Annotated in this window: 79 protein-coding genes, 4 tRNA genes and 1 pseudogene (2 of these 84 running past the window's edge); 37 read left to right on the top strand and 47 right to left on the bottom strand. The window is 29.1% G+C overall.

All coding sequences use genetic code 4. The features are described 5' to 3' along the window. The 4 genes from KW512_RS02895 to KW512_RS02880 all read right to left on the bottom strand — a co-directional run. Positions 1 to 9, bottom strand: partial view of a hypothetical protein gene (locus KW512_RS02895; protein ID WP_258825113.1) — the start only. 114 nt of this gene lie to the left of the window's left edge; only the first 9 of its 123 coding nucleotides appear in the window; the start codon lies at positions 7 to 9; the stop codon falls past the left edge of the window. A gap of 17 nt (positions 10 to 26) precedes the next feature. Then, the gene (pfkA, locus tag KW512_RS02890) at positions 27 to 995 is read right to left on the bottom strand and encodes a 6-phosphofructokinase (protein WP_258841314.1); all 969 of its coding nucleotides are present in this window, start codon (positions 993 to 995) and stop codon (positions 27 to 29) included. A 52-nt stretch (positions 996 to 1047) separates the two neighbouring features. Next, positions 1048 to 1123: transfer RNA gene (locus KW512_RS02885), tRNA-Lys, on the bottom strand. A 3-nt stretch (positions 1124 to 1126) separates the two neighbouring features. Beyond that, positions 1127 to 1212, bottom strand: a tRNA-Leu gene (locus KW512_RS02880). Between the two features lie 381 nt (positions 1213 to 1593). Here KW512_RS02880 and KW512_RS02875 point away from each other — a divergent pair. The 5 genes from KW512_RS02875 (at position 1594) to KW512_RS02855 (ending at position 7098) form a co-directional block, all read left to right on the top strand. Continuing rightward, entirely contained in the window at positions 1594 to 2640 is a 1047-nt protein-coding gene (locus KW512_RS02875; protein WP_258841313.1) for a hypothetical protein, read from the top strand. Between the two features lie 72 nt (positions 2641 to 2712). Beyond that, positions 2713 to 4296 carry an APC family permease gene (locus tag KW512_RS02870; protein WP_258841312.1) on the top strand — a complete coding sequence of 528 codons (1584 nt, stop codon included), beginning with the start codon at positions 2713 to 2715 and terminating at the stop codon, positions 4294 to 4296. Between the two features lie 18 nt (positions 4297 to 4314). Further along, the gene (locus tag KW512_RS02865; protein ID WP_010321082.1) at positions 4315 to 4830 is read left to right on the top strand and encodes an adenine phosphoribosyltransferase; all 516 of its coding nucleotides are present in this window, start codon (positions 4315 to 4317) and stop codon (positions 4828 to 4830) included. Between the two features lie 139 nt (positions 4831 to 4969). Beyond that, positions 4970 to 6094 (top strand): pyruvate dehydrogenase (acetyl-transferring) E1 component subunit alpha, encoded by a 1125-nt coding sequence (gene pdhA, locus KW512_RS02860; RefSeq protein WP_258841311.1) that lies wholly within the window; start codon positions 4970 to 4972, stop codon positions 6092 to 6094. After that, the gene (locus tag KW512_RS02855; protein WP_258841310.1) at positions 6094 to 7098 is read left to right on the top strand and encodes an alpha-ketoacid dehydrogenase subunit beta; all 1005 of its coding nucleotides are present in this window, start codon (positions 6094 to 6096) and stop codon (positions 7096 to 7098) included. Before pdhA ends, KW512_RS02855 begins: the two co-directional genes overlap by 1 nt. Before the next feature lie 750 nt (positions 7099 to 7848). On the opposite strand, the gene KW512_RS02850 is transcribed toward KW512_RS02855, so the two are convergent. The 8 genes from KW512_RS02850 to KW512_RS02815 form a co-directional block, all read right to left on the bottom strand. Beyond that, positions 7849 to 7924 (bottom strand) — tRNA-His (locus KW512_RS02850). Between the two features lie 83 nt (positions 7925 to 8007). Then, positions 8008 to 9042, bottom strand: coding sequence for an aminopeptidase P family protein (locus tag KW512_RS02845; RefSeq protein ID WP_258841309.1), 1035 nt, complete (start codon positions 9040 to 9042; stop codon positions 8008 to 8010). A gap of 1 nt (position 9043) precedes the next feature. Then, a complete protein-coding gene (rpmG, locus tag KW512_RS02840) occupies positions 9044 to 9196 on the bottom strand; it encodes a 50S ribosomal protein L33 (protein WP_258841308.1) in 153 nt (50 codons plus the stop codon). A gap of 83 nt (positions 9197 to 9279) precedes the next feature. Next, complete coding sequence (locus tag KW512_RS02835; RefSeq protein WP_258841307.1) at positions 9280 to 12216, bottom strand: AAA family ATPase; 2937 nt, start codon at positions 12214 to 12216, stop codon at positions 9280 to 9282. A 1043-nt stretch (positions 12217 to 13259) separates the two neighbouring features. Next, on the bottom strand, positions 13260 to 15029 hold the full coding sequence (locus KW512_RS02830) for a cation-translocating P-type ATPase (protein WP_258841306.1): 1770 nt from the start codon (positions 15027 to 15029) through the stop codon (positions 13260 to 13262). Between the two features lie 250 nt (positions 15030 to 15279). Continuing rightward, the gene (locus KW512_RS02825) at positions 15280 to 15495 is read right to left on the bottom strand and encodes a hypothetical protein (protein ID WP_010321075.1); all 216 of its coding nucleotides are present in this window, start codon (positions 15493 to 15495) and stop codon (positions 15280 to 15282) included. A 76-nt stretch (positions 15496 to 15571) separates the two neighbouring features. After that, complete coding sequence (rsmG, locus tag KW512_RS02820) at positions 15572 to 16180, bottom strand: 16S rRNA (guanine(527)-N(7))-methyltransferase RsmG (protein WP_258841305.1); 609 nt, start codon at positions 16178 to 16180, stop codon at positions 15572 to 15574. Positions 16181 to 16198: 18 nt separating this feature from the next. Beyond that, positions 16199 to 17191 carry a ribose-phosphate pyrophosphokinase gene (locus KW512_RS02815; RefSeq protein ID WP_258841304.1) on the bottom strand — a complete coding sequence of 331 codons (993 nt, stop codon included), beginning with the start codon at positions 17189 to 17191 and terminating at the stop codon, positions 16199 to 16201. Positions 17192 to 17274: 83 nt separating this feature from the next. On the opposite strand from KW512_RS02815, the gene KW512_RS02810 reads away from it, so the two are divergent. From KW512_RS02810 to KW512_RS02790, 5 genes are all read left to right on the top strand, one after another. Further along, positions 17275 to 18522, top strand: a complete 1248-nt coding sequence (locus KW512_RS02810) for a TatD family hydrolase (protein WP_258841303.1) — start codon at positions 17275 to 17277, stop codon at positions 18520 to 18522. Then, a complete protein-coding gene (gene rsmA, locus KW512_RS02805; RefSeq protein WP_258841302.1) occupies positions 18503 to 19288 on the top strand; it encodes a 16S rRNA (adenine(1518)-N(6)/adenine(1519)-N(6))-dimethyltransferase RsmA in 786 nt (261 codons plus the stop codon). Before KW512_RS02810 ends, rsmA begins: the two co-directional genes overlap by 20 nt. Before the next feature lie 113 nt (positions 19289 to 19401). Continuing rightward, complete coding sequence (rplM, locus tag KW512_RS02800; protein WP_258841301.1) at positions 19402 to 19839, top strand: 50S ribosomal protein L13; 438 nt, start codon at positions 19402 to 19404, stop codon at positions 19837 to 19839. Position 19840: 1 nt separating this feature from the next. Further along, the gene (gene rpsI, locus KW512_RS02795; protein ID WP_010321069.1) at positions 19841 to 20236 is read left to right on the top strand and encodes a 30S ribosomal protein S9; all 396 of its coding nucleotides are present in this window, start codon (positions 19841 to 19843) and stop codon (positions 20234 to 20236) included. 60 nt (positions 20237 to 20296) lie between these two features. Further along, positions 20297 to 20373 (top strand) — tRNA-Ile (locus KW512_RS02790). 70 nt (positions 20374 to 20443) lie between these two features. On the opposite strand, the gene KW512_RS02785 is transcribed toward KW512_RS02790, so the two are convergent. Together KW512_RS02785 and uvrB are read right to left on the bottom strand one after the other, a co-directional pair. Then, entirely contained in the window at positions 20444 to 21304 is an 861-nt protein-coding gene (locus KW512_RS02785) for a Sua5/YciO/YrdC/YwlC family protein (protein ID WP_258841300.1), read from the bottom strand. A gap of 15 nt (positions 21305 to 21319) precedes the next feature. Beyond that, entirely contained in the window at positions 21320 to 23314 is a 1995-nt protein-coding gene (gene uvrB / locus KW512_RS02780) for an excinuclease ABC subunit UvrB (protein WP_258841299.1), read from the bottom strand. 214 nt (positions 23315 to 23528) lie between these two features. Here uvrB and KW512_RS02775 point away from each other — a divergent pair, with 214 nt between their 5' ends. Next, entirely contained in the window at positions 23529 to 24677 is a 1149-nt protein-coding gene (locus KW512_RS02775) for a hypothetical protein (RefSeq protein ID WP_258841298.1), read from the top strand. A gap of 22 nt (positions 24678 to 24699) precedes the next feature. Continuing rightward, complete coding sequence (locus KW512_RS02770) at positions 24700 to 26577, top strand: DUF2779 domain-containing protein (RefSeq protein WP_258841297.1); 1878 nt, start codon at positions 24700 to 24702, stop codon at positions 26575 to 26577. A gap of 753 nt (positions 26578 to 27330) precedes the next feature. On the opposite strand, the gene ruvB is transcribed toward KW512_RS02770, so the two are convergent. The 13 genes from ruvB to KW512_RS02705 all read right to left on the bottom strand — a co-directional run bounded on the left by ruvB (position 27331) and on the right by KW512_RS02705 (position 50623). Beyond that, positions 27331 to 28302, bottom strand: a complete 972-nt coding sequence (gene ruvB, locus KW512_RS02765) for a Holliday junction branch migration DNA helicase RuvB (protein WP_258841296.1) — start codon at positions 28300 to 28302, stop codon at positions 27331 to 27333. Then, a complete protein-coding gene (gene ruvA, locus KW512_RS02760; RefSeq protein ID WP_258841295.1) occupies positions 28280 to 28945 on the bottom strand; it encodes a Holliday junction branch migration protein RuvA in 666 nt (221 codons plus the stop codon). The genes ruvB and ruvA overlap by 23 nt, the downstream gene beginning before the upstream one ends. A 102-nt stretch (positions 28946 to 29047) precedes the next feature. Beyond that, positions 29048 to 30475, bottom strand: coding sequence for a hypothetical protein (locus KW512_RS02755; RefSeq protein ID WP_258841294.1), 1428 nt, complete (start codon positions 30473 to 30475; stop codon positions 29048 to 29050). Between the two features lie 2 nt (positions 30476 to 30477). After that, positions 30478 to 32736: an ATP-dependent helicase gene (locus KW512_RS02750; protein WP_258841293.1), complete on the bottom strand. Its 2259-nt coding sequence runs from the start codon at positions 32734 to 32736 to the stop codon at positions 30478 to 30480. 2 nt (positions 32737 to 32738) lie between these two features. After that, the gene (locus KW512_RS02745) at positions 32739 to 33380 is read right to left on the bottom strand and encodes an RDD family protein (RefSeq protein WP_258841292.1); all 642 of its coding nucleotides are present in this window, start codon (positions 33378 to 33380) and stop codon (positions 32739 to 32741) included. 10 nt (positions 33381 to 33390) lie between these two features. Beyond that, on the bottom strand, positions 33391 to 34740 hold the full coding sequence (gene asnS, locus KW512_RS02740) for an asparagine--tRNA ligase (protein WP_258841291.1): 1350 nt from the start codon (positions 34738 to 34740) through the stop codon (positions 33391 to 33393). An 889-nt stretch (positions 34741 to 35629) separates the two neighbouring features. Continuing rightward, a complete protein-coding gene (locus KW512_RS02735; RefSeq protein ID WP_258841290.1) occupies positions 35630 to 38308 on the bottom strand; it encodes a hypothetical protein in 2679 nt (892 codons plus the stop codon). An 8-nt stretch (positions 38309 to 38316) separates the two neighbouring features. After that, positions 38317 to 44412: a PDxFFG protein gene (locus KW512_RS02730; RefSeq protein WP_258841289.1), complete on the bottom strand. Its 6096-nt coding sequence runs from the start codon at positions 44410 to 44412 to the stop codon at positions 38317 to 38319. After that, positions 44399 to 45730, bottom strand: a complete 1332-nt coding sequence (locus KW512_RS02725; RefSeq protein ID WP_258841288.1) for an ABC transporter ATP-binding protein — start codon at positions 45728 to 45730, stop codon at positions 44399 to 44401. The genes KW512_RS02730 and KW512_RS02725 overlap by 14 nt, the downstream gene beginning before the upstream one ends. Beyond that, positions 45720 to 47129 (bottom strand): ABC transporter ATP-binding protein, encoded by a 1410-nt coding sequence (locus KW512_RS02720; RefSeq protein ID WP_069097729.1) that lies wholly within the window; start codon positions 47127 to 47129, stop codon positions 45720 to 45722. Before KW512_RS02720 ends, KW512_RS02725 begins: the two co-directional genes overlap by 11 nt. Continuing rightward, a complete protein-coding gene (locus KW512_RS02715) occupies positions 47130 to 48095 on the bottom strand; it encodes an ABC transporter permease (RefSeq protein WP_010321053.1) in 966 nt (321 codons plus the stop codon). Then, on the bottom strand, positions 48095 to 49195 hold the full coding sequence (locus KW512_RS02710; protein ID WP_258841287.1) for an ABC transporter permease: 1101 nt from the start codon (positions 49193 to 49195) through the stop codon (positions 48095 to 48097). Before KW512_RS02710 ends, KW512_RS02715 begins: the two co-directional genes overlap by 1 nt. A 417-nt stretch (positions 49196 to 49612) precedes the next feature. Continuing rightward, positions 49613 to 50623 carry a hypothetical protein gene (locus KW512_RS02705; protein WP_258841286.1) on the bottom strand — a complete coding sequence of 337 codons (1011 nt, stop codon included), beginning with the start codon at positions 50621 to 50623 and terminating at the stop codon, positions 49613 to 49615. A gap of 172 nt (positions 50624 to 50795) precedes the next feature. On the opposite strand from KW512_RS02705, the gene KW512_RS02700 reads away from it, so the two are divergent. Both KW512_RS02700 and mnmE read left to right on the top strand, forming a co-directional pair. Then, entirely contained in the window at positions 50796 to 52412 is a 1617-nt protein-coding gene (locus KW512_RS02700) for an ABC-F family ATP-binding cassette domain-containing protein (protein WP_258841285.1), read from the top strand. A gap of 52 nt (positions 52413 to 52464) precedes the next feature. Beyond that, entirely contained in the window at positions 52465 to 53793 is a 1329-nt protein-coding gene (gene mnmE, locus KW512_RS02695; protein WP_258841284.1) for a tRNA uridine-5-carboxymethylaminomethyl(34) synthesis GTPase MnmE, read from the top strand. A 384-nt stretch (positions 53794 to 54177) separates the two neighbouring features. Here the strand turns inward: mnmE and KW512_RS02690 are convergent, their stop codons facing one another. Further along, positions 54178 to 56103 (bottom strand): AAA family ATPase, encoded by a 1926-nt coding sequence (locus KW512_RS02690; RefSeq protein WP_258841283.1) that lies wholly within the window; start codon positions 56101 to 56103, stop codon positions 54178 to 54180. A 423-nt stretch (positions 56104 to 56526) separates the two neighbouring features. Here KW512_RS02690 and KW512_RS02685 point away from each other — a divergent pair, with 423 nt between their 5' ends. The 4 genes from KW512_RS02685 to KW512_RS02670 all read left to right on the top strand — a co-directional run bounded on the left by KW512_RS02685 (position 56527) and on the right by KW512_RS02670 (position 61019). Beyond that, positions 56527 to 57390: an ROK family protein gene (locus tag KW512_RS02685; protein WP_258841282.1), complete on the top strand. Its 864-nt coding sequence runs from the start codon at positions 56527 to 56529 to the stop codon at positions 57388 to 57390. A gap of 140 nt (positions 57391 to 57530) precedes the next feature. Further along, on the top strand, positions 57531 to 58412 hold the full coding sequence (locus KW512_RS02680) for an N-acetylneuraminate lyase (RefSeq protein WP_258841281.1): 882 nt from the start codon (positions 57531 to 57533) through the stop codon (positions 58410 to 58412). A gap of 51 nt (positions 58413 to 58463) precedes the next feature. Beyond that, positions 58464 to 60308 (top strand): sodium:solute symporter family transporter, encoded by a 1845-nt coding sequence (locus KW512_RS02675; protein ID WP_258841280.1) that lies wholly within the window; start codon positions 58464 to 58466, stop codon positions 60306 to 60308. A gap of 12 nt (positions 60309 to 60320) precedes the next feature. Beyond that, the gene (locus KW512_RS02670) at positions 60321 to 61019 is read left to right on the top strand and encodes an N-acetylmannosamine-6-phosphate 2-epimerase (RefSeq protein WP_258841279.1); all 699 of its coding nucleotides are present in this window, start codon (positions 60321 to 60323) and stop codon (positions 61017 to 61019) included. A gap of 75 nt (positions 61020 to 61094) precedes the next feature. On the opposite strand, the gene KW512_RS02665 is transcribed toward KW512_RS02670, so the two are convergent. The 8 genes and pseudogenes from KW512_RS02665 to alaS form a co-directional block, all read right to left on the bottom strand. Further along, positions 61095 to 61928, bottom strand: a complete 834-nt coding sequence (locus tag KW512_RS02665; RefSeq protein WP_258841278.1) for a Cof-type HAD-IIB family hydrolase — start codon at positions 61926 to 61928, stop codon at positions 61095 to 61097. 1 nt (position 61929) lies between these two features. Further along, on the bottom strand, positions 61930 to 63396 hold the full coding sequence (lysS, locus tag KW512_RS02660) for a lysine--tRNA ligase (RefSeq protein ID WP_258841277.1): 1467 nt from the start codon (positions 63394 to 63396) through the stop codon (positions 61930 to 61932). 80 nt (positions 63397 to 63476) lie between these two features. Then, the gene (gene ftsH / locus KW512_RS02655) at positions 63477 to 65720 is read right to left on the bottom strand and encodes an ATP-dependent zinc metalloprotease FtsH (RefSeq protein WP_258841276.1); all 2244 of its coding nucleotides are present in this window, start codon (positions 65718 to 65720) and stop codon (positions 63477 to 63479) included. 29 nt (positions 65721 to 65749) lie between these two features. Continuing rightward, positions 65750 to 66644, bottom strand: a pseudogene (gene tilS / locus KW512_RS02650) (tRNA lysidine(34) synthetase TilS). Beyond that, on the bottom strand, positions 66622 to 67176 hold the full coding sequence (pth, locus tag KW512_RS02645; protein WP_255030795.1) for an aminoacyl-tRNA hydrolase: 555 nt from the start codon (positions 67174 to 67176) through the stop codon (positions 66622 to 66624). Before pth ends, tilS begins: the two are co-directional and overlap by 23 nt. A gap of 1 nt (position 67177) precedes the next feature. Further along, positions 67178 to 67642: a hypothetical protein gene (locus KW512_RS02640; RefSeq protein WP_258841274.1), complete on the bottom strand. Its 465-nt coding sequence runs from the start codon at positions 67640 to 67642 to the stop codon at positions 67178 to 67180. Beyond that, positions 67632 to 68072 (bottom strand): Holliday junction resolvase RuvX, encoded by a 441-nt coding sequence (ruvX, locus tag KW512_RS02635; RefSeq protein WP_069097740.1) that lies wholly within the window; start codon positions 68070 to 68072, stop codon positions 67632 to 67634. Before ruvX ends, KW512_RS02640 begins: the two co-directional genes overlap by 11 nt. After that, positions 68048 to 70699: an alanine--tRNA ligase gene (alaS, locus tag KW512_RS02630; RefSeq protein ID WP_258841273.1), complete on the bottom strand. Its 2652-nt coding sequence runs from the start codon at positions 70697 to 70699 to the stop codon at positions 68048 to 68050. Before alaS ends, ruvX begins: the two co-directional genes overlap by 25 nt. A 72-nt stretch (positions 70700 to 70771) precedes the next feature. Here alaS and KW512_RS02625 point away from each other — a divergent pair, with 72 nt between their 5' ends. Then, a complete protein-coding gene (locus KW512_RS02625; protein WP_258841272.1) occupies positions 70772 to 71455 on the top strand; it encodes a 16S rRNA (uracil(1498)-N(3))-methyltransferase in 684 nt (227 codons plus the stop codon). 217 nt (positions 71456 to 71672) lie between these two features. Then, on the top strand, positions 71673 to 73049 hold the full coding sequence (locus KW512_RS02620) for an FAD-dependent oxidoreductase (RefSeq protein ID WP_258841271.1): 1377 nt from the start codon (positions 71673 to 71675) through the stop codon (positions 73047 to 73049). 95 nt (positions 73050 to 73144) lie between these two features. On the opposite strand, the gene KW512_RS02615 is transcribed toward KW512_RS02620, so the two are convergent. Then, a complete protein-coding gene (locus tag KW512_RS02615; protein WP_258841270.1) occupies positions 73145 to 75145 on the bottom strand; it encodes a pullulanase in 2001 nt (666 codons plus the stop codon). 300 nt (positions 75146 to 75445) lie between these two features. On the opposite strand from KW512_RS02615, the gene KW512_RS02610 reads away from it, so the two are divergent. The 14 genes from KW512_RS02610 (at position 75446) to KW512_RS02545 (ending at position 97784) form a co-directional block, all read left to right on the top strand. Further along, positions 75446 to 75673: a ribosome assembly cofactor RimP gene (locus KW512_RS02610; protein ID WP_258841269.1), complete on the top strand. Its 228-nt coding sequence runs from the start codon at positions 75446 to 75448 to the stop codon at positions 75671 to 75673. Then, entirely contained in the window at positions 75666 to 77480 is a 1815-nt protein-coding gene (nusA, locus tag KW512_RS02605) for a transcription termination/antitermination protein NusA (protein ID WP_258841268.1), read from the top strand. The genes KW512_RS02610 and nusA overlap by 8 nt, the downstream gene beginning before the upstream one ends. Positions 77481 to 77489: 9 nt before the next feature. Then, entirely contained in the window at positions 77490 to 77780 is a 291-nt protein-coding gene (locus KW512_RS02600) for a YlxR family protein (protein WP_010321493.1), read from the top strand. Beyond that, complete coding sequence (gene infB, locus KW512_RS02595; protein WP_010321492.1) at positions 77747 to 79546, top strand: translation initiation factor IF-2; 1800 nt, start codon at positions 77747 to 77749, stop codon at positions 79544 to 79546. The genes KW512_RS02600 and infB overlap by 34 nt, the downstream gene beginning before the upstream one ends. 11 nt (positions 79547 to 79557) lie before the next feature. Beyond that, positions 79558 to 79905, top strand: coding sequence for a ribosome-binding factor A (locus tag KW512_RS02590; protein WP_010321491.1), 348 nt, complete (start codon positions 79558 to 79560; stop codon positions 79903 to 79905). 646 nt (positions 79906 to 80551) lie between these two features. Continuing rightward, a complete protein-coding gene (dnaE, locus tag KW512_RS02585) occupies positions 80552 to 83482 on the top strand; it encodes a DNA polymerase III subunit alpha (RefSeq protein ID WP_258841267.1) in 2931 nt (976 codons plus the stop codon). Between the two features lie 23 nt (positions 83483 to 83505). Continuing rightward, positions 83506 to 84396 carry a 5'-3' exonuclease gene (locus KW512_RS02580; protein WP_258841266.1) on the top strand — a complete coding sequence of 297 codons (891 nt, stop codon included), beginning with the start codon at positions 83506 to 83508 and terminating at the stop codon, positions 84394 to 84396. A gap of 17 nt (positions 84397 to 84413) precedes the next feature. Next, the gene (locus tag KW512_RS02575) at positions 84414 to 86126 is read left to right on the top strand and encodes an endonuclease/exonuclease/phosphatase family protein (RefSeq protein WP_258841265.1); all 1713 of its coding nucleotides are present in this window, start codon (positions 84414 to 84416) and stop codon (positions 86124 to 86126) included. A 100-nt stretch (positions 86127 to 86226) separates the two neighbouring features. Beyond that, positions 86227 to 86538, top strand: coding sequence for a hypothetical protein (locus tag KW512_RS02570; RefSeq protein WP_258841264.1), 312 nt, complete (start codon positions 86227 to 86229; stop codon positions 86536 to 86538). Between the two features lie 18 nt (positions 86539 to 86556). Then, positions 86557 to 87741, top strand: a complete 1185-nt coding sequence (locus KW512_RS02565) for an endonuclease/exonuclease/phosphatase family protein (protein ID WP_258841263.1) — start codon at positions 86557 to 86559, stop codon at positions 87739 to 87741. 35 nt (positions 87742 to 87776) lie between these two features. Continuing rightward, positions 87777 to 88427 carry a phosphotransferase gene (locus KW512_RS02560; RefSeq protein WP_258841262.1) on the top strand — a complete coding sequence of 217 codons (651 nt, stop codon included), beginning with the start codon at positions 87777 to 87779 and terminating at the stop codon, positions 88425 to 88427. A 180-nt stretch (positions 88428 to 88607) separates the two neighbouring features. Beyond that, positions 88608 to 90527 carry a DNA gyrase subunit B gene (locus KW512_RS02555; RefSeq protein ID WP_258841261.1) on the top strand — a complete coding sequence of 640 codons (1920 nt, stop codon included), beginning with the start codon at positions 88608 to 88610 and terminating at the stop codon, positions 90525 to 90527. Between the two features lie 707 nt (positions 90528 to 91234). Beyond that, positions 91235 to 94309: a P97 family adhesin gene (locus KW512_RS02550; protein ID WP_258841260.1), complete on the top strand. Its 3075-nt coding sequence runs from the start codon at positions 91235 to 91237 to the stop codon at positions 94307 to 94309. A 25-nt stretch (positions 94310 to 94334) separates the two neighbouring features. After that, a complete protein-coding gene (locus KW512_RS02545) occupies positions 94335 to 97784 on the top strand; it encodes a P110/LppT family adhesin N-terminal domain (RefSeq protein ID WP_258841259.1) in 3450 nt (1149 codons plus the stop codon). 755 nt (positions 97785 to 98539) lie between these two features. Here the strand turns inward: KW512_RS02545 and KW512_RS02540 are convergent. Further along, complete coding sequence (locus KW512_RS02540; RefSeq protein WP_258841258.1) at positions 98540 to 99688, bottom strand: amidohydrolase family protein; 1149 nt, start codon at positions 99686 to 99688, stop codon at positions 98540 to 98542. Positions 99689 to 99932: 244 nt separating this feature from the next. On the opposite strand from KW512_RS02540, the gene KW512_RS02535 reads away from it, so the two are divergent. From KW512_RS02535 to KW512_RS02525, 3 genes are read left to right on the top strand one after another with little or no spacing between them, the layout of a single operon-like run. Continuing rightward, the gene (locus tag KW512_RS02535; protein ID WP_258841257.1) at positions 99933 to 100697 is read left to right on the top strand and encodes a glucosamine-6-phosphate deaminase; all 765 of its coding nucleotides are present in this window, start codon (positions 99933 to 99935) and stop codon (positions 100695 to 100697) included. 21 nt (positions 100698 to 100718) lie between these two features. Further along, entirely contained in the window at positions 100719 to 102500 is a 1782-nt protein-coding gene (locus KW512_RS02530; RefSeq protein WP_258841256.1) for a PTS transporter subunit EIIC, read from the top strand. A gap of 55 nt (positions 102501 to 102555) precedes the next feature. Continuing rightward, positions 102556 to 103386: a class II fructose-bisphosphate aldolase gene (locus KW512_RS02525; RefSeq protein WP_258841255.1), complete on the top strand. Its 831-nt coding sequence runs from the start codon at positions 102556 to 102558 to the stop codon at positions 103384 to 103386. Positions 103387 to 103741: 355 nt separating this feature from the next. Here the strand turns inward: KW512_RS02525 and KW512_RS02520 are convergent, their stop codons facing one another. From KW512_RS02520 to KW512_RS02480, 9 genes are all read right to left on the bottom strand, one after another. After that, positions 103742 to 106150, bottom strand: a complete 2409-nt coding sequence (locus KW512_RS02520; protein WP_420323732.1) for a DEAD/DEAH box helicase family protein — start codon at positions 106148 to 106150, stop codon at positions 103742 to 103744. 10 nt (positions 106151 to 106160) lie between these two features. Then, positions 106161 to 107570, bottom strand: a complete 1410-nt coding sequence (locus KW512_RS02515; protein ID WP_334319794.1) for a site-specific DNA-methyltransferase — start codon at positions 107568 to 107570, stop codon at positions 106161 to 106163. After that, a complete protein-coding gene (locus tag KW512_RS02510; protein ID WP_258841253.1) occupies positions 107548 to 107940 on the bottom strand; it encodes a type III restriction endonuclease subunit M in 393 nt (130 codons plus the stop codon). The genes KW512_RS02515 and KW512_RS02510 overlap by 23 nt, the downstream gene beginning before the upstream one ends. A gap of 316 nt (positions 107941 to 108256) precedes the next feature. Next, a complete protein-coding gene (locus tag KW512_RS02505; protein WP_258841826.1) occupies positions 108257 to 109507 on the bottom strand; it encodes a site-specific DNA-methyltransferase in 1251 nt (416 codons plus the stop codon). A 53-nt stretch (positions 109508 to 109560) separates the two neighbouring features. Further along, a complete protein-coding gene (locus KW512_RS02500; protein WP_258841252.1) occupies positions 109561 to 109938 on the bottom strand; it encodes a type III restriction endonuclease subunit M in 378 nt (125 codons plus the stop codon). Positions 109939 to 110216: 278 nt separating this feature from the next. Further along, entirely contained in the window at positions 110217 to 112169 is a 1953-nt protein-coding gene (locus tag KW512_RS02495) for an ATP-binding cassette domain-containing protein (protein WP_258841251.1), read from the bottom strand. Between the two features lie 89 nt (positions 112170 to 112258). Next, positions 112259 to 114580: an ATP-binding cassette domain-containing protein gene (locus KW512_RS02490; protein ID WP_258841250.1), complete on the bottom strand. Its 2322-nt coding sequence runs from the start codon at positions 114578 to 114580 to the stop codon at positions 112259 to 112261. A gap of 2 nt (positions 114581 to 114582) precedes the next feature. Continuing rightward, a complete protein-coding gene (locus KW512_RS02485; protein WP_258841249.1) occupies positions 114583 to 114831 on the bottom strand; it encodes a hypothetical protein in 249 nt (82 codons plus the stop codon). A gap of 288 nt (positions 114832 to 115119) precedes the next feature. Further along, positions 115120 to 115343 carry the 3' portion of a hypothetical protein gene (locus KW512_RS02480; protein ID WP_258841248.1) on the bottom strand. 64 nt of this gene lie beyond the right edge of the window, so 224 of the gene's 288 nt are visible here — the last part of the coding sequence; its start codon lies off the right edge, out of view; it ends in the stop codon at positions 115120 to 115122.

Raw genomic sequence — 115343 nt, 5'->3', positions numbered from 1 at the left:
TTTACGCATTTTATACCTTCTCTAAATTAATTTTGATTAATTTTGTTAATTTTTTGAGCTAATTCGGCTGTTCTTTCAACTGAGGCTGAGACTACTTCGGTTATATCGTGAGCTTGAATTTTTCCATCTAAATAACCAATTGCAAGTCCTGATTTTCTTTCATCAATTAACTCAATTGCTTTCATTGCCATCTTAGTTGCTAATATTCGGTCAAATGCCGAAGGTCTTCCGCCTCTTTGAATATGTCCAACTTCAAAAGCTCTTGTTGTTATATTAGTTATTTTTTCAATTTGAGCAGCAAATTCTTTTAAATTTGGTAAAACATACTCTAATACTGTAATAATAACGCTTGGCTTACCTTTTTTAAATTGCTCAAGAACAATTTCTGATGCTTCTTGTGCACTTAGAGGATTTGTATTAGTAATAACAATTTCACTTCCGGTTGCAATTGCTGAATACAAAGCTAAATCTGGACAATGACGCCCCATGACTTCAACAACAAAACAACGTCGATGGGAATTAGCAGTATCTCTTAATTTGTCAACACTTTCTACAATTGTATTTAAAGCTGAATCAAATCCAATTGTATAATCAGTAAATTGAATATCATTATCAATTGTTCCTGGTAGAGCAATTACTTTGATTCCTTGCAAATGAAGTTTATAACCACCTTTGTAAGTTCCATCTCCTCCAATAACAATTAAAGAAGAAATACCCATATCTGTTAAGATTTTTGCGGCTTTTTTTTGAATTTCTTCCTCTTTAAATTCCGGAAAACGGGTAGAACCAATTGCTGTGCCACCAAAACTAGAGATACCGTTATACGGAAATTCAGAGGCTAATATAATATTTTTATTCAAAATTCCAAGGTAGCCTTCTAAAATTAAATATGGTTCAAATCCTGAATTAAGTGCGGCCTTAACAAGAGCACTTATAGCAGAATTCATTCCTGGTGAGTCGCCACCAGAAGTTAAAATTGCTATTTTTTTTGACATTTTAAGCCTTTTTAATGAAAAATTATAAAAAAATGGACAAATAAATTTGAAATGGTACGCCCTAGAGGATTTGAACCTCTGACCCAATGATTAAAAGTCATTTGCTCTACCTGCTGAGCTAAGGGCGCTTTTGGTGCTCGAAACTGGACTCGAACCAGCACGGGATTACTCCCAAGGGATTTTAAGTCCCTTGTGTCTACCATTCCACCACTCGAGCACTAATGGTTTGTTCAGTTAAAAGCATATAACATTATATCATAAAAAAAGAAAAAAAGTTTTTTTTTAATATTTTTTTTAATTTGCTTAACGAACTACCTAATTAAAATTAGTTATATTTGGATTTTTTCCTAAAAAAAGTAAAAAAATCGCTTTTTTCACTGTTTTAAAAAAATATAGATAAAAACAGTAAATTTATATTATAATGCATAAACTCAAAAAAAATATTAAAATTTTGCTTTTTTTCAAATTAACTTGGATTTTGCCTGTTTTTTTATTTGTAAGTTGCTTTAAAATTAATATAAACTCGATCCATTCACAAAACAATGGGAAACTAAAAAGTAGCACAGATAAATTAAAACCCTTTGTTTTTGAGACAATTATGAAAGGGTTGCCAAAAAATCAAGCAAAACCAACGACAAAATTTAGCGGGATTTTAGATCAAAGCAAAATTGAAGAGCTAAAAATTGGGCAAATTGATGAAAAAGCGTATTTTGGTCTTGAAGAAATTCTAGTTCAATTTTTTAATACATTTAATAGTGACATGGATTTTAGCCAAAAAAAGGTTCTTTTTCTTAGTTTAAAAGAAAAAATTAAAAATATTGACCTAACTTTAGATCTTGGCGCAAATGATGATGGCCAATATTTTGACGAAAATTTAGGCCTTATTAATATAACAGACTTAAATATTAATAATTTAGATGATCAAAAATTTTACGAAGAACAAATAAGCATATATAAATCAAAAAGTTTAGATGAATTTTTAAAAAATAAGGAAAAACATCTTTTTATCGAAGAAAAACTAATAGCTGAAAAAAGACAATGAAACCCGGCAGTCAAATTAATTTTTCACATAAATATTGCTAGATTTTACTTATATTTTATTAAATTAAGCCAAGAGCTTACGAGAAATATTATTATTTTAATCATTGATTTTGCTATAAAATTAGATGACTCAAAAAAAGAAGAAAGTAAAATAAGTCAGCAAATTAATGAGCTTTTTGAACAAAAAGAAAACTTAAAAATCAAATCCGAAAAGGAGCAGGAAAAAAATAAACCCGCAAAAAGTGATTCTTCCACATTAGTCCAAAAAATTGACCAAGAAATTAAAGCACTTAAAGAAAAACTAAAAACTGTTAAAGAAAATAATTTTTTAACTTTGAAATCATTGGTCAAAGAAATGAATCAATTTTTAAAAGAGTTTTTTGACCCTAAAATTCACTATTCGATGAATTCTGAATATGTTTTTCAAAATGAACCCCAACTTTATATAAATAACCAGTTAGCTTATGGTAAATTTTTCCAATTCTTTACAGAAAATTTAAAAGATAAATATGATGAATTTAGGATAGATTCGCCTTTTTCAATTATGGGAGAAGACAAGACAAATTTAGTGAAAAAATATATTTTGCCATTGATTAAAGATTAAAAAAAGCTTTAAATTTATAGAACTTTTTGAAAAATATGATATAATATCATCCAACTTCAAGAAGGGGAAAATATGGCAACAAGAACGCTTGAAAAGAACAAGTCTCAGAAAATCACCTTTTTTGGTGCTCTTTTAATCGTTCTTGGTGCAAGTATAGGTGCAGGAATTTTTTTCAAATCCAAGGCCGTTATTGAAAACTCAGGTTATAATCTTGGGCTTGCAATTGGAAGTTGAATTTTTGCTTGTTTTGCAATTGTTGCCATGGCAATTGCATTAATTGAAATTTCATCTGCGACAAAAAAATCAAATTTATCTGTTATTATTTGAAATAAACTATTTAATTCTGAGAGTTTTTTTCAAATTTCAAAAAATTTCATAATTTATTTATATTTACCCTTTACTTATTTTGTTCTTCCTGTTTATTTTATGCAAATTTTGCAAGATGCAATTGCAGCTTTTGGTCTTAAATCATCTAGCGATTGAAATATAAAATTTGACTGAGTAATTGTTTTGGTTGCTTCAATTGTTATTATTATTTACTTTTTTATAATTAGTCTAAACACAAAAATCGCTGAATTTCATAATAAAATTATTTTAATTGCAAAATTTATCCCTATTTTTGTGACAGTTATTGTCGGATTTATTTTATATTTTCAAGGTGGTTCAAACAAACTTCTTCCTCAACCTGAATTTGAAAGTATTGAAAAAATAAAAACTCAAGGAGTTTCAATTTCCTCAAGTTTACCTGGTGTTGGTGTTTTAATTTCAATGGCTGGAATATTTTTTGCATATGAAGGATTTTTTACTGCCGCTGGTTTGCAATCAGAAATGAAAGAACCTAAAAAAACACCAATTGCTATTCTTTTAGGAATTGGAATCACGACAATAATATATCTTTTTATTGCAATTGCAACTTCAATTGTTGGCGATGGTTCAATTTCCTCATTTATTAATATTGCAAAAGATGAATTAAATTGGTCGCCACTTACAATTAAATTAATTTTAGGGACAACTTTTTTACTAATTGGAATTAGTCTTCTTGGAATTATCAATGTTTTTACATTGTGAGGACCGCGCGCACTTGAAGAATTAATTTCCAAAAATGAGTTTTTTTTGCTCAAAAGGTGAAAAAAACATCTAAATTTAAATAAACCTGTTGTTTCAACTTATTTTTTAACTATTTTTTCAGTCTTGTGTCTAATTATTTTTACACTTATTGGTGTTTTTGGCTTTGATGATCAAGAATACGGGACTTATGGTCAAAAATTAAATAATTTATATTCATTTGCTGATATTACTGGAAATTGATCGGCCTTAATTAGTTTTTTACTAATTGCTGCTGCTATTTATGGTTGTATTAAAAATCGAAAAACAAAAAAAATTACTGTCGAAAAACAAAAATACTTCCTGTTTTTTGGTTATATTTCCGTAATTTGCATTTCTTTAATCTTATTGTTCGCAGTTGTCGTACCGATTATCGATCTTTTTACAATTTTGATTTATCAACCTGAGATTGAAAATTTTAATTTAATTCTAAAAACTAGAATTACAAAAATTATTGTTCTTATTTTATTTATAATTGTGCCTGTTTTTCCGGTATTTTGAACCTATTTAACAAAAAAAATAAAAAAAACTGTTAAAAAAAGTAAATTATAAATATAATATAAGAAAGTTATGAAAATTAACTTAGAAAATTTTATTCGCACAGTTGAAAACTTCCCAAAAAAAGGGATTAGTTTTAAAGACATTTCGCCATTACTTGCCAATGGTAAAGCTTTAAATTATGCAATTGTTGAAATGGCATCGCTTGCTAAGGATGTTGATATAATTGTTGGGCCAGATGCTCGAGGTTTTTTATTCGGAACACCAACAGCCGCTTTTCTTTCAAAACCATTCATAATGGTTAGAAAAGCCGGAAAATTGCCAGGTGATGTCGAAGAATTTGCCTATGATTTAGAATATGGATCTGCAATTTTAGAAGTTCAAACCGGAATGATCAAACCAGGCCAAAAAGTGGCTATTATTGATGATGTGCTCGCAACTGGAGGAACCGTGAATGCCATCACAAAAATGATCGAAAATGCCGGAGCTATTGTTTCAAAAATTATTTTTTTAATTGAGCTCGAACAATTAGAAGGTCGAAAAAAATTAGAAAATTATGAGGTGACTTCACTCATTAAAATAAAGTAATTTTTAGACTTAAAAAATTAAGTAACAAAATTTTCAAATTTTGTTATAATGTTTATTGTAAGCTCAAATTAAAAAATTTTTTTTGTTTTTTTTGAGTTTATAATTTAAAATGTTAAAAAATTATAAAAAAAGGAGATTCATGGAAAAATTTCGTTATGTCAAACCTGATCTAATTATGGACAAAGACCATGAAATGGTTAGGTTTCTCGATATTGATGGAAATCTCTTAACTTCGACTGTTTTTGGCCAAATTGATGAGAAAAAAGATATTAGATTATCTGCTGATCAAATCAAAAAAGCCTATGAGTTTATGGTTTTATCACGTCAACAAGACGTTTATATGACCCAACTTCAACGTCAAGGTCGAATGTTAACTTTTGCCCCTAACTTTGGTGAAGAAGCTCTTCAAGTTGCTTCAGGAATGGCGCTTACAAAGGATGACTGATTCGTTCCTGCTTTCCGTTCAAATGCGACAATGTTATATCTTGGTGTACCAATGATAAATCAAATGCAATACTGAAACGGAAGTGAAAAAGGAAACGTGATTCCTAAAGGTGTTAATGTTTTACCAATTAACATTCCAATTGGAACTCAATTTTCACATGCTGCCGGAATCGCTTATGCTGCAAAATTAACCGGTAAAAAAATTGTTTCAATGAGTTTTATTGGTAATGGTGGAACTGCTGAGGGTGAATTTTACGAAGCTCTAAATATTGCAAGTATTTGAAAATGACCTGTTGTATTTTGCGTAAATAATAACCAATGAGCAATTTCAACACCTAATAAATACGAAAATGCTGCTTCAACAATTGCTGCAAAAGCAAAAGCCGCAGGAATGCCAGGACTTCGTGTTGACGGAAATGACCTTTTAGCTTCTTACGAAGTAATTCAAGAAGCAGTGGACTATGCTCGTGCCGGAAATGGTCCTGTTCTTGTTGAATTTGTTACTTGACGCCAAGGTGTTCACACTTCTTCTGATAATCCAAGAATTTATCGAACTGAAGAAGAAGAAAAAGAACATGAAAAATGAGAGCCAATGCACCGTATTGAAAAATACATGTTTGATCGTGGCATTTTAACTGAAGAAGAAAAACAAAAAATTTGAGATGATTCTTTAGCTGTTGTTAAAGAAACTTACGAAAAATCTCTAATTGGTTTAGATTCAACAATCGAAGAAATTTTCGATTACACATACGAGACCTTACCTCCAGAACTTGAAGAACAAAAACAAGAAGCAATCGAATTTTTTAAAGGAGCTAAATAATGGCAAATTCAGATAAAATCGCTCTAAATAATATCGGTGCAGTTACAAATGCTATTGATTTAATGATGGAGCAAGACCCTCGCGTTGTTCTTTGAGGAGAAGATGCTGGATTTGAAGGTGGAGTTTTCCGTGCAACTGAAGGATTACAAAAAAAATACGGAATTGAACGTGTTTGAGACGCCCCAATAGCCGAAGCATCTATTTGTGGTGTTGCAGTTGGAGCAGCCATTGCCGGGTTACGTCCAATTGCGGAAATGCAATTCCAAGGTTTTTCATTCCCTGCCTTTCAACAGCTTTTTGCTCACGCAGTTCGTTATCGTAACCGTTCTCGTGGTCGGTTTACTGTGCCAATGGTTTTAAGAATGCCAATGGCAGGTGGAGTTCGTGCTCTAGAGCACCACTCAGAAGCAATTGAAGCACTTTTTGCCCACATTCCTGGAGTAAAAGTTGTTATGCCTTCAACTCCATATGACACTAAAGGTCTTTTAATTGCCGCAATTAAAGACCCAGATCCAGTTGTATTTCTTGAGCCAAAAAAAATATACCGTGCATTTAAACAAGAAGTTCCTGCTGGAATTTACGAAGTTCCAATCGGAAAAGCTAATGTAATTAAAGAAGGAAATGACTTAACACTCGTAACTTACGGTGCTCAAGTTCATGAATCAATCGCCGCTATTCAAGCTCTTAGTTCAACTCCTGGACTTGAAGATGTTGATGTTGAGCTAATTGACTTAAGAACAATTAAGCCAGTTGACACCGAAACTATTATCGAATCAGTTAAGAAAACTGGACGTATTTTAGTTGTTCACGAAGCTGTTAAATCTTTTTCAGTTTCAGCCGAAATTATAACTCGTGTTAACGAAAAAGCATTTGAATATTTAGAAGCAGCTCCTGCTCGTCTTACTGGATATGATATTACTGTTCCGTTAGCAAAAGGTGAAAATTTCCACACAATTACAAAAGAAAAAATAATCGATAAAATTCGTCAAATTATGAACTCTTAATAATTTGCATCTTTAAAAACTTTCCTAATCATTAAAATAAACCCTTAAAATCATAAAGTCCTTTGATTTTAAGGGTTTTTTATTATAACAGAAAAAAATCCCGAGTTTCCAGGTTTGATAAGATAATCTTAAAAAAGTCCGGTTTTGTTGGGCGGTTTTTTAACTTTTTTGACAAAAGTTAATTACCTATTTTAAAACACTGGCAAAAATCAATTTATGGATAAAACAATAAAAATCATAAAAAAATATAACTACTATTTAAACTCAATACAAATAGAAAACTCATTTTTATTTAAATTGAGCCTAAAAAAATATATGAAGTTTTGAAAGAACAATAACTAAAAGCAATAAATTTGCAGATTTCTAAACGGTCAAATTTAAGGCATTCCATCATATTTAAAAATACAATGGATAATTCGCATTTTCTGATTTTTTTATGACAAAAACATAACTAATTCCCCCTTAATTCAATATCGACAATTTATTAATTTATTCTTAGTGAAAGTTATTATAACAGAATTTTTTCTTAGACCAAGCATTTTTTTTTTTTTTTTTTTACAAAAGCTTATTTTTAAAATAATAAAAATTAAGATTTGAGCGCAAAAATAACTGGGATTTACGGTTATTTTTGCATATTTATATTCCTAAAAAGTGAATTTTTGCCATCAAACCCGAAACTCAGGAAAAAATTCTAAATATAAAAAACTAGACCGCTTAAAGTCTAGTTTTGTTTTTGGTCTATTAAAGAAATGGGGCGGATGACGGGGATCGAACCCGCGTATGTCGGAACCACAACCCGATGCGTTAGCCACTTCGCCACATCCACCAAATTAATTAAATATTATAACATATTTTTAATTAATTTTTTTATTTTTTTTACTAATTTTAATTGCAAAAAAAATAAGCTTTTTATGATTCTTCTTCGCGAGAAAGTGTTTTAAATCCATTTTGAGTCACAAGAACAACATCCTCGATTCGAGCACCACCCAGTCCAGGGATATATATTCCAGGTTCAACAGTTATAACCATTCCTGGCTCTAAAATTGTATCACTATTAGCACTAACAACAGGCAATTCGTGAATATCAATTCCAACTCCGTGACCGGTTGAATGAACAAAATATTGACCATAACCTTTTTGGCTAATATAATCACGGCAAGCTTTGTCAATTTCTGATGCCTTAACACCAGGAGCAACTTTTTTACGCCCTAATTCTGCAGCTTTTTTGACTATTTCAAGAATTTCCTGTTTTTTTGAATCAAGTTTTCCAAGATATGAAGTTCTAGTAATATCAGCGCAATAACCATTATAAAGAGCGCCAAAATCAATTTTTAGAAGATCGTTGTCAAGAATTTTTGCAGAACTAGCTCTTCAATGAGGCATTGCTGAATTTGGACCGGTTGCAATTATTGAATCAAAAGATTCTTTTTCAGCCCCAAGTAATTTCATTTGATAATTTAGTTCAATATCAATTGATTTTTCAGTTAATCCTGGTTGAATTTTTGGCAAAATTTTGCTATAAGCTTCAAGCGAAATATTAACTGCTTTTTGGATGTTTTGAATTTCTTCGTCAGTTTTAATAATTCGAAAAAGTTGGGCTGATAAATTGATAATCTCAGAAGTAGGGAATCACTGTTTGATTTTATTGAGTTGTTCAACTGTTAAATATTCAGCTTCGACTCCAATTCGGAGATATTTTTTCTGGGTTAAAAAGTTTTCAAGATTTTGCTTTGTAAGTAGTAAAACTTGACAATTTTTAGCATTTTTTTGGGCTACTTCAATATAACGGCCATCAACAAACAAATAAGAATCGCTCTTTTGGATAAATAAAAGACCATCAGTAGCTGAAACTTTTGTCAATCAAAGGCGAGTTTGGTAAGAAAATGAAATTATAACATCTAAATTATTTTCTTCAAAAGCTTTATTTAAATACTTAGGATTCATATTATTTTTTCTCACGGTGTAAAGTGTGTTTGTTGCATTTATGGCAATGTTTTTTTACTTCAATTTTTTCAGGCTTTGTTTTTTTATTTTTTTTAGTGATATAATTTTCCATTTTGCAATCAATGCATCTTAATGTTAGTCCTTCTCTTGCCATTTTGGCTCCTTTTAAAAATATAAAATCTTAGCAAATATATAATTATAACATAATTTTGCTTTTGTTAGCAACAAATTGCAAAATTATTGAAGTTCGTCTTTTAAAATTTCTTTTGCTTTGGAAAGTTCAACAGAAAAAATTGAACTAACCCCACGTTTTTGCATTGTAATTCCTAAAAGTTGATCAACGCGCGACATTGTTCCATGACGGTGAGTGATAATTAAAAATTGTGTTTTTTGTTTTAATTGCTTTAAAAATTCAACATAACGAATTACGTTAGCCTCATCAAGGGCAGCCTCAACTTCGTCAAGAATACAAAGTGGAATTGGTCGGGCTTTTATAATTGAAAATAATAGTGAAATTGCGATTATTGCTTTTTCACCACCTGAAAAAAGACGGATATTTTTGATAGTTTTGCCTGGTGGTTGAGCACTTATTTCAATTCCAGAATTCAAAATATCATTTTTGTCACTAAAGTAAATTTTAGCACTTCCACCACCAAACATATTTTGAAAAACTAAGTTAAATTCAGAATTTACAAGGTCAACAATTTCTTGAGTTTTTGCGATTATAATTTTGTCAAGGTCAGAAATTACTTCTAAAATTTTTGACCTAGCCACTTCAAGTTCGTGTTGGCTTGTTTTTAATTTTTCAAGCCGATTTGATGTGGTTTGAAAATCTTCAATTGCATCAAGATTTATATTACCTAGCGCTTTTATTTCCGAATTTAAACTATTAACAAGATCATGGGCATCTTGAGTTTCAATTTCTAATCGGTGTGTTTCAAGCGCTGATTCAAAAGTGAGATTATATTTTTGTGATAAAGTGGTTTTTAGATTAGTTAAAAGAAACTCATATTTTTCTTTACTTGTTTGATTTTTGTTCAATTCGGCATTAACATTTCGCTGACTTTGATTGAGTTGCTGAACTAAAACTGTTAATTTAGAAATTTGCGAGTCATATTCTTGTTTTTCGCGGTTTAAAATTTTGAGTTCAGATTCAAGGGTTGCAATTGAATTTTCAAGTTCAATTTTTTGTTTTAAAGTTTCGTTAATTTTTGAATCAATTTCATCACTTTGAGATACAGCTTCAATTCCTTCATTTTCAATTCTAATTTTGTCAAGCTCATTTTTTGCAGCATTATATTTATTTTCTAATTCATCAAGAGAAATTTCAGTTTGCTGCAAAAAGTAAGATTCTTTGTTAATATTTTGTTCAAGATTATTAGATTCTACCTTAAATTCTTGAATTTTTTTGTCAAAAAAATTCACTTTATTTTTAAGGTCATTAATTCTTAATTCCAAAGAATGAACTGAATCATTTTTTTGTTTAAAACCACCGGAAATTATACCACTTGTGCGGACAATATCTCCATCTAAAGTGACAACAACAAATTTATGATCAACAAATTTAGAAATTTTATTAACATTGTCGATTTTATCATTAACAATAACACCACCAAGCAAAAAATCAGCTAAAATTTGGTATTTTTTCTCATAATTTACCAAATTAGAACCAATTCCAATAAAACTCTCTTGAGTCTGAAGGTGAGTTAAATACAAATCAGGAATAAATCGTGGTTTTAATGTTGAAAGTGGGATAAATGTTGCACTTCCGGCGTGATTTTTTTTCAAAAAATTAATCGCATCAACGGCATTTTCTGGTTTTTCAACAACAATTTGTTTCAAACTTGAGCCAAGAGCTGTTTCAATTGCATCTGTATATTTTTGTGGAATTTTAATTAAATCAGAAACAAGACCACAGTAACCTGAAAAAAGATGACTATTTTCAACGATTACCTTTGTACCTTTGGGCAAAAAAGACCTAGATTCAAGTGTTTTTTGCAGTTCAAAAATTTGTGTTTGACTTATAATTTTTTCTGAATTTAAACTACTTAATTTTGAGTCAATTTCAGATTTTTTGGCACTTAGACCAGCAATTTTTTCAACAACTTCTGATTTTGTTTGTTTGTTTTGACTAATTAGGTTGAAAAAATTATCTTTTTCAACTAGAATTTGTTCATACCTTTGCTTTAAAGCAGTCATTTTTTGTTCAAAATTAACATTAATTTGCTGGGATAATATCATCTCCTGAAGTTGTGTCATTTTAGCATAGGTTAAACTTATATTGCTAATTTCGCTTTTAAGATCGCTTATTTGATTGATTTTTTCAGTAATTTTTAAATCAGCTTGTGTTCTTTTTTGGACATTGTCATTTATTATTCTTTCATTAGATTCAATTTCACTTGCAAATTTAGGCTCTTCAAATTTAAGGCGTGATAATTGCTCGTCAATTTTTTCTAACTCAGTTTGAAACTTTTTGATATCACTAACAATTAATCCAACTTCAACTGATTCTAATTGTTTTGATTTTTCTAAATATATTTTGGCATTTTTTGCTTGTTTTTCAAGTTGTTTTGCTTGACTTTCAAGCTCTTTTACACGAATTTCAATTTTTTCAATACCCATAAGGGTCTGATCAAGTTTTACAATAGCTTCTTGTTTGTCATTTTTGTACTTGGAAGTTCCGGCAACTTCTTCAATTACAAGTTTTCTTTGGTCAGGAGTTGACTCGGCAATTTCAGAAATTGTACCTTGAGAGATAATTGCAAGTGATGACTTTGAAATTCCAGCCTCGATTGCTAAATTACGGATATCTTTATATCGAACTGGTTGGTCATTATAAAAATATTCATTAGAACCCTGGCCTCTTTTAATAAGTCGTGAAATTGTAAAAATTTGGGCAGAATCTTCACGACTTTCATCACTAAATGTTAATTTTACCATCGCTTTTTCAACAGGAGCAACTGTTTTTGAACCAGCAAAAATAACATCGTCCATATTGTATCCACGTAGTTGTTTTGCTGATTTTTCACCTAAAACCCATTTAATTGCATCATTTATGTTTGATTTTCCTGAACCATTTGGTCCAATTATTCCAACAATAGAACCGTCAAATTTGATGCTAACGGGTTCTGCGAAGGATTTAAAACCTTCAATTTCAATTTTGATTAACTTCATAATTTGGTATTTCTTGATAAATCTTGATAAATTAAATTTTTAAAATAAGTAAATTATATTAAACTTATCCTAAAAAACTCTAAAAAAAGCATTTTTTTTGCATTAGTGGTCATAAAATGATTCATTGTTTTCCTAATTTTTTAAATTTTTGTTTGTTAAAAAATAATTAGAACTTAGAAACTTTGAAAATAAAACAGTATAAATACTAATTCAAGAATAAAACTCTAATTTTTTTGCGAGTTTCGTAGTTTGATAGGATATCTTAAAAAGCGTCCGGTTTTTTAACTTTTTTGGCAAACTAAGGAAAGATAACTATCAAAGCAAAACAATGAATTTTAATCTAATACTCATTAATGCAAAATCTACTTATTAATCAAATAAAGCAAACTAAAAAAGCTATAATTTTAGCTTAAAAAGCAAAATTATGGAATATTTAAACTACTTTTTTAGTTCAAAACACTAACAAAAATCATAAAAATAAAACTAATATTTAAACTCAATGCAAATAGAAAACTCGTTTTTATTTGCATTGAGCCTAAAAAAATATATGAAGTTTTGAAAGAACAATAATTAAAAGCCCTAAATTTATAGATTTCTAAACGGTTAAATTTAAGGCATTCCATCATATTTAAAAATATAATGGATAATTCGCATTTTCTGATTTTATCATGCAAAAAACATAACTAATTCCCCCTTAATTCTAATATCCAATTTATTAATTATTCTTAAGTGAGATTAATTATAACATAATTTTTTCTTAGACCAAGCATTTTTTTTTTTTTTTGCAAAAGGTTAATTTTAAACTAGTAAAAATTAGGATTTTAGGCTCAAAAAACAAGGATTTACCGATATTTTTGCTATTTAGATTCGCTAAAAAGCGAATTTTATCCATCAAACTGGGAAACTCAGGAGTTTTTATATTATTTTCGAAAAGCTAAAGAATAATTTTTAATCTAGAAAGCATAAAAAAACCTATGAATTCATAGGTTAATTTAAGATAATTTTGGAAACAAGTAAGTTTGACAAATACAAAAATAAAAATTTTAAATAGCTTTTTCGAGGAACTTCTGATGTCTTTTTTTGAAAATAATTGTGTTAACAATAAGGAAAATTGATGAAAACAACATTAATGACATTGAAAAAACTGGATTTATAAAACCTAAAAATGCTAAAGGTATGAAAAGCGAATTAAATAAAATTGCTCACAAAAAATTTAATTTAACTAATTTATTAGTTTTTTTGATAATTTCAAGTGATTTATAAACCATAACAAGATCTGTTTCAAATAAGGAAATATCAGCAATCGAATTACTAAGGTTAGAACCACTTTCAAAAGCGATTGAAAGATCAGCGGATTTTAATGCCAAAATATCGTTTAGCCCATCACCTACAAAAATAATTGGGGTATCTTTTTTTAATTTTTCTACTAATTCAAACTTATCATTAGGTTTTAAATTTGCATAAAATTGCTTTATACCCAATATTTTTGCCACATTTTCAACATTTTTTGGATTATCTCCTGAAGCAATAATGCAATTTATCCCTTGAGATTGAAATTTTTTAACAACTTTTTTTGCACTTTCTTTAACTTGATCAATTATTAAAAAAGCGGCAATAACTCTATCATTTTTAGCAAAAACTGTGTAATTTCCTAGTTTATCAAAGTTGAAACTATCATCAATCAAAAAATTATTATTTTTTGCAAACTCATGAGAAATAAGGCTATATTTATTTGAATCTGAATCAATATGTTCCAAACCTTGACCAGGAATTTCGCTAACCTTAAAATTGTCAAATTTTTCTTGATGTTCTGGTAAAAAATTATGAATTGAAAGTGCAATTGGGTGTTTAGAATTTTGCGCCATTTCCTTAATTAAAGGACAAAAACTTGAATCACCTTGAAATTCAACAACTTTTGGTCTTCCTTCAGTTAGAGTTCCTGTTTTGTCAAAAATTATTGTTTTTGTGGTAATAATTTTTTCATAAATCTCTGAATTTGCAAATAAAATTCGGTTTTTTGAGGCCAAAATCGAAGAAGAATAAATGGCCATCGGCGCGGCTATTCCAAAAGCACAAGGACAAGAAATTACCAAAACAGCAACTCCGATATGAGCGCCAACATAAAATGGATGAGAATTTCGCGGAGGCGTAAAACCAGTATAAAGTTTTTCAAAATCTCCAAGTGAATAACCGATTATGACTCAGATTGCAAAAGCTAAAAATGACAAAATTAAAACAGTTGGGGTAAAAAGTGAAACTATTTTAGTTGAAACTCTTTCAATTTTGGAAGGAGTTTCAAAAATTGACTCTAATCTGTTAATTGTTTGCATTAAAAATGAATCTTGCGCTTTTTTTGTAGAAGTTAGGTAAATCGGTTCGCCAATATTGATGCTTCCAGACAAGATTTCTTGATTCTTAACAAATTCAATCGGCAAAGATTCACCGTTAATTGACGAGTAGTCGATAGTTGCAAAATCAGAATTTAGGGTTGAATCAGTTGGAATAACTTCACCTTTTGGGACAAAAACAATACTACCAGGAGTAATTTTATTAGTTAAAATTTGTTCTTTTTTGCCATCAACTATTATATATGAATAGCGATTTTTTAATTTTAGTATTCCTTGAAAATCTGAACTTGATTTTTTTTGTAGTTTTTCCTCAAGATATTTTCCAGCATTAAAAAATAAGAACAGAATAATTGAAACTTCAAAAAATTCCATACTAATTTTGTCACCAGTACTTATTTTATACAAAAATGAAATTGCAGAATAAATAAATGAAACATGGCTTGCAATCGCTATTAGCAATTCCATTGTAAAAATTTTTCTTAAAAGGTTTTTGTATGCTAAAAAATATTTTTTTTCTAGAAAGATAACTAAAAATGCAAAGAAAAACAAAATTGACGCTAAAATTAGATGAATTTTGTGATCGTGACTAAAATTTAAAACTTTATAATTATTTAAAGTATCAAAAATAAAAGAAAAAAAGGCAAAAATAAAAATTAATAACTCAATAAATATTTTTATTTTTGCCTTTTGTTTAGAGTCAACGAAAAATTTTCTATTATTCGTCGATTTTTTCACTTGCATAACCAACAGAAGTTAATTTTTCACTAATAAATTCGTCAGGATATTTTTCTTCATCAGCAATAATTTTCAAAACTTTTGCACTGATATTTGCACTCCATTGAAAATCTTCCAAATTTTCAAATAGTTTTTCAAAAACCACCTTGCAGCTTGCGCATTTAATATCAATGCTAAAATATCTTGTAGTTTTCATTTTAATTCCTTTACTTAAAATTATCAATTAAGACATAATTTTACAATAAAAAATAATTATAAGTATATTAAATTTTTTATATTTTTTTAAATGCTATAAAAATTTTTTTATCAAGATTATTAGCGAATTCTACTACCTGATAATCGCAATTTTTGCAATTTTTGAGTTCTTCAAAAATTTTAGGTCCTTTAATAAATGCAAATATTGTATTTTTAGCCTTGATTTTATTAATAATTTTATCGAGTTTTTCTAGATTTGCAACTGCTCGGGCTGTCACAAGATCAAAATTGTTGTTTTGAATTTCTTGGACTGATTTACAAACTAAATTAAATTTAATTCCCAGAGTTTCGGATACTTTTTTTAAAAATTGGCATCTTTTTTGCATAGACTCGCAGATAGTCAAGTCTATTTTTGGATCAAAAATTAAATACGGAATTGAAGGAAAACCTACACCAGCTCCAATATCTAAAATTCTTGGCTTTTCTGAAATGTTTTCTTTTTTCAAAAAATTTCTTATAAAATTCATTGTAACAATGGACTCAAGGATGCCTTCTTTTCAAAGAACATCCCCTGAAAAACCAGTTAAATTAAATTTTTGATTATAAAATTCGATTAATTTTACGTATTGCTCAAGTTTTTCAAATACATCTAAATCAACAAGTGACTTTACTTTTTCTTTATACATAAAAACATTGAAAATATTTTAATTTTTGTTTGCTGAAATTAATTTTTCCTTAATTTCCTCATAAATACTTGTAATTGATTTTGAATGGATGCATGCTAGTATACTTTTTGACAAAAATTCAGCTAAAGATGTAACTAGTAATTTATCAAATTTTTCTACAAGTTGTCTATTATCGATTGAATCAGTAATTATTACCTTGTCAATATTTTCATTTTCTTGAAATTTGTCAAATCCGTGGCTAAAAACACCGTGTGTTGCTGCTAAAATTACTGATTTTGCACCTTTTTGTTTAACAACATTTGCGGCATTTATTATAGTTCCACCTGTATCGATAATGTCGTCAATTATAATGCAATCTTTATTTTCAACGTTTCCAATTAATCCTAGAACTTCAGTTTGATTTGTGCCGGTTCTTCGCTTGTCAATAACGGCAACATTTGTTTGTTTTCCTAAAATTTCTGCTAAAATTCTAGCTCTAACAGCGCCACCATGATCTGGGGTTACAACAACATAATCTTTGTTTTTGCCAACAAGTTCGTTTGCAAGAATATATTGGCCATGAAGTTCATCGACTGAAATATCAAAAAACCCTTGAATACTTGGGTTGTGAATATCAACTAAAATTAGTTTAGTTACACCTGCTTTTTCAAGTAAATTAGCTACTAATTTTGCAGTAATTGGTTGTCTTCCGGATGATTTTCGATCTTGTCTAGCATAACCATAATATGAAAGAACCACAACAATTTCTTGGGCATAAGCCCGCTTTAAAGAGTCAATGAAAATTAAAAGTTCCATTATATTTTCATTAACTGGTCTTGATGTATTTGCAATAACAAAAACTGTTGAATTTCTAACAGTTTCATTAGATTTTAGCAAAACTTCGCCATCAGCATAGACTGTGCGTTCAATCCCTGAGAGCGGAATTCCAGTTTGAATTGAAATTTTTCTTGCTAAATCTAGTGAATTTTCCATTCCAAAAAGAATTACGCTTTTCTTTATATCTATGTTCATTTTTCGCCTTGTTTATTTTTTTATTTAGAATATAATTATATAATAAAATATAATTAATTTTAATAATATTTCGAAAAGTTATAATGTATTTAAAAATCGAGCAATTTTCTCCGCGGCATTTGAATTTACTTCTAAATTCGATTAAAAAATTTAATTTAGAAGTAAATTTAAAAACTAAAAATGGTAAAACTAATGTTACCAATTTGGATTATTTCCAAAATTTTGAAAATAATCATGAATTTACCATTGTTGACTTTGACAAAAATTTAGACTTTAGTTTAGCACATTTTATTATTTCTAAAAAAGAACAGACTTTCTATTTAAGTTTGGTTTTTTTTAGTCAACTTTTGGATCCTAACTGAATTAATATTATTGGCGAATTTATACTTGATTTTATTAAAAAACACTATAAATTGGGAGATTTTTATCTTAAAATTGACCAAAAAAGTATAGTTTTCAAAAATTTTTTTGCACCTTGGTTTCAAGAAGAAAATTCTTCATTTTTGGCATTCCAAATTAAGGAAATTGAAAAATATAACTTTACCGATGTACACTGCCATCCTTTTTTAGAATATTTTCAAAACCCAAAGCAAGAAATTAGCAAATGATTTGATGATAATATTGGTCTTCTTTTTGTTGTTGGAACTTCTTGAGAGGATCTTGAAGAAATTAAACCAATTAGTTCATATTCTGATAATATATATAAAATTATCGGAATACATCCAAATTTAATAAAAACAACAGATAATTATAATAACCTTTCAAAATACATTGGCAAAAATGTGGTGGCAATTGGCGAAGTTGGTCTTGATTTTTATTATGAAAATAACCCTAGCCAACAAGAACAAATAAATGCACTTTTGGTCCAAATTGAAATCGCAAAAAGCAATGAAATCGCTGTAATGTTACATATTCGCGACAAACCTGGCGAATTTAAGGCGATTAATGAAATACTTTTAATAATTGACAAATTTCCTGAAATTAACTTTATTTTTCATAATTTTTCAACAAATTATGAAAAATTCACAGAAATAGTCAACAAAAAAAACTGTTATTTTTCCTTTTCAGGGGTAATAACCTTTAAAAAGAGTGTTGAACTAAGAAAAATAGTATCCCAAACTCCGATTTCAAGAATTTTATGTGAAACTGATACGCCATATTTGAGTCCTGAACCTAATCGTCAAGTTTGGCCCAATACATCTCCGCAAATTGAAAATACCTATCAAACAATAGCTAATTTGAAAAATTTAACAAAAAGGCAGCTTTCAAAAATAGTTTATGAAAATGCACTAAAAATTTTTAAGGTAAAAAATGCTAAAAATATCGCCTAAAAAACATCTAGGTCAAAATTTTTTAAAAGATGAAAAAATTGCCCAAAAAATTGTAGGTAGTATTGACCTAACAAATAAAAATCTTGTTGAAATAGGACCTGGAACCGGTTTTTTGACTAAATTTTTAGTCCAAAAAGCTAAATTTTTGACTTGTTATGAAATTGACAAAAATTTAATTCCACTGCTTGAAAATAAATTTAAAAACAAGAATATAAAAATAATTAATGCGGATTTTTTACTTTCGGATCTGAATTTTTCAGAAAAACAAACAGTTATTGGAAATCTTCCTTATTATATAACATCAAAAATTCTATTTAAAATATTTGATAATTTTGAAAAATTTGATGAAATCTTAATAATGGTCCAAAATGAGGTTGCTGATAGAATTATTGCAACGCCAGGCTCACCATCTTACTCAAAATTATCACTAGCCTGCCAATATGTTGCTGAAGTAAAAAAGTTTTTTGTTGTACCTCCAAGTTCTTTTTTTCCGGTTCCAAAGGTAAATTCTGCTATTGTTTATTTTTCAATAAGAAAAAATTTAAACTCTGAAAAAGTTGCACAATTTTTTAAATTTACAAAATTGTGCTTTCAGTTCAAGCGAAAAACATTATATAATAATCTCAAAAATTTTTTGTCACAAGATGAAATTGAAAAAATTTTTAATTTTTTCAATTTTGACCCAAAAATACGCCCACAAGAAATAAATTTTGAAACTTACGCTAGACTTTCAAATTTTTATTTCGATAATATTAAAAATAAATAATTTTTATTTTTTGTTTTGAATTTCAAAAAATAGTGTATAATTTTAAAAATCTCCCTCCCTTAGTCGTTACATTATTTTTATAAAATCTTTTTAAAAATTATAGAAAGGTAGTCATGAGACAAACTACGTTTATAAAACCAAATGAAGTTGAAAGAAAATGGTTTGTTATTGATGCAGATTCGCAAATTTTAGGGCGTTTAGCCGCGTTTGTCGCTAGCCGTTTACGCGGAAAACACTCTCCGCTTTTTACTCCTAACGTTGATATGGGAGATAAAATAATTATAATTAACGCTGAAAAAATTTTACTAACAGCAAAAAAAGAAGACCAAAAATTATATTATAGACACTCTGGTTATCCTGGCGGTTTAAAAGTTAGAACTGCTAGAGAACTTCGAGCAAAAAAACCAATTGCTTTAATTGAAAAAGCGGTTTATGGTATGCTACCTCACACAAAACTAGGGGACAAACAAAGAAAAAATCTTTATGTTTATGCCGGAACTGAACACCCACACCAAGGTCAAAACCCTGAAAAATTAGAGGTCAAATATTAGAATGAATCAAGAATTAACTTATTATGGAACAGGAAGAAGAAAATCTTCAGTTGCCCGTGTTATTTTAAAACGTGGAAATGGTCATTTTAAAATTAATAACCGAATAGCAAAAGAGTACCTAAAATCTGATATTTTAATTAAAGACGCTCTACAACCACTAGCTATTACAAATACAATTTCTGAATTTGATATTCGCGTTAATGCTCATGGTGGTGGAATTTCTGGGCAAGCCGGTGCGATTAGACTAGGAATTGCAAAAGCTTTATTAGAGATTTCAGCTGATTATCGCCCAAGTCTTAAAATGTCTGGAATGTTGACACGTGATGCTAGAGCAAAAGAACGTAAAAAATTTGGATTAAGAAAAGCAAGAAGAGCACGTCAATTTTCAAAACGGTAATTTTTTCTTCCTTTTTAAAAAAATATGATATAATTATATTGCTATAGTTATATCACCTTCGGGAGCGTAGCTCAGACGGTTAGAGCACACGACTGATAATCGTGAGGTCGATGGTTCGATCCCATTCGTTCCCACCATATCTAATTGACTTTAAAAAAACCTTTTTTCCAAAGGTTTTTTTTTTTTTTTATTTTTAAAAAGTAAATTTTAAGTTCGAACTCACGTTTTTAGATCAATATCATAAATTTTTGAGGGTTGACCTGAACCATGACCAAAATCGTAAAATTTTGTAATTTGTCAAAATAATTGGCGAGCTCCTTTAAAATTAAGCGGTTTTTGGCCAGAAATATTGGCGCTAGTAACAAAAGCAGGCCCATTTTTTATAAATAAGTCTTGGCACTTTTTCAGCCCAGGAATTCTAAATGATTTTTTTTCAATTATAAAAGTAACTGCACCAGGCCAATATTTTTTGCTTTTTTGTTTAAGAATTTTGTAATTACTTGGACTAATTAATGGCTTTATTTGTGATATTTTTCCTACCAAAGTCACGATTTTTTTGCTAACATCACGGTTTTTTATTTTGTAAATTGCCTCAAGATCCAAATCATGATAAAAAGAACCAAGTCCAACAACAGTGTCTGTAGAACAAATAAATAACTTAGAGTTTTTATAAATTTGTTCCTTGAAAACGGCATAGTTTTGCGCAAATAAATCGCTAAATACTTTATCATCTTCAATAAAAATGACAAGATTATTGATCTGGTATTTTCAAAACAAAATGTGGAAATTATTCAACAATTTTAGAATAAATATTTTGTTTTTAGACAAATTAAGTCCGTTAGATAAATTGTTTTTTAAAATTAAATTTTGGTTTGCAAGTCAAAATAAAAAATTATTAAAATAAGAAATTTTTAAATTAAAGCAAAAATTGAATCTGATAGTTTTAGACTTCAAATCTGAAAAAAATGCTGTAAAAACAGGTGTTTTTACTTTAATTAGCATTTTTTTTTGACTATCATAAAAACATAGCGATGAGAGTGATTTATTATAAAATAATTCCAATTTCATTTTAACACTTTATTTTTAAAATTGATCCGCTTTTTGTTTAATTTCGGCAATTAGGTCCCGAATTTGAATAGCTTCCTCAAAACGGTTAGCATTAGAGGCGTTTCTCATTTCTTTTTCTAAAATTTGTATCTGTTTTTCGATCTCTTTTTTATTCATTTTTTTCTCATGAAGAACTTTACTTAATTTTAGAGCATTTGGATTTATACTTTCAGGAATTGGTTTTTTTATTGTTTTTGGAATTATTTTATTTTCCTGATTGTGTTGTATTTGAATTTTTCGTTTAGCTAAATTGTCATTAATAACTTCTTGAATTATTTTTGTAATTCCATCAGTAAAAAGGACTACTTTTCCTGATTGATTTCGAGCAGCACGACCAATTATTTGAATTAATGATGTTTTTGACCTTAAAAAAGAAGCAAGACCTGCATCTAATACAAGAATCAATGAAACTTCCGGAATATCAACACCTTCACGAAGCAAATTTATCCCAACAATTGCATCAAAAATTCCTTTACGTAATTTAATAATAATTTCATCACGTTCAAAGGTTGTCATTTCTGAGTGTAAATAATAAACATTGTGTAATTTTTTTTCTTGCAAATATTTGCTAATTTCCTCAGCGTTGCGTTTTGTTGTTGTTAAAATTAAAGTTCGTTCCTTTTTTTCTTTTTGCAAATCTAAATATTTAGAAATTTTTGCCATTTGGTTATCAGTATTTTCAATTATAATTTCAGGATCAAGCAATCCAGTTGGCCTTATAATTTGACTAACAACTTCGCCATCAGTTTTTTCAAGTTCATATTGAGCTGGTGTGGCTGAAACAAAAATTTTAGGCTGTCTAAATTGTTCAAATTCATGTAATTTTAAAGGACGATTATCAAGTGCAGAAGGAAGACGGTAACCATAGTCAACTAGTGTTTGCTTGCGACTTCGGTCACCTTTGAACATTCCATCAATTTGTTTGATCATCTCGTGAGACTCGTCAATAAAAATTAGGGCATCTTGCGGCAAATAGTCAAGCAAAGAAAATGGTTGTTCATCTTGTTGACGGCCGTCAATATGACGGGCATAATTTTCAATTCCAGAACAAATTCCAAATTCACTTAAAGAATCAATATCATTATTAACTCGGTCTTTTAGCCTTTGTTTTTCCACAAGTTTATTATTTTGCTCAAAGAAAAGTAAACGTTCTTCAAGCTCAATTTTAATAGATTCAATTGCTTTATCAATTATAGTTTTTTTAACACTATATGCAGTGGCAGGATAAATTGTATAGACCGAATAGGTTTTTATTAGCTTTTTTGATACTGGCTGAATTGTGCTAATTTTTTCGATTGTATTACCAAAAAATTCAACTCTGATGTTAAAAGTTTCATCTCAAGCTGGCGAAATTTCAATTACATCACCTTTTAGTGAAAAAAGTCCCGGTTTTTGCTCAACTAAGTTATTAAGATACTTAATTCTAGTTAATTTTAGGGCTAATTCTTTTGGTTTTATTTCCTGACCCACACTTATAAGCAAAAAATTATCATGATATTCATTCGGGTTTAGAGTTCCATAAATTGCCGAAACTGAAGCAACAACAATAGTATCATTTCGCTCGATTAACGAATTAAGGGCAGACATTCTCATTGCTTCAAGATCAGCGTTTGTTTTACTTGTTTTTTCAATATAAACATCTTTTGAAGGAAGGTATGATTCAGGGCGATAAAAATCAAAGTATGATACATAAAATTCAACCCGGTTTTCAGGGAAAAATTCCTTAAATTCAGTATATAATTGAGCAGCGAGCGTTTTATTGTGCGACAAAACTAATACTGGTTTGTTAAAGTGCGCAATTACGTTTGCCATTGTAAAAGTTTTTCCAGAACCAGTTACACCCATCAAAATTTGCGATTCTTTACCAGTTTCAATGTTTTGAATTATGCTTTTTATTGCTTTGGGTTGGTCCCCACTAGGTTTATAATTTGCCTTAAGGTGGAATTTATTAAATTTTTTTTCACTTATCATTTGAAATCAGACCGTTTTTTTGCAGAATAAAAGAAATTTTAGCACAAATTTCGTTTATTCTATTATATTTATTTTTGTACGCTTTTTCTGTGATTAATTTTTTCTGTTTTAGACAAAAAATGAAAAAAATTAAATTTTAAATACTTATTAAAACAATAATTTTAGCAATTTGTGGTATAATTTTGTTATTTAGGAATGAGAGAAAAAGGAAATTATGAAAAATTTTAAAAGAAAAATAAAATTTTTGACACTTCAGACAGGTTTATTTTCTTCAGTACCTGTTATTTTTGTTGCATGCTCAAATGCCGAAATTCCAGAAATTTCAATTCAGAATATACAATCAAAATCTGTCGAACTTTTGTTAAATAATATTTCACTAGCTCCACAGGAAAATGTATCTAAAACATTCAAAGTTGAATTAAGAAAAGAAAACACTGACAATTATGAGCAGGTTAAATTTTCAGCTTTTCGCGCACTTCACGAAAATAAGCCCAAAGTTTTACTAAAAATTAACAATTTAGACTCAAAAACGAAATATGTTGTTAGAATTACTCGCATTAACGGCCAAGAAGAGGAGCGGTTATTTGTTCGCGGAAATGTTTTTCAAACTAATCCAAATCCAACAATAATTCCTGGCTCATTCCAAAAACTAGAGGCAACTGACCCTTCAAGCCAATATAGTTTTAAGGTTTCACTTTCTGATACAACTTTATCATCACAGCAAATTGATGTTCAATATAGAAAGGCAAGCGCACTTCGTTCTAATCCTGAAACACAAAGTTTTACACATAACTTAAGATCTGATCAGTCTTTATATGTAAACCTCAAAAATCTTGAACGAGACACAACTTACATAATTTCAGGCCTTTATGATCAAAAGGGCAACATGCTAAGTTTTGACGAGAATTTATTTCCATTAACTTTTAGAACCGATGGTGATATCGTTGGCGTCAAAGTTTCTAATAGTAAATTCGCAGGACAAATTCATAGCGACCTTCAAAATATTGATGTTGATTTTAAAGTTAAATTTAGCCCTGGAGTAGTTAAAATTAACACTGTAAATAATTATACTCTTGTTTTTAAACGCGAAAATACAGGGGTTCAAACCGGATTTGATCAAATTAACAATAAAGATATTGAATATTTAGCAAATTATGTCAGACCTGTGGAAAATGAAGATAATACTTTTATTTTTAGAGTAAAATTGCCTTGAAGATCACAAAATAATTTTTATAAAATTGTTGGCGGTTATAATAAGCTTTTTACTGATAGTCATATTTTTGATCAAAATCTTATTGATTCGCCAAATATTTTGAAAGTTAACCCGGCAATTTTAGAGCAAAAATTTCAAATAGACACTTAATTATTAAGGGTTTTGTATTTAAATGGAAAAAATTAATTTTTCTCATTACCTAAAATTGCATACTCAACAAAAATATTTTATTTGAAACAATCCAGATGCACAAAATTCAGATGAAATTGACTTAGATGATGATGATTTTGATCAAAAACTTTGAGATTTTGACTCTTTTCATGAAAATCAAATGAAATTTCCCGAATTGCATGAAAATATTTTTAAAAGTTTTAACAAAACATTTTACTTTTATATAAAGGAAAGGTTTGCTGACAAAAAAATTTGTCTTGTTTCTAAAATTTTAATTGATGAAAAAATTGAGCAAACCGTTGATTTTTATAAAAATCAAAAATGTGATATAATCTTTAACCCTGCATTTGAATATAAAAACGCATCGGCTAAGCCGTCAGTTTTTTTTGTTTTTAACAAAAAGTTAAGTATTTTAAAGCTTTCTACCTCAACTAAAGTCAAAGACTATTTAAGAGCAAATTGGGATTTTTGAATATCTAATTATATGCTTCGAGAAATCAGCGGTGATTTAAATCCGATTGATGAAGTATCTTGTTTTTTAATTAACACAGTTGAACATCCAAAAAAAAATAAAATTGAATTTCATGAAACATTCTGAATTTCAAGGTATAAATCAGCAAAAACTATATCCAAAGCTGATTCTGAAAGTGGAAATATTTTTCTTGCAAAAAAAATTGCAAAGCAAAATGGTCTTAGTTTAGATGAGTTTTGAGATAATACATTTTTAGAGAACAATAAAATAATAAAAAACTTATTCAGAAATCAAATTGAAAAAATTTCTAAGGTTAAAGATAAAAAACCTGTTCACATGATCCCTGTCAATATTGCTATTGATGAGATTATTGATGCTAAAAATGTAACAAAATTTAGTAAACCTAGTGAAATTGATAACAGTGCCTTTGAAAAAAGCCCTAACTTTGCTTTCCTGGTTGAACAGTTTTATCCTCAACTAACCGGTATTAGCGGAACGCTTTTAAATTCTAGAAGAATTTTATCACTTGTTAATGATGAAACTAGACTCATTTCTTTTGAAAAAAATTCATATTGATATAATTTTTTCAAAAAAAGTAATTCAATAATTATTAATGAAATTGAAAATTTAGAAACCTTCATTAATAAAATGAATGGAAAAAAAATTGTTTGGTATGATTTTGAAGCACTTTCTTTGCCTTTCCCAGCTATGGATTATGCCCAACCTTTTCAACAAATTGTTACCCAAGTTTCAATTGTTGTTACTGATAATGGAGAAATTTTGCCTCAAGATTTTGACGAAACTAATGTCGTTTTTGACCCTAAAACTTATAGTTGGGATAATTTTTGCAAAATAATTGATAAAATTTATCTCGAAAGCGCTGATTTTTACGTTGTTTTCAACAAATCATACGAACTTACAAGACTTAAAGAAATGGTTAACATAATTTTTATGCATTACCAAAGTAATAATCCATATCATGAGGCAATTGAAAAAATTCAAAAATATCAAAAAAATGTTGATGAAATAATTGCTAAAACTATTGATTTAAAGGACCCATTCTCAAAATATTGAGTTGTAATTTCTGATCTTAAAGGTTTTTACTCAATTAAAAAAATTGAAAATTTTATTAATGAATATAATTATAATTTAGATCACTTAATAACACCTTATAAAAAATTAGCTGTAAAAAATGGTCTTGAAGCAATGATTAAAGCCGTTGATCGTTATTTCAATTACATTGGAGACATGGAGTGAATAGAAACTAGAAAAAATTTACAAATTTACTGCCAAAATGATGTTATAGCGATGATAATGGTTTGGGATTTTTTAAAATTTATTTATGAAAATAGGGATAAAATGACACATATTGAAACAAAAACACCTAAAAAGGTTACGCTTTTTTAGGTGTTCTTTTCGTCCCCAGAGTTTCCCAGTTTGATGAGATAATCTTAAAAAAACTGTCCTAGTTTATTTTGGACTTTTTTAACTTTTTTAGCAAACTCAGGAAAAATAACTATCAAGGCAAAAACACTAAATTTTAAATCTAACACTCATGAATACAAAATCTACTTATTAATCGAATAAAGCAAACTAAAAAAGCTAAAATTTTAGCTGAAAAGCAAAATTATCAAATTTTTAAACTACTTTTTTAGTTTAAAACACTGGCAAAAACCATCAAAAAATACAACTACTATTTAAACTCAATGTAAAAAGAAAACTCATTTTTATTTACATTGAGCCTAAAAAAATATATGAAGTTTTGAAAGAACAATAAAAAAAGCCTTAAATTTATAGATTTCTAAACGGTTAAATTTAAGGCATTCCATCATATTCAAAAATATAATGGATAATTCGCATTTTCTGACTTTTTTAGACAAAAAACATAACTAATTCCCCCTTAATTCAATATCAAATTTATTAATTCATTCTTAGTGCCTCTATTATAACAGAATTTTATTTTTGACCAAGCATTTTTTTTTTTTTTTTACAAAAAGTTAATTTTAAAATAATAAAAATTAAGATTTTAGCGGCAAAAAAACCGGATTTACGGGTATTTTTGCGCATTTATAATCACTAAAAAGTGAATTTTTACCATCAAATTGCCAAACTCAGGAATAGCACAAATTGAAACAAAAACACCTAAAAAGGTTGCGCTTTTTAGGTGTGTTTTTCATCTTTAATAGTTAAATCAGTTAAATATTGCTTACCTTTTGCAGTTATTCGACGACCTCTAGGAGTTTTTTCAATTAATTCTTTTTCAATTAATGGCGGCTCGATTATATTAATAATTGTTTGCCGATGTTCCTTTAAAACATTAGCAAGAACATCGAGTGCGACAGATTTTCCTTTAAAAATTTTAAATAACGTATTTAAATATTCGATGTTGATTTGAGAAAGACCTTGGTTATAAATACCAATGCTGTCAAAAGTTTTGTTAACAATTTCACGGTCAATTTTCTTTTTATTCAAAACAAGTGCAAAATCACGAATTCTTTTTAATAAATTATTAGCAATCCGAGGGGTGTTGTTTGAAAAACTAGCAATATATTTAATAATTTCCTTGTTAACTTCCAGTTTCAAAATCGCTGCAGAATTTGAAATAATTTGAACCATTTCATCAGTTGTATAGTTGACAATTTTAGCAATATAGCCAAATCGATTTTGCAAAGGCGTTGAAATTTGCGCTAGTTTTGTTGATGCAGCAATCAATGTAAAATGCGGCAATTTCATCCGCATAATTTTTTGCTCGCCATCAACCCCAATTTGTAAATCAATAACAAACTCCTCCATCGCTGAATATAAAAGCTCTTCAATATTTTTATTAATACCGTGAATTTCGTCAATAAAAAGAATTGTGTCTTGAGAAATATTTGCTAAAATAGCAAGAACATCGGCCTTTTTTTCGAGTAATGGTCCTTGTACATACTTAATTTTGGATTCAAGAACGTTTGCTACAATATTTGCTAATGTAGTTTTGCCGGTTCCAGGAGGCCCATAAAATAAAATATGGTCTAAAGCCTGTTTGCGTTTTTGAGAAGATGAAATTAAAATTTTCAGTGTTTCAACCAATTTTTGTTGGCCAATAAAATTATCAAAATTTGTCGGTCTAACTTCTAAATTCTCTGGCATTTGAAATAATCTTGATAGCTTGTTCTATTAAGTTTTCGAAATTTTCATTAGGCTCAACTTTTGTGAGTGCATAATTAATTTGGTTAGGTTTAAAGCCAAGCATTTTTAGTGTTTCTTCAAGTTCGGATGATGTCTTTTCTTCGACTGAATTATTTTGGAGAATTTCATCATTCAAATCATCAGTTTTATCGACTTCTTTAGAATCAGTTTCAAGAATATTTTCCTGATTTTGTTTTTTGTCATTCTCAAGAAATTTTTTGTATTTTCCGTGAAATTCAAAAACAATTTGTTTAGCATTTTTTTCGGAAAGATAAGGAATTTTTGAAAGACCTTTTCAATCGTTTGCGGCTATTAAATTAATTGAGTTTTGCAAACCGCTGTTAAGGATAGAAATAGCAGTTTTTGGACCAACTCCTTGAATTGAAATTAAATCTTCAAATAAAATTCTTTCACGGAAGCTTGCAAATCCGTAAGTTATTTTTGAATAATCATTTTCATATTCGTAAATATAAATTTTTCTATTTTCATCGGTATTAAAACGGTCAATCCGTGGAACATACAGTAAATATCCACTTCCTTGATTTTCAATAATTAAATAATTTTTGTTTTTTGAGACAATTTTTCCATATTGATAAATTTGCATTTTTGCTCCCTTATAGTATTTTGTTGCAACCAAAATTAATTTTTTAACTGTTTTTGGCCAAAAAAAGGAAAAAATTAGGAAAAAGAAGCAAATTTTACTATTTTACCAATAATAGAGAGGAAAATTCTTATTTCCAAAGTTAAATTTTGTTATATCTTGCTTTTTAAAAACAACTTTTACTTTTTCACGACGGGCATATTCGCCAAGTGATGAAACAACTATATCATTTCCATCACTAAAATCGGTAAAATCATTAAGATTCTTAATAAATAAAAAAGGTGGTTTATTAATTGCTAGATAATAAAAAAGCTTAGAATCAACTATTTTTTGATAGCAAATATTAGGAATATGACTAATATTTGTTTCTGGTATATTAATTTCTGTTTCAATTAAAAATGTTAATTTTTGAAAATCAATTGCATAATTACGCATTTTTTGCGCGATTATATAATTAATTTTGTAAATATTTCGCGAATGATCATATGAAGGGTTTTGGGTTAAAAATTTTAATAATTCATCGATTTTTTGGTTGTTATGAAAGTCTAAATCAAAGACGCTATAAACAGGGTTTTTATTATCAAATTGATAAATATGGGCAAGAAAATGATTTTGTATATTAAATATTTGCTGAACTTGTGTTTTATTGTCAATAATCGACTTAAACTGTGCACTACTTGAATTTACTTCAAGAAATGAGGTTTTTTTTGCAGTTATTTGGTTAAAAAATTTTTTTATTTCTATTTTTCAGTCATAATTTATTTGACTGTCTAAATTTATAATCACCCAAGACAAAAAATTACCTAAATTATGGATTTTTGCAAAATTTTTGTATGAATTTCTAATTTTTTCCAGCATTTTAGGTGATTTTGCACATATTTGCATAATCAAAATATTTTCAAAGTAAAAAATGGAAAAATTAGAAATTTTAACAAAAAAAGGGAGATGTTTATTGTAGGAAATATAAAAATTTTTAGCAAAATCAGCCGTTACTTCAAAAGGAAAACTAAAACTTACTAGAAAACTTGGACTAGCAAAATCAAGAATTAGTTTGTCAACTAGTCGATTTTTAAAGGTTTTTTGGTATTTAGCAATATCAAAAATTGATTTTTGTATTTGGATTAAAACAAAACCGTTTTTTGATTTATCCTGAAAAAAAACTTTAAAATTATTGTTAAAAAGAAATCTTTTTTGAAATTTGATTGTAATTGAACCCTTTTTTCAATTATCAATTCGTGAAAGAAATAATTTTTGGTATGGTTCTTCAAGGAGTGAAATAAAATCAGATTGACTCACCCAAAGTCCTGTTAGTAAATTGTTGTTTTCAACAATATATTTTAAACTAGGAAGCGAAAAAACATCGCTAACACGGATTCTTTTTAAATCAGAATCATAAGTAAAAGGAATTAAAGGAAGAATTTTTGTTTTTTTATTATTGGCAAAAAGTAAAACTATAATCAAAAAGCAAACAAAAAAAATACTAATTAACAAAATTAGTGCAATTATTAAATAAGTTTGAATTTGTGGAGACATTTTTACGAAATTTTTTCAATGGACTTATGAGTTTTAACAAGTGTTTTTATCCCTTTATCACCAGGAATATCGAAAAATTTGACCAAAATTGAGTCAGCGCGCACTTCCAAAATGATTCCTTTACCAAATTTTAGATGGGCTATATGATTTCCAGGGGCAAAATCAACATTTTCTGAATCAGTTTTTTGGTAATTAAGCTTTCCAGTTGCATCAAGTTTGCGAAATTGATAGAATTGTTCAGCCTTAATTTTCATCTCTTTAATAAATGGTGAAATTGAATTTTGACTAGATTTTCAACGGCGACCATGATCATTATAAAAAGTACCACGAAATCCGTTTGTTATATATAAAACTTTTTTTGCCCTAGTTACTGCGACAAATGCTAGCCTTCTTTCTTCTTCGTATTCACTCTCAAGATTTTGGTCAATAACTTTTTGCGAAGGGAAAACTCCTTGATTCATACCAACTAAAAAAACATACTCAAATTCAAGCCCTTTTGAAGAATGAACTGTTAATAAATTAATTCGATTTGGGCTTTCGGTTTGTTCAAAATGAGAAATAACTGCATAATCAAGGTAATCAGCTAATTTTTTGCCAGGATTTTGGATTTGTCAATTATCAAGTGATTCATAGTATTTTTCTAAAAGTTCTTTTGTGTCTGCTTCTTGTTTAGGATCTTTTATTGAACTAAAGTAGTTAATTTTTTTCAAAAAAGAGTCAAGAACTTGCGAAAAAAGTTTAAAAACTGTCGGATTTTTTTCTTCAATTTCAGACTTGAATCGCCTTGCGGCGGTTATTCTTTCAAAAAGATTTTTAATTTTGGCTTGATTTTCAATAGTTAGCGGAATTTTGCCGTGTGTTTCTTTTAAATTGATTTTCCCCGAATAGTAATTAAATAAAAAATCGTACAAATTAAGTTCAAATTTAGCCGCTAAATCATTTAGTTTGCTAATTGTTATGGCACCAATTTTTTTTGCAGGCACATTAATAATTTGCTCAAAAGCATAAGGATCAGAATTTTCAATGACTTTTAAAAAATAAATAGCTTCACGGACTTCCTTTTTTGCAGCAAGAGGAGAATTTCCGTGTTTTATATAAGGGATATTGTGGGCATCAAGTTTGTCAATTATTTGGCGAAAATAAAAATTTGAGCGTGCTAAAATTGCAATATCTCGATAATTTACTTTGTTTTTTGTAACTAAACTTTGGATAGTTTCGTAAATTCAGTCAACTTCAGCACCTCTTTCATTACCAAGATCTTCAAAATGAATATCAATTTTTTCGGTTGAATGAGCTACTAAATTCTTTTTTATTCGGTTTTTATTATTTGAAATTAAATGGTTAGCCGCATCAAGAATATTTTGTGTTGAGCGATAGTTTTTATCAAGAATTACTGTTTGTAAATCAGGATAATCATTTTCTAAATTAAGAATAAGCGATGCATCAGCACCTCTTCAAGAATAAATGGTCTGATCAGGATCACCAACAACAAATAATTTTGTATTATCTTTAATAAAAAACTTTAAAATAGAATACTGAATCAGCGAGGTATCTTGAAATTCATCAACAAGCACAAAGTCAAATTTTTTCTGTCAACGCTGGGCAATTTGTGGATTTTTTTCAAATGCTATTTTCGTATAAAGTAACAAATCGTCAAAATCAATTATGTTATTTTCCCTTGTTTTTTCAACATAATTTTTATAAACATTGGCTTTAATTAATTCAGCTTCAGTATTTGCTTGCTTGAGTGCTTGGACCGGGGATTGCTCTAAATTTTTGGCTCTTGAAATAAATTCAATCGCTTGAAATGCGCTAATTTTTTTATCATCTTTTTCTTCAGATGTTTTAAGATTTGCACCTAAAAGTTTTTCTATAATTTTACGCTGATCTTGCTCATCAATTATATTAAAACGGTAATCATTTATCTGAATTTCATCAATTTCAACAATATTTTTTGCTTCTGTTCGCAAAATCAAATTACAAAGCGAGTGAAAAGTTAAAATTTGGATATCTTTTGCCTTTTCATGAACAAGTTTTTCGACACGAGTTCGCATTTCTTCAGCGGCTTTATTTGTAAAAGTTAGCGCTAAAATCCGATTGGGATATGCTAGTGATTCATTAATAATATAGGCAATTTTTTTTGTTAGAACAGTTGTTTTTCCTGTTCCAGCACCTGCAACAATTCTCAGATGCGAACTATTGCTAATAACAGCGATTTTTTGTTTGTCATTTAGTTGTGAAAGAATATTTTGTGATGACATGATTAATTAACCTCCCAATGAATTGGACTAAAATTTGCATGAATTGAACTTAAATAATCTGGTTTTTTAAGCGTTTGTTTCAAGCAAATAGTTGTTTTAGAATAAGAATCAATAATTGTTAATTTTTTTGAACCTAAAATTGAGAGGTTATTTACAATTAAGAAGAAAAAGTTAATTTTTGAAAATAAAGCGGGGAAACTTAAGCTAATTTGTTGAAAAAAGGTTAAATTTTGACTTGAATTTTTAAAAGTTTCAAAAAAGTTAAGATCAATTCCGAAACTCAGATCTAAAATAATTGAGGAAAATAAAAGTGAAAATACTCAATTAAGACTTAAAAATGCTTCCCTTTTTAGTAAAACTCTGAATTTTTTTAAAAAATTAAGGTTTTCATCAAAAAAAACAACTTTAGTTTTTGTTAAAAAAAGTCCAATTGTTTGCTTTAAAAAAATAATTAAAAAAATGCGGTAAAGAATTACAAATAAAAAAACATTTAGAATTCAAAGATAAAATTTTATTTTTGACCATTCAGTTAATACCAAAAATAGGTAAAAAAATGCTAAAAAAGTAAAGAAAAGGAATACAAAATCAATTAATCCTGCAAATGAACGTCTTCAAAAACCTGCTTTTACAAAATCAATTTTCAATTTTATCCTCTTACATTAAAATATTTTTATTCGTTCTTGGGAAAGGTATTACATCACGAATGTTATCAATGCCAGTAACAAACATTAGCAATCTTTCAAAACCAAGTCCAAAACCACTTGAGCCGGGGTTACCAAATTTACGCAAATCAAGGTATCATTGAAAATCTTCAACTTTCATGCCTAGCTCGTTAATTCTTTCATGTAATTTTTCATAACGAACTTCACGTTGGGATCCACCTATTAACTCACCAATTCCTGGAACTAAAAGATCAAAAGCTGCTACAGTTTGGCCATCATCATTTTGGTGCATGTAAAATGCTTTTAGAGATTTTGGATAATTAATTACAACAACAGGGGCGCGGAAAATTTGTTCAGATAAAAAGCGTTCATGCTCAGTTTTTAAATCAGCTCCAAAAAACAGGTTTTTTTCTTCGAATTGATCTTTGTGCTCAGACAGCAATTTAATTGCATTTTCGTAAGTTACTTGTGCTACTTGGGAATCACAGAATTGAATTAAACGTCGGCGCAGGTTTTTATCACCAACTTTTTCTAGAAATGTAAATTCATCTTTGTTGCGAATTATTACAGCTTTTATTACTTTTTGAAGTAATTTTGTCGCTAATTCAATAATTTCTTCAAGATCAAAAAATGCTACTTCGGGTTCAATCATCCAAAATTCAGCAGCGTGTTTTCTAGTATTTGATCTCTCAGCTCGAAATGTAGGGGCAAAAGTGTAGACTTTTTTAAAACCAAGAGCATAGGCTTCAGCATGAAGTTGTCCTGTAACGCCTAAAGTTGTTTTTTTGTTAAAAAAATCTTTTTGCTCATCGTCAACAATAAAAGTTTCACCAGCACCTTCACCATCGTTTGATGTTAAAATTGGCGCTGAAAAATTAACAAATCCTTGACGACGAAAAAATTTATGAATTTCATAAAAAAGTGAAGATCTTAGTTTCATTATCGCACGAAAAAGTCGAGTTCGGTGACGAAAATGTGGAATTTGTCTTAAAACTTCTAAGGAAATTTCTTGATTTTGAATCGGAAAATTATTGTTATAATTACGACCTTTGACCTCTAAATCCTCAACTAAAACCTCACCATTTTGTTGGCGTTCAGGAGTGCTTGAAAAAACACCACTAATTTCAATAGCTTCACCAATTGCTAAATTTTCTGCTTTTGACAAGTCCATATTATCGCTTTTAAGGACACATTGTAAATTTTTAAATGACGAACCATCATTTAGTTCGACGAACATTATTTTTAGATTACCGCGAATATTTGTAATTCAACCTTGAACTGTAATTTTCTTCTGATCATACAACTCAGGATGTATAAAAATTTCATTAATTGATACCGACATCTTATTTACCCCATTTTTCAAATATTAAATATTATACCAGAAAATACTGGTATTTTATTTATTTTTTTTAACTTCTATAAAAATTAGACTAAAATCACGAGTTTCCAGTTTGATAAGATAATCTTAAAAAACTGTCCGCGTTTTTAGACCCTTTTTTAACTTTTTTAGCAAACTCAGGAAAAATAACTATCAAGGCAAAAACACTAAATTTTAAATCTAACACTCGCGAAAGAAAAATCTACTTATTAATCAAATAAAGTAAACTAAAAAAAGCTAAAATTTTAACTTAAAAAGCAAAATTATGAAATTTTTAAACTACCTTTTTTAGTTAAAAACCTAACAAAAATCATAAAAAAATACAACTACTATTTAAACTCAATGCAAATAGAAAACTCATTTTTACTTACATTGAGCCTAAAAAAATATATGAAGTTTTGAAAGAACAATAAAAAAAGCCTTAAATTTATAGATTTCTAAACGGTTAAATTTAAGGCATTCCATCATATTTAAAAATATAATGGATAATTCGCATTTTCTGATTTTCTAGACAAAAAACATAACTAATTCCCCCTTAATTCAATATTAAATTTATTAATTCATTCTTAGTGGCTCTATTATAACATAATTTTTTCTTAGACCAAGCATTTTTTTTTTTTTTTTACAAAGGGTTAATTTTAAAATAATAAAAATTAAGATTTTAGGTCAAAAAACCCATATTTAGCGGCGCTTTTGCATATTTATATTCACTAAAAAGTAAATTTTTGTCATCAAACTTTCAGACTCAGGTATCTACACCATTTTTTAAATAATAAATAAAATACCAGAAATTACTGGTATTTTATTTATTTTTATGATATTTGAGAATTAAATTAGATTAAAAATTGCAAAATTATTCCTTACCGTCTTCAGGAGTTACAAAATTAACCTTAATATTCTCAACATCAAAAGCAAACTGGAAGGAATTTCCTGATCCTGCCCTAATTCGGTTGATAGTTCAAAAAGTATCTACTTCCATAATTGGAATAATTGGTGAAAATTCACGAATTATTTTTTCAAAAACCAGCACAAATTCAAAAACTCTATTCTGAGTTCAGCCTTCTCGTCTTTCTTGGGCAGTAAAAATTGCGTTAAAGAATGAATCAATTCTGTTATTATATTCATCTAATGATTCAGAGAATTCTGGAACTAAAATTGGCTTATTATTATAATCGGTAGCAGGAATTTTTTGATCTACATCAAGGTAGACTTGTTTAAAAATAGTCTTTCCTTGGGCGTCAACTTTTAATTTTCGGGTAATTAGTTCTTCAAATTTCTTTAAAAAAACGTCAGAAATTTCGAGTCTTTTAGCAATTTCAGCTCTTTGCTCAGGTGAAATTTCATTTCACATTTTTCAATAGGTCATTGAAGAAGCTGGATTTGACTCAAGTCCAGAAAATTTATTATCACTAGGTGAAATTTCATCTGTGTTGAAAAACGCTTTTATATATGAATGAGGTTGAGATCCACCGATGTTGAAAAAGTCAAAGTTTTTCATTGTTAAATCAAAGTCACCAGTTGAAAGTCTTTGTTGGTAAATTCCATCAGGAAGTCTAACAGGGTCAATTTCGATAAAATTATTAGTATTTCGGGCTAAAATGTCCTGCAGACCGATAGCAACTTTTTCTTCGGCATCATCTTTATAAATGAAACTTAGTTTAACTTTTCTAACGCCTGGATTATTTTTTTTGAATCTTTCAAGGAAAAAATTTGCAGCTTGCGGACTATAAGAAGTATCAACTCGCGGAACAGATTCAAATCAAACACCTTTTGCTAAATGTGAGCCATAATTTTGGGCTAAAACTGGAAATTCAATTTGTTTGCCGTTTGAGTCTAAAAGTTCTGAACGGTAGTTTCTGTTTTCTAAAAAGGTTTCCAAAGGATATCCCCGAGCTGTTAAAATACTGTCAAAATTAGTTCAAGTTGTCTGTGGAAAAGAGTGATCAAGACCATATAAATTAAGTAAATCAATCCGGTTTATCCCATAAAAAATAACTTTTCGAAGATCTGAATCTTGAAGATAGGATTTTCCTTTTTTGACATTGTCCAAATTAACTTGGATTCCGATTGTACCATATCCGGTTTGTTTTTCCATGTATTTTCTTGTTCTTTCTTCAGATCAGAATTTGGACTGAAATGTTGAAGGAATTTTAGTTTTTGCAATATAGCCATCAAGGAAAAGTGAAGATAAAAGCTCAGGTTGTTCGGCAAAAAAGACTTTAATTTTGTTAGGAACAGTTTTATCTGATGAATAATAACTTTGTTTTTTTGTTAGAATCATGGAACCTTGAGAACCTAAATTAAGTTCAGAAATATCAAAAGGTCCGTTAGTTAAAAATTTCGATAAATCAGTACCAAAATTATTAATTCCACCAGCATGAATCTCAACAAATTCACGATTTATTGGGAAAAATATATCAGGATAAACGATCTGTCTGTACAAGTTAATGAATTTTTTTGCCGCTGAGTCTTCAAATTGAATTCTAAGTCCATATTCGTCCCCAGGCAAAAAATCATATCTTGGAATTAAATTAGGGCCGTCAAAAATTTGTGAAGGGTCTAAAAATGGGTTTTTTGTTAGTTTAATTACAGATCTTTGGCCATTTTCGACAACATTAATTTCAGTTGAATTAGCACTAAAATCGGGATTCAAAGACAAATTAGCTTGAACTAATTCAACAGCTTCTTTATTGGTCATTTGTTCAAAAATTTGACCTGTGTACATTCCAAATTTTCGCGCTTCTTCTCTGAATTGAGCAACATATTCTTCATCGCCTTGGTTTTGTGATTCAAAAACTTTTTGGTCAAAATCAAGACTAACTTTACCAGTTTTTTCGTCTTTTATGTATCTTTTTTGACCAAAGGGATTTAGATAAGGATTTCCAAATTTTGAGACATAATCCTGTTGTAGTGAGATCATTCTCTGGGCATTTTTAATATTTGTTGAAAGAACTTTAACTAAATTAGGCGAAGCGACATTAATATTTAGTACATATAAAATATAGTCAATAAAATTTTGGGCAATAACAGGTTGATTATTTGACCATCTTGAAGCACCTTTATTCAAAAAAATTGAGGTTGAAACGATTGATTGAGAAGCATTTTGAATTCCAATAAAAGATTTTGAGCCACCACTTGAAGGAGCTATTGACCCAAGTGTCAAAGAAAAATCGCTAATTGGATAAGAAGAACCATCAGCACTAATGCTTGTTGGATTTTGAAGAATTTGATTTGCAGATGCACTTTGAAGATTTGTGCTATAAAGTTCAAAGGTAATTGAAGGCAAATTTAGCTTTGCTCCGTATGAATTTGAAGCAGATGGTCCTGGTTTTACAAAAGATTCAACTAAAGAATTGAGAATTTGGTGTGAAGAATTATTCTTTACATAATTTAGAGTGTTAATTGTTGTTGTTGAAACTCCAAAGTCAAATTCCTCTCGATTTCTTTCAAGAGCAGAAGCACAAGATAGTAAAGTAAATGTGGGTACTGCAACAAAAGTGTTTAAAATCAGTAACTTTTTAAATTTATTCATATTAGCTCCTATTTAAATTGAGGTCTGATTACAAGGAATGTTTGATTTGATTTTTGTTCAATATATGTTGGGGCTAAATTGAAGTTTTTACCGTTTTCAGCAAGATATTTTGAATTTCCTAATGTAAATAAGTCTTTAATTTCTTGCCTGTTTTCATCTGAAAAGTAAATTCTGAATCTTTTTAGACCGTCAATTCCTGGTCTAAGAAGTGCATTTTTGAACTCACCGATAATTGACCAAGATGAAATTCATGAGCTATACCCTTCGTCTTTTAGCGTCCATTTTGTTGATAAATCAGCTTGTTTTTTTAGATAAAAAATGTTATTTGTAGAATCACTCACTAATTTGATGTAGAATTTTTGGGCTGTTTGTTCATCTTCAAGAGTTAAATATTTCGCTTTTTGGGCATCTTCATTTTTTAGAAAACCTCAAAAGGCAACTTTATCTTGTTTAGAATCACGCCAAATTCCTGAAAGCGATCTTTGGCCAACACCTTGCGTTTTGAGAGAATAATACCAAAAGGCTTCTGGTCTGTTTGTTACTTTTTCACCTTTTAGGTTAGTTATTCGAATAGTTTGATCTTCAACAGGTTCCAAATTGTCATCATACAATTCTCAATTTAGCACTTTTCTTTGGAAGCGATCTTTAAAAAACCCGTTATTTGTAGAAATATTTTGATTTATATAGCCATTTCTTCAACGAAGATTTCCAACAACTGGTTGAATATTTGCTCTACTAAATGTTTGTGAATCGCCAAGTTCACCTTTGTAAGCTGAAAGTACTCGAGATAATTCAATTGAAGTTTGAGCAAAAATATCATCTTTTTGGCTTTTAATTTTGGCATTAACTTCCTGAATTCTGCCTTGATTTTCGATGTTTTTTAAGGTTTTATCAATGAATTTTTCAGGTAGTTCTTCACTTTGGATTTTTTCAATTTCGGCCTTTTCTTGCTGACTAAACTCAAGAACTTGATCATAAAGTTGTTTTTCTTGTGCTTTTTGGAAAGTTTGTGTTAGGTTTTGGTATAAAGTATTTAAATTTTCAGAATTTTTTGAAGTTACATAATTAGTCAAAAAATAGTTAGTAAATGGACTAATTAAAGTTTGAGAGTATGCCTGGGCGATGTCAAAAGCGGGAATGAAATTTTTAATCCATTTTCTTGTATAAATTGCATCAACAAAATACTCATTTCCAGTATTAGATTCAGAAATATTTTTATAACCTGGCATAATATTATCAAGCGTTTCGTCACTTGGAGAATAATGAATTTGAACATAGTCTCTTGTTAAAGATTCGGGAAAATTATAGACATAATTACTGAAAAAATCATCAGGTTTTGTCTCGAATCTAGCTGAATTTTTTGCCCGAAGTCATGAAAGTTCAAGATCTGTATTCATTCGTTGGAATTGCTGAATTCGACTAGTTCTACCAATTGAATAGTCAACAAAGGTTTTTGTCCCTACTAAATATTGCAATTTGAACAAATCCAAGTCCTTTGCATCTATTTTTATTTGACTTAAAAAGCCCTTAAGTCATCCAAAAACTTGTGATTTTTCTGAATCATTTAAATCTGAATCAACAAATGATTCTTCATCTAAAACTAAAGAATTTGTTTCATCAAAACCTGCAAAAGTCAATCATGCAATTTTAATTTTATCATCAATGTTTGTAAGTTTACCAAATTTGGTTGCCGGTAAAGTTGCTTGTGTTTTTCGGGAAAAATTTTTAAATCCCATAAAACCAACAGATGATAAAAATAGGTGATCAATATTTTTATTATCTATTTTTGTATTTTTGATCAACAAGTTTAGAGTTGATTGCTCAAAGGCTTCCATTAAATTGTTTGCAAATTTTTGCAAATTTTGTTGTAATTCTTCTTGAGAAATATCAAAAATTGACAATAATTTTTCAATTTTTGATTCAAATTTTTCGGCTTTAGTTCATTTAAGCGCTGAATTTCCATTTTGATTTTCTTTTAATTTGAAATTTTTAGACAAATTATCAAAACTATATTTATAAAGGTCAAACTTAGAGTTAACATAGTCAAAATCTCAATTTCTAACAAATTCACCGTTAATTTTTGTAATTTTAAGTGCAAATGGATCAATTGAAATAAATTCTATAAAATCTGAAATTGATGAAAATTCTGTTTGCCTATTTTCGTTTTGATATCCAAAATAATTATTTTCATAATCAAAACCAAAAAGAGTTTTGTCTCAAGCATCGAGGTAAATTTTGGATTTATCAATTGTTGCACCTGAAACGTTAAATTTAAAATCTTCAGCAATTCCAAAAAACGGATGTTCAGCAGTAACATTTGAAAATTTTAAAAGATTTCCAAGAGGTGAAGTTCAGCGAGTTGATAAATCTTTTTTCTCATCAAATTCACTCTGATCAAGAACGTTATCAAGTTGACTTTGAAGTTGAGTTTGAATTCTAACATTAAAGTCATACTTTGGATTTTGATAATATTGCTTTCCATTTACTGAAATTATTTTTCCAAAATATGAACCAGCAAAAATCGGACCGTTAGTTAATTGAGAAATATCTGGATTATTTGGTGATAAAATGTTAAATTCATCTAATGATAAAAATAAGTGACTAGGAGCAATGCTTTTGCCATCTTTGTCAGTGAATTTTATAATTTTGTCTAAGTTTTCATATAGTTTGCTTTTAAGTTGGTTCGAAAAGGCTCTAGTCAAAATCCCAATCGCAGGATCACTTTGCCCTTTGGATGAAAAAGATGTAGCTAAAGTTTGAAAATAAACAGTGTATAAAGTTTCAAGAATTGAGACTATTTGATTTATTTTTTTGAAAAGTGAATCTTTAAAAGTTGAAATATTACTTAAATTTGTGTATAAATCTGAATCATTTTGTTCAGAAATGCTAATAATCTTGTTGAGAAGCGGTTGAATTGTATCTTGAAAATTAAATGTTTTTTGAAATTCTGTGATAATTGTAGCAATTTGGCTCGAAGAACTTGGTTGAGTTCCTTTAAGCAATTTAAAAAAATCATGAAACTTAAATCCCAAAGAATCTTCTTTATCCAATAATTCTTTTGCTAAATTAGCGACTGGTTGAGGCGCACTAAGCGAAAGTTGAACTTGTAAAAGAAATTGTGACAAGTCAAAAACTGAATCAGGAATTTCAACACTAACATTTAAATTTTGCGGGTTTTGACCAATAATTGTGCCAAAAAATGCTTGATTTTCAACAGGATTATGCAAAATTGAATTAAGTGATTTTTCAAAAGCTGGACTTGATGGTGAAAATCTAGTAAAAGACTGAGTACTTGTGTCTCACCCGTTATCACGAAAGTTTTTAACTATGTTAGCCTCAAAATTATTCTGAATTTCACGGATTTTTGCCTGTAATTCACTGAGACTTTCAGGATTTTTGAAAGTTAAAGGATCAATTACTGGCTTACCATTTTCGTAAAATAAGTGAACTTTCAAATTTTTAAAAGTTCTTCGGTCAGCAGTTGCTTCAAAATCAGCAACTCGAATTTTACCTTGTGCGTCAAATTGAATTTTATTCCCGGCTCCATCAGTTAATGAATCAGCAAAAATGCCTCGAATATCGTTAGAATTTATAAATCCTTTTTGTTTTTCAGTCTCTTGATTTGATTCATCTTCAGTATTTTGTTCTAAGGTTGAATTTCTATTTCGGAAGAATTTAGAAGCACCTGAAATTCCAGGATTTATTGTTCCTGAGTCTGGATCAATTGAGTTTAGCAAAAAAAGGTCGTATAATTTTAGTTTTCGAATATCTGCAGCAGTTTTAAGCCCATCGATAGTTTGTAGGAATCTACGAGATTTTTTAGAAATTAACTTATCAAGATCTTGATTTTCTTTGGCGCCAAAAATTTCAGATTCATCCTCAAAGTTATTTTCGCTGTCAAAGCTAAAATTTGGATAAATTCCTTTATCTTCAGGGTTCAAACTTGGAGTTGCTTTTCGCAAACTTAGACCAGAAGATCTTGCATTAAGATATTGTTGAAGAACATCAAAATTATAGAAAGACTGTAAACTTATTCCGGTATTTGTTGAAAGAGCATTCAAAACAACGTTTAAATCTGGATCAGAGTTGTCTTGGGCATAATTTAGAGTTTGATGGTGTCCATATTCATGAGCGCCAACATATTTTAAATAGTTAATTCCAGTTGTTTTAAAAAATGGTGAAGATGCTTTTAAAAGTGCAATATAAGGAATTCTTGATGAATGCGAATAACCAATAAATTCGCCATGTTTTGTGGTATATTTTTTTAAACCTGTGTTTGGGTCAACTCCAGAATCAACATAAGTACCAACAAGATTTTCGCCATTTGTTGATTTATGTTTTAAAACTTTATCAATTAGTCCATCAAAAATTTCACCATAAAGTTGGTAAACTTTTACCGTTTGTCCGTCTTTTAGAGTTTCTATTTCCTGAATAACCTTTGGAATTGCCCGGTTTTTTCAGTCAACAGCAATTTTAAAACTATCAAATTCTTCAAGACTTTGAGCATAATTTGCACCTGTTGGATCTAGGTTGAATTTGATTGTTTTAGCTGGACTTTCAGGTTCTTTTGGATCTGTTAGTTCAACTTCTAATTCATAATTTGATAATTTTTTGACTGACTTAATTTGGTATGATGATCACAAACTAGCATCAAATTCGGCTAGAAATTCGTTTTGCGCTTCAATTGAAGGACTTTCAGTACCAGATCCAAGTGGAAAAAATAACCTATTTTCAGGACTTTTTTGATAAATACCAATTGTTTTTCCAACTGGATGATCTATATTATATAGGTCATAAAATCCGTTTTTAACAATTTCATCAACTTTTTGGGAAATTTTAGTCGCTAATTCGGCGGCAATAAGTGTTGAAATATCAGGATTTACATTTTGAGTCAATAGAAAATCTATTGTTTCTTTACCATTAGCAGGAGTTTTTTGGTCTTCAGAGGTTGGATCAGACTCAAGACCTTCAAGGTCTAAAGAAAGAACTCCGCGCGGAACATTATTGTCATCATTTTTAAATTCCTGTCTAATTGTATTAAAAATATCACGTATTTTATAGGTTTTTTTAAAATCTTCGGGAAATTTGAAGCTATAATTTTTAGGTAACTGAATTTCATTTTCATGTGCAAACATGAGAATTGCGAGTTCAAATTTTTTCTCTACATCCTCGATTTTTTGGTTTTGATTATTAAAAACCAAAAAATTCTCAGGGTCTTTAAATTTTTCTAATTTAGTTAAAATTTGTTCATCATCAGCGAATGAATTTTTTAGAATTTTAACTACATCATAAAGATAAATTGTTTCATTTTTGACAAGATCAGTGGCTGGAATTCCGGCAATAACTTTGGTTTTGTCATAATTTGCTAAAACTTGTTGTTGTGGAATTGTTCTAAAATATTCATCAAGCGATTCTTTTGAAATTGCATCATCAAAAATTTTGTAAGTTAAATTGTCAAGTCCGTTACCTTTTCCAGCTAATTCTGAATAAATTGGGAATGAACCAAAAAATGAATCAGGATAAAATTCTATTTTTGCTTCTTCTTTTCTAACAGCTGAATGTTGACCTAATAATAAGTTATTACCTGATCGTGTTACCCCTTTTTTTAGTGCAAAATGTTGTAATGTCAAAGCATCAGGTCCTCAGGAAACATTTTTATTGAATCATTTTGCATATTCAAGAAATTCTGAAGGTGAAATAGCATCCCAATACTCATTAACAAATTTCATAACCCCTAATTGTAGTTCAAAAATTGGAGTTTGACGGTTATATGTTTGGGCAAATCAATCTGCAAATTCTGATTCAGTAAAAACTCGTTTTTCTGATTTAATTTTTGGGTTTAAAAAAATACCATATTTGCCGTCTTTATTGTCTTCTAAAGGTGCAAAAGTTGCGATTCGTTCGCCTTGGGCATTCAAAAAATTAGCAAAAACTAACTCATCTTGTTTAATTTCATAAATATTATCTGAGGCAACATCAAGATTGTAAACTCCAAGTTCGTTATTATTTGCATAAAGTTTAATTCCGCCCATAATTCCGGCAGCCGTTCCCGCAAGTCCGCCGCCAGCAAGCAAATAACTAATTAAAATACTAGTTTTTTTCATAATTATAGTCTCCTAATTTCCAACGTTTTACTTCAGAAAAAGTGGCTAAAATATAATGGTTATTTCCTAAATCAATCCACTCAGGTTGGTTTGATTCTGAATAGTTATGCATTTTTGGATCATAAATAAATCCAGCAAGTGATTCACCTTTTGATTCAATTGTTGGGATTGATTCAATCAATGATTTTGTATAAGGGTGTAAAAATTTTTGGGTTATTTCTTTTGTTGGACCAATTTCTAAAATTCGACCTCGATAAACAACAGCAATTCGGTCTGAAATGTATTCAACCATTCGAAGATCATGGGAAATGAAAAATATTGTTAAGTTATATTTTTCCTTTAAATCTTTAAAAATGTTGATAATTTGGGCTTGAATTGAAACATCAAGTGCCGAAATTGGCTCATCAGCAACAAGAATTTTAGGTCTAAGTAATAAAGCCCGACAAATTCCAATTCTTTGTTGTTGTCCTCCTGAAAATTCTAAAGGAAATCTTGACAAAACTGAGCTATCAAGTCCAATTGAGGCGAGCATGTCTGTAACGTATTTATAGGTTACATCTTTTGTTGGTTTTTCCAAAAAGTTCTTTAAAAATAGAGACTTTTTTTGGATAAAGTCAACAATATTTGGGTGAATTGAGCTAATTTTTTTCAGGTAATTTATTAAATTAGCAAACAAATCTGACACTGAAATTTGTCTTGTGTTTTTGTAAAATTGATCGCTAATTTGATTGATTAAATTTTGAGGAATTTTTTGGCTTTTAAGAATTTTTACTAGATTTTCAAAGGTATTTTGGTAATAATGTTGTGAAAATAGTTGTTTTATTGAACCTTTTTTTCGTTGTTCGAGGTTGACTATTCCTTCGGTAACTACATCATAAATATTTTTATAAGGATTAAGTGAAGAAAGTGGATCTTGGAAAATCATTTGCACATTTGAAACTAACTCATCAAGAATTTTAGCGCGGATTTTACGAGTATTTTTTGGTAACTCTAAATTATTAATAGTGATTTTTCCAAAACTTCGAGGAACCAAACCTGCAAGCGCAGAACCGGTTGTTGACTTTCCTGAACCAGACTCACCAACAAAAGAAAGAACTTCACCTTCATAAATATTGAAACTTATGTCATGAATAACTTTGTTTTTTCGATTACCAGTTCCATAGGTAATATCGACATTTTCAAAGCTAACAATTGGTTTTTTGCCGCTAGATTCAAGCATTTTTTTAACACCAGGAGTTAATTGACGCCAAGTTTGGCGGACAATCTTACCAAAAAAATAAGTGTTTTTTTCAAGATAAAATTTAGAATTATTGCTCATTATTTTGCCTCATTTTTTGAAATTGGAGTCATTTTTGGTAAATAATTTTTGGTGGCATAACTTTTGGTGCTTTTGGATCAAGAAGCGCTGATTTTATACGGTGAGTTGGACTTATTTTATAAAATTTTGGTTCAACAAAAAAATCTTGTTCTAAGGCATAATCATTTCTGACCGCAAATGCATCACCGACAATTGAATTTAATGAAGAAGGAACTACCCCACGAATTGACTGTAAACGATCGCCTTTATTTATATCAGGCATTGAAGTTATTAGCCCTCAAGTATACGGATGTCTTGGATTTAAAAGAATTTCGTCTCTTGTTCCTTCTTCAACAACTTGACCAGCATACATAATTGTGATGTAATTTGCAAGTGAAGCAACCACTCCTAAGTCATGGGTTATAAAAATGATCGTAATTTTTAGTCTTTTTTGCAAATCACGGATAATATCAAGAACTAAAGCCTGAACTGTTGTATCAAGTGCTGTGGTCGGCTCGTCCATAACAATAATTTTGGGCTCAAGCGAAAGAATTGCTGAAATGACAATCCGTTGAATCATTCCACCTGAAAGTTCATGAGGATATAATTTCATAACCATTTCAGGATTGACAATTTTTGTCATTTTTAAGTATAAAAGCGCTTTTTCATATGCTTCTTTTTTATTTTTGACAATTTTATTTAACAGCATTCCTTCCATTATTTGTTTGCCAATTTTTTTGGTTGGATTCAAAGTTGACATCGGATTTTGGAAAACAGCAGAAATTATTTTGCCGCGATAATTTGAAAGTTCTCAAGCACGAAAGTCAAAATTGTGAACTGGATTGTTAAATAATCTTATCTCCCCTGATTCAACAACAGCATTTTCGCCAACAAGTCCATAAAGACAAGAAGTAATTACCGATTTTCCTGAACCAGACTCGCCAATTATTGCATGAATTTTTCCTTCATAAAAATCAATTGAAGCATTACGAATTACAATATTTCGGATTGAAGGATTAGCTGGATTAACAAAGGATAAATTTAAATTTTTAATTTGAGCAACAATTTTGTACTTTTTATTACCAATTTGTTTGTAGAGAACATTTTTAGAAAAAGCTTCAAAATCAAAATGGGAACGGTTAAAGCTTGTGTGTCAATATTGTTGAATTCTATTTAAAATAGCTTGGATTTTATAGGATTTTTTTGATTTATAATGTTTTTTTATGTTAACTTCATAAGCCAAAAATTCTTCTTTAAGTTCCAAAAATTTTTCTTGATATTGTTTTTTATCCAATTTTTTTTGTTCTAAAAGTTCTAAATCTTTTTTAAACTTTTCTAAATTTTTTGCTAATTTATAACACAATGTTGGATTCTCGGCATTTTTGCAATCAGAAAATTTGGCCAAAAAATAAGAAATCATTTATCTTTGCCTCCTTAGAGCGTCTTGAACTGAATTTCCGATCATTTGAATTGAAGAAGTTAACAAAATTAAAAAGAATGAAGGAATTAAAACATAGCGAGGATACAAGGTTACAATTGGAATTCCTGAATTAATTGCATTTCCTAAAGTTGGAACGTTTGGTAATGACAGACCAATAAAAGCAAGGCCAGTTTCACCAAGAATAGTGCCTGGAATTACAAAAACAATATTTGTAATTAAAAGTGGAATAATTACTGGCACAAAATTAAGTAGAATTTTATAAGAAGGAGTTCCTAAAACACGTGATGCAATTACTCATGTAAAATTTCTAGCTCTTTTTATTTGGGCACGAACTTGATTTGCAAGACCGATTCAGCCTGTAAGTGAAAATGATAAAACTAAAACTCAAAAACTCGGGCGTAAAACTAATGTCATCAAAATAATTACTAAAATTGTTGGTATGTTTGAAATTATTTTAATAATAAAGGTAAAAATTTTGTCAAAAAGGTCAAAATTACCCATTAGTGTTCCAAAAAGAGTTCCAAGCGCGACATCAAAAAGCGCAACAATAAAACTTAAAATTAACGAAAACTGCAGTCCGTGTCATAAAAATGCCCAAACATCACGACCTTGAGAATCAGTACCTAAAATAAATCCTTGTGTAAAATAGTTTAAATTTTTCATATTAGGTCGAAGTTCAGTTGGCGATCCGGTTGTAAAAGGGATAATAATTGCCAAAATTAACATGAAAATAATGGTAACAATTCCAAAAACACCTGAAAAGGAACGGGAAAATCTGAGAAAAACTTCATAAAAATTATTACGGGGTTTGCCAAAATAATTACGATCAAAACTTTTTGATTGAGCAACCATTAATTTTCACATTTGGTATGAAAAGGGTTGCAAAAATGGATTAGGTTTTAAGTTTTGGTCAATATATTTTTCAATTGACGGAAATTGATTCATTATTTTGCCCTCCTTCTAATTCGCGGATCAAGCAATTCGTAACTAATATCACGTAATGTATAAGAAATTATTGTCAAAAGTGAGTAAATAATTACTAAGAAAAGAATAATATTATTATCTTTTGACTGAATTGCGTCAATCATGATTCCCCCAGATCCTGTAATTAAAAAGATTTTTTCAACAAAAATTGATCCAATGAAAGAACCTAAAACAACTAACGGGAAAAAGGTTGCAATTGGAAAAAGTGATGCCTTAAGTGCGTGAGTTCAAACGAAACGATTTCTTGTTAAATTTTTTAAATATGCAAATTTGGCATGCATAGAATTTAACTCATTATTAAGTTCAAATCGAATGTATCGCACATAACTAATTACAGATCCAATCGAAAGGGCGATGGCAGGTAGGACAAAAGTTGAAAAATCCTGTATATTAAAAATGTAAGGAATTCCGGCTTTTTGACCAAAAATTAAAAGAAAAATTGCAAAAACTAGCGAAGGAATTGAAGAAAAAATCGCTATTCAGACTGTGGCTAAATTGTCAAAAAACTTTCCTGGATTTTTTCCAACAGCAATCCCAAGTGGAACTCCAACTAAAAGTGTTAAAATAACTGAAACAATACCTATAGAAAAGGATGTAAAAAACCTTTGCCAAATAAAGTCACTAATTTCTACACGAGGTCTAAGACTATATGAAATTCCAAAATCAAAATTGATAAAATTTCAAAGGTAGTTGAAGTATCGTTGCGCTTGAGGCAAGTCAAGCCCATAAAGTTGTTTTTCCGCTGTTTTTTGAGCCTCATTTAGGCCATCAAGAAAACCTGGCTCACCTGGAATTGAGTCAATCAGAAGAAAAACTAACGTTGCAACAATTCAAGCCACTATTACAAATTCGAAAAAAATTTTTACAATTTTTTTCGAAAAACGGAAAAAAAACGAGTCAAAACCCAAATACTTTAATAGTGGATTTTTCTTTTTCTTTGTTGGCGGAATAGTATAAATATAATTATAATCAATATTCTTTTTGGCTACACCTTGAATTGAAGGGCTTATACCTATTTTTAACAGATCTGTGCGATGTTCACCATCATTTTTTAGCGTCATTTTTTTCCTCATTATTTAGTTTTAAATATTTTTTAAATAAAAAAACGGGTTTTTGGCCCGTTTCAAATTAAATTTAATATTATTTTTTAAAATTTTACAAAATTAAATTTGAAATGGGCGAGTTTTTAATATTTTTAAAAATATTTTTATTTTTGTATGAATTAATGGATTTATAAAAAACATTGAAAAAAGAAAATGCAAAAAAACTGATTTTTTTAGAAAAAACCATTGATCTAAATTCTCACATATTAAAGATATTTAAGATGAATTGCATATCAATTTCCTTATTACATAAAATACAATTAACATTTTAACACAAAAAGTAAAAAATTAATCAATTTATTTTTTTTTTTTTTTTTACAAAAATGATTACCTTATGTAAATAGCCTAATTTTCTTATTTGCAAAAGCTTTTGCATTAGTCAAATTCATAATTAAATTTAAAATTATCGCTTTCAAAATTAGCAACACTGTCTTGATATGGAATAGCAAAACTTTGAATAACAACTCGAAAAATAGGGTCTATGTGTGAAATTTGGAGCGGACTATCGGGTATTTTTGGGTTTGAATCAGAAAAATTAAAACTATAATCAGCAACAGATTCGGGTTGATCAATATTATTAATTAGCTGCAAATCGTACTCAGAGTTTAAATTATCTTTTGAATTAAGCTTAATTTTGAATGGATTTTCTAAACTTTGATTATGCCAATGAAGTCTTAAAATAGGAGTTGGATTTGTGTTTGGGGCACTTATTTTTCATTTTTTATCAGATTTTGTGTCATTTTTTTCATTAGTTTGAAGATTTGAACCGCCGAGAGGTGATGAAAAAATAAATTTATATGCATTAATTAAAAGATAATTTTTATTGTCTTTTTGAATAATATTTGGTTTTAATAACTTAGTTTCAATATAGCGTCAATTTTGCGTAAAAATTTTTGAAATTATTTTATGTTTTTCAAAATTATCTTTACCAGAATCATTTAATAGCTTAGTATTTTCGTCATTTATTTTTTTACCAGAATAAGCAGCGGATGTTTTTTGAAAGATATTTTGCAAGAAATTTGGATTAATTTCCTCAGATGAGTCAAAATTGTCTTGAAAAGCTAAAATTCGATTTTTATTATCAAAAACAAAACTTTTTGCAACATTAGAAGTATAAATTTTGCTTTTTTCCTCGGGCAAAAGATTAATTAGGCTAGGTTTATTTAAAAATCATTTCAACCTAATAGCATTTACTTCTGAAACATAAAGATCAAATGAACGCGGTGCACGTTTTTGGAATTCATCCTTGTTTTCTGGAATTGGAATAATAATTGATGGAATAGAAGAATCATTTGTTTCTGTTTTTGGTTGAGAGCAGGAAATAAGAAAGATTGGCAAAATTGCTAATCCACTGAAAAATTTATAAATATGTTTTTTTATTGCCACCAAAAACCTCGCTTTTTAATCTTTTATTTAGCTTTTTTTAATCTTTATTGAAAATTAGAGGTCTAATATTAAATTTAGAAGTTATTTTTATTAGATTTTTACTTTAATTTAATAGAAATTGTAATATAATTTTTAGATATTTTATTAAATTATAATTTAAAGAGACTCAAAAATGATTGAAATTAAGGATTTATCAAAAATTTTTGCTGATAAAGTTTTATTTCAAAATGTAAATTTAAAATTTACAGAAGGAAATACTTATGGAATTATCGGCGCAAATGGAGCTGGAAAATCAACTTTTTTAAAAATTTTAGCTGGCTTTATCGAACCTTCATCAGGATCAATTCAAACATCACAAAATCAAAGAATTTCGGTTTTATCACAAAATCACTATGAATTTGACGATTTTATTGTTACTGATGTTGTAATAATGGGAAACCAAAAATTATACGAAATTCAACAAGAAAAAGATCAAATTTACGCAAACCCGGATGCAACTGAGGCTGATTATAACCGCGCTGGAGAACTTGAAGAACAATTTGGACTTTTAGGTGGTTGAAGTGCTGAAAATGATGCGCAAATTTTACTTTCTGCACTTGAAATTCCTAAGGAATTTTGATACTCAAAAATGTCAGAATTAAAATCTTCCTATAAAGTCAAAGTACTTTTAGCAAAAGCGCTTTTTGGAAATCCTGATATTTTGATAATGGATGAGCCAACTAACCACTTAGATTTTAAAGCTATTAAATGGCTTGAAGAATTTTTGATTAATTATAAAAATATTGTTTTGGTTGTTAGCCATGATAGCGATTTTTTGGATCAAATTTGCACTCATACTGTTGATATTGATTATGGTGAAGTTAAAATTTTTACTGGAAATTATAGCTTTTGAAAACAATCATCTGAGTTATTAAAAGAACTTCAAAAAAATGCTAATGCAAAAAAAGAAGAACAAATTGCAAAATTAGAGGCATTTATAGCAAAATTTTCTGCAAATGCTTCTAAATCTGCCCAGGCAACTTCGCGAAAAAAATCCCTTGAGAAAATTCAGCTCGAGGAAATTAAACCTTCATCACGTAAATATCCTTACATTCGCTTTAATGTTTTTCCAAGACCTGGAAAACAAATATTAAATGTTGAAAATTTAAGTTATAAAAATCCTGAAACTGGTGAGTTTTTATTTAAAAATGTGTCTTTTACACTTCTACCAGGCCAAAAAATGGTAGTTTTTGTTGATGATGATTTAATAAAAACTAAATTACTTGACATTATTGCCGGAAAAGAAGCCCCAACTTCTGGCACAATTACTTGAGGTTCGACAATAAAATTTGATTATTTACCAGCAAACACAGATGATTTTTTTAATTCAGATTTAGATTTAATTTCCTGAATTTCACAGTGGCCAATTTTTAACACACAAGACGAAAATAAGGACAATTCAACCCATAGAATGCGTGCTTTTTTAGGAAGGATGTTTTTTAGCGGCGACCAAGTTTTTAAAAAAGTCAATGTTACATCTGGTGGCGAAAAAGTTCGTCTTATGTTTTCAAAAATGATGCTAAGTGAATCAAATTTTTTAATTTTTGACCAACCACTTAATCATCTTGATTCTGAATCAATTGATTCTTTCATTGAAGGTTTAAAACTTTATGATTCAGGAGCAATTTTTACAACTTATAATCTTGCCTTAATAAGGGAAGTTGCAAATGCGATTTTGGATATTAAGCAAGATTCAGCTGTATTTTTTCAAGGTACACTAGCTGAATATGAGAAAAAAATAGGAATTTAGTCTATAAAAGTATTTTGTTTTAACTTTTAAATTTAATTTAGGAATATATTAAATGGTTTTTGATACTATTTGTGCGATTGCATCAGGAGCAATAAATCAAGCAATTTCGATCATTAGAATTTCAGGACCAAACGCCTTTAAGATCATGGAAAAAATTTTTACCGGGAAAATTGGCAATTCCATGGAAATAACTTTTGGCTGGATTCATGATAATCAAACTAAAATTGATCAAGTTTTAGTTTTATGATTTGCTGGAAATAAAAATTTTGTTGGCGAAGAAACTGTAGAAATAAACGCTCATGGCGGAGTTTTAAATACAAATTTAATTCTTGAAACTATTTTAAAAACTAAACTCGCTAGACTTGCAAATCCTGGAGAGTTCAGCTTGCGTGCTTTTTTAAATGGGAAAATTGACTTAGTTAAAGCGCAAGCAATTAATGATTTAATTCATGCTCAAGTTAAATCACAACACAATGTTGCTCTTAAACAGTTTTCTGGCGCAAGTTCAAACTTTATTAAAAAATTAATCCAACAAATCGAGGAAATTATCGGGACTATTGAGGTAAATATTGATTATCCCGAATATGATGATGTTGAAATTCTGACAAATCAGATTCTTATTCCTAAAATTGATGAATTAATAAAAAATTTTAATGAATTAATAAAAATAGCCGATAATTCAAGACTAATTTATGAAGGAATAAGGACATCTTTAATCGGCGAACCCAATAGCGGCAAGTCTTCGCTTCTAAATGCTTTAATTGACGAAAATAAGGCGATAATAAGTGAAATTCCTGGAACAACTCGTGATATTGTTGAAGGTAATTTTGTGATTGACAATTTACTTTTTAAAGTTTTTGATACTGCCGGAATTAGAAAAACTAAGCAGAAAATTGAGCAAATTGGAATTAATAAAACCTTTGAAAACATGGAAAAATCTGATTTAATTTTACATGTTATTGATGCAAGTCAAAAAAAATCTAAACATCTTGATTTAAGTGAAAAAATTAGTGAAAATCAAGTATATTTGCAAGTCTATAATAAATCTGACCTAATTGAAAATAAGGAAGAATTTGCTGATAAAATATTAATTAGCGCTAAAAACAAACAAATTGATAGCTTAATTGACAAAATTAAAACTATTTTTGCCTTTTTGGGAAAAGAAAACCAGTTTGTCGCTAATTCATTCCAAATTTCACAGATAGAACTAGCAAAAACAGCAATTGTGGAGGCTAAAAATAGTCTAGAATCTGGTTTTGGACCTGAAATTGCAATTGTAGATTTACGTAATGCTTGAAGAGAATTACAAACTATTTTTGGCAGAACAGACGATGAAAACTTGCTTGATTCAATTTTTTCACGGTTTTGTCTAGGAAAATAATAAAAATTTCCCACTTTAGCATGATCATATGACGGCATTTCATCTTTAATAATGAATAAATGTATGCTAAATTCGATCACACGAGCAAATTTTTATGCTAATTTATGGGGTTAAAACCATTATTTTTTTAAATGTTTAGTGTAAAATCAAAGCTTGTGTATGAAAATAAATCTATTATATCGTGATATTTTAAGAAATTTTTTAACGTAAAAATCATTTCTTTATGAGTTTTTATCAAAACATTTTGTTTTTTAAATTCAACAGGAACTGGGCCTAAAATACTATAAATATACGTTGCACTATCAAGTAAATTAAGATTAGTGCTGTTAGCAATCAGAACTCCGATAGAAAAATCTTATTTTGAAAATTTGTTTCTACGTTAATTTATAGCAAATTTTTGATTCAAATCAATAATTTGTTGATTCTCAATAGTTTTCATATGCTCCATGATCTTTTTTTGGCTTGATTTTGACTGAGATTTTTTTCTTTATACCGGCCTTTAGAGATTGTTTCTGCAAGCTTAACTCTAAAATTTTCAGGATTTTTAATTTTAATTTTGTACATTTCATTTTTTTTAACATTCCATAATATACCTTTTTCCTTTTTTAAGGCTAACATATACGAAGCTGTTTGTAAAAAATGATCATCTGTTAAATAGTTAACAAATTTAAGTTCATAAACTGTATTATCTTTTTCTTTTACAACATCAGCTATTCCGCGAACATTCATTGTAAAATTATTTACGTTATTATTAAATTCTAAAAAGCAACTCTGTTGAATTTTTTCGTTCCTACTAAGCTCCTCTGATAATCTTTTGTGCATTTGTTGAATAGCATTACTATCGACAAAATATGATTGCGTTTGATTAATATATCTTTTATGATTTGTTTGTAAATAAACATAAAATAGTATTAAATCGTTTAATGATTTTCTTTCTTTTTTAAAATCATCGTATTCTTTTTGCTTCTTAACATTGTAGTTTTGAATTCAATTTTGAATTTCCTTATCCATATCGTAGCCATTAAAATAATATGCTTCAAGAAAAATCCCAATACAGGGAGTAAGATCAATTAACCCATCACTGTTTTTTACCTCTATTTCGGTTTTATCCTCCCTATGAATTTGTTCTACATCAAGCATTTGGCGCATTTCGATAATATCTTTGTCATAATTATGTTGAAACATTGTAGACATTGAATATTCTAGTTTATCTTTTTGATTGCTACTAGATTGGCTTTTTATAAGAGTATCTTCATCTAATATTTTATCTTTAACTAATTTTTCATCTTTAATTTTGTAAGGTGGCTTTACAAATATGATTTTTTCTTTCCCCCTACTTGCCGCTACACAGAATATGTTTTTTACAATTTCATAATTTGCAGTAATTTTATCTAACCGGTTTTCTCAATAATTTATGGTAAAATTAAAAATAACACAAATAGGTTTTTCCAATCCTTTTGAGCTATCATATGTTGTAAAAATAGCTGAATTTTTTTTGGGCGACAAATTTGCGTCACTATCTCTTATAGAAGCATAAACGGTTTCTTTATCAAAAATATCACTATGATTTTCTCCAAGATAGTTTAATACTTCTGTCATTTCTTCACTAAATCTGGGTCCTAAACATAAGATATCAGCAGGTTTTTGTCTAGACAAAAATTCCTTAATTTCTTCCAATTCCATATATTGGATCTGGCAATTTTTGTTGACCCCTTTAATTGTTTTATTCCAAATTCGGCCCAACATATTAGCGTGTTCTTTTGGCATTCTGAAGGAGAATGTTAAGCTAATTTTTTCATATGATCCTAAAAATTTATTAATAAAATCAGTAACATTTAATTTTGTATTATCGTAAATTTTTTGATTAACATCGCCAACAGCAACAATTTGTATATTAGGATTTTCTTCTTTTATTTTTTCCAATAAGTAAGATATTTCTTCAGTAATATCTTGATATTCATCAATTAGTAAAACATCATAAGTACCAACGGAAATGTTATTTTCTAAAAATATTCTAATTGCATCTGCAGAGGAAGAATTAATATCTTCTTTTTTCAAAAGTCCGTATGCAAATCCGTGGTAGTTTTGTACAGTAACTTTTTTGTTTTCAGTCTTGTTTTTAATTTTGTTTTTAGCTTCAGCTTTTAATAATTTGTTGTAAGTTAAGTACAAAATCTCTTTACCAGTAAATTTATTACACAAAGCTTGAATTACTGTTGTTTTTCCACTCCCAATACAAGCATCAACTAGAACATTTTTGCCTTTTAATGCTAAATTAATAACTTTCTGTTGTTCCTCTGTTAGGTTCATAAATGTCAAATTAGTCCTCTTTTTTTCTATCCATGATTTCTTCTTTATTAAGTAAAATCTAATAATTTCAATATAGGTTTCTATTTTTTCTAATTCATTTTAATTTTTTTAGCCATTAAATCTTGCAAAACTAATTCGACAGTTTTTTTTAGTTTTTAATGAGTAAATTTTTATTATCTTTAAATCTTACAAGACAAATTTAATTAATTAAGCAATTAATAAATTATTTTATCATAAATCTTGATTTTTCGAATTAGCTTGGAATTACTATAATTTCAAAAAATTTTTAATTCTAATTTATTATTATTCTAATTTATTTTTGCTTTTATAAGTTATAATTTTTTAAAGAAACAACCAAATTTATACTAGCAAGATTTAAAAAATGCTATAAAAACAAAGGTTATTTTAAAAAAGAGAGGCAAAATGGACAAATTGATTCTTTTTGATATTGGCGGTACAAACATTAAAATGGGAATTATTGATAATAACAATTTTTTTCACAAAACAAAAACTTTTAAAACCAATATCAGTTCAATTCTAGAGGATTTAGAGGAAATTATCAGCTCAATTTTAGAAAAGTCAGAATTTTCTAAAGACATAAAAGGAATCGCTATTGCTACAATGGGCGGGGTTGATGTTGAAAAAAAGAAAATTATTTTTGTAAATCATAAAACATTACCATATTTTGGTAGTGATTTTTCTATTTTAGAAAAAAAATTTAATTTGCCAGTTGTTGTCGAAAATGACGCAAATGCCGCTGCAATTTCTGAAAAATTTTATCACAAAAACCTAAAAAATTACGCAACAGTTACTTTAGGGACTGGCGTTGGAATTGGAATTGTCAAGGATGAATTAATTCGAGGTGAAAATTTTCTTGCTGGTGAATTTGGTTATCTAATTTACGAGGGTCAAAGACTTGATGATTGACTTTCTTTTAGTTTGCTTGACAAAGAAATTAGTAAACTTTATAATATTAGAATTTCTGAATATGAAAAGTTTGATAATTTATATAAAAGTGACACTAATTTTCAAAAAATGATTGATGACTATTTCCAAAAAGTTGTTGAATTCACTTATCAGCTTGCAATTTTTCAAAATTTAGAAAAAATCTTTATTGGTGGAGGCTTTTCCTATATAAATAAGAAATACTTTGCAAAAATTCAGCAAAAATTCCTAAAAATGTTAGAGCAAACTCCTTATAAATGTGAACTTTTGATCGCAGAATCCAAAAATAATGCTGGTATGCTCGGTGCTTTTTATCTTTTAAGGCAAAAATTTAATCTTTAGTAGATAAATTAACAAAAACTAACAGAAATAAAGAAAAATCCCGTTTTTGCCAAAAATACGGGTTTTTTTATATATAATTATTTTATATACAAAAAATAGGAAAATCAATATAAAAGATTTTTCTATAAAAGGAGGCTAATATGGAAAAATATCATGGATTTTTTCCCGCTTTAATAAGTCCTTTTAATGAAAAAGGCGAACTTATGACTAAAAATCTTGAAGATATTCTTGATTTTTTAATTAATGTCCAAAAAGTTGAAGGTCTTTATGTCACTGGATCAACGGGCGAATTTTTGTTAATGTCTGTTGAAGAAAGACAAAAAATTTATGAAATTGTAGCTAAAAAAGCAAAAAATAAGGTAACTTTAATTGCCCAGATTGGAAGTTTAAATCTTGAAGAAGCAATCCAACTAGGAAAAAAAGCTAAAGAACTTGGTTTTGATGCAATCAGCGCAATCACACCTTTTTATTATAATTTTTCTTTTGATGAAATCAAAAACTACTACGAAGAAATTGCGAAAAACGTTGATTTGCCGATGTTTATTTATTACTTGCCCCAACTTGCAGGCTCAAAAATTAACATTGAGCAATTTGGTAGCATTTTAAATCTTAAAAATGTTATTGGCTGCAAATTTGGGTCAAATGACATCTTTTTGTTCGAAAGACTAATCAAAACTTATCCAGAAAAAATTTGAATGTATGCTTTTGATGAAGCTTTTGGACTTGCCTACCTTTTAGGAGCGCGTGGATTTATCGGTTCAACTTATAATACAAACGCAATTAAAGCAAGAAAAATTCTTGATTTGGCAAAAAAAGGTGATTTACTAGCCTTTAAAAATGAAATTCATGTTTATAATGACTATATTCAATCACTTTTAGAAGTTGGACTAATGCAAACAATCAAAGCAATTATGCAACTTTATGGTGTTGATGCTGGTTATAATCGCCTTCCCTTTAAAAAAATTGGCAGCAAAACACTAAACCAAAAGGCGCTTGAAATTAAAGAAAAATTTTTAGACTAGCTTCAACTTTTTTAAATTTTTAATTATAAAAAGTTGAGAAAGGGGGAAAATATGGAAGAAACTAAATCAAGTTTTTCAACAACTGATTGAATTATTTTAGCAATTTATATGCTTTCAATGCTATTGCTTGGATTATTTTTTTGGTACCAAGAAAAAAATAATAAGGAAAAAAGCACTGATTCTTATTTAGTAGCAAAGTCAATTAAAGTTCCGTCAATTGTTATTGCTCTTTCAATTTGGGCTACCGGGCTTTCTTCGCTTACATTTTTAGGTCTTCCCGGACTTGCTTTTAAAACAGGATGAATGTGATCTGTTGGGCAAGTGGCAATAATTTTGATTAGCCCAGTTTTAATTAAATGAATTATCCCTTTTTATCGCCAAATTACTGCAAATACCGCCTATGCTTATCTTGAAAGTCGTTATAATTATTTAATTCGGGCTTTAAGTGGTGGTTTATTTGCTATTTTTCACATTTTTCGGATTGCAATTGTTCTATATATTCCAGCACTGACTTTATCACTTTTTGTTGATTTAGACATTTATTTAATTATCGGAATTATGGCGATAGTCGTAATTTTAAACACATTTTTAGGTGGTTTTAAAGGTGTTTTGTGAACTGATGCAATCCAAGGTCTTGTTTTACTTTTAGGAATTATTTGCATCCTCATTTTTGGATTAGTTCAAACTGACTGAAGTAAAGACGGTATTTATCAGTCAATTTTTAATGCAGGTCAATGAAAAATAAGTGCCGCTAGTGGTGGTATGTTCCTTCTTTTTTTAGGAAAATATGTTGAGACCATTTTCTCTTATACAGCATCTCAGGACATTGTCCAAAGATATAAAACCTCAAAATTCATTTCAGGAACTAATAAAACTATCTATATTAACGCAATTTTAACTTTAATTACCATTTTTGTGTTTTATGGCGTTGGTTCAATGTTGTATAGTTACTTTAAATCCCAAGGATTTGACGTTGATGCCAAAAATTCAATTGACCAAATTGTTGGTCGCCAAGGTGCGGCAAATAATCAACTTCTTTCATTTTTCATCATAAAAGTTTTACCAACCGGACTTTCTGGTTTGATTATTGCCGCAGTTTTTGCCGCAAGTCAATCAACAATTTCATCTTCAATGAACTCGCTAGTTAATGTTATTGTTAGTGATTTTATTCAGCCAATTCGTAAATTCCGGAAAAAAGCACCTATAAAAGACCGAATAATGTTAATTATCTCAAAAATTTTAATTACATTTTTCGGAATTCAAGGAATGTTAGTCGCTTTTCTTTTGACATATTCAGGACAAACTAATTTATTTGACCTTTTCCTTGCAGTAGTTGGACTTTTTGGTGTGCCAATTGGTGCTGTTTATATGTTAGGAATTCTAACTCGAAGAACAAATTCTTTTGGTGCCGTTCTCGGAATTAGTGTTGCTTTTATTACTGCTTTATTTTTATGAATCTTTACAAACAAAAGAATTGTTCCTGCAAATTTAGTAATTCAATTTGCTAGCGAATATGTAGCACTAATTTCCTTTTTCCTTACAATTATTTTTGGTTATTTGGGTTCAATAATTTATACTTTCTTTAGTAAAAAACAGAAAAACTTAACAAATTTAACAATTTGAACAAAAACACCTGAATTTGATCAGCTAATTGCCTTAGAAAAGCAAATTGCAAAAAATGATTCTAAGTTGCAAAAAATTGCCAAAAAAGTTGCAAAAACTGTTCCAAATTTAATGCCAAAATGGTATCAAATTCTAATTTTTGGACATCCTAACTATAGAGAAAATGAGACAATCCAAGCAAATCAAGAATTTTCTCAAATTGAAAAAGCTCAAAACGAAAAATTAGCTGAATATGAAAAAATAAAGGAAAAATTAGCAAAAATCACTAATTAAAGGGTAAAAAAAATGCGTCTTTTAAAAAATAGTTTTATTGTCTCATGTCAAGCGCTCGAAGATGAGCCTCTTTATGGGGCAAAAATAATGCAAAAAATGATGAAAGCTGCGCTTTTAGGTGGGGCTGATGGTATTAGAACTTCACAAATTAACAATGTCAAAGATTTTTTTGAGTTAAACCAAAAAGTACCGTTAATTTCTTTGATTAAAAAAACTTACCCAAATTCAAGCGTTTTTATTACTCCAACTTTGGCTGAACTCAAAGAATTAATGCAATTTGATAACCAAATAATTGCAATTGATGCAACTCTGCGCAACAGACCGGCAGAAAATCTTGATGAAATTGTTGATTTTTTTCATAAAAATCGAAAAAAGAACCAATATTTACTTGCAGATTGCGCTGACTATGAAGATGTTGAAAATGCAATTAGATTAAAATTTGACTATGTCGCCCCAACTTTACGCGGTTATACAGAAACAACAAAAAACCACAATAATATTGAAAATAATTACGAGTTTTTACGCTGAATGGTTCAAAAAGTGCACAATACCGGTATAGAAGTTGTTGCCGAAGGTGGCTTTAATGAGCCTCAAAATGTAATTGACGCTTTTAAAATTGGCGCCCATTCAGTCGTTGTTGGCTCAATGATAACTCGACCTTATGTTATCACTAAATTTTTTGTTGATAAAATTCGCAAAGAAATTAACTAAGAATTTAAGGTCTATTTTTTAAAAAAAAGCTTCTTGTTAATTGATTCAAGAAGCTTTTTTTTAATTTCATAAATTTTAGGCAGAAAATAATTTGTCTTGATTTTCTAAAAGAATATCGATAGTTCTTGCAATTGTGTCAGATTTACAACTGCCAATTTTTCTTGAGGCTACCTCAATTAAATCAGGAGTTGCATCTTGCATAGCAAAACCGTATCGGGCTAGTTTTATCATTTGAAAATCATTTGAACTGTCACCAAAAGCAACTAAATGGTCAGGTGTTAGATTATTTTTAACTAATAAATCTGAAATTGCACTTGCTTTATCGACGTTTAATGGGTTTATATCAAGAAAAATTCTGTTAGTTATTGTTACTTTATAATGATTTTCTAATTTTTTAGACCATTTTTTATACAAATCTTTTATTAGTTTTTCATCATTTCGAAAAGCAATTTGAGTTATGGGATCAGTTTCAATAATTTCTAAAATTTCAAAATTATTTACTTTAGTGTAATAATTCAAATCCATTATATGTTGATTTTTTAGCCAGTCATAACTTTTTTGCGAAGAATATTCAAAAAGACGATGTGGGGTAGAAAATGCGCAAATTGAATTAGATTCTTGACAATCTTGAAATAAATCAAAGGCAACTTGCTTTTTTAGTGTCCCGTTATTTATTGTTTTTTTAGTTGCAAGATCATAAACTAATGTCCCATTATTCGAAACTAGGTAGTGAAAATATGGATATTGTTTTGCTAAATCTATGCAGGCTGAAAGTCCTCTTCCAGTTGCAACAACCAAAATATGCCCTAATTCATAGAGTTTTTTTAGCATTTTAACATTTTCAGGGTGAATTGTATTGTCATAACGCAAAAGTGTGCCATCAAGATCAAAAGCAAAAAATAGTTTCATTTTAGTCCTTTTTAGATTTTAGTTGCGGGAATAAAATTACAGAGCGAATAGACACATTGTTTGTCAAAAGCATTACAAGACGATCAATTCCAATTCCACACCCGGCTGCAGGGGGCATTCCGTGTTCAAGAGCTTGAACAAATTCATAGTCAATTTCACTAGCTTCATTATTTCCTTGTTCTTTTTCAGCCATTTGAGCACGAAAACGACTTAGTTGGTCAATAGGATCATTTAATTCGTCAAACATATTTGCAAATTCTTTTGTAGCAATAAACAGTTCAGCTCTGAGTGTGAAATTTGGGTTTTTTGGATCAGATTTTGCTAAAGGCGAAATTTCAATAGGATGACCGGTTATAAAAGTCGGATTTATTAGTGTAGGTTCAACAAATTTTTCAAAAAATTCGTTAATTAAGTGTCCTTTTGTAAAAAAGGGCTCGATTTTTATAGCATTTTTTTTGGCTAATTCAACGAGTTCAGAAAAATTTGCACTTTTTAGGTCAAAGCCCATTTTTTCAGAGGTAATTTGAACCATATCATATCGGGCAAATTTTTGTGAAAAATCAATTTTATTTTCACCATATGAGTGATCTGATTGATTTAATCCAAGTTCTTCAAACAAAAAACGAATTAAATTCTCAGTTTGATCCATTATCCTGTTTAAATCTGAATAGGCTTGGTAAAATTCAATTGAGGTAAATTCGGGATTATGAGTTGTGTCAAAACCTTCATTACGAAAAATTTTACCAATTTCATAAACAGCATCAATTCCACCAACTAACAATTTTTTTAACGGTAACTCAGTTGCAATTCGTAAGTAAAAATTTTGACTTAATGAATTATAAAATGTTACAAATGGTTTAGCCGAAGCGCCACCTAAAACTGGTTGCAAAACAGGAGTGTCAACTTCTAAAAATCCTTGTGAGTCAAAAAACTTGCGAATTAAGGAGATAATTTTGCTTCTAACAATAAAAGTTTGCCTTGATTTTTCATTTACTAATAAATCTAAATATCGCTTGCGATATTTATCATCAGCATTTTCAATTCCATAATATTGATCAGGCAATGGGTGGAGTGATTTTGCTAAAATTGAAAAAGTTTCTGCTTTAAGACTTATTTGATTTGTTTTGGTTTTAAATAAATATCCAGAAATTTCAACTATGTCGCCAAGGTCTAAATTTGAGAAAATAAACTGATTTTGTGTTTGAAAATCCTTATTTGCATAGACTTGAAATTCTAATGATTGACTATAAATAATGAAAAATGGGGAACGTTGGCGAATAAGACGACCTGCAAAAGCGACTTTAATTTGGTTTTCAACAAAAAAATCATGGTTTTTTTCTTGATATTGTTTAATTATTTCATCCAAATTATCATGCAAGAAAATTGATTTTGGATAATTAAATCCTTTGGATTGTAAATTTTTAAGTTTTTCAAGGCGAAATTGTTGTTGGTCGTTTAATTTTGACATAGTCTTATTCCTTAAAACGTCAATTTAATTCTGAAACTATTTTCAGTATTTCTAAATTTTAAATAAAAATGAAGAAAATTTTAATTAGTTTGATTTGGGGTAGAGTCTGAATTTTCTTCTTGATTTTGTTCAGGGTTTTCTTCTGATTTCTGTTCTGATTTCTGTTCTGATTTTTGCTCTGAATTTTGTTGAAGATTTTCAACTAAATTTTCTTCAGGATCTGGGTCTACTGATAAAAGTTCGTTCAAAATATCAGAAGGTTTTACAGCACTAGTTTGAACTGGGTCAGATTTTGGAAGTGGTTCAAGAGTTTCGGCTAGTTGTTGAATTTCTTCATAAACAATTGTCTCTTTTTCTAATAAAGTATCCTTGATTAATTCAAGTAAATCTAAATTATTTTTAATTGTTTCAGTAGCTTGTTTGTAAGCATTAGAAATAATTTGGCGAATTTCAATGTCAATTTCGTGACCAACTTTTGAAGAAAATGATGTATTTTTTATATAATCTCTTCCTAAAAATGGCGATGATTGATCTTGTTCATACTGAATTGGACCCAGTGATGACATTCCAAGTTCGGTAACCATTTTACGGGCAATTTTTGTAGCTTTTTCAATATCATTACCAGCGCCAGTAGAAATTTCTTGTTCACCATATTTTATTTCTTCAGCTGCTCGACCACCCATAAATGCCGCAATTGTTGCTAAAAGTTCTGATTTTGTACTGTTATATTTTTCTTCTTCAGGAAGCATTAAATTATAACCACCGGTATTTCCACGAGGAACAATTGTAATTTTTTGAACTTTTACCCCGGATCTTAATTTTAAACCAACAACGGCATGCCCAGCTTCATGATAAGCAACCATTATTCTTTCTTTTTCAGTTATTACGCGATTTTTCTTGGCAGGCCCACCAATTACTCGATCAATTGCCTCGTCAATTTGCTCACTTGTAATGACTTGAGTTTTTTCACGAACTGATAAAAGTGTTGCTTCATTTATAACATTTTCTAATTGGGCTCCTGAAAATCCAGGAGTTCTTTTGGCAATATTTGCAAGTGTGATATTTTTAGAAATTCTTTTGCCTTTTGCATGCAATCTTAAAATTTCTTCACGTTCTCTAACGTCAGGAAGACCAACAATTATTGAACGGTCAAAACGACCTGGACGTAAGAGGGCTGGATCAAGAACATCGGTTCTATTTGTTGCTGCTATTACTAAAAGTCCGGTATTTTCAACCATACCATCCATTTCAACTAGAAGTTGATTTAGTGTTTGCTCTCTTTCGTCATTACCCCCACCAATTCCTGAACCTCGGGAGCGTCCAATTGCATCAAGCTCATCAATAAAAATTATCGCCGGAGAATCATTTCGTGCATCTCTAAATAATTCACGCACTCTTTTTGCTCCAACTCCAACATATAATTCCACAAAATTAGATGCAGAAATGAAGAAAAAAGGTACATTTGCTTCACCAGCAGTAGCTTTTGCAAGTAATGTTTTTCCGGTTCCTGGAGGACCTCCTAGCAAAATTCCACGTGGAATTTTTGCACCGGCGCTAGAATAACGCCCAGGATTTTTTAAGTAGTCGATAAATTCAGAAATTTCCTCTTTGGCCTCAACATTTCCTGCAACATCAGTGTATTTTTTATCAGATTTAATACGGATTGCTTGATTTTTTCCAGGATTGAAAAATCCTGAACCTCCTTGAGAATTTTTGTTCACACGATAAAATAAAAAAGCAAATAATAAAACTGGTAAAAGTGCTGGGAGAAATGAGAGAATATATTGTAAAATTGTTACAGAAGGTCTATCGGCTGAAGAAAAAGAAGGCAAATAGATACTATTATCGGGTATTGTTGCACCAATTGAATTATAAAGACTATTAAGAAGGCTCTTTGTTGCATCTGTAAGATTTGTATAATTTGACGGAACTGTTTTAACTGAAAGTGAAACTAATTCTGAATATGTTGTAATATTCGAATTTTGAAGTTGATTTTTAATCACGGGGCTAAGTTCAGCAGCACCAGATTGGAATTTTGTAATAACAGCAGGATTTGCTATTACCGAATAAGCAATTGCTTTTCCTCCTTCAGATTCAACTACACGAATTCGATAAGCATTAATATCAAAAATAATTGAGTAAAAGAAATTATTATCGGTTGTGTTTTGGGCATTTTTAATTAGCTGTTCTTCGAAATGAGATAAACTTTTAACAGTAAGCCTCGGTTGCAAATAATAATACATAAGATAAGCAATTCCTGCTAAAGCCAAAATTAAAAGAACAATTCAACCGACCGATGGTTTCTTTTTTTGTTTTACTTGCATGATTTTCCTTTCTAGTTCAACAAATCTTACTAAATTTTACTAGATTTTGCATATATTTTTAGTTTTTTTTTAATTATATAGTTATTTTTTTTTATTAAAAACGATCCATTGGGTGTTTTAGAACTAATAAAGTCAATTATTGAATTGATTTTCCCCTTTGATAATTTAATATTGTCAAAATTTTGGTGCAAATATAAAAAGATAATTTCCGGTTTTTTTCGAATTTTTTGGAAAAAATAAGCATGGTATTCTGTTTTTTTCCACTTTTCAAGAGTTTTATAGTTTTTTTTTTAGTTCTATTAATTTAAAAAAATTTGCAATGAAATGAACAGAAAAAGTAAAAAATAAAGAAAAAGTGCTTAATTTTTGTAATTTAAAGCGAATCGCGTTTCTCCTGTATTTGTCTGTAAAATTTGAATCATCATCAAGATAAGGGATTTTTCTTTTTTTACAACTATTAAGAATTCTTTTTTTTGTGTAAAAATACAAAAGTGGTCTTAAAATTTGCATTCCAAAAAGAAAATTTTGCCTACGGATTCCTCAAAATGTTACTAACTTTTTTTGTTCTTTTTGCAAAAAAATTGTTTCGACAAAATCATTTCAGTGATGAGCCACAAGTAATTTCGTGCATCTAAAATGTTTATAAACTCGGTAAAAAAACTCGTAACGAACCTTTCTTAAATTTGCCTGCAAATTTCCTGAAACAGAAAAACTATCAAAGGATAAAATTTTAAGCATTAAATTATATTTTTGGCAAAATTTTGCAACTAATAAAGTTTCAAAAATGGCCTGTGGCCTCAAATTATAATTGACATGAACAACAATTATATCTTTATTTTTATATTTGTCAAGCAAAAACATTGAATCAGAGCCGCCAGAAACTGCAATTAAAAATCTTTCTTTAGGCTTTGTTTTTGTTAGCATTAAATTTTTGAACCGTAGTCATAAAACTATTTGATAAATAAAAAATAAGAATGTCAGCAGCTTGGTCAATAACTTGTTTAACTTTAATTTTGGCCTGATTTTCAAAAGGACTAAGCACGTATTCCTTGGAATTTTCGGCGCGGGAAATACCAATTTTTAGTCTTTTTATATCTTTAGTGCCACATTTTTCAATAATATTTTCCATGCCTCGTTGCCCACCTGCGCTCCCGGTTGCTCTAATTAGTGCCTGGCCAATTTCAAAATTCATATCATCATAAACAATTATCACGTCAAGAATATTAATTTTGTAAAATTGGACTAATTCAAAGACAAAATCACCTGATTTATTCATATATGTTGTTGGTTTTGCAAGAATAAAATCACTTGTTTTACAAAAAACGCCATTTTCAGTTTTTTGATCAAAGGTCAATCCGAGTTTTTCAGCTAATAAATCAAGAACTCAAAATCCCACATTATGTTTTGTTTGAGCATATTTTTCGCCTGGATTACCAAGTCCAACAATTAGTTTCATCTTAATTTACCTTTGATTTTATAGCTTTTTTTGTTTTATTTTTTAATTCAGGAACTCTAATTGCTTCTTTATCACTAAGTTCCTCAATTATATCATCATATTCGGTTTCAGGCCAGAAATTATTAAAAAAAGTAAAAGGATCAATTGGCTTGCCTTCAAATATGAACTTATTTGTATCAAAAAATTCATTAATTTGCATCTCTAGAAGTTCAATTGTTTGGTCGTCAAATTCAACAAAGGTTTTTGTTGTTTCTCAAGTATTTCTGTCAATTTCAAAAGCAAGAATATTTTTTTTCTCATCAAAAACAACAGAAAAAATTCGCAAATCTTCAAATTCAGTATAAAAAAGTGAATAAAGTTTTTCGTAACTTGGATTTGTTGAATTTGAAATTTCTTTTGCGATTATTACTCGCTGTGGGTCTGAAAGGTTTATTGGTTCTTGAGTTAAAGTTTTTTTATTTTTCATATCCATTTTGTGTTTGTAAAAATCTTTCAAGTATAATTTGAGCTGCTAATTTGTCAATAATTTTTTGCCTTTTTTTAAAGGACAAACCTGAGTCAATTAAAATTGAGTTGGCCTCCTTGGAAGAAAGTCGCTCATCTTGAAAAAAAAGCTGTATTTGATAGTGTTTTTTTATTAATTGGGCAAATTCTTCGACCATAATTGTTCTTGGAGAAATTTTACCTGATAAAGTTAAAGGATAACCTAAAACAAGAGTAGAAATAGAATATTGATCTAATCAAAAACCAATTCGCGCGATAACTCTTGCAAAATCATACCTATTAAAATTATATTGCTCAAGGGGTAGTGAAATTTTCCAATCTGAATCAGAAATTGCAAAGCCGCAAGACTTAACCCCTAAATCAAGTGCTAAAACTCTGGGTCTAATGCTCATAAAAGCTTAATTATATCGTCTTTTATAGGTTTTTTCTTGATTTTTGCCTGAGCTATTTTAGAATTTCCACCCCCTGCACCATCGTAAATTTCTAGAATTTTTTCAAGAATGATATTTGATTCTAAGTTAAAAGATGCAACTGTAATTAAATAATTTTCGTCTTCGAGGTTTGTGGCTAGAATAAATGTTGACTTTGGGTTTTTTTGTCTAAAAGTAGCAGCTGATTGTTTTAAATTTTTGGAATTAAATTCCAAATCAATGTAAAACTTATTTTGACTAATGTCAACAAAATTTTCTAAATTTAATTCTAATGATTGAGAAATATCTTGATTTTTTAGGATTTTTTTGTATTTCTCTTTAAGCTCTTCTTCAATTTTTGTCAAGTGCTCAAATTCTAAATCTAAATCAGTAAAACTTGGAAAATCAAAGGTAAAATCTTGACTAATTTTTGCAATTTTGTTAACTAATGAAGTAATTTGAAACTTCAAGAGTTCAATATTTTGTTCTAAAAACTCAACATTTTTGGCAAAAGAGCTAACAGCACGAATCCGGTAAATGCCTGAACCCTTAGTTTGGCAGGATAAAATTGTGAATTTTTCTAATAATTTAGTGTTTTGAACGTGAGTTCCTCCGCATAAATCTGTTGTAATTCCGGGAAAAACCACAAGTCGAAGGGCATTAGGATCCATGTATTCTGATTCTTCTAATGTCATAATTGCATTTAGTTTTTGGGCTTTTTCTAGGTTTGTGACTAAATATTGGCGCTGAACTTGTTGACTTATATATGAATTTACACGGTTTTCGACAGATTTTATTTGTTCTTTTGAAGGTTTTTGGGCACAAGGAAAGTCAAAAGTTAGTCTTTCTTCATTATTATCAGAACCAAGTTGCTTAATTTGAGGGCCAAATTCTGCCCGAAGTGAAGCAAATAAAAGGTGAGTTGCCGAATGGTTTCGCTCTAATTTTAAGCGGTTGTCTGAATTTAGTTCTAAAATTACCGGTAAATTTTTTGATAGTTCACCTTCAAAAACATGGACATTATTTAAAAATTTGTCTTTAAAAACATCAATAATTTCAATTTTTTTGCCGTTTTGAATTATATATCCTTGATCATGTTTTTGACCACCTGCTGTTGCATAAAATGGAGTTTTTTCAAAAATTGCATATGAAATTTCACCTTCGTTAGTTTGGTCAATTTTATTAAATTGATTTGCTAAAAAAGCAATTTTTGTTTCTGTTTTGTGAAATTCATAACCTATAAATTCTGAAATTTGTGATGTAACTTGATTTAAAGAATCAATAACTTTTCCCATACCTTTTTTGATATTTGCCCGGGAAATTTGAGCGTGTTTTTCGCGATATTCTTCTAATGATTTAAGGTCAAAACTAATATTTTTTTCTTGAAGAATTTCCTGGGTTAGTTCAGGAGGAAATCCATAAGTGACAAAAAGTTTAAAAACAATTTCTGGAGAAATTTGACCTTCAGTTTTTTCTATCTCATTTTCTAAAAGTTCATGACCAATTTCAAGAGTTTTTATAAAATTTTTTTCTTCATGATAAATCACCGACTCAATTTTTTCAATATCAAAATTAGCGTTCAGTGTTTTAGCGACAATTGGAACTAATTTGTGTAAAAACTCTTCTGAAATTCCTAATTTTTTCCCGTTTCAATAAGCTCTTCTAATTAAACGCCTAATTATATAGCCTCGGTGTAAATTTGATGGCATAACGCCATCATTTACTGCGGCACTTATTGCGCGAATGTGGTCAGCAATTAGTCTAAAACTTTTATTAATTTGGGCTTGTTTTGTATCTTTTTTAAAATAATTTTCAATATCGTATTTAAAATCAGTGTACTTTTGAATTTCTGCAATAATTGGCAAAAATAAATCTGTATCATAATTAGTTGGACCATTTTGCAAAATTGAGACGATTCTTTCAAAACCTGCACCAGTATCAATATTTTTTGACATTAATGGTGAATAATTTTGCGCTCCGTCGTTATTAAATTCTGAAAAAACAATGTTTCAAATTTCAATAAAACGGTCATTTTCGATGTCATTTCTTATTAATTCATCACCACGAGCATCAAATTTTTCACCACGGTCAAAATAAATTTCGGTACATGGGCCACAAGGACCTTGACCTAAGTCTCAAAAATTAGTTTTTTTACCACCAGGAATAAGTCTATTTTCAGGAAAACCTAAACTTTTCCATTTATTTAAAGTCTCAAAATCACTATCATAATATGTTATATAAAGTTTTTCAGGGTCTAATTCTAATCATTTAGTTAAAAATTCAAAGGCAAAATCAATCGCTTCTAGTTTGAAATAGTCTCCAATTGAAAAATTTCCTAGCATTTCAAACAAAGTGTGATGTCTTGAGGTTTGACCAACATTTTCAATATCATTAGTTCTTAGTGCTTTTTGCGAATTAACAAGTCGTTTTGAAGGTGGAATTTTTTTACCAATAAAATAATCTTTTAAGGCCGCAACTCCTGAATTAATTCAAAGAAGCGAATCATCATTTTGGGGAACAAGGGGTTTAGATTCTATAAGAAGATGATTTTTTTGCTGAAAAAAATCATATCAAAGTTGACGAACTTCATTAGCTGATAATTTTTTCATTTGTTATATCCTTATAATAATAATTTTACTTAATTTTTAGGATTTGTAAAATTTTATAATAAAATTTTATCTATGTTCCGTTTTTTTGTTAGTGAAAAACAAGAAAATTTTTTTATTCTTGATGATTTAAATCTAAATCATATTAAAGTTGTGCGAATTAAAAACGAAAATTTTATCTGTGTTTACAAAGGTGAATTTTATCTTACAAAATTAGTTCAAAATTCAAACAAAGCTGAAATTATTGAAAAACTTGAAATAAATAATGAACCTAAAAACAAGGTTATTTTAGCACTTGCAATTCTAAAGACAAAATCCTTTGAATTTGCAATTCAAAAAGCTGTTGAAATTGGAGTCAGTGAAATTTGACCGTTTTTTAGTAAAAATGTAAGTCAAAAATTAGAAGGGGATTTAAGAAAAAAATTAAAAAGATGAGAGCAAATTTGTCTCCACAGCGCACAGCAGAGTTTTCGAAATTTGATTCCAAAAATAAATTTACCTATAAATTACAGTGATATTTTGAAAAATTCAAGTAATTTTAGTCAAAAATTAATCGCCTTTGAAGACCAAAAAAACCAAACAAAAATAGACCAATCACAAAATGATACAATTATAATAATCGGTCCTGAAGGCGGTTTTGATCAATCAGAGATAGATTTAGCCCAAAAATTTGATTTTAAAGTTGTGTCTTTAGGCAAAAGAATTTTACGCTCTGAAACAGCAGCAATTTTTTTATTAAGCAAATGCATAAATGATTAATTTTTTAGCAAAAAAGTGGAAAAATCTTCGAAATTTAGCAGTTTTTTCTAAAATTTCGAAGATTTTTTATTTTAATGGTTTTTAGCAATCCTTTATCTTAATCTTTATTTTGTAAATTATAACGTAATTTTAATAAAAAATTGGAAAAACATTGTATAATTTATTAAAATTAAATTTAATTTTTTTACTCCCGAAAAAACAAAAAATAGGAGATTTTATGAAAATAATATCAATTGGAACTAACCATGCCGGAACTTCATTTTTAAGAACCCTAAAAACTATTTACCCACAAGCGGATCTTGTCTCATATGATAGAAATACTGACATTTCTTTTTTAGGTTGCGGAATTGCACTTTGAGTTTCTGATGAATTTAGTGATCCATCTGGACTTTTTTATTCAAGTCCTGAACAATTAAAATCAATGGGAATCGATGTTCATTTACAGCATGATGTTCTCGAAATTGACCGTGAAAATAAAATTATTACCGTTAAAAATTTAGTTAGCGGCGAAATTTTTAAAGATAACTATGACAAATTAGTTTTTGCAGGCGGAACTTGGCCGATTATTCCACCTTTTGAGGGGATTAATCTTGAAAACATTTTAGTTTCAAAAACATTCACTCACGCACAAGAAATTAAAGCAAAAGCTGTTGATCCAACAATTAAAAATGTAATTATTATCGGTGGTGGTTACATTGGTATTGAATTACTTGAAGCTTTTCACAAATATGGCAAAAAAACAACACTAATTGACATGCAAGATAGAATTATCCCTAATTATTTTGATAAGGAATTTACTCAAAAAATTGAGGATAAAATTGTTGAAGAAGGTATTAATTTACAATTTAATCAAAAAGTTGTTCGCTTTATTGCCGATGAAAGTGGAAAAAAAGTTGCTTTTGTTGAGACAGACAAAGGTAAATATGCTGCCGATTTAGTAATTTTAGCTATCGGATTTTCACCAAACACCAAAATCTTAACAGACGTCGAAAAAACTGCCAATGGTGCAGTTAAAGTTGATGAATTCCAGCGTTGCCTAAGTGATAAAGATCTTTATGTAATTGGTGATTCAGCTTCAATGGTTCACAATGTAACTAAACAACATGCTCACATTGCGCTTGCAACAAATGCCGTAAAATCAGGGATAGTTGCTGCTTTCCACATTGCAGGACGTGAAGATATTCCTTTCCCAGGTTATGTTGGAACAAATGCAATTTCCGTTTTTGGATTTAATTATGCCTCAACTGGATATTGTGAAAATGCTTGTCCAAAAATGGGCTTGGACAATGTTGGAGTTGAATATCTCGAAGACTGAGATCGCCCAGAATTTATGCAAAATAAATCAAAAGTATGAATCAAAATCGCTTATGACAAACCAAGTCTAAAATTAATTGGTGCTCAAATTGGTTCATATGGAAAAGAATATAATCACACTGAAGTAATTTATTTCCTTTCACTAGCAATTCAAAAAGGTCTAAAATTACCAGAAATTGCTCTTTCAGATTTTTACTTCTTGCCTCACTATAATAAGCCGTTTAATTTTGTAATCCAAGTAATTTTAAATGCGCTAGGGTTAAATTACAATAAAAAATAAAATTTTTAGCTCAAAAAAATTAACTAAAAAAACCGGTTTTGACTGGTTTTTTTAGTTTTTTTAAAATTCAAGGCAAATTTTAGGGCTAAAGTTTTTTAGAATTTTTTCATAAGCAAGATTGACTGTCGTTTTTGAATAATATTTTGACTAAATTGTAATTTAGAATTAAAAATTACATCAAAATCTTCAAAATTATAGTCATAAGAATTGCTTGAAAAATTATGAATTACCTTAATAATTTCGTTTTTAATTTGGATGTTAAAAATTATTAGTCCTTTTTTATTATCAACAGTTTCAAATTTTATAGAATCATAAATTGCTTGATTATCTGGCAGTCTAAAAAACTGGGTTTTTAGACGAAATTCATTAATTTTTGCTAAGAAATTAAAAATTTTAGTTTTAATTTCGCTAATTTCAAGAAGGCTAAAATCAAGACCGTTAGTAAAATCGGTAGTTTTATTTGAATAAAAATCAAGAAACTTATTGGCCTGAAATGAAAAAGGTGGTTTTGTTGAGTTTAAATTAAGATGACAATTTGAATAACTAGCACCCGAAAAATCACACGCTTTTGAAAAGGCCAGCTCAGTTCCTGAACTTAAAAGGACTTTTCCTTGAACAAATAGAACCATCATTAATGCTTGACGGTAAGTTTCGATAAAGGCGTTTTTTGTTAGACCTGAAGCAGTTGTTAAAATTTTGTCAGCCAAAGTAGGACCATCATATGAAGTTATATAAGAAACATTTATACTAATATCGTTTGCAAAAAGGTCATCTCTTCTACTTGAGTGAAAAAAATCACCAAAATCAAAATCAAAAATTCCACCTGGAATTAATGAGACATATGAAGCAAATTTTGAACTATTTTTTGACAAAATTAGACCTTTATCACCAGGAACATTAGATCCGCGAATAACGTTAGAAAGCCCGTTATTTAAATAAGCAAAATTAAAATTATTAGAACGACTAGTTTTTTCAGTTCGATTTTTATGTTGTAAATCAGTTTTTTTGCAAAATTTACCAAACAAGATAATGTTAGGATTTATTTTTTTTAGTTCAATACTTATAATTTCAAGCGATTTTTTATCAAAATATGAAGCTGCATCAAAGCGAAATCCATCAACTTTATAGTATTTAACAAAGAAAATAAGTGAATCTAAAATTAACCTAAATGCCATTGGCTTTTGCGAATCAAGAGGCGGAAATTGGGACGGAAAAGACAAAGCCTCATCGCGATAAAAATAACCACCAGCAACATCATCTAAAATAGATTTGCGAAAAGTTTGACTAAAAGCAACATCAAGAATAATTCCGATATTTTTTTTATGAGCTGAGTCAATAAATGCTTTAAATTCTTTTATTTTTAAATACGGGTCAAGTGGATTTGAAGAATAACTTGAATTAATTGAAAAGAAACCAAGCGGATCATAACCCCAATTATAGTTTGTAAAATGACCTTTTCCTTGACCCTTTTTAAGAATTGAAATATTTTTTTGACTAAAAGTGTAACAAGAATGAACTGGTAATAATTGCAAAAAATTAAAATTTAGTCCAGATAAATAATCAAAAATTTTCTGATCTAGAGCCCCAAGAAAAGTTCCTGGATTTGCTATGTTTGAATTTTTTGAACTAAAATCACGAATATTTAATTCATAAATTAGCGCATCACTCAGCGGATTTTTGGTTTGAAATGATAATTCTGAAGGACTTGTGCCAGCTTGAGGTGAATAAATATCAATTAAATAACTTTTTGGTACTTCATTTTTAGTTCAATCAAAAGGACAAATGCTATATGAATAAGGGTCAAGCGCTTCGGTTATTTTTGAATCACGGTGTTCAATTAATAAATTATAAAGATATCCGTGAAATTTTTCGTCAATTTCGCAAAACCAAACATCAGATTTCTTTGTCATTGCAATTATTTCGGTTGGATTAGTGTCTTGAGAATTTTCATAAATTGCAAAGTGAACCCGCGTTGCATCAGGTGATCATAAATAAAATTCAAAACGGTTTGAATTAAAAATTAAGCCTAGCGGTCCTCAATAAGATTCACCGCGCGAATTTTTTCTAATTAAAGCAGTATCATAATTAATAAACATATTTACTATAAAAACCCAAAAAAGTGCTAAAATAAACGATAAATCTAGAAGTTGTTATAATACTTATGTTGAAAAAATACAAAACTTCTATAAATGAGCTAAAAAAACATATTTTTAAATTATAACATAACAGCTAAAAATCATTTACTTTTAATTTTTTATTTTAAAAAAATTTAAACGTTGTATAATTATTTTAACCTTTATAAAATTAACATTTCAATAAAAGGTTGTCCTTGTGACGACTTTTTTGTTTTAAACCCAACAAACTTTATTGAAAACATTCGAGAAAAAGGAGATAATTTGAATTTAATACAAAGGTTAAAAGATGAATTTAATGATATTTTGTCAATTAATTTTGTTTTAGAAGACGGGCTGAACTATTTAAGAATTGTTACAAATTATAATTCGCTTGATCAAGTTGAAGAGATTTCTGTAAAAATTTCTGAATTTATTGATAAAATTGAGTCTAGTGAAAAAAATTTTATTTTAGAAGTGCTTTCAAGAGGGCAGGATTACCAAAATGAATAGGAAAAAAGAAAAAGTTACTAAAATTAACCCAAGAGACAATGCAAGATTAATTGTTCAATCAATTAAGGAGGTTGCTAAAAACAGCGAGTTATCGCTAGATAGAGTTGTTGATATTTTCCAAGAAGCTATTGAATTTGTTATATCACGAAAAATCGACCCTGATGCACATATTGTAATTGAAGCTAATCTGGAAGATTCAAATTTTAAAGTTTTTAATACAAACGGAATTGTTGTTGAAGATACTTATTTTGATGAGCTGACAAATGAAGAAAAAATTAATGAATCTATTTCATTTATTTTAGTTTCTGATGCAAAAAAGGTCGACAAAAATGCCCGTGTTGATGACATTTTTTCAATTGAACTTGACCTTACAGCTTTTGAACAATGACTTTTTACAGCAATCATGCATACTTTTAAACAAAAAATTTCTGAAATTGTCCGTAATAATGTTTTTAATAAATATTCTTTATTAAAAAATCAAGTTGTCTCTGCGACAATAACAAACAAAATTTCAGCTGGTTACATTTTTGAAATTGATGATGACAAAGTTTCTGCTTTTATGCCAAGTCATTATGCAACTGGAAATAATTTAAAAATTGGTTCACGTCATGAAGTTGTTATTGAAAATGTAACTAAAAATACAAAACAGTCACAAGTTGTCGTTTCATCAAAATCAGTTCAACTTGTTAAGAAAAAAATAATTGATGCAATTCCTGAATTACAATCTAAATATCTTGAAATAGCTTCAATAGCGCGAATTCCTGGTGAAAAATGTAAGGTTGCAATCCGAAAAACTGATGATGCTGAAGCAAATGACATTTCAGAAATTGGCTCAGTTGTTGGCGAAACCGGCTCAAGAATTTTTGCAATTACCCAAGAACTTGATGGTGAAAAAATTGAAGTTATTAAATATGATGACAATATAATTCAATTCATTGTAAATGCAATGTCACCTTCAAAAGTTATTTGCGTAAAAGAATTCAAAATAAGTCATAAATTACGGCGTTTTACCGTAGTTGTGCCTGATTTTCAACATAGTCTTGCTATTGGAAAAAACGGTTCAAATGTAAAATTAACAGCCGACTTAACTCGTAGTCAACTTCAAATTTTACCTTATTCTGCAGTTCTAAAAGACAATAATTTCCAAATTGAGTGAAACGGAAATGTTAAAGATCACCAAGAGCTAATCGATCTCAAAAACGAATATATGCAACGTCAACAAAGTCGCGCATATCAAAATAAGTGAAATTCATATAATCGACCTAATAATAGTTTTGACTCAATTTTGCAGCAATTTGAATCAGATATTCTCGAACTTGAAAAACCTTATGGGGTTGAGAATGAATTTATACCTAGAAACAAACTAAAAACTGCTAAAATTCAGCCAGAAATCCCTAAACCCGCTAGTCCTTTGAAACAACCGGCAACTAAAAATAAACCTTCAAACAAACCTGTTAATAAACAACAAAATAAACCAAATTACTCAAATTATCAATCAGATTCAGTAGAAAATTCATATTCTTTTTCAAATGTAAATCAAAAAAAATTTTTTGATGCCGATTCTTTGTTTGATTCAGCTGTTAATGAAGCAATTAGCGAAAATGAATTAATCGACAAACAACATTTAGAAGAAGAAGGTAAAAAACAAGACCAAAAAACTCCAAAAGTACAAATTAATTCTCAAGCCGAAGAAAACAGCCAGTCATATATCGAAAATGAAAGACAGATTAAAAATTTCAAATCAGATGATGATCTTGTAAAATACACTGGTGTTGATGATATTGATATTGACGATTTTGACTTTTAAGGTAGCAAAATGAAAAATCACACAAGAAAATGTATAGTTGATCAAAAAGTTTATCCTATAAATAATTTAATTAGGTTCACTTATATTAATCAAAAATTAATTATTGATAAACATTTTGATAAAAAAATTGGTGGCAGGGGCGCTTACATTTTCAATGATTATGAAAAAATTCAATTTGCGATTAAAAGAAAACTTTTTAATCGCGCTTTTAAAACAAATATTTCCCCTTTTGCTTACCAAAATTTAGCAATCGAGGTAGAAAACTTATGAAAAAACCGCAAAAACGAATCTCAAATGTAGGCGACATTAAGGCTCAACTAAAAAATGTTGAAACTAAAGTTCACAACGGCGTTTTTCTCTTTTCGGGAATAATGACAATTAGCGAACTTTCAGAAAAAATTAATGTCTCTGTTAATGAAATTATTACTTATTTTTTCAAACAAGCAAAAATGTATAATTTAAATCATAGTCTATCTGAAGATGAAATTGCCGAAGTTTGTCTTGAATTTGGACTTGATTTTAAAAAAGAAGTCCAAATTGATGCATCAAATTTCATGGAAGAAGTAAGTATTAAAGACGATTCTGATCATCTTAGCCACCGCCCTCCAATTATTACGGTTATGGGTCATGTCGATCACGGGAAAACAACACTTCTTGATTTTATTAGAAAAACTAATGTTGCAAAAAATGAGCGCGGCGGAATAACCCAACACACCGGTGCTTATCAAGTTAATTTTGAAGACAATATTATCAATTTTATTGACACCCCAGGTCACGAAGCCTTTACACAAATGCGCGCTCGTGGGGCAAAAGTTACCGACATTATCGTGCTTGTTGTTGCCGCTGATGATGGAGTTATGCCACAAACTAAAGAAGCTATTAGTCATGCTACTGCCGCAAATGTGCCTATTATTGTTTTTGTTAATAAAATGGACAAACCTAACAAAGACATTGATCGAATCAAAAATGAACTTTCTGCATTAAATATTGTCACCGAAGAATGAGGAGGAAACAATATTTTTGTCTACGGTTCGGCTCTAACTGGTCAAGGAATTGATGAACTTTTTCGGTCTATTTTACTAGTTGCTGAAATACTTGAACTAAAAGCAAACAAAAATCGCTACCCAATTGGAACCGTTATTGAAGCAAAACTTCACCATAATAAAGGAACAATTGCAACACTAATGGTGCAAAATGGAACTTTAATGGTCCGAGATTTCATTGTTGCTGGTTGTCAATACGGTCGAATTCGTTCACTTGAAGATACAAACGGCAAGCCAATTAAATTTGCGCCTCCGGGAACTCCAGTTATTGTCACTGGTCTAAATTATGTTCCTGAAGCTGGTGATAAATTTTTTGGCTTTCATGAGGAAAAATTTGCCAAACAACTTGCATTAGAAAGAAGACAATCAGAAAAACTTTCAAAAACAAAAGCCCAAACTAGTCAACAAACAAAAGAAAAAACCTTAAATATTATAATCAAAGCCGATGTAACTGGAATTGCCCAGGCTTTGCACTCAACAATTGAACAACTTGCTTCAAAACATGTTCATATTCACATTTTGCACTCTGGAGTTGGGATTATTAACAAAGCCGATATTTTGCTAGCCCAAACTTCAAATTCAACTATTTACACTTTTAACCTCCAAGTTCCGCCAGCAATAAAAGCACAAGCTAAACAAGCACAAGTTGAAATTCGCGAGCACACTATTATTTATAAAATAGTTGATGAAATTAAAAAACAAGTTCGAAGTATGCGTGAAATCAAATATGAACTTCAACATATTGGAACTGCTAAAATCATTGCTAAATTTTGATTCTCAAAAGTCGGTTCAATTGCCGGATGTAGCGTTGTTAGTGGAAAATTTGTTGAAAATTGCAAAATTGAATTGTGAAGAAATTCCAAATTAATTCACTCAGGAAAAATTGAATCACTTCAGCGTGATAAAAATCCTGTAAAAGAGGTAACAATTGGAAATGAATTTGGAACACACATCTACAAATTTGATGACATCGAAATAGGTGATGAACTTAAATCTTTTATTGAAGTTGAAATTGATAATTAAAGGAGAAAATTATGTCTGTTAGTCATGAAAAACGGCAAACTTATTATCACCAGCTGATTTCAAAAATTATCGACTCAAATTTTTCTGAAAGAATGCCAATTGCTGTAAATTGAGTCCGTCTTTCAGGTGATAATTCTCATCTTTTTGTCTATTTAGAGTTTGAATATGATGAAGATAAGTTTCTAGCCGAAATTATTAAGGCTGAAAAATTTATAAGACTCAAATTTGGAAATCAACTTGAAGGCTTTAAAGTTCCAGAATTACACTTTAAACTCGATCCTGTTGCAAAACGCGTCGATGAAATGGACAAAATTTTTGCTAGAATTAAATCTGAAGACGAAAATAACGACAAAAACTAACTATTTTAAAAATTTTTAGGGAATATAAAATATTTAAACTTGCTTTTTTAGTTTAAAACACTGGCAAAAATCAATTCAAGGATAAAATAACAAAAATCATAAAAAAATACAACTACTATTTAAACTCAATGCAAATAGAAAACTCGTTTTTATTTGCAGCGAGCCTAAAAAAATATATGAAGTTTTGAAAGAACAATAACCAAAAGCCCTAAATTTATAGATTTCTAAACGGTTAAATTTAGGGCATTCCATTATATTTAAAGCCATAATGGAAAAATGGCAGTATCTGAGTTTATTGTGCCAAAAACATAATCAAGTCCTCCTTAATTCAATATCAAAAATTTATTCTTTTATTCTTAGCGTGAGTTTATTATAACCTAAAATTTTTTTAAACCAAGTATTTTTTTTTTTTTTTTACAAAAGGTTAATTTCAAAACTATAAAAATTAAAGTTTTAGTCTCAAAAAACATAGATTTACCGGAATTTTTACGTATTTATATTCACTAAAAAGTGAATTTTGGTCTTCAAACTGATAAACTCAGGACTAACTATTTTAAAAAGTTTTTCAAAGAAGATTCATTTATTTTTTGACATTTTATCAAAAATAAATGAATTTTTTTAAATTTAAAATAAAATTACTTTAAATATGAATCTAATAAATTTACACACAAGAAGCGAATATACATTTTTATCATCAACGATCAAATTAGACTCACTAATTGATTTTGCGCTCAAAAATAATCTAAAAACATTGGTGCTAACAGATTTTAACACAATGTTTGGGGTTCCAAAATTTTATAAATTATGTAAGGAAAATGGGATTAATCCTGTAATTGGCCTTGAAATTGAAATTGAAAAATTTCATTTTATTTTGCTTGCAAAAAACTATTCAGGTTATGTTTTTTTGTCGACAATCTCGACTAAAAAAACAAAAAATGAGGATATTTTTCTTGGGGACTTACAAAATCAAGATGACATAATTATTATTGACCACCCCAAAAAAGGTTTTTACTGTCAAAAAAAGGTCCAATTATCAACACTTTTAGGACAAAGTAATTTAAAAAACTACTATATTGTCGAAAATAATCCCAAAATTAGCAATGCAATTTATGTCCAAGAACGAAATGTGCTTTATGCATCAGAGAAAATTTATCTTGAGGCGCTATACAAAATCAAAGGCGAAATTTTTGATACTGGCCAAAAATTGTACGATTTTGATGACTGAGAAGTTGAGATTGAGACTGAAATTATCAAGAGAACAAACGCCCTAGTTGAAAATATTAAAATTGAATTTCCTAAATCTGGAATTAATTTGCCAAATTTAGATCAAAGTGACCAAAGTGATCCTGATATTATTTTAAAAAATGTTTTAATAGAAGGAATAAATAAAAAAAGATCCGAACTTGAAAATTACAACTGAACCTCAAGACTGCAGTATGAATATAAAATAATTTCTGAACTTAAATTCAGTAACTATTTTTTGATAATTTGAGATTTACTTAAATGAGCTAGAGAAAATAATATTCTAATTGGGCCAGGTCGAGGTTCGGCTTCTGGATCACTTATTGCTTATTTATTAGATATTACCGCCGTTAATCCTTTAAAATACAACCTAATTTTTGAAAGGTTTTTGAATCCTAAACGAATTTCAATGCCCGATATTGATATTGATATTCAAGATACCCGTCGAAATGAGGTAATTGATTATCTTTTTCAAAAATACGGTCCAGAACATTGTGCGACAATTATCACTTTTTCGACACTTGCAGCCAAAAGTATTTTTCGCGATATTTCAAAAGGATTTGGTATTCCCGAGGCTCAAATTAATAAAAACGCTAAATTAATTAGTGCAAATATGACACTGGCTCAACTTTATCAAAATACTAACTCCGAATTTTACAAACTAATTCAAAAAGGCGACAATTTTCAAGGTCAAGACAACAGCGGAATTTACAAAAAAATCTATGAAATCAGTATCTTTTTGGAAGGAATGCCCCGTCAGTCCTCAACTCATGCAGCAGGAATTGTACTTTCAAAAACACCAATATCTCAGCTAGTTCCGCTTCATTATTCAAAGGAAAATCTTAATCAGATTCAGTATTCTGCTGAATTTATTGAAGATTTTTCACTTTTGAAAATTGACCTTTTAGGTCTAAAAAATTTAACTATTGTGGCAAATATTCTTGCCAAAATTAATAAAAAAGGTCACAATTTGCAATTTAACGAGCTTCCAATCTATGATAAAAGTGCAAATAAGCTTTTATCTGAAGGAAAAACAAGCGGAATTTTCCAACTAGAATCGCCCGGAATGACAACAAGTATTAAAAAAATCGGCGTAAATTCAATTAATGATGTTGTTGCGGTAATTTCACTTTATCGACCTGGTCCAATCAAACAAATTCCGACCTATGCAAAAAACAAAGAAAGTGGAAAATGGCCTAGATTTTTCCTTGAATATGACAAAATTCTTGAGTCAACTTTTGGAGTTATTATTTACCAAGAGCAAATTATGGAAATTTGTCAAGTTGTTGCAGGTTTTGATTTGGCTCAGGCAGATATAATTCGCGTTGCTATTTCCAAAAAAGATGAATCAAAATTGGAACAAATTAAGAAACACTTCCTTGAAGGAGGGGCTAAATTAGGCCGTGATCCTAAATTAGTCGCTGAAATTTATGATAAAATTTTTGAATTTGCTGACTATGGTTTTAATAAAGCCCACGCGGTTGCCTATGCAAATTTAGCCTATAAAATGGCTTATTTAAAAGCTAAATTCCCGCTTTATTTTTTTGCCGAGCTTATTTCAAATGAAAATGGGGCTCATGCAAATATTAAAAAATATGCCCAAGAAGCACAAAATTTTGGAATTCAGATTTTGCAGCCAAATATTAACTTTTCATCCCACAAGGCGACTTATTCTGAACAAAATAATACGATTTACCTCCCACTTTTAATGATAAAAGGTCTTGGAACAATCGCAATTAAATCAATTATTGACGAACGCCAAAAAAATGGAAAATATAAGTCTTTCCTTGATTTTATAAGACGAATGAAAATAATTAATTTTTCAAAAGTTGCAATTGAAAAATTAATTTTTGCAAATTCACTAAAAGAATTTGCAAATCAAGAAACTTTAGCTCATAATTTAGATTTACTTTGAAATCATGCTACTTTAGTCTTAACTGACAAAGACGGAAATTTGGTAGCACTTGAAAATAATAGCGAAACTGAATCAAATTTGCTTGAAAAACTACCTTATAATGAAGATGAAAACTACAAAAATGAAATAAAATATCTCGGAATGTCTTTTATTGAAAAAAAACAGACACCAGTTGCTACAAATCAAACTCCACTTAAAGATTTGAGGCCTAATAATGAATATTTATTATATCTTGAGTTAAAAAAAGTAAAAGAATATGTTAAAAACGGCTATACACTTTATTATCTAACTCTAACAGATGGAGAAACGACAATCGGTGTCTATTCAAGAAATTCAGATTATTATTCCCTTGAATTAGGAAAAAGCTATAAATTTAAATTACTTCTAAAAAATGATGGAAAATATTCAATAAAAAAATAAATTGAAGAATAAAGTTGACAATTATGAATAAAAAAATTTTGCTAATTGATGGAAATTGACTTGCTTTTAAGTCATTTTTTGCTGGATACTACGGGAATCAGCTAATTAATTCTAAAGGTGATATGACTTTTGCAATTCATATTTTTTTTAATAGTGTTTTTAAATTAATTAAACTTGTTGAGCCAAGCAATATCTATTTTGCATTCGATTTTGGCTCAACAACTAGTCGCCACCAAAGCTATCCTGATTACAAAAAAGGTAGACAAAAACCGCCTGAATCTTTATTTCTCCAAATAGATATAATCAAAAAAATCCTTAGTTTATCAGGATTTTTTTGATCCCAAGACAGCGAATTTGAGGCTGATGATTTAATTGCATCTATGCAAAAAATAATCATAAATACCGATCCTGAAGCAGAAATTTTCATTTTTAGTTCAGATCAAGATTTACTACAATTAGTTGATAAAAAAACAACTATTATTAATAAAATTAAAAATAATTCTATTAATGCAATTAATTTGAAAAATTTTCAACAAACTTTTGGGATTAACCCCGACCAAATTGTTGATTTTAAAGTTTTAGCGGGTGATAGTTCTGATAATATTAAGATAATTGATGGTCTAGGAGCAAAAGGCGCAATAAAATTACTTGAAAAATATAAAAATGTAGATAACATTTTGGAAAATCTTGATAAAATAAGTACAAAATTATCAAAACAAATTGAGGAAAAAAGGGACAAAATATTGTTTTTTAAAGATTTTATTAGATTGAATTATGGTGCTAAATTTAATTTTGATATTTTTGAAAATTTAAATATCAAAATTTGTCCTGATTTACTAAACATTTTAAATGAACTTGAGTTAAAAAAAGTTAGTGATGCTCTAATTGAATTATCTAAAAAGGAAATTAATTAACAAAAATTTAATCTAAAATGAAAAAAGCAGTTTTATTGCCGCTTATTTTTGCAGGATCAGCTGCGGCTGTTGGTACTGGTACATATTTTATTTATAGTTCATCTACCGGGGAACAAAATGGAACGGGAATTATTATAAGTAAAAGTGAAACTTCACCTCAAAAAGACTTGTCATCTTCTACTGATGAGGCTCAAAAGCAAGATCAAAGTCAAGAACCTGAAAAAAATGTAGAAACAGACTCGTCTGATTCGGTTGAAGAGACTAAAAAGCAAGAACAAAGTCAAGAACAAAGTCAAGAACAAAGTCAAGAACCTGAAAAAAATGTAGAAACAGACTTGTCTGCTTCGGCTGAACAGACTAAAAAACAAGATCAACATCAACAAAAGGCTCAAGAACCTGAAAAAAATCTAGAAAAAGACTTGTCAAGCTCGATCGGCGAGACTCAAAAGCTGGATCAAAATCAAGAACAAAGTCGAGAACCTGAAAAAAATGTAAAAACAGACTTGTCTACTTCAGTTGATGAAGCTCAAAATCAAAGACTAAATCAAGAAAAAATCCAAGAACCTGAAAAAAATGTAGAAAAAGACTTGTCTGATTCGGTTGAAGAGACTAAAAAGCAAGGCCTAAATCAAGAAAAAACTCCAGAATCTGAAAAAAATCAAGAAAAAGAATTGTCCACCTCGATTGACGAGACACAAAAGCAAGATCAAAATCAAGAACAAAGTCAAGAACCTGAAAAAAATTTACAAAAAGATAATAACCAATCAATTCGCGTAGGTTTTTGAAACATTCTAAAATACACAAACAAAACAAATAGTAAAAAACAAGCAAATACCGCCAAAACTTATGCTCTTGCCACTGTTATAAATTCTTCTGGAAGTGATGTTGTTGGTCTTGCCGAAATTACTACAACTGGTGATGGCGCAGATATTGTAAAAGAACTTGAAAAATTAAATCCTTCTGCTGGTTGAAAACAAATAACTACTAACAAATATGGAAAGAAACATCAAGAAGAAAAATACACTTTTTTATATAAGTCTTCACTTCTTGAAACAATAAATTTTGAGGAAAAATCTAATCCTTACTTAATCCAAGACGGTATACAATTGCAAAAATGAGCTCGACCGGTTGCAGCTGTTAAATTTAAAACTAAAACTAATATTAAAAATGATTTTACTTTAGCAATTGGCCATTTTGATGCCCCAGGTCAATATAAAGGGACAAATAATAATCGTAAGGAAAATGCTGATCCTGAAGCTCCTGGTCAAGGTGATCAAGAAGCAAATGAAGCGCGTGATTTAGTTAATGTTTTAACTCAAATTGACGAAAAAGATGGCCCAAATAATGAGATAATCTTCATGGGTGACACAAATATTCTCACTAAAAACACCGAAAAATTATTTGAGTCAACATTAAAGTCATACCGTTTACTCCTTGAAAAAGATGAAAAAACAACTTTATCTTCAAAATTTGGCGAATATAAAAATTCTTATGACAAAATTTTTTATAAAGGTGATTTAAATACAAAAAATGCAAAAAAATACGACTTGTATTCAATTTTTGAGAAAAATACAGTCAATTTAGAAGAATATGACCAAATGCGCAAGCAAGATAATAGACCAACAAAAGATAAAACCGGTGATCCAAAAGATGTAGAAAGAATTAAGGGAATTTCAGATCATACAATGATTTATTTTGACCTTGAATTAAGCGAATCTGATACTGATTAAAATAGATCAATTTTTTCAAAATTAATCAAAAAAACCTATGAATTTCAGCGTTTTTCCTCAAAATATTAGTCCATTGATAAAAATCCAAGCTTAATTTATTGTGGTTTACATAATTGTACTTTTATTGTTTTTATCAAGTAAATTAGTAGAAAAATATAAAAATGTAGATAACATTTTGGAAAATCTTGATAAAATTAGTGCAAAATTATCAAAACAAATCGAGGAAAAAAGGGACAAAATATTGTTTTTTAAAGATTTTATTAGATTGAATGATGGCGCTAAATTTAATTTTGATATTTTTCAAAATTTAAATATCAGAATTTGTCCTGATTTACTGAACATTTTAAATGAACTTGAGTTAAAAAAAGTTAGTGATGCTCTAATTAAATTATCTAAAAAGGAAATTAATTAATAAAAATTTAATCTAAAAATGAAAAAAACTGTTTTATTGCCGCTTATTCTTGTAGGATCAGCCGCGGCTATTGGTACTGGTGCATATTTTATTTATACTTCATCTACTGGAGAACAAAATGGACCCGGAATTATTATAAATGGTGATCAAACATCACCTCAAAAATACTTATCTGCTTCGGTTGGTGAGACTCAAAAGGAAAATCAAAATCAAGAAAAAAATCAAGAGCCTGAAAAAAATCAGGAAAAAGATAATATCCAATCAATTCGCGTTGGTTTTTGAAATGTTTTAAATTACACAAATAAATCAAGAAATTCAAATAATGCTAAAACTTATGCTCTTGCTAAAGTTATAAATTCTTCTGGAAGTGATGTTGTTGGACTTGCCGAAATTACTACAACTGGTGATGGGACTGATATTGTAAAAGAACTTGAAAAATTAAATCCTTCTGCTGGTTGAAAACAAATAACTACTGACAAATATGGGAAAACAAACCAACAAGAAAAATACACTTTTTTATATAAGTCCTCACTTCTTGAGACAATAAATTTTGAGGGAAATTCTAACCCTTACCTAATTCAAAACGGCCAAAATTTGACATGAGCTCGACCAGTTGCGGCTGTTAAATTTCAAACCAAAACTAATATAAAAAACGATTTTACTTTAGCAATTGGTCATTTTGATCCGCCAGGGGCAAGTAGAAATCGTAATGAAAAGAATGATTCTGAAGCTTCTAATCAAGGTGAACAAGAAGCAAATGAAGCACGCGATTTAGTTAATGTTTTAACTCAAATTGACGAAAAAGATGGTCCAAATAATGAAATAATCTTTATGGGTGACACAAATATTCGCACTGAAAACACCGAAAAATTATTTAAGTCAACATTAGAGTCATACCGTTTACTCCTTAATAAAGATGAAAAAACAAGCTTATCTTCTGAGTTTGGCAAATATGCAAATTCCTATGACAAAATTTTTTATAAAGGCGATTTAAAAACAAAAAATGCACATAAATACGACATATTTTCAATTTTTGAGAAAAATATAGTTGATTTAGAAAAATATGACAAAATGCGAAAACAAGATAATAGATCAGCAAATTATAAAGCTGGCGATCCAAAAGATATAAAAAGAATTACAGGAATTTCAGATCATACAATGGTTTATTTTGACCTTGAATTAAGCGAATCTGACAAAAATTAAAATATTAGTTTTTCTCCAATTAATCAAAAAAACCTATGAATTTCAGTGTTTTTCCACAAAATATTAGTGCATTGATAAAAAATCCAACCTTGATTTACTGTGGTTTACATAATTGTACTTTTATAGCTTTTTATCAAGGTCAAAAAGTGCAAATTCGAATAGCAAAAAATAATTTTGTTGATTGACAAAATGAAGAAAATTTCATTCAAAATGATCCAAATTTTCTTTTTTACCAAAAGGGTAATTACATTAAAAAATGGATTGAAGGACAAATTTTAGATTCAGAAAACTTAGATTTTTATATTACAAAGTTATTCACTGAACTTTCAAAGTTTCACCAACAAAAAAATCAAAAAATTACTAAATTCGATTGACAAATTAACGAAATTAACGATGAAAAATACAAAAAACTAGTCCAAAAATATCAATTTGACCCTCAAGTAATTTGTCATAATGATTTACAATTTAAAAATATTATCGTTTCTAAAACCAATCTTTATTTTATTGATTTTGAATGAGTTAGATACAATAACCCTTATTTTGATTATGTTTCTTTGCATCTAAATTTAGGAATTTCCGCTGATAAAATTATTGAATTTTTTGGTCTAAGCGCTGAAAAATTCAGTGATTTTATATATTTATACAAGATTTTTACAAACTTTTGAAATAAAAAGTGGTATGCTTAACATTAATTTTGGCAGCCTCTTTTTATAGGTAAATTTGAATTGTTAAGCTGACTTTGATACTATTTTTTCTTATTTTTTAACTTATTTTTAAAATTTTTAATTAAAAAATAAGTTAAAAAGACTTATGTTTTTTGCTTTTTATGGTAAAATTTTAACGTAACTTGTCGGAGAAAAAATATAATGTCAAAAGATTATCAAGCTGAAAATATTGTTGTTTTAGAAGGCCTAGAAGCTGTTCGCAAAAGACCTGGAATGTATATTGGTGGAACTGGAATTAACGAATTACACCATTTAGTTTGAGAAGTCGTTGACAATGCTGTTGATGAAGCGCTTGCTGGTTTTGCATCTAAAATTATCATAACAATTATAGATGATAATACAATAAGTATTGAGGATAACGGGCGTGGAATTCCGGTTGGAATTCACCCAAAACACGGTGTTTCGGCTGCTGAAGTTGTTTTTACTGTTCTTCATTCAGGTGGAAAATTTGATGGAAAATCCTATAAAGTTTCAGGCGGACTACATGGAGTTGGTGCCTCTGTTGTTAATGCTTTAGCTAAAAATTTAAAAGTTTATATCAAACGCGAAGGCAAGTTGTGGTTTCAGGAATATGTAAATGGCGGCCAAAAACTTGCTGATTTAAGTCCAATTGCTGACTTGGAAAAAAATGAAACAGGAACAACTATTATTTTTCAGCCCGACTTTGAAATTTTGGAAAAAAACAATTTTCAACTTTTAACAATCGTAAATCGTATTAAAAACACAGCCTACTTAACTCAAGGAATTGAGTTTGTAATTAACGACAAAAGAAACGGATTTAATCAAAGTTTTTGCTATAATGGCGGAATTCGTGATTATGTTTCTGATCTTAGCAAGGATTTTGAAAAAGTTAGTGACAAAATCATTTACGCTGAAGGTGAATTTGAGCATAATGATGAAATTATTAAAATCGAAGTAGCTCTAAATTATATTAGTGAAGATCACGAACAAATTAAATCATACACAAATAATATTCACAATATCGAAGGTGGAACTCACGAACTGGGACTATCAGACTCGCTTTTAAGAATTTTAAATAATTATGCAATTAATAATAAATTTATTAAATCTGAAGCAGACAAATTTGATAAACAAGATATAAAAGACGGTCTAATTGCAATTATTTCTGTTAAACATACAAATCCTATTTTTGAGGGTCAAACAAAAGCAAAACTAAATAACAAAGAAGTTCGTCCACTTGTAAACAAAACTCTAAGCACTGTTCTTGAGCGGTTTTTAGCCGAAAATCCAGAAAATGCCGACAAAATTATTAAAAGAAATCTGCTAGCTCAAAAAGCAGCTCGGGCAGCTAAATCTGCTCGCGAAGCAGTAAAGCGTAAATCAGCCTTTGATGTAGGGACGCTGCCAGGAAAACTTGCTGACTGTTCAACAAAAGATCCCCAAATTGCCGAATTATATATAGTCGAGGGGAACTCAGCTGGCGGGAGTGCCAAAATGGGTCGTGATCGTAATTTTCAAGCAATTTTACCTTTACGAGGAAAAGTGATTAACTCACAACGATTTCAACTTGAAAAAGTTTTGCGCAATGAAGAAATTATTTCAATGATCACCGCTTTTGGTACTGGGGTTGGTCCTGAATTTAATATTAGTAAAATTAGATACCAAAAAATTATAATAATGACAGATGCTGATTCAGATGGTTCTCATATTCGCTCATTGCTTTTGACATTTTTGTTCCGTTATTTTAAAAAGTTAATTGAATATGGCTTTGTATATATTGCAATTCCACCTTTATATAAAATTTCTTACAACAAAAAGATTGAATATGCTTATAATGATACCGAAAAAGAAGTTATTTTAAGTAAAATTGGTGGCGAAAATCCTAAATTTAATATACAAAGATACAAAGGGCTTGGAGAAATGAATCCTGAACAACTTTGAGAAACAACAATGGATCCAAAAACCCGTCGAATGACACAAGTTCAAATTCATAATATCCAAGAAGTAGCCCAAATTTTTGACTCACTAATGGGTACAGACGTAACTTTGCGGAAAATTTTTATCGAAGAAAATGCCCAATATGCAAAAATTGACGTTTAATTTTTGCATATTATCTAAAAAAGATAAAATTTTAACTTAAAAAGCAAAATTATAAAATATTTAAACTACCTTTTTTAGTTAAAACGCTAACAAAAATCATAAAAAATACAACTACTATTTAAACTCAACGTAAAAAGAAAACTCATTTTTATTTAGATTGAGCCTAAAAAAATATATGAAGTTTTGAAAGAACAATAATTAAAAGCCCTAAATTTGAAGATTTCTAAACGGTTAAATTTAAGGCATTCCATTATATTTTAAAGCCATAATGGAAAAAATGGCATTATCTGAGTTTATTGTGCCAAAAACATAACTTATTCCTCCTTAATTCAATGTCAAAATTTATTAATTTATTCTTAAGTGATGATTATTATAACATAATTTTTTCTTAGACCAAACATTTTTTTTTTTTTTTTTTTTGCAAATCTTAATTTTAAAATAATAAAAATTAAGATTTTAGGTCGAAAAACACGGATTTAGCGGTATTTTTGCATATTTATATTCCTAAAAGGTGAATTTTAGCCATCAAACTGGGAAACTTAGGAAAAATAAGATAAAAGCTAGAACGTAATTTTTTCTAGTTTTTATCTTTTTTTATTTTTTTTGGTAAAAATTAGTATAATTACTATATACTATTATAAAAATAAAGTTAGTTTTTAATTTAAACTATTTGTTTTTTTATTTTTAGCATAACATAGGAGGTTTCTATGAACAAATTATCAAAATCCAAGACCCTTTTGCTGGTGGGGACTTCGGGACTTATTGGAATTGGTGTTATCGGGCTGACAATCGGTCTTACAGTAAATATAAAATATAATGCCGAAAATCCAAGAACTCAAGTAAATCAGTTTGCATCTCGTGTTTCAAATTTGGCCTTTAATTTAGGTGCTTTTCACTCTGACTCAGATTATAATGCTGTAAAAACAACACTTTTAGATGGAAGCAATAAAATTAAAAATGCCGAAAATGCTCTTGAATCTTTTTCTTTTTTCGAGAAAAAGGATGGTAATTTAAAAAAATTAGACTTTTCTGACTCAGAATTTTCTGATGCAAAAATTAGTTACCAAATTCTAGAAATTCTCCCAGATGATGCTAACCAAAATTTTAAAGTCAAATTTCAAGCTAGTCAAAAATTACAAAACGGCGATGTTGCAAAATCTGACATTTATGAACAAGTTGTTTCTTTTGTCAAAGAATCAACTATTTTAATTGCCGAATTTAATTTTTCCTTGCAACAAATTACCAACAGACTTAGTCAGCAAGTTCAAAATTTAGTTTCTGCTAGAGTCACAAATTTCAACGACCAGAATTTAACTACTTCAATCCCAACAGATCCTAGCACAATTAGACCAGTTGATTTTCAACATGACCTAAATAAATCAAAAGACTCAAAAGAATTTGGCGAAAAAATTAGCTCATATTTTCCTTCCCTTAATAATTTATTAATTCAACTCAAAAGCTCACAAGAAAACAAACTTCCAAATTCAATTAATACAATTTTTGATTTTGATTTTGCCCGTGATAGGTCAAATGGCCAATTTGTTAGTCTTCAAAATCAGGTTCCTTCATTCTTTTTACAAGCAACTCTTACTTCAACTGCTAGACAAATGCTTGACTCAAGTTCAAGTTTTGCCCCTGTTGTAAGTGCAGTTAAATTAGAAAAAAGCAATAATGGTTCTTATTTTTTAGATTACTCAGATTTTTTTGATAATTTAAATTTGAAAAATTTAACAAAAACTGACTTAAAATCAAGCATGGGCGACAAACTTGCCGTTGAATTTTTAGCCCAAATTAAATCTGGATTTTTTAGCGATCCAACTCAGCGCTCAGAAGATGCAAAGTCAAAAATTTTAGAACTTTTAGCCGACAAAAAACTTGCTTTTGATTTTGGAAAGTTTGGTCAAAAATTTAAAAACCACAACACAAGCCAAAGTCTTAAAGTTTCTTTTGATCCTTTAGAAGCAAAAATTGATGCAACTGATAAGACTAAAGTTTTAATTCCTTATTCAATTTCAATCAATAATCAATTTTTCATGCCAAGCAATACTCCTCTCGAACTTAGTCAAAAAACTGGAACTCTAGAAATTAGCGGACTTAAACAATTAGAAAGCTTAGGCCAATCAAATAGCAACATTTTTAAAATGCGCTTTTTAGAAGGACTTGGAAAAGATAACAAACAAAAACAAGCAGTTTTTGATCAATATGGTGTTGGCATTAGATCATCTTCACGCAAGGTTGCAAAAGAAGAAATTGAAGCTCTTTTTGGAACCAATCCAAAAACCAATGAAATTCGCAACATTTTAGAAAGTAATTACAATTTAGACTTTGGACCTTATATTTCTTTATTAGACTCTTGAGTTGGAAAAATTAAACACCCAAGTTTATCAGAAATTCAAAGACTAACTAAAGACGAGACTCAATCAACTAGAAACGCAGGAGTCTCAAGTATTGAAACTCGTAATTTTTTCCGTGACGGCCACCAAGTTGCTAGTTATTTCCAAGATTTACTGACAAAAAATAGAAAAGTCCTCCTTGAAACAGTTTTTGAACTAACCAAAAGATGAGGGCTTATTGCTGAAGCAAGTCAAATACCTCAAAGTCTTTTAGATTCTAAAGACAATATTTTTGAAGAAGCAAATAAAATTAGTTTAACTTCAACAGGCGATATCAAAAAACTTTCATTCAATAGTTTATGAAGAGATACCGAAGGTATTGGTTTTTATGGAACTTTGGTTCTGCCAACAAAAATTAAAGAAGAACTTGGAAGTAAAAAAGGTGACTCATCAATTTTTGACTATCTAAAAACTCAAAAAGTAATGACTAAAGAATCAAGTGAGCCTGCAACTTCTACAACTAATACAACAGAAGATTATGCAAAATTTGAAAAATTTGGCGATGTTTTATACGCTTTTTTCCTAAAAGCAGGTCAGTTTGATAACTTTAAGGCTTGAGCAAAACTTGACGACAATTTAAAATATACACTTGAATTTACCAAAGAAGCTGAACAAGATAAAGATGCAGTTTCTAAACAAATTGAAGAATTAGGTAAAGCGATGGGGACTGAAGGTACAAAAGCTGAGGGTGCTCAAGACCAAGGCAAAAAAGTAGAAGGTGCCCAAAATCAAGGTAAAAAAGTCGAAGGAGTACAGAATCAAAGTAAAAAAGAGCAAGTTTTACCTATTAAATTTAGCTTCAAACTCGAATCCAACGACGGAAGTATATTAAATGTTAAAACTCCAGAAATAAAAGTATTTATAGAACTCGAAGATGCAGAAATTTATAAAAGTAGAAAAGAAATTAACGAACTAGATAAAGCCGTTGTTCAACTTCAAAGCCAATTTAGAGAAACCAGTCTTGACTCAACTAGTTATTCAAATTTAACTTTCCCAAAGAAAGCGGAAGGGGCTCAAAATCAAGGTAAGAAAGCTGAAGGTGCTCAAAATCAAGGAGCTGACACAAACAGCCTTAAAAGTTATCTTCCTGAATTAGGAAAAAAAGTTGATGAATACCTCTCAACCCATTTTAAAGATAAAAATTATAAAACCCTAGTTGAATCAATTACTGACTCATTTGACAAGACTACTAAAAGTCTATTTTTTGTTTTAGTAAAAGATAATTCTAGTTCAACCACAGGTTCAGGTGCATCTGGAACTACAACAACCACTCAACCAAGATCAACTCTAAGAGTTAGAATTACTATTAATAAAAAAGCTGAAGCCGCCACCTCATCAACAACATCAACTTCATCAACAGGAACAGAATCTGCCAGTAGCAGCAGCTAAATAATTTTCAAAATAGGAGAACAAAATGAAACTATTAAAGAAGCCTTTTTGATTAGTATCAACAATTTTAGGATCAGCAATTGCACTAAGCGCTGTTATTGGGATCCCATTAGGTCTAAAAGCGTATAATAATTCTTATTATTCATTTTTAAATGAAAGTCCAACCGAACACACACTTGCAAGTACAGGTAGTGTTTCAAACGAACAATTTAATACAATTGTGTCAAATTTAAAACTTAACCCAAATATTGCTAATATTTCCGCAAAAACTGCGCTTGCAGCAGCCAAAAGTAGACTTTACCAATTTGATTTAAGTTCAAGTTTTGATTTTGGCGATCTAAAATCAAAAAACTATCAAATTAGTTTTAATTTTGAAAATGCGGTTGCTGAAGGTAATTCAATTAAAAATGTTGTAGTTTTTGCCCGTTCAGAAAAAGACCAAATAACTTACTCAAGACAAATTGAACTTAAAGGTTTTGCAGCTAGCGATCAAGCTAGTGGTGATCTTGATAAATTTCAAGTTGATGAATCTAAATCTTTTATTGATGTATCAAGAAGCAATCTTTTACAAGCAGAATTTCAAAATAAACTAGCAACAAATTTCCAAAACTCAACAAGTATTTCCAATAATTTTTCAAAACTTGAAAGCACACTAGCTTCTTCTGGGGGTAGTCTTAGTCTTTATAATTCTTTAGATGAGCCAATTTTCTTGGATAGCAATTATAGTTTGGAAGTTGTTGTTGATTCTAAAAGTCAATTATCTTTTACACAAAAAGATAAAAAATTATTTTTAGAACTTAATTTAGTTAATAAAAAAGATAACAAAACTAAAAAATTAAGTCTTGAAATCCGTGGTTTAATTGATCCTGAAGAGTTCAAATCAACCCTTATGACTTGACTTGAAGATCATTTTAGTTCAAACATTAAAATGAAACAAGACCTTCAAGAAGCACTAATAAAAGACAAAACCACATTAGTTGATTTTTTATACAATCAAAAATCAGGAACAAATACTACAGCTATTATTACAAAACCAGTTAGTGAACTTTTTGAAATTGACTTAAGTCACTTAAATCCAAGAACAAAATTTGGAACTTTTGAACTTAGCAAAATAGATGCAAAACTTTTTGATGCAACCAAAATTAGCCAAGCAGATCAACAAAAACTTCTTAAAGATAAAAAAGTTCGTTTTGAATTTGATATTGACTTTAGTCGCCAAGGCGACACATTTGAGCAAAAAACAACTGTTTATCTTGATGTAGTTGTTGATTTAAATAAATACGAGCAAGCCTTAGGGCAACTTCTTGGATCAGTCAATTCAGTTCAACAATTTAGCCTTAAAAATCAAACCGGACCAAGAACACTTTCAACTAATGAAATTACACAAATAGTTGACAAACTTTTTGAGCTAGCAAAAACTACTACCAATTTAGAAGATCCTAGCGATGAAGTTGTTACAAATGTATTTTTACTTGACAATGGTAGATACCCAACAACAGCTGAAATTGCAAAATCAAAAGAAGAACTTAAAAAAGTAATACAAGAAGCTAAATCAAAAGCTAATTCAACTAGGTCACAATCTGTAAATGTTTCTAATTTTGCCGATGAAGAAGGAACAGGTGCAACTGGTGATTCAGGTACTGGTGATTCAGCCACAACTCCTGAGTCAACCCCAACCCCTGAATCAACCCCTAATTCATCAAAAATTGGAACCAATGTTTGGACAACAATAAACACAGCTTCAATTTACGGTCTTAATGATGCAAAAGTTGAATACCAAATTAAAGCTCAAGAAGATCACCAATTAGTTTTTAACTTTAAATTAGTTTCAAATGATGACGAATCAAGAGTTCTTGCTTCGTCCAAAATTATTGTTAATAATGTTATTAATTCTGATAAATCAGTGTATGATATTATTAAAAAATATAATCCTTCCTTATTTTTAGACCCAGTTAGTTTAGAAATTAATGAAAAAGATGGCAAAGTTGATTTATTTGACCCTGAAAACAGAAGATTAGCTTTCCAATCTGAAAAAGCAAGAAGAACTGCTTCCGGGCTTGAGCTTACAAAACCTTTAAAATGACAAAATACTCAAGCTGAAGCGACTAAAACAGAGGAAGTTAAAACTGAGGCTACAAAAACAGAAGCAACTAAGCCAGAGGCGACTAAGCCAGTAGCAACCAAACCAGTGGCTTCAAAACCTGAAGCATCAAAAACAGAAGCAGCCAAACCTGTTGCTGTAAAAACAGAGGCTACAAAAACTGAGGTGACTTTACCAAAAGTGACTCCAAAACCATTTTCACGCGTTGATTCGGGGGCAGTTTATTTAGCTTTTAGTGCCAAAGGTATTTCTGATGGAAAACAACACTATCTTTTGTCAGACAAAGATGGAAAAGGAATTTTTATCCAAAAACTTGAGTCAACAAAAGAGGGTGATAAACCAGTTTATGTCATCGGAATGGATTATAAACAGCTTGCAAATTATGTTTATTTCAAACAGCTTGCTGGCAGCACCAAAACACGCAAAATTAGCGGGTTTACTGAATTCTTTGGTGCTTATCCTGAATTATTAAGAACCTTTGACAAACAACAAGTTCTAGTTACATCAGGAATTTCTAGGGCAAATACAGCCCCAGGAACTAACCGTTCTACAAATCCGCAACTAAAACCTTCTTCATACTTGGCCGATTCATGAGACGGATTTGGTTTATTCCCTACTAATCCCCCAAAAATATTGTTTGAAAAAACCGAGATTTTTATTGGCGAAACACCCAAACCAACAGTTCCGACAATAAATGACACTGCAAATAACGTCTATTATACCCAATCTTTTTACTCACCAAAAGGTGCTGATATTCAAAAAAATAAAAATTTAATTGAAGAAGATGCAAATCTCTTATTAGAAATAATAAAAACCCCTTTTTCAATAACATTAAGTTTATATTCTTCAAACAGTCAAGATCCTAAAAATTACAAAGAAGTTGGCGATGTTATTTATAATATTGACCCTTCAAAAACCTGAAATCCTTTCCCAAACTTCTTTAATTTAGATTGAGATCAAATAGGACCAGCTGAACCAAAAGAACCAGCGCCAACAACTCCAAAAGAACCAGCGCCAACAACTCCAAAAGAACCAGCGCCAACAACTCCAAAAGAACCAGCGCCAACAACTCCAAAAGAACCAGCGCCAACAACTCCAAAAGAACCAGCGCCTACAACTCCAAAAGAACCAGCTCCTACAACACCAAAAGAACCAGCTCCTACAACACCAAAAGAACCAGCTCCAACAGCACCTGCTGCGGCTCCAGTAGCGGCTGAAGGCCAACCTCAAACTACAGAGTCTGGTAAATCCCAATCTACAATTACTTTAAAAGCATTTGCTGTTTTTGATCATCCTGATTTTACAAGTGGTAAAACCTCTCATGCTCGTCAAGAAATAGTTGATGCATTTATTGACGCCTACATTAAAAAATAGTTTTTATTAAAGTTCATCAAAAAAACCTATGGATTCATAGGTTTTTTTGATTTCTAAGAAAGAAAAAGTCAAAAATTCTAAAAATTAAATTTAAATTCTTTATTTCTAAATTTATTCTTTAGAAAAAATTTTTAAAAATGTTTGCAAATTTGACCAAAAATTACTACAATTTTTCCTAAGTTTGCTAGTTTGATGGCAAAAATTCACTTTTTAGTGAATACAAATATGCAAAAATGCCGGCAAATCCGGGTTTTTTACCTAAAACCTTAATTTTTATAGTTTTGAAATTAACCTTTTGCAAAAAAAAAAAAAAATGCTTGGTCTAAAATAAAATTATGTTATAATAACCATCACTAAGAATGAATTAATAAATTTTGATATTAGAATTAAGGGGGAATTAGTTATGTTTTTGTCATAAAAAAATCAGAAAATGCGAATTTTCCATTATATTTTTAAATATAATGGAATGCCTTAAATTTGACCGTTTAGAAATCTACAAATTTATGGCTTTTAATTATTGTTCTTTCAAAACTTCATATATTTTTTTAGGCTCAATGTAAGTAAAAACGAGTTTTCTATTTGCATTGAGTTTAAATAGTAGTTGTATTTTTTCTTTTGTGATGGTTAGATTTAAAATTCAGTGTTTTTGCTTTAATAGTTGTTTTTCCTGTGTTTGCCAATAAAGTTAAAAAGTGACCAAAATAAACCGACGCTTTTTTAAGATTATCTCATCAAACTGGGAAACTCGGGTTTTTTTAAAAATGACTGTAAATTTGACCAAAAATTACCACCATCTTTAGATTAAAATCATCATCAACAATAACAAAATTTGCTTTTTGGTCAACTTTGATTGTACCAAAATAATCTAAAAGATTGTGGGCTTTTGCAACGTTATACGAAGAGCAGAAAACAATTTCTTGTCATGAAAGTTTAAGATTTTTCTTTAAATTTTTGAGAATACTAAGATAACTCATGCCGCTCCCTGCAATTTGTTCTGAATTTTTCAAATAAAATAAATCGCCTTTTTTCTCAGTTTCTAGGTTCCCTAAATTATAAAATCCGTCTTTAAGTCCTTTTTGGGCAAGAGAATCTGAAACAGCAATTCAATTTTCCTTTTTAAGATTTTTTATTGTGAATTTTAATGTCGAATTTCTAATATGAAGTCCGTCGGTAATTAGCTCAACTAGAAAATTTCTAGGTAATTTTGATTCAAAAATTAGATTAGTAAGTGATTGACTTCTATGATCAAAGTTAGAACTACCATTAAAAAAGTGAGTAAATCTGCGGTAATTTTTTAATTCATGATCCTTTTCAAAGTTAAAACAATTTGAATGGCCTATTGCAAAATTAATTGATTTATGATAAAAATCAATTAATTTTGGCGAGTTTCTTTCAGGCGCAACTACAACTGTAATTTTTTTAGCAAATTTTTTTGCTAAAAATTCAAAATGAAAATTTTTAGCCGAAATAATTAGGTTTGGATCATGAGCGCCCTTTTTTTCAACAGAAATAAAAGGCCCTTCTAAATACCAATTTAGCAAAAAATATGGATATTTTTTAAGTAAAAAACTAAAAAACTCAGAGTTCTGTTGGATTTTAGACCAAGATTGAGTAACTGTTGTTCCAAAAATAGCCGCTACACCTTCAAATTTATGTAATTTCTCTTTATACTCAAGAAAATTTTTTTCTCAATCTGGACTAGAAAAATCCTCAAATGAAAAACCATAACCACCATGAGTGTGCGAATCGATAAAAGCTGGTAGTAAAATGTTATTTTTGCAATCAATACCTTCAAAATCGGTATTTCCACGCCCTAAATTGACAATAGTTCCGCTGTCATCTAACTCAATTCAACCAAAAAATTCTTCTAAATGACTTATAATTCTTAAATTTTTGTATAACATTTTTTAAATTTACCTTTATTTTTAAGCTATTTTTAAAAACAATTGAATTTTTAATAATTGTATCATTATTTAAAAAATTAGTAGAAAAATTAACAAAAGTGGTTCAATCAAAATCATTGATAAAAACTAGTTGTTTGAATTTTTTTTCTACTAATTTACTTTTTTTTCGTGTTTTGATAAAATTATAATTGGGCAAATAATAATATCAACTTTTATTTGCTATTTTAAACTGGAGGATATTAAAATGAAAATATTAATTTTTGAAAAATTAACTGACCTACACAAATATTGTGCAGACCTTTTTATTGAACAAATTAGAACAAAACCTAATTCAGTTTTAGGTTTTGCAACCGGAGTTTCACCAATTGAGACTTATAAACTTTTAATTGAAGACCATCGCCAGAACGGGACTTCCTGGGATAAAATTACAACATTTAATCTTGATGAATTTGTCGGAATTGACCAAGATCATCCTGAAGCATTTATCAAACAAATGAAAACTAATTTATTTGACCATGTTAATGTTCCAGTTTCTCAGATTAATATTCCTAACTCAAAAGCAACAGATCTTGAACAAGAAGTAAAGCTTTATGAGCAAAAAATCGCTGAAAATCCGATTGATTTACAATATATTAGCATCGGAATTAACGGTCATATGGCCTATAACGAGCCTGGAACACCTTTTAATTCAACAACTCATGTTACTAATTTAACAGATGAAACAATTATTGATATGGTTAAAAAAGGGAAATTTTCCAATTTTGACCAGTGTCCAAAACAAGCAATGACAATGGGAGTTCAAACAATTTTAAAACACACAAAAAAAGCAATTATGGTTTCTTTTGGTTTGCATAAAGCAAACGTTACAAAACAAATGTTAGAAGAAAAGCCTAATTCAGAAATTACTGCTTCTTTTTTACAATTGCATCCAAATTGTACTTTCATTTTAGACAAAGAAGCTGCATCTAAATTATCAAAAGAAACACTTGATAAAGCAATTTTTTACTAAAAAAAAATTGAAAGGTATTAAATGACCGTTAAATTTTCTGGTAAAATTAAAAAAATTACTCCAAAGCAAAAATCACATAAATCAGAAAATTCGGTTTTCAATCGGATTTTAAATCAATTACAACGACTTGGAAAATCACTTATGTTTCCAATTGCAGTTTTGCCAATTGCTGCACTTTTATTAAGAATTGGCGCATTAATTCAAGATCCTTCGGCAAATGGTTCTATCGGAATTTCGGAGGCACAAAAATTTATCGGGCGACTAATTTCAACTCCAGGTGGAATTGTTTTTGATAATTTGGCAATTATTTTTGCAATCGGGATCTCGTTTGGTTTTGCCAAAGATAATCGTGGCGAAGCCGCGCTTGTTGGTGCTGTTGTTTGATACGGAATGACAGCGCTTTTAAAACAAAACCAACTTGCTGAGGCAATTTATTCAAAAGTTTTGGTTGCCGAATCAGGCGAACTTAAAGGTTTAACGCAACTTTTGTATTTCCTAAAAGCTGGCAAGCCCGTCTACCAATTAGATTCAGGGGTTATTGGCGGTATTGTTGTCGGAATTGTTGTTGCGTTTTTGTACAATAAGTACAAAAACGTTAAACTACCGCAGACACTTTCATTTTTTGGTGGGAGAAGATTTGTGCCAATGTTAGGAATTTTATCAATAATTCCGCTTGGGTTATTTTTTGCAATTATTTGACCTTGGGCTCAATATGGACTAATTAAAATTGGCTCAGCCCTTTCAGATCAAAGCGCCAATCGTTATGCTCGGGGATTTTATGTCTCAGTTTATGCATTTCTTAATCGACTTCTTCAGCCTTTTGGACTTCATCATATTTTAAATACTTTTGTTTGATTCCAATTACCAATTGAAGGTGTATTAATTAGTCCTGTTATTGATTCAGTGGGAAATACCATTGCAAATGTTGGCGATATTCATACTGTAAATGGAGATATAACTGCATTTAATGCCGGAATTATTGGTTCTGGTGGTTTTACAACCGGATTTTTTCCCTTATATTTAGGTGGGCTTCCTGGCGCTGCTGTGGCAATGATTTTTGCCGCAAAACGGGAAAATCGGAAAACAATTACTACTTTTTTGGCAGGAGCAACACTTGTAAGTTTTCTTACTGGAATTGATGAACCTTTAATTTTTACTTTTATTTTTATTTCACCACTTTTATGACTTTTAAATGCTTTTCTTACTTCATTAATTTATATGTTCGTGACATGAACTGGAATGAGTATCGGAATTGGATTTAGTGCCGGATTTATTGACTATATTGTCTCTTTCCCACGTTCTTGAGCCTTTGCAAAAAATAGCGGAATTATGGCAAATCCACTATGAATTTGGGCATTTTCAGCAATAATGTTTTTAATTCAAGGCTCAAGTTTTTACTTTTTCATTAAAAAGTTTGATATTAAAACCTTAGGTCGTGAAGACAAAATTGAAACCGAAATAAGCACTAATAATGAAAATTTAGAAACTAACAGCACTAAAAAAACAGACCCGCATAATGAAAATATAGCGCAAAACAAGGATAAGGTTAGTGACCAGTATGAAAAAATGGCACTAAACTTTATTGAAATTATAGGTAAGGAAAACATTGAAGAAGTCTCAAATTGTGCAACAAGATTGCGACTTATTGTTAAAGATAATAAAAAAGATGAACAGTTAGATGCAAAAATTCTTGCAGCTGGTGGTCGCGGAATCGTTCGTGTTGGCAATAAAGGTTTACAAATTATAGTTGGCACTGATGTTGAATTTGTTGCCGATCACGTACGCAAAATAATAGGAAAATAATAATAGGAAAATAATAATAGGAAAATAATAATAGGAAAATAATAATAGGAAAATAATGGCACTTATTGATCCAAGATTTGTATTTTTGAAACTAAATGCAGAAAATAAAGCAATTTTTGCTTTTAATGTTTTAAATTTAGAAACACTTTTGGCCGTAATTAAAGCCGGGGAAATTTCCCAAAAACCTTTAATTATTCAGGTAAGCCAAGGGGCAATAAAATATTCGCGCATTGAAATTTTAGCACCTATGATTTTATCAGCGATTCAAAATTCCTCTGGTAAATTTATTTTTCATCTTGATCACTGTGATGATTTAAATCTTTTTGAAAAATACCTTGAATTTGGTTTTAATTCTGCAATGTTTGATGGTTCAAATTTTCCAATTAATGAAAATATCGAAAAATCACTAAAAGCTAAATCAATTGCTGATAAAAAAAATGTTTTTCTCGAGCTAGAAATAGGTCAAATTGGCGGCAAAGAAATTGGTCATCAAGAAAATACTGAACAAATTCTTGAAATTGATAGTGTTAAAAAATTCTACCAAAAAACAGAGCCAGATCTTCTTGCAATTGCTTTTGGAACCGCGCACGGAATTTACAAAAAAAAGGCTAATTTGGATTGAGATTTAGTTAAAAACTTTAAAAAAGACTATAAAATCCCACTTGTTATGCACGGAACCAGTGGCCTTTCTCTAGAAGAGATTAAAAAAGCAATCAATTTTGGAATTAACAAAATTAACGTTGGCACTGACCTTTTAGTTAATTTTTCTAACGAAGTTGAAAAATATTTTCAAGAAAACCCTAAAAGTTATGACATTAGAAAAATTAATCAAAAAGGAATTGAAAAAATGATCCAAAAAGTGCTTTTTTACCTTGAATTATCATAAAATCTTATGATTTTATATTTAATTTTTTCAATTTTAATTGCCATTTTCCTGTTTTTGATTGCTATTTTTCTTTGATTTTATCAAAAGAAACGCAATCAAAACTGATCAGATTTTAAAAAAGAGATAATTAGACTTGTAATTTTTATATTTTTTGTATTTTCTTTTGTCTTTATAATTTCAGGTTTTTATCTTTTTTTTAAAAAATAACCCAAAAATAAATTTCTATACAAAGTTAAATAAAATTAGCCATTTTCAAGTTAGTTTCAAATTTGAAAATGGCTTTATTTTATATTTGAAAAGCACAAAAACCTATGAATTATAGGCTTTTTTATTTTTAGCAATGATTATTTATCATTTAATTTATAATTTTGATTAAAGACATTGACGGAAGTTTTTTTCTTATTTTTTCAAATTCTTCATTGCTAATATCATTAATATCTCTTTCTGTTATTTTATTAAAATCAATTTTATCTCGAATTTCCTCTAAATTAGAAGATCCAGCAAAATAAAGGCGTTTGGGGTTAGCACGAACTCAACAAACAGCTAAGGTTAAATTTTTTGGGTTTATTTGTTTTTCTTTGAAATATTTATTATAACCACTTATTAATAATTGGGTTTTTTTAGGATCTAAATCATTATCATAATTTTTGATTTCAAAATAAAAATAATTTCCGTTTTTACTAACCAAAAAATCAGGATATGAATTTGCAATTTCATTTCCGTTAATGTATTGAAAACCTAACTTAGTATGGGCTGGGTTTTTAGCTCAAAAACGAATATTTGGATCTGATTCACTTATGTTTATTAATTCATTTGCAAAAGACTGTTCTGCATCTGAATCTAACGGGAGATTATCTTCTGATGTTTTTTCATCAATTGTTTCATAACCAAAGGAATCATTAGTTGCCACCAATTTATCGTTTTCAGAACTATTAAATTCAATTTTTTCAGGCAAAGGTTCTTCAAAATTAAGTTTATACTGAGCGTTTTCAACTTGGTTTTTAATTGTTTTTTTATAAATTTTAGCAAGATCTCGCCCGAATTCTAACAAAATAATTAATTGTAAAATTTGTTCATTTATTTTCCTATCTTCCAAAAATTTTTGTTTAATTTTGTCAAAAAAGTCTCAAATTTTAGAAGTAAAATACTTTTTTAAATTGTTTTTAAGTCTAATAATTGCTAATTCTAATTCGACAATGTTGGAAATTTTTGATTTAATCAATCTTGCTGAACCATATTCTTCGGTATCGATAGAAATAAATTTATTGACTTTATAATAGCGTTCATATTCTGACAAACGGTCTTCAAAAATTGCTTTAACTTCTTCCTTCTTAGTGTCATTGTTAAATTCATTTTTAAAATTGTTTCAATATTGTTCATAATTAATTATTTTACTTCTATTTTCAACAAGTGTTCCAGGAAGTTCGATTTGGCCTGATATAAATGTGTGATCTTTATATTCTTCCTTCAAAACAAGTTTAAGCACATTTTTATCCTTAGGGTCGACATTACTATAAATAAAGTATTCATGAGCAATGGAATTATGTTTTAAATCTTCATACAAAGGGCAAGGATTTCTTTTTATTCTTCCAATTGTTTGAATACTTAAATTAGATGATGAAATATTTCTAAGTTGGACTAGCATGCATGCTCTTGGAATATTTCATCCTATTGCAGGGCCAATTTTAAAAATTATTACATCAACTGAAGACATATCTCTAGAAATATCACGCAATGTGAAATTAGATTTTTGACGCAAATTACTTTCTTTTTCATCTTGTTTAAAATATTTGACCCAGCTAAGATTATGCTTTTCCAGTATTTTAATTATTTTTTTAATATTTTCATCAAATTTTTGTGCCTTTTGGGCATCTTTTTCACTGCTATTGTCAATTTGAATTAGCATTGCAGGGTTAATACCGACTAAACCAGGCTCTTTATTATTATCATTATATTGTTCTTTAATTTCATTAAATTTTTTACAAGCTATTTCCAAAATTTCTTCATCATCATAATCTTTACCTCTTTCTAAGTCAAGATTATGATGTTTTGTAGTTTTTAAAAGTTGAATATCATCTTTTCTTAAATCCTTTTCAGATAATTGAACTAATGGCAAATCAGTTTTTGGGGTTGCTGTCATTTTCAATATAAATGATGCATTTAGTTGCATTTTTTGCTCAAAAGATTTGTCTTTTGAAGAAATTTGAATATCAGAACCGATATGAGCCTCATCCCTTATATAAATAAGAATTTGCCCTTTTCGTTTAATTTCAGACAAAAACGACTCAATTGATCCTTGTTCACGTAAAATAGAATTTGATTTAAAAGATGCGCCACCCATGATAAAAACTGAATCAGGTTTGGCAAAAAATTGATAATTTTTATCAACTTTTGCCGTTCTTTTCAAGTTTGAAGGACTTTCAATTCTCTCTATATTCAAATTTCAATTTCCATCATTTATAGAATCTTTATATTCATTAAAACTTTCTTCCATTTGCTTAGGTAATTCAGCGCTTGATAATGTTACGATTACAAAAACTAATTCTTTACCAGCTTCTTGTTTATTTCATTCAATTAATTCATAAATATAGTTTAGAATCATGAAAGTTTTTCCTGATCCCGTCGGGGCTTTAAAATAAATTGCATTTTTTAGCTTTGCTGGATTTGTTTGGTTTTCATCATTTTCTTTATTATTAATGAGGTATGATTTTGTTTTTTCAACTAATTGTTTAACAGCTTCATATTGAGATTGCGTTAATTGCATTTTCATAATTTTATAAATCCTTTTCTTGCGGTTTAAGTGCTAAAAGATGATTTAAAAGTTCAATATACCTGGTATTTTTAGTGTCTATATGATTCGAGTCAACTTTAATATCAAAATCTTTAAAAAGTTTTAAAAGTAATTTAACTAAATCACTAAGTCCGTTTTCTGAATCAAGTTTACATTTTGAATCAAGTTCACTTTTTGAATCAAGTTCGCTTCTTGAATCAAGTTCACTTTTTGAATCAAAAATTTGAGTATTATAATAACAAATGTCAAAAACTTTCAGGTTTTGCAAATAAGGTTTGTTATTTTTGCTTCAGTTAAATTCTTGATTTTTGGTTCCTTTTCCGTTTGAAATTCTAAAAAGTCGTTCATATGTTACATCAGTTGCGATATTATTTTGATTATTGGTTATCAAAATAAAGGTTCGTTCCCCTCCATCTTGACGGTTTAAATTCCAAACTGCGTGACCGGTTGTCCCACTGCCGGCAAAAAAATCAAGAACTCTTGCATTTTTATTGGGATGAATATTAATTAAATGACTAATTAGGCCAACCGGTTTGGGAAAATCAAAGATATTTTTACTATTAAAAATTTCTTTGAGCTCAAGACCACCATTTAATGAATAAAAATCACTAATAATATTTTTAAATGGTAAACCAACTTCAATTTGTTCAATTTTTTTAGTTTTAGGATTAAATTTTACATATTGATACTGTTTTCGTTTAGCAACCCAATCACCACGAGAATTTTTAACAATTTCAATAAATCCGTGTTTCTCACCTTCGGCAAAAGTATCTTTTCCCCAAGTATAGCAAGCTGATTCTGGATTATTTTTATTTAAATATAAAGTAAAACTGGTACCATCAGGGGCGATAATAGGATAATCTAAAGACTTTATATATTTAAATGCACCTGTGGAAGATGTATGATGAAGGTCAACCAATTTATAATAACCTCTTTGGTCAAAATATTCATCTTTAAGTGTGTAACCTAATTTTTTAAGTGTTTTTTCATCATGTTTTTGGTAATTAAACTTGCATTTGTTTGAATTTTTAGCGTAGGTAAGAATATATTCTGTGTTTTGTGTTATTTTGTAATCAAAACTAGTGTTTCCACCTGGACTATTTTTCTTAACTCACACAATATTTGTAACAAAATTTTCCTCACCAAAAATTTCATCCATTAAAACTTTTAAGTAGGCGTGTTGATTATCATCGATTGAGACAAAAATTAGCCCATCGTCCTTTAAAAGTTTTTTGGCTAAATTTAGTCGCTCGTTTAATAAATTTAGCCAACCATTTCGAGAATATTTATCTCGATAAATAAATTTTGAAGGTAAAATATTTTCCTTGTCATTTGCTATCTGATTACCTTCATTAAAACTAGCTTGAGTATTATAAGGTGGGTCGATATAAATTACATCATAACCGGACGCGGTCTCTCTCTCTCTCTCTCTCTCTCTCGAGAATTAAAAGATTTTTAAGAGCATCGTAATTTTCACCAATTATTAAGGTATTTTCTTCAGATTGACTTTTGTCTAAGACAAAAGATAAATCTTCATCTTTTTGTAAAATTGCAACTCGGTCGGAATCAGATTCAGGAGCTACATCAAAACGAAATCCAGTTTTGATTCGTTGAGAAATAAACTGAAAAACATATTCAAGTTTATTTGGTTCAAATTTTTCTAAAATTTGAATTGCTAAATTTTTTTGGTCTGAATTTAGCTCTTTTGAGGAAATTTCCTGGATTTGTTGTTTATATTTTTCTAAGAGATTATTTTGATTCATATTTTAGGCCTTTTTAGTTGTATTTTGTAATATTTTACCATTGTTCAGCTATTAAGGCAATGGAAACAGAATAAAACTGAAAAAAATAGGGTAAATTTTGGTTTTTTGTTGAGTTAAAAATGATCATATGAAAACACTTTGCTTTTCTTTTTGGGCATTTGATCGTTAATAATGGTCATATGATCAAAAATTTTGCATGATTTTTAAATAAAATATTCAAAAAATAAGTGAAAATCTAGATTTTTTTACACTAATTACCTGAAATTTTTACTTATCTAATCAAATTTAATGAAAAATTTTTGCTTACAATCAAATGTTATTCATTTTTTACTTGTGGTTTTAGTGCTAAAAGATGATTTAAAAGTTCAACATACCTGGTATTTTTAGTATCTATATTATTTAAGTCGACTTTAATATCAAAATCTTTAAAAAGTTTTAAAAGTAAATTAACCAAATCATTAAGTCCACTTTTTGAATCAAAAATTTGAGTATTATAATAAAAAATGTCAAAAACCTTCAGGTTTTGCAAATAAGGTTTATTTTTTTTGGCTCAATCAAATTCTTGATTTTTGGTACCTTTTCCGTTTGAAACACGGTAAAGTCGTTCATAGGTTATGTTAGTTGCGATATTATTTTGATTGTTTGTGACTAAAGTAAAAATTCTGTTTCCACCATCTTGGCGATTTAACTCTCAAACTGCATGACCGGTTGTTCCACTTCCAGCAAAAAAATCAAGAATTTTTGCATTTTTATTGGGATGAATATTAATTAAATACTTAATTAACTCAATTGGTTTGGGATGATCAAAAACCTTTGTTGGAAAAATATTTTTTTGTTCCTGGGTACCTTCAGTTCCTTGGGCTGATAATATTAAATTAGAAAATTTAGAAACTCTTTCAATTTTTTGGTTATTGTTGTCAACAAATTGATACTGTTTTGAATAAACCCTTTCATTTTTGAAAACAATAAAGCCATTTTTGATTCCCCAATCTAATTTTTGCCTAGCTCAACGCCATTGCCAATCTTTAACAGCGTGGTTTCCCTGATGCCTGGCTTGTCACTTTTCTTGGCTCCCACCAGCATAATAAATTTTGCCATTATACTCAATCGGATAATCAAGTCCTTTAGATCAAGTTAATGACGCAAAATCGAGTTGGACCAGCCTATATTTTCCTCTTTCCTGAATATATTCATCAGAAAATTTATATGAGCCGTCATTAATATTTTGGACATAAATATTTGTTGTTAAATGTTGAATGTTTTTTGAATAAGTTAATACATGCTCTGTTAGAACTTTTAAAAATTTGGAATCTGCAGCTGATCCTTCGTTTTTCTTTTGCCAAACCAAATTAGCAACAAAATTTTCCTCACCAAAAATTTCATCCATTAAAACTTTTAAGTAGGCGTGTTGATTATCATCAATTGAGACAAAAATTATTCCATCTTGTTTTAAAAGTTTTTTGGCTAAATTTAGTCGTTCGTTTAATAAATTTAGCCAACCATTTCGTGAATATTTATCTCGGTAAATAAATTTTGAAGGTAAAATGTTTTCTTTATCATTTGCAATCTGGTTACCTTCGTCAAAACTAGCCTGGGTATTATAAGGTGGATCAATATAAATTACATCATACCCGGCCCGCGGTCTCTCTCTCTCTCTCTCTCTCTCTCTCTCTCGAGAACTAAAAGATTTTTAAGAGCATCGTAATTTTCGCCAATTATTAAAGTATTTTCTTCAGACTGGTTTTTGTCTAAAACAAAAGATTTTTCTTCATCTTTTTGTAAAATTGCAACTCGGTCCGAATCAGATTCGGGAGCTGCATCAAAACGAAATCCAGTTTTGATTCGTTGGGAAATAAACTGAAAAACATATTCAAGTTTATTAGGCTCAAATTTTTCTAAAATTTGAATTGCTAAATTTTTTTGGTCTGAATTTAGCTCTTTTGAGGAAATTTCCTCGATTTGTTGTTTATATTTTTCTAAAAGATTATTTTGATTCATGTTTTAGGCCTTTTTAGTTGTATTTTGTAATATTTTACCATTTTTCAGCTATTAAGACGACGGGAACAGGATAAAACTAAAAAAATTGTGCAAATTTTACTTAAATTAGTATATTGATTTAAAAAATTCAGACGCTTTTTTTGATTTGCCTCAGCAAAATTAAGTCTTATGTTAAAATGTTCCGTTTTTGGCGATGCTTATCGCGCTCTAAAAAATAAAATACCAAATATTTTCAAAAAATATTTGGTAGTGAATTATCTATTTTTAAAAAGTGATTGTTAAAATTGATCAAATTTTAGCAATTTTGTGACAGGTTTTCTATAATTAATCCATGAAATCAATAAGTAAATAAACGAAATTATAAAAAACATTGCTATTCATATTATGAAAATTAAAATTACTATTTGTGAAGTTGAAGGATATATGGCTTCTTCACCGAGTATTCGAATGTAAATTTTTGGAATTAATGGGAGAGACACTGATAAGTTAATGACTAAAATTAAAAATGAAATTATAATTATATTTAATCAATGATAAAGAAAAATCTGCCATGTCTTAGCGCGAAGCGCCTTTAGGATTCCAATTAATTTTACTTTTGAATCAGTTAGATTTTTTGTATAAAAAATCGTTTGTATTAATAGAATTGTTATAAAAACAATTAAAATTGCTCCAACAATTATATTTATAAAATTTTGTAAATCATAACTTAATTTTGTTACACCTTTTAACGAGGAGTCAACATTATACTCTTTATTATTCTCAATAAAATTATTAATATTATTTTCCAAATTATCATTTTCAAAATACAACCTTAAAATAATTGGTTCTATTTTTTTGGTTTGACTGGCTTGTGAATTTTCTGGTTCCCTGTTTTTGCTACTCTGTAATTCGATTTCTTCACCGAATTTATGATGCAAAAAACTTAGGTTTAAATTTTTTGCATTAAGCAAATTATTTATTCCGACAACTTTTAATGTTTTTTTATCTTTGGGACCAGTTAAGACAGCAATTTCTTGTTCTTTTGGTTCTTTGATATCTAATTCTGTAGCCGCTTCTTTTGAAATTATAATTTCATCTATGTTTTCAATGTTTCTTCCTATTAAATTTTTTTGATCAAAATTGAACCTATTTTTAAAAAATTCACTTTCATCAATGTAATCAATATGTGCTCCAAGCTTTCTTTTGTCATTATATTCAAAACCTAATGATGGGAAAGTAAAGAAAGGAATAATTTTTTTTATTGTTTTATTTTTTTCTTTAAGATTATTAATGTCATTATCTGTGAAGGTTGCCACATCTCTTTCTGATTTTTTGCTAATTAAAACAGAATCAAGTTGCAATTCATTAACTTTAAGAGAATTAGAAGTGGAAATATTTAAATTTAAAACACCAAATAATAATGTCCCAAAAATACTTGTTAGAAAGAGTATTACAAATAAAATGGTTGAAACTCATTTTGATTTATAATCTGACAGAGTAAGCAATAAACCTGTTTTTAATTCTTGCTTAATTTTTGCAATTTTTGAGTAGGAGGAACTCTTAAAAGAAACAAATTGACTACTTTTTTCATTGTTAATTCCTAAATTTTCTTCACTTTTGTCAATATTTTCTTCGGAAATTTTTCCTTTTTCAATACGAACAATCTTGTCGGCATATTTTTTTGCAAATTCTAAATTGTGACTGACCACTAATATTGTTTTATTTTTTGCAATATTTTTTAAATTTTCAAATACAGAAATACCGTTTTCAAAATCCAAATTTCCAGTTGGTTCATCAAGCAAAATAAAATCACTATCTCTTGAAAGTGAACGGAGAATTGCTATTCTTTGTTTTTCACCACCAGATAAATTATTTACATTTTGCTTTAATTGCTGAGTTTCAATTGACACATACTTAGACTGTTGTTCCAATTCTTTTGCGTCTAAAACTCTATTTATTACATTATTTGCAATTAAAATATTATTTTCTGATGAAATATTAGTAATTAAATTAAAGTCCTGGAAAACAACATCAACTAATGGTTTTTTAATTTCAGAACCATTTTCATCTAAAAAAGAAATTTTTCCACTATCTTTTTTAGTAAAACCAGCAATTAAGTTAATAAGAGTTGTTTTACCAATCCCTGATTTACCAATTATAAACGTTATTTTTCTTGAAGGTATATCAAGATTTAGATTATAAAAAATGATTTTCTTATCAATCTTTTTCGTTAAATTCTCAATTTTTATCATTTTGCTCCGCGTTTGCTGTATTTTTCTTATTTAACATTATAAAATTAAGACTTTTGGTAAAAAAATATAGTTTTAATAATTTTTAAAAATTATTTTAATAATGTCACAATATCTTTTTTATAAGTTATATAAGAAATTAATAAATATATGATTGATAAAATAATGAAACTAGAAAGTCAGATAATTATAAAAATAACGCTAATTTGCTGATAATCAGGAAAAATTGAATTTTGATTTGAAATTGCACCATAAATTAAAGGCACAAAAGAAATTGAAAATATAATACCCAAAACGAAAACAAAAGCAGAAAGTATTACCAAATTTAATCAATGATACAAGAAAATTTGTGATGTTTTTCCACCAAGAGACTTTAGAATACCGATTGATTTTTTCTTGAATTTAGAAAGATTTGTTGCATATAATGACACAAAAATTAACAAACTTATTCCAAAAATTATTATTGACACAAAAATAATTAATAACAAAACATATTGAGAGGAAAGTATTCCATTCAGAATTTCATCCGGGCCGCCAGTTGTTGAGTAATAACGACTAACTCCCAGTTTGCCATATTTATTTAAAAATTCATTAATATTATTATATAAATTATCATGATCAAAATAAATCAAAGCACTTATTGGAAGTAATTCGTTGGAATATTTTTCAATATTATTGTTAAAAATAGCAATATTTTCGTCATCTTTTTCAGGATCAAAAACTCCAACAACTTTAAAAATTAAAGTGTTTTTATTATTATTAGTAATTTTTAAAAGTTTTCCTGTTTTGTCAGTTATATTCGAGCTAACTGCTATTTCATTAAAATTTTTAGGCAACGTACCTTTTTTCAGGTTTATTGAATTGGTTTGATTTGAATTCTCATAGAAAGACTTATGTATTTTATTGGGTTTTACAAGTGTTTCCTCAGTTTCTACGGTTGTTGGCCGACTAAAAACATACTTTTCAAAGTCTAATGAAAAATAATCATCAGGTAAAAACTCAAATTCATCAAACTTACTTTCTTTTTCGTTTGGTTTTGATTTTTGATAAACTGACTTTAGTTTATCTGTGTGAACGAGCGAAAAATTAGCACCATCATCAAAGGGCTTATCTAAAATTCCTACAATTGTTGCTGATTCAGAAAAGCGATCTAAATCTTCAAATTTTTGCCTTAAAATTGATGGATTAACGTTAATAATTTTAATTGTTTTTCCAATTGGATTATCAATTTTCAATTCTTCAATTAATTTTTGTGAGAGAATAACTTCATTTGGATTGGTAATAAACCTGTTATGAAAATTTCCATCTTTACTAAATGAACTAAATCTGTTTTTAAAAAAATCAGATTCATCAGCTGGTCAAATAGAACGATTCTCAAGAGAAACGTTATCATTATAGATAAATGTAAAATCTTCTAGGCTACTATACAATAAACTAGTGTGTTTTATTTTGGGATTATCGTTTTTAAGTTGGTTGATTTCTTCAGGGGCTAAAGAAATAATATCTTTCTCACGAATTGCAATAGTGTCAAAATTTGATTGGGTAACCGTGTCAATGGCTATATTTTTTGCTGAAAAATGCAAGTTCATGAAAATAACCATACTAAAAATTAAAGCAAAAAATGTTACTAAAACTAAAATAAAACTCGTAATTTTTGACTTAAAGTCCGCCAGTACAAGCAATAAAGCTACTTTAAATTTTTGTAAGAAACCAGGTTTTTTATAGACCTGGTTTGATATTGAGTTTGAGTGTTTATTTTTAGATTCAGCATTAATTTGTTTGTTATTTTCAATAACATTAACGGATAAATTTTCTAAATTGATAATTTGATCGGCATATTGGTTTGCTAATTCTAAATCATGACTAACAATTAAAATTGTTTTACTTTCAGAAGCTTTAACTAACAAATCGAGTAAGGCAATGGAATTTTCATGGTCCAAATTACCAGTTGGCTCATCAAGCAAAATAAAATCACTTTTTCTTGATAGACTTCTTAAAAATGCTGCACGTTGTTTTTCACCGCCTGATAAATTTTTTGCTACCTGATCTAATTTGCTGGTTTCAATACCAATAAAATTCGCGGCTTGCTGTATTTCTAAATCATCTGATTCGCGATTCAAAATGTGATTTGCTATTAAAATATTATTTTTTATACTTAATGACTCAATTAAATTAAAGTCTTGAAAAACAACATCAACTAATGGTTTTTCCAATTCAGAACCATCTTTGTCAAAAAAGGAGATTTTTCCACTATCTTTTTTTGTAAATCCGGCAATTAAATTAATTAGCGTGGATTTACCAATTCCAGATTTTCCAATTACAAATGTAATTTTGTTTAAAGGAATTTCCAGATTTAAATTATTAAAAATAAATTTATTACCAATTTTTTTAGTTAATTTTTCTATTTTTATCATTATTAAAATTTGCTTCTGTTATCAATATAATATGGCAATGTGGTGGCTCTATAACTTTTACTTTTGTCGGGAATTAGTGGGTTATTTGTTGCAATTGAAGTATATTCATAGTCATCTATCACTACTCCGGTTGCATATTGACCAAATCCAAATATTTTGTAATTCCATCCAATACCTTGATAATTCATTGCTAGTGTATTAGTATTGCTTTTCTCAAAAGATTCTACTAATTCATAGGAATTAAATTCCAATTTTGTTGACGCACCAATTTCAGCAACTACTTCCCTTTTTTTAGTAGAATAAGCTACTTTTCCATTTATTACAAAAGACGGGGTAGCTAGCCCGCCAATTCAAGCATGCGTCGCTAAACTAATTTTATCTGGTTTAGAATTATAATAATTAGAAAAGTTACTGTTTTTGGTGTACTTAATTTCTGTTCTTCCTATTCACGCAGCTTTATCTTGCCAAAATAATCCGCCCTTATATACAACTTGTTTAATACCTCTAATAAGAATTTCTAATTCTCCTTGATCGGTTCTTTAGATTTTGTGCTTATCTTCAAACTTAAGACCTTTTAAATTAAATAAAGAAGCTGGGACTTTAGATGTTCCATTGTGTTTTGATCTATTATAAATTTCATCAAAAATAATCTGTGCTTTCAATCTTTCATCTTCTTTAAAATTATAATAATGTGAAAATAATTGAGGTTGTGATTTTTCATTTGTTAAATTTATGTTGTTGTGGACGCTACTATAGGAAAAAA

This window comes from Mesomycoplasma ovipneumoniae (assembly GCF_024758565.1).
Taxonomy (GTDB): Bacteria; Bacillota_I; Bacilli_A; order Mycoplasmatales; family Metamycoplasmataceae; genus Mesomycoplasma; species Mesomycoplasma ovipneumoniae_B.
The sequence above is the reverse complement of the archived record's forward strand: the minus strand, read 5'-3'. Positions and strand labels throughout refer to the sequence as shown.